Annotated in this window: 65 protein-coding genes and 2 pseudogenes (2 of these 67 only partly in view); 59 read left to right on the forward strand and 8 right to left on the reverse strand. The window is 53.5% G+C overall.

Annotation, left to right across the window (positions count from 1 at the left end):
* The 10 genes from EDM21_RS04490 to EDM21_RS04535 form a co-directional block, all read left to right on the forward strand.
* A protein-coding gene (locus EDM21_RS04490; RefSeq protein WP_157333264.1) for a DUF4097 family beta strand repeat-containing protein crosses the window boundary here: on the forward strand, positions 1–338 show its 3' portion. 409 nt of this gene lie to the left of the window's left edge; the window shows 338 of its 747 coding nt (coding positions 410–747); its start codon lies beyond the left edge, outside the window; its stop codon occupies positions 336–338.
* Between the two features lie 205 nt (positions 339–543).
* A complete protein-coding gene (locus tag EDM21_RS04495; protein WP_157333266.1) occupies positions 544–1314 on the forward strand; it encodes an ABC transporter ATP-binding protein in 771 nt (256 codons plus the stop codon).
* Positions 1315–1320: 6 nt separating this feature from the next.
* Positions 1321–3729, forward strand: a complete 2409-nt coding sequence (locus EDM21_RS04500; protein WP_157333268.1) for an ABC transporter permease — start codon at positions 1321–1323, stop codon at positions 3727–3729.
* 742 nt (positions 3730–4471) lie between these two features.
* Positions 4472–21055 carry a non-ribosomal peptide synthetase gene (locus EDM21_RS04505; RefSeq protein WP_166541821.1) on the forward strand — a complete coding sequence of 5528 codons (16584 nt, stop codon included), beginning with the start codon at positions 4472–4474 and terminating at the stop codon, positions 21053–21055.
* 212 nt (positions 21056–21267) lie between these two features.
* The gene (locus tag EDM21_RS04510; protein ID WP_157333271.1) at positions 21268–29079 is read left to right on the forward strand and encodes a non-ribosomal peptide synthetase; all 7812 of its coding nucleotides are present in this window, start codon (positions 21268–21270) and stop codon (positions 29077–29079) included.
* Between the two features lie 33 nt (positions 29080–29112).
* The gene (locus tag EDM21_RS04515) at positions 29113–40131 is read left to right on the forward strand and encodes a non-ribosomal peptide synthetase (protein WP_157333273.1); all 11019 of its coding nucleotides are present in this window, start codon (positions 29113–29115) and stop codon (positions 40129–40131) included.
* Between the two features lie 193 nt (positions 40132–40324).
* The gene (locus EDM21_RS04520) at positions 40325–41617 is read left to right on the forward strand and encodes an MFS transporter (protein ID WP_157333275.1); all 1293 of its coding nucleotides are present in this window, start codon (positions 40325–40327) and stop codon (positions 41615–41617) included.
* 44 nt (positions 41618–41661) lie between these two features.
* Positions 41662–42936 carry a diaminobutyrate--2-oxoglutarate transaminase gene (gene ectB / locus EDM21_RS04525; protein ID WP_157333277.1) on the forward strand — a complete coding sequence of 425 codons (1275 nt, stop codon included), beginning with the start codon at positions 41662–41664 and terminating at the stop codon, positions 42934–42936.
* Positions 42937–43192: 256 nt separating this feature from the next.
* Entirely contained in the window at positions 43193–43897 is a 705-nt protein-coding gene (locus EDM21_RS04530; RefSeq protein WP_157333279.1) for a thioesterase II family protein, read from the forward strand.
* Positions 43898–44054: 157 nt separating this feature from the next.
* Positions 44055–45257: a DUF5780 domain-containing protein gene (locus EDM21_RS04535; protein ID WP_157333281.1), complete on the forward strand. Its 1203-nt coding sequence runs from the start codon at positions 44055–44057 to the stop codon at positions 45255–45257.
* A gap of 181 nt (positions 45258–45438) precedes the next feature.
* On the opposite strand, the gene EDM21_RS04540 is transcribed toward EDM21_RS04535, so the two are convergent.
* Positions 45439–46164, reverse strand: a complete 726-nt coding sequence (locus EDM21_RS04540; RefSeq protein ID WP_157333283.1) for a FadR/GntR family transcriptional regulator — start codon at positions 46162–46164, stop codon at positions 45439–45441.
* A 223-nt stretch (positions 46165–46387) separates the two neighbouring features.
* Here EDM21_RS04540 and EDM21_RS04545 point away from each other — a divergent pair, with 223 nt between their 5' ends.
* From EDM21_RS04545 to EDM21_RS04590, 10 genes are all read left to right on the forward strand, one after another.
* A complete protein-coding gene (locus EDM21_RS04545; protein ID WP_166541822.1) occupies positions 46388–47803 on the forward strand; it encodes an FAD-linked oxidase C-terminal domain-containing protein in 1416 nt (471 codons plus the stop codon).
* Positions 47796–49418, forward strand: a complete 1623-nt coding sequence (locus tag EDM21_RS04550) for a heterodisulfide reductase-related iron-sulfur binding cluster (protein WP_166541823.1) — start codon at positions 47796–47798, stop codon at positions 49416–49418. Before EDM21_RS04545 ends, EDM21_RS04550 begins: the two co-directional genes overlap by 8 nt.
* Before the next feature lie 519 nt (positions 49419–49937).
* Positions 49938–51299: a glycosyl hydrolase family 8 gene (locus tag EDM21_RS04555; protein WP_157333810.1), complete on the forward strand. Its 1362-nt coding sequence runs from the start codon at positions 49938–49940 to the stop codon at positions 51297–51299.
* A gap of 320 nt (positions 51300–51619) precedes the next feature.
* Entirely contained in the window at positions 51620–51979 is a 360-nt protein-coding gene (locus tag EDM21_RS04560) for a hypothetical protein (protein WP_166541824.1), read from the forward strand.
* Positions 51980–52122: 143 nt separating this feature from the next.
* The gene (locus EDM21_RS04565; protein WP_157333285.1) at positions 52123–52560 is read left to right on the forward strand and encodes a MarR family winged helix-turn-helix transcriptional regulator; all 438 of its coding nucleotides are present in this window, start codon (positions 52123–52125) and stop codon (positions 52558–52560) included.
* 113 nt (positions 52561–52673) lie between these two features.
* The gene (locus EDM21_RS04570; protein ID WP_157333287.1) at positions 52674–53624 is read left to right on the forward strand and encodes a ring-cleaving dioxygenase; all 951 of its coding nucleotides are present in this window, start codon (positions 52674–52676) and stop codon (positions 53622–53624) included.
* The gene (locus EDM21_RS04575; protein ID WP_157333289.1) at positions 53621–54232 is read left to right on the forward strand and encodes an alpha/beta hydrolase; all 612 of its coding nucleotides are present in this window, start codon (positions 53621–53623) and stop codon (positions 54230–54232) included. Before EDM21_RS04570 ends, EDM21_RS04575 begins: the two co-directional genes overlap by 4 nt.
* Before the next feature lie 128 nt (positions 54233–54360).
* The gene (locus tag EDM21_RS04580; protein ID WP_157333291.1) at positions 54361–54972 is read left to right on the forward strand and encodes a flavin reductase family protein; all 612 of its coding nucleotides are present in this window, start codon (positions 54361–54363) and stop codon (positions 54970–54972) included.
* 388 nt (positions 54973–55360) lie between these two features.
* Positions 55361–56101 (forward strand): ABC transporter ATP-binding protein, encoded by a 741-nt coding sequence (locus EDM21_RS04585; protein WP_420850640.1) that lies wholly within the window; start codon positions 55361–55363, stop codon positions 56099–56101.
* Positions 56101–56856, forward strand: a complete 756-nt coding sequence (locus tag EDM21_RS04590) for an ABC transporter permease (protein ID WP_157333295.1) — start codon at positions 56101–56103, stop codon at positions 56854–56856. The genes EDM21_RS04585 and EDM21_RS04590 overlap by 1 nt, the downstream gene beginning before the upstream one ends.
* A 291-nt stretch (positions 56857–57147) precedes the next feature.
* On the opposite strand, the pseudogene EDM21_RS25460 reads toward EDM21_RS04590, so the two are convergent.
* Positions 57148–57294 (reverse strand): annotated as a pseudogene (locus EDM21_RS25460) (IS1380 family transposase); the annotation flags it as partial.
* A gap of 199 nt (positions 57295–57493) precedes the next feature.
* Between EDM21_RS25460 and EDM21_RS04595 the strand changes: the two are divergent.
* Positions 57494–58702: a hypothetical protein gene (locus EDM21_RS04595; RefSeq protein WP_157333297.1), complete on the forward strand. Its 1209-nt coding sequence runs from the start codon at positions 57494–57496 to the stop codon at positions 58700–58702.
* A gap of 229 nt (positions 58703–58931) precedes the next feature.
* On the opposite strand, the pseudogene EDM21_RS24885 reads toward EDM21_RS04595, so the two are convergent.
* Positions 58932–59065: pseudogene (locus tag EDM21_RS24885) on the reverse strand (3-oxoacyl-[acyl-carrier-protein] reductase); the annotation flags it as partial.
* A 525-nt stretch (positions 59066–59590) separates the two neighbouring features.
* Positions 59591–60643 (reverse strand): FUSC family protein, encoded by a 1053-nt coding sequence (locus EDM21_RS04600; RefSeq protein ID WP_157333299.1) that lies wholly within the window; start codon positions 60641–60643, stop codon positions 59591–59593.
* 394 nt (positions 60644–61037) lie between these two features.
* Here EDM21_RS04600 and EDM21_RS04605 point away from each other — a divergent pair, with 394 nt between their 5' ends.
* The 7 genes from EDM21_RS04605 (at position 61038) to EDM21_RS04635 (ending at position 73640) form a co-directional block, all read left to right on the forward strand.
* Positions 61038–62033: a Gfo/Idh/MocA family protein gene (locus EDM21_RS04605; RefSeq protein ID WP_157333301.1), complete on the forward strand. Its 996-nt coding sequence runs from the start codon at positions 61038–61040 to the stop codon at positions 62031–62033.
* Between the two features lie 276 nt (positions 62034–62309).
* A complete protein-coding gene (locus EDM21_RS04610; RefSeq protein WP_157333303.1) occupies positions 62310–68678 on the forward strand; it encodes a phosphodiester glycosidase family protein in 6369 nt (2122 codons plus the stop codon).
* Between the two features lie 202 nt (positions 68679–68880).
* Positions 68881–69621, forward strand: a complete 741-nt coding sequence (locus EDM21_RS04615; RefSeq protein ID WP_420850638.1) for a response regulator transcription factor — start codon at positions 68881–68883, stop codon at positions 69619–69621.
* A 1-nt stretch (position 69622) separates the two neighbouring features.
* The gene (locus EDM21_RS04620; RefSeq protein ID WP_157333305.1) at positions 69623–70579 is read left to right on the forward strand and encodes a sensor histidine kinase; all 957 of its coding nucleotides are present in this window, start codon (positions 69623–69625) and stop codon (positions 70577–70579) included.
* Positions 70580–70665: 86 nt separating this feature from the next.
* The gene (locus EDM21_RS04625; protein ID WP_157333307.1) at positions 70666–71589 is read left to right on the forward strand and encodes an ATP-binding cassette domain-containing protein; all 924 of its coding nucleotides are present in this window, start codon (positions 70666–70668) and stop codon (positions 71587–71589) included.
* Positions 71582–72277, forward strand: coding sequence for an ABC transporter permease (locus EDM21_RS04630; RefSeq protein ID WP_166541825.1), 696 nt, complete (start codon positions 71582–71584; stop codon positions 72275–72277). Before EDM21_RS04625 ends, EDM21_RS04630 begins: the two co-directional genes overlap by 8 nt.
* Before the next feature lie 82 nt (positions 72278–72359).
* Positions 72360–73640 (forward strand): ArnT family glycosyltransferase, encoded by a 1281-nt coding sequence (locus tag EDM21_RS04635; protein WP_157333309.1) that lies wholly within the window; start codon positions 72360–72362, stop codon positions 73638–73640.
* 547 nt (positions 73641–74187) lie between these two features.
* Here the strand turns inward: EDM21_RS04635 and EDM21_RS04640 are convergent.
* From EDM21_RS04640 to EDM21_RS24535, 3 genes are read right to left on the reverse strand one after another with little or no spacing between them, the layout of a single operon-like run.
* Positions 74188–76077, reverse strand: coding sequence for a hypothetical protein (locus EDM21_RS04640; RefSeq protein ID WP_157333311.1), 1890 nt, complete (start codon positions 76075–76077; stop codon positions 74188–74190).
* Positions 76078–76092: 15 nt separating this feature from the next.
* Positions 76093–77031 (reverse strand): hypothetical protein, encoded by a 939-nt coding sequence (locus tag EDM21_RS04645; protein ID WP_157333313.1) that lies wholly within the window; start codon positions 77029–77031, stop codon positions 76093–76095.
* On the reverse strand, positions 77028–77174 hold the full coding sequence (locus EDM21_RS24535) for a hypothetical protein (protein WP_166541826.1): 147 nt from the start codon (positions 77172–77174) through the stop codon (positions 77028–77030). The genes EDM21_RS04645 and EDM21_RS24535 overlap by 4 nt, the downstream gene beginning before the upstream one ends.
* Positions 77175–77404: 230 nt before the next feature.
* Here EDM21_RS24535 and EDM21_RS04650 point away from each other — a divergent pair, with 230 nt between their 5' ends.
* From EDM21_RS04650 to EDM21_RS04680, 7 genes are all read left to right on the forward strand, one after another.
* A complete protein-coding gene (locus tag EDM21_RS04650; protein ID WP_157333818.1) occupies positions 77405–79150 on the forward strand; it encodes a vWA domain-containing protein in 1746 nt (581 codons plus the stop codon).
* A 35-nt stretch (positions 79151–79185) separates the two neighbouring features.
* Positions 79186–82575: a tubulin-like doman-containing protein gene (locus EDM21_RS04655; protein WP_157333315.1), complete on the forward strand. Its 3390-nt coding sequence runs from the start codon at positions 79186–79188 to the stop codon at positions 82573–82575.
* A gap of 112 nt (positions 82576–82687) precedes the next feature.
* Positions 82688–85054, forward strand: a complete 2367-nt coding sequence (locus tag EDM21_RS04660) for a hypothetical protein (protein WP_157333317.1) — start codon at positions 82688–82690, stop codon at positions 85052–85054.
* 52 nt (positions 85055–85106) lie between these two features.
* A complete protein-coding gene (locus EDM21_RS04665) occupies positions 85107–86396 on the forward strand; it encodes a VWA domain-containing protein (RefSeq protein ID WP_166541828.1) in 1290 nt (429 codons plus the stop codon).
* Between the two features lie 80 nt (positions 86397–86476).
* On the forward strand, positions 86477–87115 hold the full coding sequence (locus EDM21_RS04670) for a hypothetical protein (RefSeq protein WP_157333319.1): 639 nt from the start codon (positions 86477–86479) through the stop codon (positions 87113–87115).
* A gap of 11 nt (positions 87116–87126) precedes the next feature.
* Positions 87127–88392, forward strand: a complete 1266-nt coding sequence (locus tag EDM21_RS04675; protein ID WP_157333321.1) for a TRAFAC clade GTPase domain-containing protein — start codon at positions 87127–87129, stop codon at positions 88390–88392.
* A complete protein-coding gene (locus EDM21_RS04680; protein ID WP_201280752.1) occupies positions 88389–91484 on the forward strand; it encodes a GAP1-N2 domain-containing protein in 3096 nt (1031 codons plus the stop codon). The genes EDM21_RS04675 and EDM21_RS04680 overlap by 4 nt, the downstream gene beginning before the upstream one ends.
* A 440-nt stretch (positions 91485–91924) precedes the next feature.
* Here EDM21_RS04680 and EDM21_RS04685 read toward each other — a convergent pair whose 3' ends face one another.
* Complete coding sequence (locus EDM21_RS04685) at positions 91925–92791, reverse strand: PDZ domain-containing protein (RefSeq protein ID WP_157333323.1); 867 nt, start codon at positions 92789–92791, stop codon at positions 91925–91927.
* 172 nt (positions 92792–92963) lie between these two features.
* Here EDM21_RS04685 and EDM21_RS04690 point away from each other — a divergent pair, with 172 nt between their 5' ends.
* The 24 genes from EDM21_RS04690 to EDM21_RS25350 form a co-directional block, all read left to right on the forward strand.
* Positions 92964–93908 carry a glycosyltransferase family 2 protein gene (locus EDM21_RS04690; RefSeq protein WP_338043923.1) on the forward strand — a complete coding sequence of 315 codons (945 nt, stop codon included), beginning with the start codon at positions 92964–92966 and terminating at the stop codon, positions 93906–93908.
* Positions 93909–93952: 44 nt separating this feature from the next.
* Positions 93953–95527, forward strand: coding sequence for a M2 family metallopeptidase (locus tag EDM21_RS04695; RefSeq protein ID WP_157333325.1), 1575 nt, complete (start codon positions 93953–93955; stop codon positions 95525–95527).
* Positions 95528–95545: 18 nt separating this feature from the next.
* The gene (locus EDM21_RS04700; RefSeq protein ID WP_157333327.1) at positions 95546–95788 is read left to right on the forward strand and encodes a hypothetical protein; all 243 of its coding nucleotides are present in this window, start codon (positions 95546–95548) and stop codon (positions 95786–95788) included.
* The gene (locus EDM21_RS04705) at positions 95751–96077 is read left to right on the forward strand and encodes a hypothetical protein (RefSeq protein ID WP_157333329.1); all 327 of its coding nucleotides are present in this window, start codon (positions 95751–95753) and stop codon (positions 96075–96077) included. The genes EDM21_RS04700 and EDM21_RS04705 overlap by 38 nt, the downstream gene beginning before the upstream one ends.
* Positions 96078–96198: 121 nt before the next feature.
* Complete coding sequence (locus tag EDM21_RS04710; protein ID WP_157333331.1) at positions 96199–96876, forward strand: helix-turn-helix transcriptional regulator; 678 nt, start codon at positions 96199–96201, stop codon at positions 96874–96876.
* Positions 96854–97846 carry an aminoglycoside phosphotransferase family protein gene (locus tag EDM21_RS04715; RefSeq protein ID WP_338043924.1) on the forward strand — a complete coding sequence of 331 codons (993 nt, stop codon included), beginning with the start codon at positions 96854–96856 and terminating at the stop codon, positions 97844–97846. Before EDM21_RS04710 ends, EDM21_RS04715 begins: the two co-directional genes overlap by 23 nt.
* 88 nt (positions 97847–97934) lie before the next feature.
* Positions 97935–98210 carry a hypothetical protein gene (locus tag EDM21_RS04720; protein WP_157333333.1) on the forward strand — a complete coding sequence of 92 codons (276 nt, stop codon included), beginning with the start codon at positions 97935–97937 and terminating at the stop codon, positions 98208–98210.
* Between the two features lie 11 nt (positions 98211–98221).
* On the forward strand, positions 98222–98488 hold the full coding sequence (locus EDM21_RS04725; RefSeq protein ID WP_157333335.1) for a hypothetical protein: 267 nt from the start codon (positions 98222–98224) through the stop codon (positions 98486–98488).
* Between the two features lie 509 nt (positions 98489–98997).
* Complete coding sequence (locus tag EDM21_RS04730; protein ID WP_157333337.1) at positions 98998–99270, forward strand: hypothetical protein; 273 nt, start codon at positions 98998–99000, stop codon at positions 99268–99270.
* A gap of 163 nt (positions 99271–99433) precedes the next feature.
* On the forward strand, positions 99434–99985 hold the full coding sequence (locus EDM21_RS04735; protein WP_157333339.1) for a hypothetical protein: 552 nt from the start codon (positions 99434–99436) through the stop codon (positions 99983–99985).
* A 70-nt stretch (positions 99986–100055) separates the two neighbouring features.
* Positions 100056–101099, forward strand: a complete 1044-nt coding sequence (locus EDM21_RS04740; protein WP_157333341.1) for a BtrH N-terminal domain-containing protein — start codon at positions 100056–100058, stop codon at positions 101097–101099.
* 66 nt (positions 101100–101165) lie between these two features.
* A complete protein-coding gene (locus EDM21_RS04745) occupies positions 101166–101513 on the forward strand; it encodes a 5' nucleotidase, NT5C type (protein WP_157333343.1) in 348 nt (115 codons plus the stop codon).
* Positions 101510–102256, forward strand: a complete 747-nt coding sequence (locus EDM21_RS04750) for a glycosyltransferase family 2 protein (protein WP_157333345.1) — start codon at positions 101510–101512, stop codon at positions 102254–102256. The genes EDM21_RS04745 and EDM21_RS04750 overlap by 4 nt, the downstream gene beginning before the upstream one ends.
* Positions 102249–103457, forward strand: a complete 1209-nt coding sequence (locus EDM21_RS04755; RefSeq protein WP_166541829.1) for a nucleotide disphospho-sugar-binding domain-containing protein — start codon at positions 102249–102251, stop codon at positions 103455–103457. Before EDM21_RS04750 ends, EDM21_RS04755 begins: the two co-directional genes overlap by 8 nt.
* Positions 103458–103463: 6 nt before the next feature.
* The gene (acpS, locus tag EDM21_RS04760; RefSeq protein ID WP_157333347.1) at positions 103464–103868 is read left to right on the forward strand and encodes a holo-ACP synthase; all 405 of its coding nucleotides are present in this window, start codon (positions 103464–103466) and stop codon (positions 103866–103868) included.
* A 92-nt stretch (positions 103869–103960) separates the two neighbouring features.
* The gene (locus EDM21_RS04765; protein ID WP_338043925.1) at positions 103961–104446 is read left to right on the forward strand and encodes a VOC family protein; all 486 of its coding nucleotides are present in this window, start codon (positions 103961–103963) and stop codon (positions 104444–104446) included.
* 176 nt (positions 104447–104622) lie between these two features.
* On the forward strand, positions 104623–105438 hold the full coding sequence (locus tag EDM21_RS04770; RefSeq protein ID WP_235918025.1) for a sugar phosphate isomerase/epimerase family protein: 816 nt from the start codon (positions 104623–104625) through the stop codon (positions 105436–105438).
* 41 nt (positions 105439–105479) lie between these two features.
* A complete protein-coding gene (locus EDM21_RS04775; protein ID WP_157333349.1) occupies positions 105480–107231 on the forward strand; it encodes an ABC transporter ATP-binding protein in 1752 nt (583 codons plus the stop codon).
* Entirely contained in the window at positions 107228–108841 is a 1614-nt protein-coding gene (locus tag EDM21_RS04780; RefSeq protein WP_235918026.1) for an ATP-binding cassette domain-containing protein, read from the forward strand. The genes EDM21_RS04775 and EDM21_RS04780 overlap by 4 nt, the downstream gene beginning before the upstream one ends.
* A 27-nt stretch (positions 108842–108868) precedes the next feature.
* Positions 108869–109006, forward strand: a complete 138-nt coding sequence (locus tag EDM21_RS24890; RefSeq protein ID WP_235918027.1) for a hypothetical protein — start codon at positions 108869–108871, stop codon at positions 109004–109006.
* Positions 109007–109041: 35 nt separating this feature from the next.
* Positions 109042–110805, forward strand: coding sequence for an ABC transporter ATP-binding protein (locus EDM21_RS04785; protein ID WP_157333351.1), 1764 nt, complete (start codon positions 109042–109044; stop codon positions 110803–110805).
* The gene (locus EDM21_RS04790) at positions 110802–112565 is read left to right on the forward strand and encodes an ABC transporter ATP-binding protein (RefSeq protein WP_157333353.1); all 1764 of its coding nucleotides are present in this window, start codon (positions 110802–110804) and stop codon (positions 112563–112565) included. The genes EDM21_RS04785 and EDM21_RS04790 overlap by 4 nt, the downstream gene beginning before the upstream one ends.
* A 185-nt stretch (positions 112566–112750) precedes the next feature.
* A complete protein-coding gene (locus EDM21_RS04795) occupies positions 112751–113752 on the forward strand; it encodes a bifunctional heptose 7-phosphate kinase/heptose 1-phosphate adenyltransferase (protein WP_157333355.1) in 1002 nt (333 codons plus the stop codon).
* Positions 113753–113844: 92 nt separating this feature from the next.
* Positions 113845–115343, forward strand: the 5' portion of a protein-coding gene (locus EDM21_RS25350; RefSeq protein ID WP_157333357.1) for a glycosyltransferase family 9 protein. 193 nt of this gene lie beyond the right edge of the window; only the first 1499 of its 1692 coding nucleotides appear in the window; it begins with the start codon at positions 113845–113847; the stop codon falls past the right edge of the window.

The following is a 115343-nucleotide window of genomic DNA, read 5'->3' on the forward strand; positions in this document are numbered from 1 at the left end:
CGGATCCGATCCGGGTCCACAACATCCGATCCGGTCAATTTGCCTTCAGCAGCGATACGGGCAGCATCGATGCAGATGTGCCAAGCGGCCAGTTCGATGTCAAATCGGACACTGGTAATGTGACCCTCCGGTTGAAGGAGATCGCCGGTCCGATCACCGTCGTTACAGATACCGGTCATATTACCGTCCAGACGAGTACAGCTCCTGCGTCCCTGAGTACGAACCTGCAGACCGATAGCGGAGTAAAGAAAGTGACGCTGCCGGAATCGGCAGGAAGTGCCGGTCCTTTAGTAGAATTGCGATCCGACAGCGGTGATGTAAGTTTGCTGAACGAATAGAAATTTTTATACCTCCTAACGTATTTCCTACTCACAATACGGCTAACAGCCTGCCAAATCTACCTCAATCGTTTAAACCCCTGAACCAGCTGAATCTGCAAGTGACAGTTAAACCGATCCGTTATTAGCTACCTTCTTGTTGTGAGAAATGCCGGAAATGGGCGTCGTGCGTCTAAGTGTATCCATTTTAAGGAGGTAATGAATAATGCTGCAAGTTGTTAATAAAAATGTAATTTTGAATTGCTCCGGTTTAAGAAAAACGTATGCGACCGGGACCGAACTCTTCCATGCCGCTAAAGATATCAATCTGGAGCTTTACGAAGGTGACTTTACCGTTATTATGGGCAGCTCCGGGTCCGGTAAGTCCACCCTGCTGTACATGCTGAGCGGACTCGACAGTGTGACCTCGGGAGAGATTTATTTCAAGGGCAAGCGGATTGATGATTATTCCGAGACGGACTTGGCTCATTTTCGCGCTAAACAAATCGGTTATGTATACCAGTCGATCAATCTCGTACCGGATTTGACACTTTTCGAGAATATCGCTTTTCCGGGATATGTGGCGGGCTTCAGCAAGAGCGAAGTGAAGGGAAAAGCTTTGTCGCTGATGAAAAAAATGGGCATAGACGGCCAGAAGAACAGGCTGCCGTCCCAGGTATCCGGCGGACAGCAGCAGAGAGCGGCCATAGCCCGCGCACTCATTAATTCCCCGGAAATTATTTTTGCCGATGAGCCTACCGGTGCACTAAGCCAGGAGCAGGGAACGGCGATTCTCGACATTCTGACCGGGATGAATCAGCAGGGCCAGTCCGTTGTGATGGTGACGCATGATCTGAAGGCGGCTTGCAGAGCCGACCGGCTCATTGTCGTAAAAGACGGCCGCATTGCGGGTATTCTCGAACTGGATAAATTCCGGGAAGAGAACATAGACGCCCGCGAGAAAATGATTTATGCCTTTGTCTCGGGAAAGGAGTGACGGACGATGTATCCCATTTGGCTGCTTTGCTTATCCAATTTAAAGAGGAAGAAAGTCCAGACGGTATTTATCGGCCTGATCATCATGCTTGCTTCCTTGCTGTTCTCGACAGCAATTGTGGTCATGAACAATACGGGGAGTATTTACTCCGATTTTCACAACCGGGTCAACGGCTCGCATGAACTTCTGAGGCTAGAGGAAGGACTGCATGATCCGGCTGTTGTTCACGAATGGTGGGAGAAGCAGTCGGGCGTGACCGCATCCGAAATGATGCGATACCGCTATATAGCAGGCTATTCCCATGGTGACAAGGCCTATCCCAATACGGATTTGTTTATGATGGATACACCGGCCAGGCCGATGGCTGTCGATCAGCTTGTCTTTGTGCAGGGCAGCCAATCGCCGGTTCCGCAAGCCGGAACGATTTGGATTCCGACTTCCCTCGCTTACGCGAACAAGATCAATGTCGGAGATACGCTTTCGTTCCAGAAAGATGCCGAAACCCTGCAGCTCCAGGTATCTGCCGTGGTAGTCGATATTCCTTACAGTTCACCGTTCACCTCTACATCGAGAATCTGGATGAACACTCAGGACTATAAACAGAGTCTGTCCGTCATGGAGGGGAAAGACCGGCACATGATGGGGCTTAGATTCGATAACTACAGCCAGAGCGCTTCTTATTGGGCGGCTTTCGAGAAGAAACTGGGCACACCTTATCTGGAATCGGTGTCGAGATTTGAAAGTTTATCGTCTTTCTATATGATTACGAATAAAATGATCGGCTTCATCATGATTTTCCTGGCCGTGTTTATGATCATCGTAGCCCTCTACACGGTTGGATTCACTATCTCCGACGCGATCTTATCGAATTACAAGACGATCGGGGTGTTGAAATCGATGGGCTTCACTTCGGGAAAAACCGTCGGGATTTATGTCATTCAGTACGCGCTGCTGGCTGTTGTCGCAGTTGTGCCGGGCATCGTGCTCAGTTATTTCTTCTCGCGGACCGTTGTGGAGATGTCCCTGTCTTATCTGAGGACACCGGATTCAGGAATCGGGATTGAGTTCGGGGCATCGGCGGTTATCGTCGGACTGCTGATCATCGCTACCGTAATTGCGGCGGCGTACTTCTTCTCGAATAAAGCCCGCTCCATCCAGCCGGTTCAGGCCATCCGTTTCGGTATGTCGGAGAAGGATTCTGCTAAAATGACGCTTCGGATGAAGACGTCCAGCGGCAGGCTGTTCGGGTTTGACCGCCTCCCGATTCCGGTCTCGATCGGGCTCAGAGGAGTAATGAAGAATACCCGGGGCTCGCTGCTGATGGCGCTGATCTCGGCTTCGACGACTGCCGTGCTTATCTTCGGATTTGTCTTTATCTTCAGCATTGTGTCCATGAACACGACTATTGCTTCTTGGGGATACGATTCCTCGGATGTCTCGCTAAGAATCGACAATAACTTGCAGGTATCGAACAAGGAGTTTGAGCAGGATGTCCTGGCCGATCCCAGAATTAAGAACCACAGTCGTCTGGGGGAGATTAACGGTGTGCTGCCAGTAGGCTCTGCAGGTAATTCCAAGCCTGGCGAAGATTCGTTAAGTGTAATCATGTCCGTTGTAGAGGGCAAATATGACGATATCGGAGTCGTTAATCTGGAAGGGCGCAATCCCGCCGGGCCGAACGAAATCGCCGTCGGAGTCAATGTGGCCCGGACGCTTAACAAATCCGTCGGCGATTCGCTGGACGTCTATATTCAGGGCGAGAAAACAACGCTGACCCTTACGGGTATCTATCAGGCAATTGCAAATATGTCTTATTCCGCCCGGGTACCGGTAGAGGCGGTACGCAGCATCCAGCCTGACTTTGATGCTATGGACGCGTACTTCATTAATCTCCAGCCCGGTACTTCTCCCGACAGCTTTGTTCAAGAAGTGGAAGGCAAATTCGGCAGTGCCGTATGGGCAGCCACTCACGAATCACTCGTGAAGCAGGTGTTCTCTCAAGCTGTAGCTGTACTTGTACTTCCCATGACGATTATGGGTCTGCTGTTCGTCATCGTGACCCTGGTTATCGTCTACAGCATATGCCGCATCAACATCCGTAAGGAACAGAAAACATATGGAATTTACAAGTCAATCGGGATGACATCCAGAGAGATACGGTCCGCAGTTACGTCGGGTACGCTGGCCCTGTCCGCAGTCGGGGCGTTGGCAGGCATACCGCTGGGCCTATACGGACTGCCCGTTCTGCTGAATTATATTTTGTCGGATTACGGGATTGTTAAAATGCCGCTCATTATGAATTGGGGAGGAATCGGGACTGCTGTACTGTTAAGCTTCTTAGCAGTAGGCTTCGGATCATGGGGAGCTTCCAAAGTAGTCAGAGCCACATCTCCGCGAATTCTCACCGTCGAATAGAATAAGATTCTAAAAGCAAACGATCAGCATTCGCTGCCGTTTGCTTTTTTTTAATTTCATGTAATGATTGTAATTTTACTTAAAAAAGTTTAGAATGGTTAAAAATTGTTAATTTACAAGAACTATATCTTACGAATTATTGACATCTTTTTACCCGTCGATGAAAATAAAGGTAATAATCTTTAGTGATTCATCACTCTTCTCCTCAGACACCTTCAGAGCTCGGCCATGCCAGACTCTAATAGACTCCCAGCTAGAACTCTTTGGCCTTACACAATCCATTCCAGCCGGCCGCCACCATCAATAACAAAATCCCTTGTAATTCAACGCTTTATCGCTTTCTGCGCTATTTTACAACAGAATAGAGGTCATGAATATGGTTAAATCGACTTACTTAATTATTGAACTAAAGTACCAGATGTTGGAATTTTAGCTAAAGTTTATAGGGATATACTCCCAGATGCCAACCGTGTCGTGAGAAAAAGACCATGCTTGAACAAACGCGGATAGGAAGATTGCCTCCGTCAACAAAGGACGACACCCGTCACTTCATAGCAGCCGTATAGGTAGATTGATAGGTATACAGCTCCGGTTCAGGGGCGTTGTATGCTTCTTTATACCCATAAAAAAGAAAATATAGAAACTATTAATAGATTCGGAGGCTAACAAGGGTCTATTTTTGACGCAACTCATCATGAGCGGTAAAGCGCATTCCAAATATTTACATGAGAGAGGGGAATCTATGTTCATAGATCAATTGGAGACATTGGCAGATGTAATCGAAGGAAGAAAAGGGGTCCAGAATAAAGGAATCACATTCATTGAGGGCGATGAGCAGGAGACTTTTCTTTCCTATCAGGCTTTCTATAACGAAGCGATGGGGTTTCTGAATGTTCTGCAGGATCAGGGAATCAGGCGGGGGCAGGAAATCGTCTTTCAACTGGATGATAACCGGAAATTTCTGACGGCTTTCTGGGCCTGTGTGATGGGCGGAATGATCCCGGTGCCCCTTAGCGTAGGCAATAACGAGGAGCACAAAATGAAAGTGTTTAAGATCTGGCAGCTTCTCAAAGAACCGTTCATGCTTGCAACGGGCAAGACACTTGAGAACTTGACGAAGCTCAAAACCAAAGGCGATTCATCGGATCTGCTCCACGCGATGGAGGGCAAGGTTCTGACGATGGAGGATGAATACGGGCATAGGCCTCATGGGGTCTCCTATAGTCCTAAGCCGGAGGACCTGGCTTTTATCCAGTTCTCATCAGGGTCAACGGGAGATCCCAAGGGCGTCATGCTGACCCATGATAATCTCATTCACAATGCTTGCGCGATCAGTCTTAGAGAAGAATTGTCGGAGAACGATTCCACGCTGCAATGGATGCCGTTAACACATGATATGGGACTAATTTGCAACCATTTTTCCCCGTATATCGCTGGGATTACTCAATATATTATGCCGACCAATTTGTTCATCCGGCAGCCGGTGCTCTGGATGAAAAAGACAAGTCAGCATAAAGTGACTCATCTCTCATCGCCCAATTTTGGCTACAACTACTTTTTGACCTTCTTCAAACCGGAAAAAGCGGAAGGCTGGGACTTATCCAGCGTGCGGGTCATTCTGAACGGAGCGGAACCGATTTCGACGGAGTTATGCCACACCTTCCTGGATGTGCTTGCTCCTTATGGTTTAAGCCGCAATGCTATTATTCCCGCATACGGACTGGCGGAAGCCTCGGTTGGTGTTGCCATTGATTCTCCGGATTACCAGTTCGTGACGTACTATCTGAACCGCGACCATCTGAACACGGGGGAGAAAGTAGTGGAAGAGGCTCCGGAAGCTCCTAACGTGGTCAGCTTCGTAGATATCGGTCCTGTTATCGAATATTGCCAGATGAGGATTGCGGATGAGAATAACGAGCCGCTTGCAGAAGACACGATCGGCATGATCCAGATTAAGGGCCGCAATGTGACGCAGGGCTACTACCACAATCCTCAGGCCACAGCAGCTTTGTTCACCCCGGACGGATGGGTCATTACGGGTGATCTCGGGTTTATACGCAAGGGACGACTGATTGTTACGGGCCGTGCCAAAGATATTATTTTTATAAACGGCGGCAATATTTATCCGCATGACATTGAACGGGTAGCAGAGGAAGTGGAAGGGGTCGAGCTTGGACGGGTAGCGGCGTGCGGCGTCAAGAACCCTGAATCCGGAGAAGAAGAAATTGCTGTGTTTGTCGTATCCAAAAGAACGCTGGCTAAATTTGCGCCAATCGCGCTTGCTTTGCAAAAGCTGCTGGCTCGTAGCGGAGGCTGGGCAATTAACAGCATTGTGCCGATCAAACAGCTGCCCAAGACGACTAGCGGGAAAGTACAAAGATATAAGCTGGCCAAGCAGTACGAAGCCGGCGAGTTCTCCGAAGTGATTGCGGAATTAGGGGAGCTTCTTGATCAGTTGGAGGAAAGTGCAGGAAGGAATACGGCGGAAGCGGCGAAGCAGCCGCAGCAGCCGCAGCAGTCTGGAATACAAGAGGCTGGCGAAGCAGCTACGCCTAAGACGCAGGCTGACTCACAGGCGCTTGCCTCCGGGACCGTGAAGGAGCCGGAACCTGCCCCGGAAACAGCGGAATTCGCGCATGGTGAGCACTCGGATAACCCGCGTCCAGCTCAGAAGCATACGGAGGATTCCGCCTCATTCGAGAAGTCTGCCCTCCGCGCGGATGCAGCGTCCGGAACGACCGCAGCCGCAGCACGAGAGATCGAGCAGACTCTGCATGATATTTGCTGTGAAGTACTCCGTAAGCGCCGGATTAATCTCATGGACGGTTATTTCGAAATTGGAGCGACCTCCATCCAGCTCGTGCAAATTCTTGAGAAAATAGAGAATCATTACGGCGTAAGTCTGTCCGTAACGGATTTGTTCGCCTACCCGTCCATAGCCGATCTGGCAGCGCATCTGCTGAAGCGGGGCCAGACAGTAGAACACGCGGGGCGGGATACTGCGCCTGACATTTCCGACAAGGATGTCGCGATTATCGGATTGTCTTTGAACGTTCCTGGAGCCGCAACGGCGGATGAGTTCTGGGACAATCTCGTACACGGTAAAGACAGCATTAGTTCTTACGGCACGGAAAGGCAGAAGGATGCCGCTGCCTACCTGGCTGCAATGGACTGCAATCCTGAGGAGCACGGATTTGTCCAGGGTGGCTATCTGGATGAGATCGACAAGTTCGATTATGCCTTCTTCAAAATCAGTCCGGCGGAAGCGGCTCTCATGGACCCGAATCAACGGCTGTTCCTGCAAACCGCCTGGCATACGGTTGAGGATGCGGGGTATGCGGGCGGCTCGCTGCGGGGAAGCAAGGTCGGCGTCTATGTGGGCTATTCCAAGGTCGGCAACGATTATGAGCGGCTGGTTGCCAAAAGCAGCCCGGGGAAATTCTCCCAGTATATTGTAGGGAATCTTCCTTCTGTACTGGCAAGCAGAATTTCTTATTTTATGGATCTGAAGGGACCAGCCGTGACGGTGGATACCGCCTGTTCTTCGTCCCTGGTATCGGTTCATCTGGCGTGCCGCGCCTTACAGTCCGGAGACTGTGAGATGGCAATTGCCGGAGGCGTTCGCACGATGCTGCTGCCTACAAGGCTGGGTCTGGACATGGAGTCCCGGGACGGCAGAGCCAGGACTTTTGACATGGATGCGGACGGAACGGGTGTGGGCGAGGGGGTCGGAGCGGTTCTGTTGAAGCCGCTCAGCAAAGCCGTGGAAGATGGCGACCACATTTACGCCGTTATCAAGGGAAGCGCCGTGAATCAGGATGGCGCCACCATCGGGATTACGGCACCGAATCCGGTATCACAGGCCGGTGTAGTGGAGGCTGCCTGGCAGGATGCCGGGATTCATCCGAGCACGCTTGCTTTTATCGAAGCTCATGGAACCGGGACGAAGCTGGGCGACCCTATTGAGATTGCCGGTTTGAGCCAAGCGTTTGAAGCGTATACGGATCAGAAGCAGTTTTGTGCAATCGGATCGGTCAAAACCAATATCGGGCATTTATTTGAAGCTGCCGGAATTACAAGTTTGATTAAATCGGTGCTGATGCTTAAGCATCAGGAGAACCCGCCGCTGCTTCATTTTAAGAAACCGAACAAAAATATCCAGTTCCAGGCGTCCCCGTTCTATGTCGATTCCGTCCGGAATCCGCTTCACAAAGGGGAAGCTCCGATCCGGGGAGGCGTAAGCTCCTTCGGGTTTAGCGGGACTAATGCACATGTGGTGGTAGAGCAGTTCAAGGCTGTGAAACCAGCTAAGGGCGCTAACAATCCGGAGCAGGCGTATGTGTTGACATTATCCGCTAAAAGCGAAGCGGCTCTGCATCAGCTGGTTCGTGCTTACGAGAATCTTCTGGCGCATAATGACTCTCTGCCCCTTGATGATGTGTGCTTCACGGCTAATACGGGCCGTTTACATCTGGAGCATCGTGCGGGAATTGCCGCCTCCTCAGCGAATGAACTGCTGGATAAGCTCCGGCTGCTGGCATCCGGGCAGTCTGGACCGGGAATTTATCAAGGCGTGTTCAAAATCGTATCCGATATGGGCCGGGTTAAAGCGCCGGGCGAAGTGACGGACACCGATCTGTTCAACAGCAGGGAAGAAGCGGCTGCCGTAATAGCGCAAGTACTGCTGCAGGGTTATACCGGTGAGAAGCAGGCAAACCAGCTCAGCGAATTGTATGTCCAGGGCGCAGTCATAGACTGGCAAGCACTGCACGCTGCTTCAGGCGGCGCGAGGAGAGTTCCGCTGCCTTTGTATCCTTTTGAACGCAGCAGATGCTGGGCGGATTATAGCCCGAAGTTTGCGCAGAATGCCGGACAAATCGGCCCGCCCGGTCTCAATTCTCACGCGCTGGGCGGTGGCGGCGCATTGAGGCAGGAAACGGCTGCAGCATATGAAGCGGTGCAGGAGCGGAGTCTTCCTTATCTGCGTCAAGCGGCCGCGGATTACCAAGACGGGGTGCCGGATGTATACGAGACTGATCGGAAAAGAGGCATTTCTGCCATCACCGCTGAGGGAATCACAAGAGAGCTGAGGGATATCGTCGCCCGGGCTTCCGGCTTTGAAGCGGACGGGATCGACGATCACCTGCACTTCCTGGAGATGGGGCTGGATTCGATCATGCTTGTGCAGGTGAGAAAAGAGATTGAGGATACGTACAGCGTGGACGTTCCGATGGCTCAGTTCTTCGAGTCCGTCACGAATCTTTCGTTACTTGCCGCTTATGTTGCGGATCATAGTCCGGCTCCGTCTGTCATTAATAGGGCGGAGGCGGCAGCAGGCCGGGATACAGCGCGTCAGCCTGCTTATCTGGGCGAATCAGCCGGCAAGGTAGTGCCGCTGAGGGAGAGCCAGCCGGTACCGCCGAGGGAAGACCGTCAGCAAGTGGGAGCGTGGCAGCCGCTTACGGGTGCACCGGCATTTGCGGGCATGTCCCCGCAGCAGCCTGAATTAGCCGAGCCGTCCACGATTACGGGGAGCGGAGCGGCGAATTATGCGGCTGGCGGGGGAACGATCGAGCGGCTGCTGACTATGCAGCTGGAACTGATGAATGCCCAGCAGCAGAACTTCGCGGGTATTATGAACCGCCAGCTGGATGTTATCAGCGGCGCTGTCCTGCCGGGATCAGATCGTCAGCAGGTGCAGGGAAGTGACCCGGCAATCGGGTTTACAGCAGGTTCAGTAACAGGCAGCGGCACACCGCTTGCAGGTGCCCCCGCTGGCCCGGCCGCCGTTGGCGCAGGAGCGGCGGCGGGGCCCATAAGCGGCCTGCGGGCTACGGAGCCTGCTAAGTCGGCCGGCTCTGCCTCAACTGCCTCAACTGCCTCAACTGCCTCAACTGCTGCAACCGCTGCAACCGCCGAAGCCGGCTCCAAGCCGTTCGTTCCGTACCAGCCTCTCGTCATTGGAGAGGATGGAGGATTTACGCCCAGGCAAAGCCGCTACCTGGCGGACTTCATGCAGCAGTATATCGGGCGGACCCAAGGCTCCAAGCGATTGACGTCCGACACCCGGCATGTTCATGCCAATAACCGGAATGTCTCGGGTTTCCGTTCGTACTGGAAGGAAATGGTATATCCGATCATCGCGCAGAAGTCCACGGGATCGAAAATGTGGGATGTGGATGGCAATGAATATATTGATTTGACGATGGGCTTCGGTGTTAATCTGCTGGGGCACAACCCGGAATTCCTGAATGAGGTCGTACAGGAAAATGCACGCACGGATCTGCCTCCGCTTGGCCCGATGTCGGATATTGCCGGAGAGGTAGCGGGACTGATTTGTGAGTTGACGGGAGCCGAGCGAGTCGCTTTCTACAATTCGGGGACTGAAGCCGTCATGGTCTCGATGCGTCTGGCCAGAGCGGCGACGGGAAGGTCGAAAATTGTCATTTTCTCCGGGTCTTATCATGGGACTTTTGATGGTGTACTTGGTGTTGCGTCTCCGGATTCTCCCGATGCGTTTGCAGTGCCGATGGCACCGGGAATTGCGGATCATTACATGCAGGACGTCATAATGCTGCCTTACAACAATCCGGAGTCACTTGAGGTCATACGGAGACATGCTCACGAGCTGGCGGCCGTGTTAGTGGAGCCGGTCCAGAGCCGCAGGCCGGACCTTCAGCCGAAGAAATTCCTGCAGGAGATCCGCTCCATTACTGCGGCATCCGGCACTGCGCTGATCTTCGACGAAGTGATTACCGGCTTCCGCATCGGCTTGGGCGGGGCCCAAGAGTGGTTTGATATCCGCGCCGACCTGGTCATTTACGGAAAAGTCGTAGGAGGCGGTATGCCGATCGGACTTGTGGCGGGGAAGACGGCTTTCGTCGATCCGGTAGACGGAGGAAGCTGGAATTTCGGAGACAGCTCATATCCGCAAAGCGCGAAGCGCAAAACCTTCGTCGGGGGCACCTTCTGTACGCATCCGCTTACGATGAGGGTCGCCCTGCGGACACTGACCTATTTGAAAGAGGAAGGGGAGCGGCTGTTCAGTGAGTTGAACGATCAGACCGCTTACCTGATGAAAGAACTGAACGCGTACTTTAAGGCGTCAGGCGTTCCGATTCATATGGTGAATTTCGGCTCTTTGTTCCGTTTTGTATCGTTCGGCGACACTGAGTTGTTCTTCTATCACTTGATTCACAAAGGGATTTATATCTGGGAAGGCCGCAACTGCTTCCTGTCGACGGCCCATACCCGTCAAGATATGGAGATCATTATCCGCGCGGTAAAAGAAACCGTAGACGTGCTGCGGGCCGGCGGATTCCTGCCGGAGCCTCCGGGGCGTCCGCCGGGCGGCGGGAAGGATCGCTCCCTGGAAGCGGGGCCAACGGTTTCGGCGGAAGGCGGCAGCCTGGCAGTTTCCGCAGCGGGTCCGGGCAGACATCCGGAACCGATGACTGCGGCTCCTGCCATCACACGGATGAATTCGGAGTTGTCCGTTAAGGCACTGCTAACGGATAACACTCCCTCGTCCGCAGGCACAGCGGAGATCAGACTGCCGCTTACCAATGAGCAGAAGCAGCTTTGGTTCGCCTCGGTGACGGGCAGCGCTGAGTCGGCTGCCTTGAACCAGTCGCTGCTGCTGCGGATGACGGGCCAGCTCAGCGTACCCGTCATGGAGCAGGCTCTTCAAAGACTGGTGGAGCGGCATGAAGCTTTGCGAACGGTTATTGATCCGGGCGGGGAATTTCAAGTTGTCCTGCCCGGGGCAGATGTGCCTATTTATCTGGAAGACATCTCAACCCTCGCTGTACCGCAGCAGGAAGAAAGCTACCGCAGCTGGCTTCTGGAAGACTCGGCAGCATTTGACCCGCGATCGGGTGAACCGCTGTTCCGGGTCCGCATCCTGAAGCGTGGCGCAGGCGAGTACTACATGTCGCTGACCTTCCACCATCTCGCCGTGGACGGCTGGTCTATCGCGCTCCTTGTTGGCGAGCTGCAGCAAGTCTATTCCGCTCTGCTCCAAGGAACCGCTGCCGCACTGCCGGACGCTGTCCCGTTCCGGGCATACATGAACTGGCAGCAGAACCAGCAGCTGCAGGAAGGAAGCCTGGCGGCGGCCGAATTCTGGAAAGAACAATTCCGGAATCCGCTCCCGGTACTGGCGGTTCCTTCGCCTGAAGGCCATGTGCGCCGCAGGCAGCATCACGGCAGCCGGATTACCGTCAGAATAGACGGCCTACTAACCAAGCAGCTTAAGGCGCTGAGTATCCGCTCCAAGAACAGCCTGTTCGTAACGCTGCTTGGCGCATACAAGCTGTTGCTGCACCGGCTGAGCGGAGAGCAGCAGATCACTGTGGGGATTCCGACAGCCGGACAGGCCCAAATGGGCGCCTACTGTCTTGTCGGAAACTGCGTAAACCTGCTTCCGGTCATAACCCGGGCACAGGGATCCGACCGTTTTGCCGATTATCTTGGCCAAGTTAAGCGGAGCATGGCCGCTCTGGAGGCTCATCAGAACTACTCGCTGGCCTCCCTTGCAGAGCGGCTGCCGGGCAGCCACTTGCCTGTGCTTAATCTTTTATTCAATATGGACCGGCCGATACAAAACTTTAGATTCCCGGGTCTGGAGACTGAGATGCTTCCATATCCCGTTCAATATCTGCACTACGATCTTTTTCTGAATGTAACGGAAATCCGCCAAGAACTGTGGCTAGATTTCGATTACAGCACAGATTTGGTGGAACCGGACATTATGAAGCAGTGGTCCGAAGCGTTCATTCATCTCTTACAGCAGTTGAGCCGTGAAGAGACATCACGTTTGTCGGAGCTGTCCCTGCTTTCTCCCGATCAGCTCCGTAAACAGTCCGAATCGGCTGTTCAGAGCGGACAGGCTGTTCTGGACTGTTATTTGCAGCCTGCCGCCGCCGGGACTATGGGGGAATTGTATATACGAAGCGAAGAGAACTGGTCTCCGTCGGGCAAGCTCGCCATGTATAAACCGGATGGGGAGGTCCTTGTAATTGGAGACAAGGACAAGCTTACCCGGATCAGAGGCTTTCAATTTCACGTTCAGCAGCTGGAACAAATTCTGATGAGCGTACCGGGTATCGCCTCTTGCGCGGTTCACCTTACAGGCGGGGATGGCGCCGGCGCTTCTCTGGCCGTATACGCAGCGGGCAAAGCCGGCCAGACCGTCAGCGCGTATGCCGCTAAGGCAGCGATGGCGGCGCTTCTGCCGGATCATCTGATTCCGAGGATGGTCATTCCGGTTGATTCGATTCCGTATTTGCCGGACGGCAGCCTTGATCTGTCGATGCTCCCGCTTCCTTCAGACGACGAGACGATTCAAGCACCGGCAAGTGAGCTGGAGCGGCAGATCCTTGCCTTGTGGGAGGAAATCCTGGGGGTTAGCCCGATTGGGACTCAGGATGATTTTTTCTCGCTGGGCGGCAATTCCCTGAAAGCGACGATTATGCTGTCCCGGATGGATCAGTCCCTCCGCAAACGCGTTCAATTGGGCGAGCTTTTCGGCCATAGTACTGTGCGAGAACTCGCTAAGCTGCTTCACAACGCAGACAAATCGGCTTACAGTCCCATTCTCTCTCTGGCAGAAGGACAAGACAAGTACCCGGTGTCTTCCGCACAGCAGAGAATATACCTTTTGAATGAACTGGAAGGGGACGGACTTGTTTATAACGTGCCGGGGCAATTGGTTATCGAAGGGAAGCTGGATAAGCAGCGCTTAAAGGAATCGTTACGACAGGTAGTGAAGCGCCATGAAGCCTTCCGGACGGTTTTTGAAATGGAAGAGGATGGTCGGATTGTTCAAAAGGTTGTGGATGCTGCGGAATTCGTTATTCCGGAATATACAGCGGCCAAAGAGAGCTGGCAAGCAAGGGTAAGCGAATTTGTCCGGCCATTCGATCTGCGGCAGGCTCCGCTGCTGCGTGCCGAGCTTGCTGTCTTCTCGCAGCAGGAAAGTATCCTGCTGTTCGATATGCACCATATCGTCTCGGACGGGGTATCGGTTTCCATTTTTCTGGATGAGCTGATCCGCCTGTATGAGGGAGAAGAACTGCCGGAACCGACGCTCCAGTTCAAAGACTATGCAGCGTGGCAGACGGAATTGGCCACAGGAGAGCAATTGAAGGCGCAGGAGGCCTACTGGCTGAATGAATTCAAGGGAAGCCTGCCGATTCTGAGCCTGCCGACGGATTATAGCAGGCCTGCGCAGCTGTCTGCCCGGGGCAGCCGGATTACATGGAGTCTGGACGAGGATCTGGCGGCCGGGCTGAATAGGCTCGCGCGCGCTGCAGGCACAACCCTGTTTATGGTGATGCTGTCGGCCTATCAGATCCTGCTTCACAAATATACCGGACAGGACGATCTGATCGTCGGCACGCCTGTATCGGGAAGACTTCATCCGGATACGGAGCAGATGATCGGGATGTTCGTTAACACGGTTGCGATTCGCAGCAGCGTGGACGGAAGTATGAACTGCTTGGATTTCCTGCAGCGTGTCAAAGAATCATGCCTGCTTGCTTTTGAGCATCAGGATTATCCGTTTGATCTGCTGGTTGACAAGCTGGAAGTTCAGAGGGAGCCGGGAAGAAGGCCTCTATTCGACACGATGTTCGTTCTTCAAAATATGGGCATTACGGAGCGGACAGCAGCGGGTGTGAAATTTAGTCCTGCTGAAATCAATCCGGGTGTCTCTCAATTCGATTTACTGTTCACCGCAGAAGACCGGGAAGATCACCTGCTGCTGCATGCGGATTACGCGACGCATTTGTTCGGGGAAGCCACCGTCAGCAGACTGCTTACCCACTATGTCCGGCTGCTGGGTTTGCTTGCAGAGAATACGGATCGGTCCATTGGTGCTATCGAGCTCCTGACAGACGAGGAAAAACAGCTCCAACTGGGGGATTTGAGCCTGGCGCAGGCGGACTATGACCGGAGTGCAACGATACATGGCCTGTTCGAATCACAGGCGGCGCGTACGCCGGAGCGGACGGCCGTAGTGCTGGACGGTTCAGTTGTCACCTACGGACAGCTCAATGAACAGGCCAACCGGATTGCGGGCTGGCTGCGGGAGCAGGGAGCCGGTCCCGACACGATCGTGGGCCTGATGATGGGGCGCTCTACCGAGATGATTGCCGGAATTCTCGGCACGCTCAAAGCAGGAGCCGCTTACCTGCCGATTGACCCGGATTACCCGGAGGAGCGGATCGCATTCATGCTGGAGGACAGCGGCACCCGCCTGCTTTTGACTGGAGGAGCCGGTGGGGAAGTACCTCATGGGGTAACTTTCCAAGGCGTGCTGCTGAATGTATCGGACCGAGAAGCATATGAGAAGTATGAGGGCAGTAACCCGGAGGCGGAAGTCAGCCCCGGACATATGGCTTATATCATTTATACGTCGGGAACGACGGGAAGACCGAAGGGCGTGATGATCGAACACCGGAATGTGGTCCGTCTTCTCTTCAACGACCGGATTCAGTTCGATTTTAACGAGCGGGACGTATGGACGATGTTCCATTCTTACTGCTTCGATTTCTCCGTCTGGGAAATGTACGGGGCGCTGCTGCATGGCGGTAAGCTTGTCATCGTACCGAAGGAGACGGCGCAGAGCCCGGAGGATTGTATCGAACTGCTGATCCGCGAACGGGTTACGGTTCTTAATCAGACACCGACTGCTTTCTACCATCTCATTCAGGAAGAAAAGAAACGTACAAGCAGGCAGCTTGATTCGATCCGTTACGTAATTTTCGGAGGCGAGGCCTTAAAGCCCGGCATGCTGCGCTGGTGGCGGAATTTCTACGCGGATACCCGATTGATTAACATGTATGGCATTACGGAAACAACGGTCCATGTCACGTATAAAGAGATTACAGAACAAGAGCTTCAAACGGATTTGAGTAATATCGGGAAACCGATTTCGACCTTAAGCTGTTACATCTTTGATGATCAGAAGCGTTTCGTACCGATTGGAGTAGTCGGAGAACTGTATGTAGGCGGCGACGGAGTAGCGAGGGGGTATCTGAACCGGGAGGAGCTGACGGCTGAGCGTTTCATTGCGAATCCCCACAGACCGGAGGAGAAGCTGTACAAGACCGGAGACCTTGCCCGGATGCTGCCGAGCGGAGAATTCGAGTACATTGGGAGGATCGACCATCAGGTCAAAATCCGCGGTTTCCGCATCGAACTCGGCGAAATCGAGCATGCTCTCTCCGGTATGTCCGGGATACAGGAAGCAGTCGTGCTCGTCAGAGGAGCCGGAGAAGGAGATAAGCAGCTCTGCGCTTATTATGTGGGAGATCGTGAATTCCGCAGTTCTGAACTGCGCAGCCACCTGCTGGAATCTTTGCCGGAATACATGGTTCCGGCGGCTTTCGTTCCGCTGGAGCGGCTGCCGATTACGTCCAACGGCAAGCTGGACCGCGGTGCCCTGCCTGATCCGCAGAGCTACATGCAGAGCGGGATCGAGTACGTGGCTCCCCGTGACAAGACCGAGGAGGCATTGGCCCGGATCTGGGCAGAAGAGCTGTCGGTGGATCAAGTAGGTGTCCACGATCACTTCTTTGAAATCGGAGGTCACTCGCTCAAAGCTTCCGTCGTAATCGCCCGGATCAACCGGGAGCTGAGTACCGGAATTCCGGTACGGGCCATGTTCGCGAGTCCGACGGTCGCGGGGCTCGCTAAGCTCATTAAGCAGCTGGGAGCAAGCGCCAATGCATATTCGCCTATTCCAGTCAGAGAAAAACAGGAATTCTACCCGGTTTCACCGGCTCAGAAACGTCTTTACCTGCTGCATCAGATTAACGAAGAGCGGAACACTTCTTATAACATGGCAGCTGCTTTTGAAATAAACGGTCTGCTGGATATGGATAGATTGGAAATGACTTTCCAGACTCTTCTCCAGCGGCATGACGCGCTCCAGACATCTTTCCGTTTGGAAGATGACGAGCCCGTGCAGGTCATCCATGACGAGGCGGTTTTTGCCATCCGTCATCTCGGGGAAGCCGCAGAAGAGGAGCTGGCCGTACTTGCGGAAGAGTTCGTCCAGCCGTTCGATCTGGGACAAGCTCCTCTCCTAAGAGTCGGCTTGGTCCGGATTGGAGAGAATCGTCATCTGCTGCTGCTCGATATGCATCACATTATTTCCGACGGTAATTCGGTGGATATTTTTATAAGAGAATTCAATGAAGTATATCGTGGGGGCTCCTTGAGTCCGCTGCCGATTCAATATAAGGACTACACGGATTGGCATAACCGGGCTGTGCGGCATGAAAGCTATAAGAACCAGGAGCTGTTCTGGCTGGAACAGTTTGGCGGCGAACTGCCGGTTCTAACGCTGCCGACAGACTTCTCCCGTCCGCAGAAGCAGAGTTTCGAGGGAGGCAAAACCTCGTTCCATCTGCCTGCGGCTCCTGCTGCGGCTCTGAGAAGACTCGCGCTGGACACCGGCTCCACCCTCTATATGGTGCTGCTTGCGGCCTTGAGCACGGCTTTGTCCAAATACGCCGGTCAGGAAGATATCATTGTCGGTTCTCCGGTCGCAGGCCGGAATCATGCGGACCTGCAGCCGGTTATGGGTATGTTCGTCAACACACTGGCGCTGCGGAATCGGCCGTCCGGGGAGAAGACGTTCCTGGCTTTTCTCGAAGAGGTCAGAGGGAACTGCCTGAACGCTTATGACAATCAGGAATATCAGTTTGAGGATCTGGTAGAACGTCTTCAACTGAAGAGGGACTTGAGCCGGAATCCGTTGTTTGATGTCATGTTTACGATGCTGATTACCGATGCAGCCGAGTTCAGTGCCGAAGGTCTCCGGGTCCGGCCTTACGAGCTGCCATCTTATTCGTCCAAATATGATCTCAGTTTGAATGCGGAGGAAAAAGGCGAAGAAATCCGCTTTGAGCTTGTTTATTCCAAAGCACTGTTCCGGGCAGGCACCATAAAGCGGCTGGCTGATCAACTTCTGCACCTGCTTGCCGCACTTCCGGAGGAAGCAGGTAAGCCCATCCGTGATATCGGGCTGCTGCCCGGTTCGGAAAGAGAGCTTCTGCTTCATACGTTTAACCGGGCTGCCGAGAAGTATCCGTCCGATCAGACGGTAATTGATTTGTTCGAACAGCAGGTGGAGAAGTCCCCGAATGCAGGGGCGCTTGTATATGAAGGCAGCCGATTAACCTTCTCGGAGCTGAACCGCCGTGCGAATCAATTGGCGCGCGTGCTCCTCTCCGAAGGAATGGGAGACAGTGCCAAGATGTCCGCAGCTGCGGGAACCACTCCGATCGTGGCTATTATGGCTGATAGCCGGATGGAGACTATCGTCGGCATTCTGGCGGCACTCAAGATCGGCTGTGCCTATCTGCCGGTAGATCCGGAGTTTCCTGCCGAACGCGTCAATTACATGATTGAAAGCAGCGGAGCTTCCATGCTCCTGAATTACCGCAAATTCACGGACAAAATAAGCCCGGATACCCGGGTGTACTTCCTCGATGATGTGGAGTTCTTCGTCGGGGATGACCTCAATGTAAGGTGCCCGTCCCGGCCGGAAGATCTTGCATATGTCATTTATACGTCAGGCACGACGGGTCTTCCCAAAGGCGTCATGGTGGAGAACCGCAATCTGATTAACTATACAACCTGGTTCAGCCGGCAATATAACATCGGAAGCCGGGACAAGACGATGCTGCTTTCATCGGCAAGCTTTGATCTGGGCTATACGGTGCTGTATTCGGCTCTGCTGAGCGGTTGTGAGCTGCATTTAGTGGATAAGCATGACACGATAGATCCGGTACGGGTGCTGCAATACATCGGGGAAGCCGGCATCACTTACATCAAAGCGACACCTTCGCTGTTTCATATGCTTGTTCACAATGAGCTTTTCGAGAACCGGCCGCCGGTACAGTCCTTAAGATTAATTGTGCTGGGCGGAGAAAAGATGAAGCCTGCGGACATCGAGGCCTTTCATGTTCAGAATCCGGAGACAGTCTTCATCAATCATTATGGGCCTACGGAGGCCACAATCGGGTGCATCACGCACAAGATCGACTTCAGCCGCTTCGAAGAGTTCAAGGAGCAGCCGGTCATCGGACGGCCGATTCATAACGCGCGGGTCTACATTCTGGATCCACACGGGAAGCTGGCGCCGATCGGTGTGCCGGGTGAGCTGGCGGTAGGCGGCCATGGCCTTGCAAGAGGGTACCTGAACCGGATGGATTTGACGCAGGAGAAATTCGTGCCGGATCCGTTCCGCGACGGGAAGCGCATGTATCTCACAGGAGATACGGCAAGATGGCTCCCGGACGGAACGATTGAATATATCGGCCGTGCCGATCATCAGGTCAAAATCCGCGGTTACCGGGTAGAACCGGCTGAAATTGAAAGCAGCCTGATGAGAAACCCGGTCATCCGGGAAGCGGTTGTGGCGGTTAAGGAGGACATGGAGGGGCGCCCGTTCCTGTGTGCGTATGTCTCCGTCCGCACTGAAACGACGGTCGCCGAACTTAGAGAATACGCAGCGGGACGGCTGCCCGACTATATGATTCCAGCTGTATTCATGCTGCTGGAGCAAATGCCTTTAACCGAGAACGGCAAGGTGAACCGGCAAGCGTTGCCGGAGCCGGAGAGCAGACTGCATACGACGACCGCCTATGCGGCGCCTGAGACAGAAACCGAGCAAATTCTTGTTGATATCTGGCAGGATACGCTCGGTATCCAAGGAATCGGCACGAGCCATCATTTCTTTGAGCTTGGCGGCGATTCCATCAAAGCTCTGCAAATTTCATCCCGCCTGCTGAGGCAAGGGTTGAAGATGGAAGTGAGGGCGCTGTTCAAGCATCCGAGAATTAAGGAACTGAGCAGATATGTGATTCCGGCCGTGCGCACCATCGATCAGGGGCTGGTGGAGGCTGTAGTACCGCTCACGCCTATTCAACACCGTTTGTTCGGTCAGAAATGGGAGGCGGTTCAGCATTATAACCACTCTGTGGTGCTAATAAAGCAGGATGGATTCGATCCGGACACAATCAGCCAAGTGTTCCATCATCTAGTGAAGCATCACGATGCCCTGCGCATGAATTACCAGCGTAAAGGCGGGAAGATTGTCCAGCGCAACCGCGGTGTGGAACCGGGTTTATTCCAATTGGCTGTCCATGATGTCAAAGACGTTGCCGACAACCGTGAACTTATCACGGCAGAATGCGCCAAGGTTCAAGCATCTATGAATATCAGCAAAGGTCCGCTGGTGAAGCTGGCACTCTTCCAGACGGCCGAAGGTGACCATCTCCTGATCGTGATCCATCATCTGGTCGTTGATGGAGTATCGTGGAGATTCCTGCTCGAAGACTTCGGAATACTCTATGCCCAGCTGCAGAACGGACAGACTCCTATACTCGCGGACAAGACGGATTCCTTCAAAGTCTGGGCGGAACAGCTCGGTGAGTATGCAGCCGGGAAGGAGATTTTACGGGAGCTTCCGTATTGGCAAAAAATCGAATCCGCCGTAACGGTACCGTTGCCGAGAAAGGGAGGCGCTGCGAGGAGCAACAAGACCGCAGATGCTGCCTCCGTCCGAATAACGCTGGAGCCGGAGCTTACGGGGAAGCTGCTAAAGGATGCCCATTTTGCCTACAATACCGAAATGAACGATCTGCTGCTCAGCGCCCTTGGGATGGCCATCAAAGAGTGGTCCGGCCACCAGCGCGTGCTGATTCAGCTCGAAGGGCACGGCCGGGAGAACATCGGCAGGGAATTGAATATAGCCAGAACCGTCGGCTGGTTCACGTCCTTGTATCCGTTCCTTCTGGAAGGCACGCAGACAGAGACTCTCGCTGATCGGATTAAAGCGACCAAAGACGAGCTGAGAAGAGTGCCGCATAAAGGAATCGGCTATGAGATTTTGAAGCATCTGCACAAGGAACGGGATCAGCTTCCACTCGGATTTCAGCTGAAGCCGGAGATCGTGTTCAATTATCTGGGGCAGTTCGACCGGGATTTTGACTTGGGGAGTATCGGGGTTTCTGACATCCCGGCAGGCGCGGAGATTGGTCCTAAATTCGAGCGGCCTGCTCTTTTCCAAATGAACGGGATGGTCCGTGGCGGATCTTTCGAGCTGGACATTCAGTACAACAAACACGATTACGATGCGGAGACGGCAGAGAAATTAGCCGATCTCTATAAGAAGCATTTGACCGAAGTGATCGAACATTGCTGCGGGAAGGATACCAAGGAATATACGCCGACGGACTATCAATATAACAAATTGTCCCAGAAACAGCTGAGTAAAATAGCCGGTTCCTTGAAGTTAAACCTGTAGCCGGATTGATAGGCCCGGTCAGAGCAAACAGCCGACCAAGGTGGCCCTCCATACAAGCGGGATTTGAGCGGGATATGGGTTAACCGTAAGGCTGGCTAAATCAGCCGGAAAGAGGCTGCCGGTCTGGTCCAATGTGGAAAGCACCGGCAGACCGATTTCTTTAAACTCGGACAGACAGGGCATTTTTTCTAAAAAATAGGGAGTGAGCAGTCATGAGTAGCCCTGAAATTGTGAACATAATCGAGATGACTCCGATGCAGGAGGGCATTCTTTTCCATACTTTAATGGACCAGGAATCGGGTGCTTACTTTGAACAAGTGAACCTGACCCTGGAAGGGGAAATGGACCCGGAGTTATTTGAGAAGAGCTTTAATAAGCTACTGGAGCGCCATGATATTCTGCGGACGGTGTTTATCGCCAAAGATGTAGATCAGCCTCTGCAAATCGTCCTGAAGGAAAGAAAGACAACTCTCAATTATCAAGATATAGCTTTTCTTTCTGAAGAAGAACAAGCAGAGGAAATCCGCAATTACCTGGAGCAGGATAAGAGCAGAAGCTTCCAACTGGAAAAGGATGTACTGATCCGTCTTGCCCTGCTGAAGCTGGGAGAAACCAAATATGCGATGATTCTGAGCTATCACCACATCATTATGGACGGCTGGTGCCTCAGCATCCTCGGCAAGGAGCTCTTCCAGATCTATGCGGCGCTTGTACAGGGGGTGCCTCCGCAATTGGAGGAGGTATACCCGTACAGCGACTATCTCGAATGGCTTGGCAGCCAGAACAAGGAAGAAGCCGTGGCTTACTGGACGGACTATTTGACTGAATATGAGCAGCAGGCGTCGATCCCTTCTTCCGTAGGGGCCGGGAAGGCCTTGGCGGATTATGACTACAAGACTTATACTTTCAAACTTCCAGTAGAGCTCACGTCTGCACTCGAAAAGCTGGCTTCCCGGCAGGGGGTTACTTTGAGCACGGTCGTTCATGCTTTGTGGGGAGTTATTCTTCAAAGATACAATCACTCGGACGATGTTGTGTTCGGATCGGTTGTATCGGGAAGGCCGCCGGAAGTGCCGGGCATTGAGAACATGGTCGGTATTTTTATCAATACCGTCCCGATGAGGGTCAAGAATACATCCGGTAAGACGTTCGGCGGGCTTTTGCAAGAAATGCACCATGCGGTCATTGAAGCGAACCGGTATAACTACGTGTCGCTGGCGGATATCCAGAAGAACACGCCGCTTAAGAACAATCTGATTCATCATATTCTCGTGTTCGAGAACTACCCCATGGATGATGAGACGATTGGGGAAGAGAACGGAATCCGCATTACCGGGACGGAAATGATCCAGTATACCAATTACGATTTTGATATTACGGTGTTTCCGCAGGCAGAGCTGGAGTTCGTGTTCACCTACAATGGACGGCTTTACGGGGAAGCGTTTATCCGCCGGATGGAAGGACATATCCGGCAGGGGGCGCATGCGGTAACGGAACATGAAGATCCCGAACTTAGCGGGATTGATATCCTGACCGCTGAAGAATCGAAGCTGATATTGGACGGATTTAATACGGATGCCGTGGAATATCCGTGGGATAAAACCGTTCATCAGTGGGTGGAGCATCATGCGGAGCAGGACCCGGAACGAACGGCGTTGATCTGCGGGGAAGAGCGGATTTCGTATGGAGAGCTCAACAGGCTCGGCAGCCGACTCGCCAGCTTGTTTATCCGGCAGGGCCTTCAGCCCGGGGATTTTGCCGTTGTTATGCTGGAGCGCTCTCCGCTCATGGTCGCAGCTATTCTGGGGATCTGGAAAGCCGGGGCGGCGTATATTCCGATGGATGTCCACTACCCGCCGGACAGGAAAACAGCGATTATCGGGGATTCGGACGCACGCCTGATTCTGACTTTATCCCGGTACGATAGTAGCGCGCTTGAGAATCTGTACCCGGAAAGATTGCTGCACCTGGACGGATACGGCTTCAGGGATGGAGATCTTGCAGCCGAAGCGATAGGCGCAGATGACACAGCTCCTAATGTACAGGTACAGGTGCACATCGAAGATGCTGCATATGCTTTATTCACTTCGGGCTCTACCGGAAAGCCGAAAGGCGTCGTGATCGAGCACAAAGGCATGCTTAATCATATCTGGGCTGAAAAAGACTTCCTGGGCTTAACCGATGAAATGGTGTTCGCCCAAAATGCGCATCATTGCTTCGATATCTCGGTCTGGCAGTTCTTCGGCGCACTCACGCTTGGCGGAACGACGGTTATCTACCCGGACGAGATTGTTCTGCAGCCGCACATCCTGCTGCAGAAGCTGGCAGCCGACGGCGTCACGCTGCTGGAAGTCGTGCCTTCGTACTTGGCAGTCGTCATGGACGTGCTGGAAATGCAGCCTGCGGCCCTGGAAGGGCTGGGCAGCTTGAAGCACGTGTTTATCACAGGCGAAGCGGGCAGCACCTCGCTGGTTAAGCGCTGGTTCGAGCTCTGCCCGGCGATTCCGATGGTTAACGCCTATGGTCCGGCCGAAGCAGCCGACGATATCAGCCAGGAGCTGATGGAGCGGGCCCCGGAGGAAGGGGAGCCGGTGTCCATCGGCAGGCCGCTGCCGAATATCCGGATGTATATAACGGATGCATCCATGAACTTGTGCCCGGTAGGTGTTCCCGGTGAAATCTCTGTGGCCGGAATTGCCGTAGGCAGAGGCTATCTGAATGATCCGGTGCGTACGGGGCAATCGTTCGGAACGGATCCGTTCTCGCCTGTACCCGGCCAAAGACTATACAAGACCGGGGATTTGGGCCGGTGGCTGCCGGACGGACGGATCGAATTCTTGGGACGCAAGGATCACCAGGTTAAGATCCGTGGCTTCCGCATCGAACTGGGCGAGATTGAGAACGCGCTGGCCGCATGCGAGGCCGTCAGGCAGAATGCCGTCGTAGCGGTAGAGAGCGGACGCAGCAGCGCTTACCTGTGCGCTTACTTCACAGTGACAGGCACTTCTCCTGTATCCGCTCAGGAGCTCAAGGATTTTCTCGCTGCACGGGTACCTGCGTATATGATTCCTATGCACTTCATTCAGCTGGATGAGCTTCCGCTGAACCCGAGCGGTAAGGTCGACCGCAAGCGGCTTCCTGAGCCGGAGGCCGTGAGCAAGGAACCGTACATACCGCCGAGAAACGATCTCGAACAGACACTTTCCTTGATCTGGAAAGAGGTTTTGGGCACAGAAGAAGCGGGAATTCATGATGACTTTTTTGACAGGGGAGGGCACTCGCTTAAAGCTATTCTGTTCGTCTCCAGAATATATTCGGAGCTCGATATGGAGGCGTCGGTCAAGGATGTTTTCACATATCCGACGATTGCTCAGCTGGCCGGACGGTTAGCCGGAAGCAGTCACGCCGAAATGGAAGCGATCCCTGCTGCGCAAATCCGGGAAGCGTATCCGCTCAGTGCGGCGCAGAGAAGACTTTTTATTCTCCATGAACTGGAGGGAAACAGCAGCACGGCTTACAACATGCCCATCGCATATCAGGTTAGCGGACGCCTGGACGTACACAAACTGGAAGATAAGCTGCGCCAGATAATTGCCAGGCATGAGATTTACCGGAGCAGTTTCGTAACAGTAGAGGGAGAACCTGTTCAGATCGTACACGAGGAAGCTGCGTTTACCATCACACAGAGGGAACTTCAAGACGATTTCGATGGCGACATCCGTTCCGTGATGGCAAGTTTTATCCGTCCCTTTGACTTGGGAGAAGCCCCTCTGCTGAGGGCAGAAGCTGTCCGGACACCGGAAGGGAATCATTTGCTGCTGCTGGACATGCATCATATTATTTCGGACGGCATTTCCGGCCAGCTGCTGCTGAAAGAATTGACTGCGCTTTACGAAGGAAAGGAGCTTCCCGCTCCAAGCATCCCGTACAAAGATTACGCCGTATGGCAGCAGGAGCGCATTGCGGGCGACGCGATGAAGGAGCAGGAAGCCTACTGGCTGAATGTCTTCGGAGGCACCGAGCCGCCTGTTCTTCAGCTTCCGCTGGACTTCAAACGGCCTCCGGTGCAGAGTTTCGAGGGCCGTACGATCCGTTTCACCGCAGGGGAAGCATTAACCCGGCAGGTGAACGAGACGGCTGCGGGAACGAAAGCGACCCTGTTCGCCGTCCTGCTTGCCGCTTATCAGGTTCTGCTTATGAAGTATTCCGGGCAAAGCGACATTGTGGTGGGCTCGCCTGTGGCCGGACGCACTCATCCGCAGCTGCAGGATGCGATGGGGATGTTCGTCAGTACGGTAGCGCTGCGTGCCTATCCTTGCCGGGAGAAGACGTTCCGGGAACTGGTGAAGGAAGTATCCGGCAGTGTCCTGGCCGCTATGGAGAACCAGGAGTATCCGTTCGAGAAGCTGGTGGATCAGCTCAATCTCGTACGCGATACAAGCCGGAATCCGCTGTTCGATACGATGTTCAGTCTGTTTGATCCCGAAGAGCAACCGGTTAAGCTTGGCGGGATGCGGCTTGAACCTTGCCCGTTTACAAATACGGCGGCTAAGTTCGACCTCATGCTCGATGCGGCCGAGGAGGATGGCCGGCTTCTATTCGACCTGCAGTACTGCACCGCCTTATTCAAGGAAGACACGGCAGAGCGGATGACCGGGCATTATTTGAATCTGCTGAGAGAGCTTACTATGCACCCGGACAAGCCATTGGGTGAAGTGGAAGTGGTGACGACAAGCGAGCGCCGGCATATTGTGGAGGTATTTAACGGCAGGAAGGGGGACTATGATTTCACACGGACCGTTCATGAACGGTTTGAAGAGACAGCAGCGAATGCGCCTTCCAAAACCGCGCTTTTGTACGAAGATGAGGCAATTTCATACGGAGAGCTGAACGTTTCCGCCAATCGAATCGCCCGGTATTTAAGGCGGATCGGCCTTGGCGAAGAGGATGTTGCGGCCGTTCTGCTGGAGAGGACCCCGCAGTTTGTGGCCGGTGTTCTCGGAATTTGGAAGGCGCAAGGTGCTTACGTTCCGATGGATCCTTCTCATGGCGTGAAGCGCCAAAAAGATATTTTGCTCGATTCCGGTGCCAAAGTACTCCTGACACTGTCTGCGCACTTGGAAGAAGAAGTGGCGGAATCTTTTACGGGTATGATCGTATGCCTGGATAAAATCGTTCAGCAGCTGGAAGCGGAAGAGGCAGAAAATTTAGGTCTGGCTTCAGACATAAACCGGCTGGCTTACATCTTATTTACGTCGGGTTCTACAGGCCGTCCTAAAGGCGTCATGATCGAACATCTCGGGATGCTCAATCACATCCATGCGGAAGCGGAAGAACTGGAACTGGACTCCGGGCTTATCTTCGCGCAGAACGCCAATCAGTGCTTCGATATTTCCGTCTGGCAGTTCTTTGGCGCTTTGGCGCTGGGGGGTACGACCGCAATCTATCCGAAGGAACTTGTGCTCGAAGTGAGCAAGTTTGCAGCCCGGATAGCCAGCGATGGGGTTACGCTGCTGGAAGTCGTTCCTACGTATCTGGCGATGCTGATGGATGCGCTGGAAAGCGGGGCCTATCCGCTTCGGAGTCTGCGTCACCTTATCATAACCGGGGAGTCGGTAAAGCCGGGGACGGCCGAGAGATGGTTCAAGCTATGCCCCGGCATACCGCTGGTTAACGCGTATGGTCCGGCGGAAGCGTCGGATGATGTCAGCCAGTACATGATGACCTCGGCTCCGGCCGGCATGCCTGTCGTTCCGATCGGCAGACCGGTGCCGAACATGAACCTGTATGTCGTGAACGAAGACATGCAGCTGTGCCCGGTCGGCGTCGTCGGCGAATTATGCGTAGCAGGCATCGGTGTAGGACGCGGTTATCTCAACGATCCGGAGAAAACGAGCCGTGCTTTCAGCGAAGATCCGTTCAGGCCCGGCGAAGGATTCCGGCTGTACCGCACCGGCGACCTCGGCAGATGGCTGCCGGACGGCAATCTCGAATTTGCCGGACGAAGTGATTTCCAGGTCAAAGTGCGGGGCTTCCGCATTGAGCTGGAAGAGATCGAGTCGGCGCTTCAGAAGCAGCCGCTCGTGAAGGAAGCGGTCGTGATGGCCAGGGATGACAGCGCCGGGGATAAGTATTTGTGCGCTTACCTGACGGTGCAGGCCGGATTCGATCCCAAGGCTCTGAAGGAGGCGCTTCAGGATGAACTGCCGGATTATATGATCCCGGGCCATCTGGTGGAGCTTGCGGCTTTGCCGCTTCTGGAGAACGGCAAAGTGGACCGCAAATCACTGCCTGAGCCGGTTCGCGATCCGGCTGCAGACAAGGAATACACCGTGGCTGCCAATGAAACCGAGCAGTGCCTGGTGGATGTCTGGGAAGAAGTTCTGGGGACCTCGCCAATCGGTACGCAGCATAACTTTTTTGAACTGGGCGGCGACTCCATCAAGGCCATTCAAATTTCTTCCAAACTGAATGCACGCGGGTATGTAATGAGAATCAAGGATCTCTTCCAGAACCCGCATATTGCGAAGCTGGCCAAGCATGTCCATAAAGCCAGCCGGGAGATCGACCAGGGAATCGTGGAAGGTGAAGTGCTGCTTACCCCGATCCAGAGGTGGTTCTTTGATCGGCAGTTTACGAACAGGCACCACTACAACCAAGGTGTCGTTTTGTTCAAAAAAGACAGGTTCGATCTGGCAGCCCTGAAGGAAGCGTGGACGAAAATCGTGGAACATCACGATGCTCTGAGAATGGTCTTCCGGCTGAAGGCCGAAGGCCCAGACAGCAGGGACGATAGTGCTGACAAGGATATCCGGGTGAATAGCTCCAATCTGGTCAGGCAGATTAACCGTGATGCAGACGGTGAGTTGTTCCATCTGACGATTGCCGACTTTCAAGGCGAAGCCGACCCTGGGGAACGGATCGGCGCGGCCATAAATGAGCTTCAGGCCAGTATAGATCTGGAGAATGGCCCGCTCGTCAAGCTCGGGGTGTTCCGGACAAACGAGGGCGATCATTTCGCAATGGTCATTCATCATCTAGTCATCGACGGGGTGTCCTGGCGGATTTTATTCGAAGATCTGACAACTGCCTATACCCAGGCCGTTCAGAATCAGAGGATCGAGCTTCCGGCCAAAACGGATTCGTATCAGCACTGGGCGCAAGGTCTCACCGAGTATGCAAAGGGCAGGGAAATGAAGCGCGAGAACGACTATTGGAGCCGGTTGGACGCTGTAAAAGCGAAGCCGCTGCCAAGATTCAGCAGCGGTCAGTCGCTTAAGAACCGGGATAACCGGACGTATACGTTCCGGCTACCAAAGGAGGAGACCGATCAGCTCCTTGCCCGCGCTCATACCGCGTATGGGACAGAGATTAACGATCTTCTGATGACCGGCCTCGGAATGGCTGTTCAGCAGTGGACGGGCGAAGACCAAGTCTTCATCTGCCTGGAAGGACACGGCCGTGAGGAAATCATAAGAGAGATGAACGTCAGCAGAACGGTCGGCTGGTTCACTTCCACCTATCCGGTTCTGCTGGATATGGCCAATTCCGAGGATCTGGGCTACGTGATCAAGCAGACGAAAGAGAACCTGAGGCAAATCCCCAGCAAAGGGATCGGCTACGGCATCCGCAAGTATCTGGCCACAAGCGGCAGCGCAGTCAGCGAACCGGAGATCAAATTCAATTATCTGGGCCAGTTCGACACGGATATTAACACGGATGTATTCCAAGCCTCCCCTGTACCGCAGGGACAGACCGTCAGCCCGGAAGCCGACAGGGAAATTCCGCTCGACATCGGAGGCGTTATTGAGGAAGGCGAACTGGTTCTGTTTATCGAGTACAACCTGAATGAGTATACGGAGGCTTCCATGGCGGAATTTGCCGGACTTTTTCAGCAAAGCTTGTCAGCGGTTATCACGCACTGCTCTTCTAAAGATTCCAAAGAAATGACCCCTTCCGACGTTGGGGGAGGAGACCTGTCCATCGACGAACTTGAAGCGATTATGTCTTTTTACGAAAGCTGAACGCGAAGAACGAAGATCAAGGGGGGAAACCATTTGGAACGGACCATGGCGATTCAGGCCATTTACAACTTAAGCCCGATGCAGGAAGGTATGCTGTTCCATCATTTATTGAATAAGGATTCCCAGGCCTACTTCGAGCAGTTTACCTGTGAGGTGACGGGTACCCTGGATGTAGCGGTGCTGCAGCAGAGTTTCAATTTGCTCATTGGTAAATACGAGATTCTGAGAACCAATTTTCTTCATGAAAATGTAAAAAGACCGAAGCAAGTCGTGTTCAAGGAACGGCCTATCACGATTGCTTATGAAGATATCAGCGGGCAGGACGAGCAGGCCCGTAAACAGCTGATTCAGGAACATATCCGGGAGGACAAGAAGAGTGGCTTTCACCTGGCGAAGGATCTGCTGCTCAGGCTGGCTGTCTGGAAGACGGGCAGCGGGGCTTACACGCTGAACTGGAGCTACCATCATATTCTGATGGATGGCTGGTGCCTGAAGACGATTGTCGATGAGCTTTTTGACACGTACCGGGAACTGAGACAAGGGCTGCCAGTAACGCTGACGCTGACGGATGCGGCTCCCTATGCGAATTACATCAAGTGGCTGGATGCACAGGATCAGGAGGAAGCCCGGGCTTTCTGGAAAGAATACCTGGCAGGCTATGAGACTAAATCCGCTTTGCCCGGGAACAAAGGCAATCTCAAAGAGAACGGCTATACGCAGCGGGATGACGTATTTGCCATCCCCGAAGAGACGGCCCTCCTGCTTGAACGAACCGCAACCGAGAACCAGGTGACTCTGAATACGGTGCTTCAAACGGCCTGGGGTGTTCTCTTGGGACGATATAGCGGATCCGATGATGTCGTCTTCGGGACGGTTTCATCGGGACGACCGGCCGAAGTGGAAGGAATTGACACCATGGTCGGGCTGTTTATCAATACGATTCCGACCCGCATCCGCCTCCGGGAAGAGCAGACTTTTGCGGAGCTGATCCGGCAGGTTCAGGCGGCTTCCGGTGAAACCAAAGAGTATGACTATTTTCCGCTGGCGGAAGTTCAGGCTCTTTCGGTAATGAAGCAGGGTCTGATTGATCACTTGTACGGCTTTCAGAATTATCCGGTCCGTGATGAAGCGGCAGAACCTCTTCGTACGGAAGAATTCCGGATGACCGAGATTGAGGATTACGAGCAGTCCAATTATGACTTTAATGTCATTCTGACACACAGCAGAGGGTTAGAAGTTTTATTCAAATACAACACCTGTGTCTACGACGAAGAGTGGGTTTCCCGTATTGCGGGGCATTATCTGAATGTGCTGCGCGCTGTCGCCGGCAATGCTTCCCTGGAGCTGAAGGATATCGAAATCCTCACACCTGATGAGAAGAAACACCTGCTGGAAAATTTCAACGGGAAGGAAGTTTCCCTTCCTGCGGACACGACAGTGCTAGATTTATTCGAGGCAAAAGTGGAAGATATTCCCGGTAATACGGCAGTTGTCTTCAAGGGGGAGAGCCTTACTTACCGGGAGCTGAACGAACAGGCGAACGTTATGGCCGCTTATCTTCGCGAGCAGGGAGTCGGTCCGGAGAAGATTGTTGCCATCATGCTGGAGCACTCCATCGGAATGATCGTGGGGGTGCTGGCTGTTCTGAAGGCCGGTGCGGCCTATCTGCCTGTAGACCCCGAGTACCCGGCAGAACGCATCAGCTATATGGTTCAGGACAGCGGAGCTGCGCTCCTGCTGACCCGCCGTCAGCATGTGCGGGGACGGGGGATGAACCTGCAGGTGCCCACGCTGGATACAGGCAGTCTGGAACCTGCTCTTGACGCGCATAAATCATCCAATCCGCTGCGCGCAGCGGAGCCCGGTCATCTGGCTTATGTGATCTACACATCCGGTTCTACGGGTAAGCCCAAAGGCGTCATGATCGAGCATCATACTCTCGTTAACATGTCTCTGTGGCACAAGTCATACTACGGTCTCAACGAGCTGGACCGCTGCACCAAATATTTGGGCTTCGGATTCGATGCTTCGGTCAGTGAAATCTTTCCCTGTCTCATTGCAGGCAGTGCGCTGCACATCATCCCGGATGAGATCCGTCTGGATGTGGAGCGGCTCAATGCTTATTACGAAGAGAACGGAATCACGATTACTTCTTTTCCGGCAGCGATTGCCGAGCAATTTATGCGTCTGGAGAACCATTCGCTGACCCGCCTTATTACGGGCGGAGACAAATTGAATTTCTACCGGAAGACCCCGTATAAACTCTACAACAATTACGGTCCGACGGAGAATACGGTTTGCTCCACGTCGTTTGAAGTGATTGGTGAATACCCGAATATTCCAATTGGCAAACCTGTAAATAATGTTAGAGCTTACGTCCTGGATTCCCGCAAACGTCTGCTGCCGGCCGGTGTGCCCGGCGAGCTGTGGCTGGCGGGAGCAAGTGTGGCCCGGGGGTACAGGAACAGTCCGGAGCTGACGGAGGAGAAGTTCACGGCCGATCCGTTCAAACCGGGTGAGCGTATGTACCGAACCGGCGATCTTGTAAGCTGGCTGCCGGACGGGAATCTGGAGTTCCTGGGACGTGTGGACCAGCAAGTGAAGATCAGGGGCTACCGGATCGAACTGGGTGAAATCGAGTCCCTTCTTCTGAAGCAGAAGGAAACCCGGGAGGCTGTCGTTACGGCTTGCGCCAATACACTCGGAGACAAGTTCCTGTGTGCCTATCTCGTGCTGAACAGCGGGATGACGACTCGTGAGCTCAAGGCCAGACTGGCTGCAGAGCTGCCGGAGTACATGATCCCGGCACATTTTATTGTGCTGGATAAGCTGCCGTTGACACCGCATGGCAAAGTAGACCGCAAGGCGCTGCCGGAGCCGGACCAAGCCGCAAGCCCGGGGGCCGACTATGTGGCTCCCCGCAGCGAGGCTGAACACAAGCTGGCTGTAATCTGGCATGAGATTCTCGGTATAGACGTAAGCGGAATCGGGGTAAACAGTCACTTCTTCGAAATGGGAGGCCACTCCCTGCATGCGGTAAAGCTCGTGTCGGCCGTCCGCAAAACCTTCCAGAGTGATCTGCCTCTGACGGGTGTATTCGAGTCGCCGCTACTCGGAGAGATGGCCCGGCTGATCAGCGGCGGTGCAGAAACGCATCAGGCTTACTCTTCCATTGAACGGGTGCACCGGGCCGAGTATTATCCGGTGTCGCCGGCACAAAGAAGGCTCTTTATTCTGGAGCAGCTGGAAGAGCATAGTACGGTTTACAACACGCCATCCGCTATCCGGATCAGCGGAGAGCTGGATGTGGAGCGTCTAAACCAAGTGTTCCAGACGCTTGTTGACCGGCATGAAGCCTTCCGAACTTCGTTCGAACTTGTGGACGCGGAACCTGTCCAGAAAATTAAGGACGAGGTCGAATTTGCAGTCCGTTTCATGGGACAGACGGATGAATCCGGGCTTCCGGTAATGCTGGAAGGGTTTGTTACTCCGTTTGACATAAGCAAAGCGCCTCTCTTCCGCGCCGGTCTTGTCCAAATCACGGAGCGTGAACATGTGCTGCTGCTTGATTTCCATCACCTGATTGCGGACGGTTCCTCCGTCTCCATCCTGGTGGATGAATGGAACGCGCTGTATGCAGGCCAATCTCTGCCTGAGCTGAGCCTGCAGTACAAAGATTACGCGGTCTGGCATCATAAACTCGCGAAGGACGGAATTCTGAAGAAGCAGGAGGAGTACTGGCTGGAGCAGTTCCAAGGTGAGCTTCCGGTGCTGAACCTCCCGGCGGACGGCCCCCGGACACAGGTGCGCAGCTTCGAAGGAGGCAGCCTGTCTGTGAGGCTTGCGCCTGAACTGCTAAAGCGGCTGCATCAGCTTGCCGCTGAGACCGGCACGACTTTCTATATGGTTATGCTGGCAGCTTACGGAATTGTGCTCTCCAAATATACCGGACAAGAAGATGTTATCGTCGGGTCTCCGGCGGCGGGGCGCGCTCATGCGGATCTGGAGCCGATTATCGGAATGTTCGTGAATACGCTGGCGATGCGCAGTTATCCGGCAGCGGGCAAGAATTTCAGTGATTACCTCTCAGAGGTCAAAACAAGCACCTTAGGGGCTTTTCAGAATCAGGATTATCCGTTCGATGAACTCATCGAGCTGCTGGATATTCCGCGGGATTTGGGACGCAACCCTTTATTCGATACGATGCTGGTTGTACAAAATCTGGAATCCGGGGACGTCCGGCTTGAAGGCCTTGAATTAAAACCCTTCGACCTGGAAGCGAACGTGTCTAAATTTGAACTTACCCTTACCGTCATCGAGGATGCGGAAGGCGCCGAGCTTGATACGGAATATGCCGCTAAGCTGTTTCGTCCCGACACGGTCAAAAGATTGATCGGACACTATGTCCGGGTTCTTGAAGAAGTCACCGCAGATCCGTCCGTCAAGCTGGGGGATATTGATCTGCTGACGGCGGATGAGCAGGATGAAATCGTATTTGCCTTCAACCGCAGTGCAGCTGCGTACGACCGAAGCGGGACAATTCCCGGACTGTTCGAGGAACAGGCGGCAAAATCTCCGGATGCGGCAGCGGTTGTAAGCGGAGGAACACAGCTTACTTACGGGGAGCTGAACCGCCTCGCGAACAGACAGGCCCGCGTGCTCAGAGAGCGGGGCGTCCGGCCGGGTACCGTAGCGGCGATCACAGGTGAACGCACCCCCGGCACCATAGCCGCCATCCTGGCGATTCTCAAGGCCGGGGGAGCCTATCTCCCGATTGACCCGTCCTATCCGGCCGACCGGATTGCCCATATGCTCCGGGACAGCGGAGCGGAACTGGTGCTCTGCCCGGCCGAGTTGGCCCCGCAGGCCCGGGAGTGGACGGCGCAGGCGCAGTCAAACGCGCTTATCCTGGAGCTTGATGCGCTCACGGGCCCGGCCGGTACTGCATATGCTAATGACGATTATGGGGCTGCGGACGCAAGCAACCTGCCGCCGCTCGGCTCCAGTCAAGATCTCGCCTATCTGATCTATACTTCCGGCTCGACCGGAGTTCCCAAAGGCGTCATGCTCGAGCATCAAGGCATTCTCAACCTGCAGGTGTTCTTCCGGGAGCAGCTCGGCATCCTGCCGGAAGACCGCATCGTGCAGTTTGCGAGCTTGTCTTTCGATGCCTCTGCCTGGGAGATGTTCATGGCCTTACTGACAGGCGCATCCCTGCATCTGGTTCCGCAGGATACGATCCGGGATATCCCGCTCTTCCAGAGATTTGTGGCTGGTAGCGGCATTACGGTTGCTACACTTCCGCCTACATACGTGGTACATCTGGACCCGGAAGCTATGCCTTCTTTGAGAAAGCTCATTACAGCCGGCTCCGAAACGAACCGAGATCTGGTAGAGGAGTGGAGCCGCAGGCTATCGTACATCAATGCGTACGGCCCGACCGAGTCCACTATCTGCGCAACGATCTGGGAGGCTCCGCAGGATGGGCGGCTGCCGGAGGGCCCGATTCCGATCGGCAAACCGATTGTGAACACCCGCGTCTACATTGTGGACGCAGGCAACCGGCCGGTGCCGATCGGCGTCACCGGGGAGCTGTGTCTCGCGGGAGACGGACTTGCCCGCGGTTACCGCGGCAACGAGTCGCTGACCGCCGAGAAGTTCGTCCCGGATCCGTTCTATCCGGGGGAGCGCATGTACCGGACCGGGGATCTTGCACGCTGGAGCCGGGACGGCAGCGTCGAGTACCTGGGCCGGTCCGACCATCAGGTCAAAATCCGCGGCTTCCGGATTGAAACCGGGGAGATTGAAGCGCAGCTTCTGCGGCATGAAGCGGTCGAAGAAGTTCTGATCCTCGCCCGCAGGGACAGCCTTCATCAAGATTATTTATGCGCCTATGTCGTGTCCGGAGCGGATTGGGCACCTTCGGTCCTGCGTTCTTATTTGGCGAAGTCTCTGCCCGACTATATGATTCCGTCCTTCTTCATCGGGCTGGACCGCATGCCGCTGACACCCAACGGCAAGCCGGACCGCAAGGCTCTGCCGGAGCCGAATACACTTCTTCACAGTGGGGCGGAGTATGTGGCACCCCGTACGGAGACCGAGCGGAGGCTTGCAGCCGTCTGGCAGCACGTCTTGAGACTGGAGCGCATCGGCGTGTACGACAATTTCTTCGACCTCGGCGGCCATTCGCTCAAAGCGGCCTCTCTGATCGCCGGAATTAGCCGGGAGTTCCAGACCAGCTTGCCGCTTAGAGAAGTATTCCAGTCCCCGCTGCTCGGGGAAATGGCGGACAAGATTGGAGCCGCCGCTTCGGCGGGTCTAAGATATGCACCCGTGGAAAGATTGCAGGAAGCGGACTTTTATCCGGTCTCTTCCGCGCAGAAACGGCTGCTGATCCTGAACTCGCTTGATGAAGCCGGCATCGCGTACAACATGCCTACGATTCTCACACTCAGCGGCGAACTCGATTTAAGCAGGCTGAAGGAAGCGTTCCATACCTTAGTCCAGCGGCATGAATCCCTGCGTACATCGTTCCGGCTGGAAGAGGGGGAACCCGTTCAAATCATTCACCAGCAAGTTCCTTTCGCCGTTCAATTTAGTGAGCTGGAAACCGGATCGGAGAGGGAGATCGAACAGGCTGCCGAGGAATTCGTGACTCCGTTTCAGTTGAGCCAGGCTCCGCTGTTTCGGGTTTCTCTTATCAGGGTCAGCAGCGGCAAGCATCTGCTTCTGATTGATATGCACCATATTGTGTCCGATGGGGCCTCGGTGGGACTGCTGGTGAGTGAATTCAACCGGCTTTACCGCGGAGAGCCGCTGCCCGAGCTGACGCTTACCTACAAGGATTACGCGGGATGGCAGGCCAGACAGCTGCAGGACGGCAGTCTGGCGCTGCAGGAGCAGTTCTGGAAGCGGCAGTTTGAGGGTGAGATTCCCGTGTTGAATCTTCCGACCGATGATCCGCGGCCCAAGACTCAGAGTTTCGAGGGAGGGAGTCTTTCCATCCGCTTGGACGGAAGCGCAGGCGCCGCGGTTAAGCAGCTCGTCTCTGAGACGCGCAGCACACTGTACATGGTCATACTGACCGCATACAATGTGCTGCTCTCCAAATATAGCGGTCAGGAAGATATCATCGTAGGCTCTCCTGTTGCCGGCAGGCCGCAGGCAGAGCTGGAGCAGGTGATCGGGATGTTCGTCAATACGCTTGCCTTGCGGAATTACCCTGCAGGCACGAAGACGTTCCGGGCTTTCCTGGATGAGGTGAAGGATCGCACGTTAAGTGCTTTTGAGAACCAGGACTTCCAGTATGAAGAACTGGTGGACAAGCTGAAACTCAAACGTGATCTCAGCCGCAACCCGCTTTTTGATGTGATGCTGGAAGTGCAGAACATCGACATCGGAGACATGGAAATGGAGGGCCTGCATGTAACGCCGTATTCATTTGAATCGACTGTCTCCAAATTTGATATGACCGTCTCGGTTTATGAGGATGCGGAGGGCTTTACGCTGAGTGTCGAATATGCGGCGAAGCTGTTCCGCAGGGGAACGATGGAGCGCCTGCTTCATCACCTTACGAGAATTCTTCAGACTGTAACAGCAAATCCTGATATCCGCCTTGCCAATATCAACATGCTGACGGAGAACGAGGAAAAGGTTCTCCTGACGGATTTCAACGACACGAAGGCCAGTTATCCCCAGAATGCGACCTTGCAGGAGCTGTTCCGGGAACAGGCAGCCCGAACGCCTGACAGCACGGCTCTGGTATATAAGGAAACCACGCTTACGTACCGGGAGCTGAGTGAGAAGACTAATCAGCTGGCGGCTGTTCTGCGGGATAACGGGGTGCAGAGCGGGAGCGTGGTAGCCATTGTGGGTGACCGTTCCTCCGATATGGTAATCGGAATGCTGGGAGTCATGAAGGCAGGAGGAGCTTACCTTCCTATCGATCCGGAGTATCCGCAGGACCGGCTGGATTATGTGCTGGAAGACAGCGGCGCTCAAATTGTGCTGTATCAGTCGATCTATGAAGATAAAGTGCCTGCGGGCATGAAGGCGATGGCTCTGGAGGATAAGGCTACTTACCGGGCAGGGAAGGAGGATCTTCCGGACTGGAATACGTCCTCGGATCTGGCCTATGTGATGTATACGTCGGGTTCTACCGGCAAGCCCAAGGGAGTGATGGTAGAGCACAGAGGTATTGTGAGGCTGGTGCGCAATACGAACTATGTAGAGTTCAAGCCGGAGGATAAGATTCTGCAGACGGCGGCCCAAGTGTTCGATGTAAGTGTTTTTGAAATTTGGGGTGCTCTGTTGAACGGCTCGGAGCTGTACGTAGTGGATAAGTTCACACTGCTGGATCCCTACAAGCTGGGTGAAGCCATCAAGGAATACGGCATCACGATGATGTGGCTGACTTCACCGCTGTTCAACCAGTTATCGCAGCAGAAGCCGGACATGTTCCGTCCGCTGCGTTACCTGATCGTCGGCGGAGATGCGTTGTCCCCCGTGCGGATTAATACCGTCCGCCGTATTTGTCCGAAGCTGACCGTTGTTAACGGGTATGGGCCTACGGAGAACACGACGTTCTCCTGCTGCTTTGAGATTAGCGAAGATTACCCGGACAATATTCCGATCGGATACCCGATCAGCAACTCTACGGCGTATATCCTGAACGCGCACGGAAAGCTGAATCCGATCGGCGTACCGGGCGAACTGTGGGTCGGCGGAGACGGGGTTGCGAGAGGGTATATTAACAAGCCGGAGCTGACGGCGGAGAAATTCATCCCGAATCCGTTCGCGCCCGGTGAACAGCTGTACGGGACAGGAGATTTGGCTAGATGGCTTCCGGGCGGTGCTATCGAGTATCTTGGCCGCATAGACAATCAGGTGAAGATCCGCGGCTTCCGCATCGAAATCGGAGAAATTGAAACCCAGATCCTGCGCCATGAAGCCGTGAAGGAAGCGGCTGTTCTGGTCAAAGAGCAGGGGGACCAGCACAAGTTCCTGTGCGCCTACATTGTGTCGGAGCGGGCCGTAACTGACCGGGAGCTGAAGGATTATTTAGCCGAGCAGCTGCCGGATTATATGATCCCGGCCGTCTTCCTCTTCATGGATAAGCTTCCGCTTACCCAGAACGGCAAAGTGGATAAAAAGGCGCTTCCCGAACCGGAGCATGGCGGTTGGAATGAGAGCGGGTATACGGCGCCGAGAAACCGCGTGGAAAGGACCATTGCGGATGTGTACAGCGAACTGCTCGGCGTAGAGCGTATCAGTATAAGGGCGAATTTCTTCGAGCTTGGAGGCCACTCACTCAAAGCGATCCGCCTGATTGCCAGATTCGCCGAGCTTGGCTGGCCGGTCTCCATCCAGGATGTCTTCACGCATCAGACACCGGAGGATATGGCTGCCCTGATCAGCAGATCAGCAGGCGAACAGGCGCAGAAGATCAGGCAGAAGGCCGAGGCAGCCCAGTTCCTCACCGGACGTCTGGGCAAACCGGTCCGGTATCTGCACTATTACTCCGGGACGAGACAATATGACCTGCTGTCTGTTGAGGAACTGGATGAAAGTATCCGCAGGCAGGCCGAGCAGCTGATTGCCGCGAATATCGGAGCCGAGATTCAGCCTCATTACATTGTGAGAGGGATCAAGGCGGACCTGGGCCCGCAAATTGGCGAAGAGCAGTTTAAGGCGCTGACCGCGCTCCAGGAGCCGGAGGAAGCGGGAATCGCCGGAATTCTGGCGGAAATCGACCAGAGCCAGACACAGTTTGCCGAAGGGATCACGGGTGGAGATGTCGTGGCTCACTACGGAATTTCTCCTTCACAACGGTACCATCTGGCGCACAAGGACATCTCCGGGACGCATATCAGCTTCGATCACTTTGTGGACACGGACCTTCTCCGCAGCGTGATTCATCACCTCATTTGTGCGCAGGAAGTGATGAGAAGTGTTCTGACGGAGGAAGGGGATGAGGGCAGCTGGATGCTTCTGGACAAACCGGAGGCGATTACCCTGCCTTACCTGGACCTCTCGGGTTACGGAGCGGATACCCGAAGACAGGTGCTGCAAGCTGTGATGGAGAACTTCTTCATCCGTACGCATGATCTTGTGGGCTCCTTGATGTACCGAATCCTTCTGGTGAAAGAAAATCTGAAAGAGTATACCCTGCTGCTGCCGTTCTCCCATGCCGGATTTGATTATATGAGCGGGGAAATTCTTCAGAACAAAGTGCGTCGTCTCTATGAGCAGTTCGAGAATGGGGAACAGCTTCGAGAAGAGAAGGGGCACACTTACCTGGATTATATCGCGCAAATATCGAAAGGTCCGTCCGAAACGACGGATGAGCAGCTGGTTTCCAGTCTTGCTCTGGAAAGCTTCCAATTGCAAACGGAGAAGCTTCACCAGTTCTCCCGCCATTTTGACAGCAGCGGTTATACGGTCGTCAACTTCGAGAAGGATGCGGATCAAGCGGCCGGCGGCGATACGGAAGAGCTGTGGAAAGTGGCGATTGGAATAACCCGCGACTTTTTCAGCGAATACTTCGGTGTCCGTCAATTACCTGTCTGGCTTACCAATTATGGCAGGAAATATGGAAGTGAGTCTTTCTTTGAAACTGTCGGGGAATGCATTGATTACATCCCGGTGCTTCTGAATGCGGCCGATGACATCTCTTACTCGGTGAAAGACATCAAGTTCCGACTCGATAAAGCGTCCAGACAAAATATCAACTATGCCAATCTGATGTATAACGGCGCCATGTCAGAAGCATTCGGACAAACCCAGCTGCTTCTCAAAGCAGCCTTCGAGAAATTCCCGCTGAACGTCAACTATCTGGGGGAAATGCCAGAGCTGGAAGATACGGTAAGCGGACTGGATCTTGGAGGAGTAAACTGCGACGAGAAGGATCGTGTGGTCTGCATGGCCTGGCACAGTAAAGGCAAGATCTCGCTGACGATCGTTTTTCCTTACTTGGAGAATCAGGAGAAAGTCAGGAGTCTGCTCGAGCAAGTTTCCCGCGGCTATCTGCTTGCTCTCAGTACGGCCGAGTAGGCAGGGAGGATGCAGGGGCAAATACCGGCAGGTAATCCTTGCAGCAGCGCTTCTAATCTACGTGTATGAGTGTGCTATCTGTTCAGGCGGCGCAGCAAAAGCTAGGGCAAGCTGTTCCGCCAGTCGCTTGATATGTATATAAACCGATCCATGCCGCTTGATTTCTTATCGGGCAGGCAGAAAGGTGTAGAACATGAGAGATACCTCTAACATTATTCTGTTCAGCATAAGCCGTCTGATTTCCGAGCTGGGGACTGCCGTTTTCAAATTCGCCCTCAGCCTCTACGTTCTGGATATTACAGGTTCCGCCAGCTTGTTTGCGACCGTGCTCGGCTTTACGTTTCTCCCCGGCATACTGGTTAATATTTTTGCAGGGGTGTATGTCGACCGGAGCAACAAGAAGAAAGTGATGATCATAAGCGATTTTGCCAGCGGGATATTGATTCTGATCTGTATGGTCATTTTCAGCTACTATCCGGAGAATATCTTTACACTGATTCTATATGCAATCGCGCTTTCAACGATTCAGGCTTTCTTCTCTCTGGCTGTGAACGCCTGTATCCCTGATCTGGTTTCAAAAGACCGCGTTAATGCGATGAATTCCAGCCATCAGGGCATCAATGCTCTATTAAGTATTTTCGGACCGGTCGTCGGGGCGATCGCGTACAGCATGATCGGATTTCACATGATTTTCCTGATCGACGGAATTTCTTTTATCGTCTCCGGAATTCTCATTCTTTTTCTGAAATTCAGACCGAGAAGCACGCCCGCAGAAAAGCACAAGCCGTATTTCGAAAGTCTCCGGGAAATCCGGACGTATATCCGGGACCGGGCCGCCATCAAAAATATCCTGCTTGTTTTCCTGGCTACGAATTTTGTCATCGGACCGGCGATTTCTCTTGTGCTGCCTTATATTATTTACAAACAGTTCCAGATGTCCGCGGAGCAGCTTTCTCTGATTGAAGCGGCCTTGGCTGTCGGGTTTATTGTAGGGGCCATTACCATTGCTATGAAAAGGGTCCATTCGTTCTTTATCAACAAAATTTTTGTCCTTATTCAGCTTCAGGCTCTCATGTTCACCTTATGGATCTTTCCGAAACTGCCGTTTATCGGCCTGGAGGCCAAGTGGGGACTGACTTTCGGCTATATGCTGCTGCTGGCCTTCACGGGGATTTTCCTGGCTATGGGGAACATTCCGATGACCTCGTATGCACAACTGTACATTCCGGAGAAAATCAGGGCGAGTTTCTTCGGAGTGGTGGGAACGGTGACGACTTTGGCCGTGCCTGTCGGGATGTGGATCTACGGTGTCTTGATTGATCTGATTAATTTCTCCTTTATCGTGATCGGATCGGGACTTCTTCTCTTTATTGTAGGCACCATTGCTCACCGGAACAAAGATCTTAGGGAATTCTTCAAGCAGGATCTTGAACCGGAACCGGATGACATCACAGGAACAACTAAGACCAAAACCATAGAGGCTTAATCGTTCGTGCAAGTCCAAATTCGGAGCATGGGGAGGCAATTGAGATGAGTATTTTTGAAGAGTTGGAATCAAATGTGAGGTCCTATTGCAGAAGTTTTCCGGTTGTGTTCGATAAGGCGAAGGACGAGTATCTGTATGCGGATAACGGCCGTGAGTATCTTGATTTTTTTGCGGGAGCGGGAGCCTTGAATTACGGGCACAACAATGAGTTTATCAAGGAAAAAATCATTGATTACTTAAAATCGGATCGTATCATGCATGGTCTGGATATGTATACGAAGGCGAAGGAAGATTTCATCCAGTCCTTTTCCAGTCTTATCCTGAAGCCCCGCGAGCTGGACTACAAGCTGCAGTTCTGCGGACCGACCGGAACGAATGCGGTTGAAGCGGCTTTGAAGCTGGCTCGTAAAGTCACGGGCCGGACCGGCGTGTTTACCTTCATGGGAAGCTTCCACGGCATGTCCATGGGAAGCTTGGCGGTCACCAGCAACAAGGAGAGCCGGGCCGGGGCGGGTCTGCCTCTGGGCAACGCCACGTTCTTCCCGTACGATGGCGGCCCGTTCGCTGAGCTGGACACGATCTGGTATCTGGAGCAGGTTCTCCGCGATACGCATTCCGGGATAGATACACCGGCCGCCATTATTCTCGAAACGGTCCAGGCAGAGGGAGGAATCAACGTAGCCGGTGTAGAATGGCTCAGAAGACTGCGGAACTTATGCACCGAGCACGGAATTCTGCTTATTGCCGATGATATTCAGGTTGGCTGCGGCAGAACGGGCCCGTTCTTCTCTTTCGAGAGAGCGGGAATTACACCGGACATGGTCGTCCTGTCCAAATCAATCAGCGGATATGGCCTGCCGATGTCTCTGCTCTTGCTGAAGCCGGAGCTCGATCAATGGGCCCCGGGTGAGCATAACGGGACTTTCCGAGGCAATCAGCTCGCGTTTGTAGCGGCTAAAGCCGCACTCGAGTACCGGAGGGAATCTCTCCTTGAGGAGCAAGTTATGCACAAGGAGGCTTACATCCGACAGTTCCTGGAGCAGCAGATCATGCCGCTTCACCCCGCTCTTACAATGAGGGGAATCGGTCTCATTTGGGGAATCGATATGGCGGGAGTACCCGATCCGGAAGCGCCGCGGAAGATTGCCAAGCTGTGCTTTGAGAATGGGCTTATTATCGAAAGAGCGGGCAGAAACGACACCGTAATCAAAATCATGCCTCCGCTGATGATTAGTCCGGCTGCACTTAAAGAGGGCTGCGAGATTATCCTCGCAGGTATGCAGACGGTGCTCGGCACCTATAATCTCGTTGCCAATTAATTCAGGAAGAACGGCAAGAACGACACGATAAACACGAGCGGCAATACAAAAGAGCGGTAAGAAATCGAGCAGATTGCGGCAATTGCCCGCAGTCTGCTCTCTGAGCATTCTAAGCGATATCTGCGGTCTCTTCAGTCAAGCGACTGAGAGCGGGCTTGAAGCGCTATCGAAGCGGAAACCTTCCGGATCGTTCGGTAGTCCGGCAAGCTCCGGCTAGAAAAGGTTTTCGTACTATTATATAGAAGGAGTGGAGTAAATGAAGCTGTTCTGTATGCCTTACTCAGGAGCCTCCGCCACGATTTTTACTCCGTGGATCAAGGAAGCTTCGCCGCAGCTGCAAATTGAGCCGGTGGAGCTTCCCGGCAGGGGACGGAGATTCAACAGTCCATTGCTGGATGACATGGACGAGCTCTCGGAGGATGTCGTAAATACCATTGAACGCTCCTTGCAAGATGCGGTACCGTATGCCCTCTTTGGGCACAGCTTGGGATCGCACCTGGCATTTGAAGCGGCTCATCGGTTAATCAAGAGAGGCCAGAAGCCTCCACGGCATGTCTTCTTCTCCGGAGCGCTTCCCCCTAACGTGGAGCGAAGCTGCCGAATTAACCATGAACAGTCTGATCCGGATCTGGTCCGCCAGCTCATTGATCTGGGCGGCCTTACGGATGAGGTCAGTGAAAATAAGGATCTGATGGACATTTTCCTGCCAATAATCCGTTCGGACCTCAAAGCGGTCAATACCCACCGGTATGCCGATAATCCGGCGCCTCTTGCTCTTAATATCTCGGTCATTTATGGAACAGAAGATGAACTGACCACGGGGGACCTCGGGGGTTATCACAAGCTTACGCGGCAGAATTGCAGCATGTATCCGTTAGAAGGCGGGCATTTTTTTATCCGGGACCGAACCCGGGAGATTCTTGAGATCGTCCGTACGGAGCTGCTGCAACCAGTGGGGTAAGGTGAGATTTTGAAGGATTATTTGTGTATATGTGACTAATTGTCTAATTTTTGTAGGTCTATATAACTATCCGTTGGGATATGGTACTATATTTTACGGGAAAAGATTGGTAATTATTATGAATCTTTTTTACGTGAAATAAAACGGAGTGGAAAACATGGATTGTCCTAAATGCGGGGGATTAAATTCGGAGTCATCCAAATTCTGCAATCATTGCGGTCAAAGCTTACTTGAGCCCGTTCAAGAGAATGCCAAGATGGATGGCAGTTCGAAGAAAATAGGCTGGATTGCGGGCGGGATACTGCTGGTTTGTGCAGCTGTTTTTCTGATGATTATGTTATTAAACACCGATGTTGCTAAATTCAAACGAGCAATCAATGATGGAAGCTATAAGGAAGCGGTAGGCATTTACGAGGATAAGATCATGGAAAAGCCGGATGATAAGAAAAAGGCAGAAGACTTTATTCAGAATGAAATCGATAAAATCGTGGCAAGTTTTAAAGAAAAAAAGACAGATTACGAGACAGCGAATTCTGAATTGGAAGCTCTAAAAAGTGCCAAAGTGATCTCTGGTAAAGTATCAGAAGCCTCATCTGCAGTTACCCGGTTAAATGACTCCCGGACAGCCTATGCAAAAGGGGCGGCATTCCTAAATGAGAAAAATATCAAGGCTGCGATTCCCGAATTTAAAAAAGTGATCCAAGAGGACGCGGATTACAATGCGGCTCAGGAATCGATGAAGAATTCGATACAAACCTATAAGGAAGCAATCCTGAAGGAAATCGATGAATCAGCTCAAAGTAATGACTTTGCCAAAGCAATAACTATGATTGGGGAAAGCCTGTCTTTAATTCCTGATGATCCGGAGATTTCAGCTAAGAAAGCTGTGTATGAAAAAGCTAACGAAGAGAAAAAAGCGGCGGAACGGAAAGAAAAGCTGGAAGATGCCAAAAAGAAGCAGGAAGTAACCGTGGAAAGCTCAACCATCATCGCTCAAAGCTCAGAGTACAAGACACTCTATCCGGATATGATACAAGTCCATGTCAGAAACAACACGGAAAAGACGGTGAAAAATATCAAAGTCGCTTCTTTAGGTTATGACGGTAATGGTTTGCCTATCAAAATTAAATCCCAATTTGGCAGTGCGGACTCTGAATTTAAGGGCATTGCTGAAAATGTGAATATCATCCCTAACGCCACTTACGGAAAAGGAAAAGGGTGGTCGCTGGATGACCCGCATGGAATCAAAACGGTTCTGTCTTGTGTAAGCGAAGTAGAATACTACGATGGATCTAAATGGATGAACCCCTATTATGAATATTGGCTGGAAGAATATAAAGAAAAACCCCTGAAACAATAGAGATCAAGAGTATATCCAAAACAGGCAGTGCCGAGTAAGTGTTGACTCGGCACTGCCTGTTTTTTAATAGGCTCAAAGATTTAGGCTGCTGCTTATAGCTCTGTGCTTAAGAAGCAGGCATGATCTCAATAATCGTAAAGGTGCAGCGGTGTATAAAATTATGCGCATCCTCTGCAAGGGGTCAGATCCCGGCGCCCTTCTCGCCAAGCACCTGCTCGACCTTGGCGATGTGCAGCTCCATGCGCGCCGAGGCTTCGGCGCCGTTGCGGGCGGCTATCGCGTCATAGATAGCCTGGTGCTCGCGCAGCAGACGCTCCGCGGACGAGCGCTCTGCGTAGAACCAGAGCGCCCGCGTGTCCCTCATGCTGTCGTGCAGCTTCTGCGACAGCGAGCCCATCAAATCGGCGAGCACCGGGTTGTGGGTGGCGGCAGCCATTTGCTGGTGAAACCGGACATCGGCCTGCTCGCTGCGCGTTTCGTCGCCCAGATGAGCCTCCATCTCGCGAAGGGTACCCGCGAGATCGCTCAGGTCGGCTTCCGACCGGTTCCGCGCGGCAAGAGAAGCGCATCCGGTCTCCAGCACGCGCCGGACTTCGAGAATCTGGCGGAGTGAGGCCGCCCGGTCTACCCATGATTCGGGGTGCAGGAGGCCGGGATGCTGCGGCTCTGCCGCGGCAGCTTTCACGAAGGTTCCGCCGCCCTGCCGGATATCGAGCATGCCCATGGCCTTCAGCGCACTAAGCGCTTCCCGCACGGTCGAGCGCCCCACGCCATACTGCGCGGCCAGATCAACCACGGAGGGAAGCCGCTGCCCGGTCGCAAGACGGCCCTCTTCGAGCTGCTTCCGGATATCGCTCATGACCCATTCATGGCTTTTCAAAGGCCGTCCGCTGCTGTTCGTCTCCATGTAATTGCCTCCATACCTTATTTTTAAAAAATCCGCTTCCGGTTGATTTATTTTAGTGTATACTTATTCGTAAAGAAAGTCATCAGATGACCTGACTAATTTTTATATAATTAAATGAAAACGCTTATCATTGATTAAGTTGTACCGGTGGGCTTACCACCTGAAATCCGCCTATTCTTATGTTCATCTAATGATTGTACTTCCATTAAAGGGGTGTCTGATTGTGCTGCAGGAAGAAGTTAAACAGAAGCTGACCGCTATTCTCGGGCCCGGTAGATTCAAAGACGATCCGCAATCGCTCGTTACCCATTCGTATGACGGGACTCCGATGCTGCAGTCTCTGCCGGATGCGGTTATCTACCCGGAACGGACGGCCCAAGTGTCGGAAGTCATGAAAGTGCTGAGTGAATACCAGGTTCCGCTTATCAGCCGGGGATCGGGTACGAATTTGTGCGGGGGAACTGTGCCTGTCGAAGGCGGGATCGTGATGGTCATGCACCGGATGAACCGTATTCTTGAAGTCGATATGGAGAATCTGACGGCTATCGTGCAGCCGGGACTGAACACCAAGGAGTTCATTCTGCACGTGGAGTCGCTGGGGCTTTTCTATCCGCCGGATCCGAGCAGTATGTCGATTTCGACGATCGGCGGAAATATTGCCGAATGCTCAGGCGGGCTGCGCGGTTTGAAATACGGCACGACCAAAGACTACGTCATCGGACTGGAAGCCGTGCTGGCAAGCGGGGAAGTGATCCGTACCGGCGGCAAGCTGATGAAGGACGTAGCTGGTTATGACTTGACGAAGCTGCTGGTCGGTTCGGAGGGCACGCTCGCCGTTATTACGGAAGCGACCCTTAAGCTGATCCCGCCGCCGAAGGCGAAGAAAACGATGCTGGCGATGTATAAGGATTTGTACGGTGCCGCGCGTACGGTATCGAAGATTATCGAGAATCAGATTATTCCCGCCACGCTGGAGTTTCTCGATAATTCGACGATCCGCGTGGTGGATGATTTTGCGAAGCTGGGTCTGCCGCTGGATATGGAGGCGATTCTGCTAATCGAACAGGATGGCGACCCGGAGGCGGTCGAGCGTGACATCGCGCTGATCGAATCGATCTGCCGCAGCGAGAATGCCGACCGGGTTGAGGTAGCTGCGAGCGAGGAGGAAGCGCTCAAGCTGCTGACGGCAAGGCGGAGCGCTTTTACGGCGCTGGCCAGGCTCAGACCGACCACGATTCTGGAGGATGCTACCGTTCCGCGCTCCAAAATCGCCGATATGGTCATGGAGATTAACCGCATCGCGAAGAAACATCAAGTAACCATCTGTACTTTCGGCCACGCCGGTGACGGCAACCTGCACCCGACAGCGACGACCGATGCAAGGGATGCGGAGGAAGTGCACCGGGTCGAGGCCGCGTTCGCGGAGATCTTCGAAGCCGCCATCAAACTTGGGGGCACAATTACCGGAGAGCACGGTGTCGGACTCGTTAAAGCGCCTTTCCTGGAATGGAAAGTGGGCGCGGCAGGCATTCAGGTAATGAAGGGGATCAAACAGGCGTTTGATCCGCTGAATCTGCTTAATCCGGGCAAAGTATTCGCCAAAGAATCCCGCAAAAGGGTGGTGATCGACCGTGGCTGAACAGGCAGCATGCACCACGAATAATCCGCTGACAGAGAAGCTGAAGCTGCGCCTCGACCAGGATCAATTAACGAATTGTATGCGCTGCGGGTTCTGTCTGCCGGCCTGTCCGACTTTCCGGGAAACCGGAATCGAAGCGGAATCGCCGCGGGGCAGAATCGCATTGATGAAAGCCGTCACCGACGGAATCATGGAGCCGGACGCGGCGTTCGAAGAACAGATGAACCACTGTCTCGGATGTAGAGCCTGCGAGCCTGCTTGTCCGGCGGATGTGAAATACGGACAGCTGATCGAGCAGGCCCGAGACGCGATCGAAGATCATACCAGCTCCCACCGCGGTTGGGTGAAGCTGGCGAGGAACACGGCGTTCAAGGCCGTGTTCCCCAAGCAGAGCCGCATGCGTCTGGTAGGAGGAGCGCTGGGCTTGTACCAACGCTCGGGCCTTCAGAAGCTGACGCGTGCCGCCGGCATCATGAAGATGTTCCCGGCGCATATGCGCGATATGGAAGCGATTCTGCCGGAAGCTTCCGCTAGCGGCGTCATCGACCGGATCGGCGCGCGCCATGCAGCCGCCGGGGAGAAGATCGCCACGGTCGGGCTGTTCCGGGGCTGCATCATGGACGTGATGTTCACGGACACCAACGTGCATACGGTGGAACTGCTGACCCGCGCAGGTTTCGAGGTGTTCATTCCTGAGGCGCAGAACTGCTGCGGCGCTCTGCATGCGCACAGCGGGGAAACCGGCGGAGCCCAGTCGCTGGCCCGGGGCAATATCCGGGCTTTCCGGGATGCAGGCGTAGACTACATCGTGTCCAATGCAGGCGGCTGCGGAGCTATCCTGACGGAATACGATCACCTGCTGCATGATGATGCGGAGTGGAAGGAAGGCGCAGCCTGGTTTGCCGAGCGGGTCAAAGACATCAGCGACCTGCTTGTGAACGCCGGCCGGCTGCCGGAATTCGCCGAGCAGGGCTGCGCCGCCGCTGCGGCGGGCCGCACAGAGCAGCTCTCCGGCACGGTGCAGTCTGCTCCGGCAGGAGCAGCGGACATGGGCGGCGCAGGAAGCGGAGCGGCTGGCATCGGCAACACTGCCGCCGCTTCTGAAGCGGCCGCAGCTGCATCCGCCGAGGCCGCTGCCAGTGCAACCGGCTCCCGGGCAGCCGTTGCCGGTTCTTCAACGGCCGCCGCTGAGGATGCCAGCACGGCCGCCCAGACGGAGGGGCAGCCGGTTACTCCGTCCGCCCCGGCCGAGAAGATTCGCATCACTTACCAGGATTCCTGTCATTTGCGCAATGTGATGCGCTCGTCCGATGCTCCTCGGCGTCTGATGCGCCAGGTTGCCGGCGTTGACTACGTCGAGATGGTGGAATCGGACCGTTGCTGCGGTTCGGCGGGCATTTATAATTTGACGCAGCCGGAGATGGCGGATCAGATCCTTGGCCACAAGATGGAGCATGCGAATGCGACGCAGGCTCAGATTATGCTGACGAGTAATCCGGGCTGCCTTCTGCAGATGAAGCTGGGGGTAGAGCGGTACGGAAACGGCAGTATGAAAGTCATGCATGTGGTAGACTTTCTTCACGAACGGATGCAGGAGAAACAAGGCTCCAAGTAAGGCCTCCAAGTAAGGTCATTTCAGAGCAAGCCTATCGCAAGACAGCCCAAAATGGCTCAGCATAGGAGCAGGCAAGAGAAGAAGAGCGGGAGGATTGTCTCTCCGTTCTTTTTTTGCGTGAGCGGATGAGGAGTCTTTACTGGAGTTTGACGACTGGATAAATAAGGGTTGACATTGTAAATGTAAGCGCTTATATTTTAGTTGAAGATTACAAACATCAATGGCTGCGGGTATGCTGCAAAAAAATTCGTTAACGGATTTGTGGTGGCAGGGCGGTTATTTTTTATGCACAAAAGTTAAAGCGCTTTAATATTTGTAAAATGCTGATGCCGATGCCGATGCCGATGCCATGCCAATGCCGATGTCAGTGTCAGTGCCAGTGCCAGTGCCAGTGCGAGTGCGTAAAGCAGCTGGAACCAAGCCGCGGCCGTTATTTTATAAAGGAGGCGATGCGTACCCGGGATTACTGGAATGAACCGGTTTGTGCCTATGCATGTAAAAATGAGAGGAGCATGAATGATGAAAAAGAAATGGCTTACCCTATCCTTAAACACTTGTCTCTTGTGCAGTCTGGCTGCTTCCGCAGTGGCAGGTCCGGCCCTTGAAGGGTCAGCGGCTTCGGTATCCGCATCAGCTAATGGGAGCGGCCCGCTGGTACAAAATCCGGCCGCCGTCAATGCTGCCGCAGCCTTGAAGCCTTTTCCGCAGCATGTATCCTACACCCCGGGGACGATTAAGCCCGGTAACTATACGCAGGCTCAGATGGATCAGCAGGTTCAGCAGAAATATAACGAGTGGAAAGCGGGGTATTTGGTCAAGCATCCGAAGATTTCGAATCAATACTACGTTTTTTATAACAAAGAAAACATCGTCACGGAACCGGCTAATGTCGTTTCCTGCTCGGAAGGTCACGGGTACGGCATGATAATTACCGCCTATATGGCGGGCTATGATGCTAATGCGCAGTCGTATTTTGACGGCTTGTACCGTTTCTATAAGGCTCACCCGAGCTCCATAGATCCGGCTCTGATGGCCTGGCAGCAGGCCAAGGACTCCAGCGGTAACATTGTGGATACCTCAGGCAGTGATGCCGCAACGGACGGTGATATGGATATCGCGTACGCACTCCTCCTTGCCGACAAGCAGTGGGGAAGCACCGGCGGAATCAATTATAAGAGTGAGGCGCTTAAAGTTATTAATGCCATTCTGAAAAGGGAAGTTCATGCGGCTTACTATCATCTGAAGCTGGGCGACTGGGCGTCCGACAGCGATACCAAATACGGCCCGGGCACACGGCCTTCCGACTACATGCTGAATCACCTCAAAGCTTTCAAAAGCGCCAGCGGTAATGCCAAGTGGGATCAAGTTGCGGACCGGACATACTCTATTATTAATACGATCTTCGCGAGTCACAGTCCGAACACGGGGCTGATGCCGGATTTCGTCGTCCGTAAATCAAACGGAACGTATGCCCCGGCTCCCGAGATGTATCTGGAAGAGGCGACAGATAACGACTACAGCTGGAACTCCTCGCGTACGCCTTGGAGAATTGCAACCGATTACCTCGTCAGCGGGGATTCGCGAGCTCTGAGCCAGCTCCGTAAGATGAACAACTGGATCCAGACCAAGACGGGCGGCAACCCCGCCAAAATCGGATCAGGATATACACTCAGCGGCGGTGTTCTCGATTCCAGCCATGCGATCGCCTTTACGGCTCCTTTCGCGGTCAGCGCAATGGTTGATGCCTCCAACCAGCAGTGGCTGAACAAGGTGTGGAGCGATATCGTCAATTCGCCGACCTCCGACAGCTACTATTTCGACAACAGCATCCGTTTGCTCAGTATGATCACCGTTTCCGGCAACTGGTGGAAGCCTTATTGATGAATGGGCAGGAGCAGGAAGAGAAACCGGTTCTTTTTACTTGAGTAAAATAACAGGGCAGCCCTCAGAAAAGAAACAGATTTAACCTTCTTTCCGGGTTAATTCCGTTCCTCTGAGGGCTGCTTGTTGTAAGGAGGGAGACGATTGCGTTTATCGCGCTCTTTACAGCTCCAAAGTCCGGGAGCCAAGCTTACGTGTATAGGGTTTAGAAAACCGGGAGTGGCCCCTCCCGGCAGCGGACATCGGGATCGAATTATTTAGCGGAATAAGCTAAAATAGATAGAAGCAACCGTTAGACTGGAAAGCAGGAGGCGCATCAAGTGAATGTAGAAATGGATTTATACAAAGATTGGATTGAAACGGTCCGTGAAATTTTCCGGGGTTCGGGTGCTCCGCTGCCGCCGGATTTGACCGATGCGGAAGTGGGCAGGGAGTATTATTGCCAGACCTCGCCTTCGGAAGAGGCGGCCGAAGAACGCAGAGAAGCCAATGAAGAGAGAATCCGGCAGCTGCAGCAGACTCTCCTCGACAATATGGATAGCGTAGTCATACCGGACATTCGCGCGAAGACGAACTACACCGGCAGCCATTACCGCTTCCGCTGGGTATATTCGCAGGGCGAGCATATTGTGGAAGAGTGTTCGCAATACCGGATTACATTAGGCCCTTCTCCGGATTAAGCCGCTCCGGAGATTTTTGTATACAAGAGTGGCAGATGGGCTTGACACCTCGTTTAAAGAGGTGTATATTTATCTTAAATTAAAGATATTTAAATTTGAGATAAATTAATCCGGTGGTGATACAGGTGAAGGATGTAGAAGACATGAGCGAACTCGATTTGTCGCTGAAGCTGTTCGTAGTGCTTTCCAAAGCACAGAAGGTCATTATGGACCGCTCCGTCAAGGATATGAAGAGGCACAACCTGTCACCGTCGGAATTCGCGGTTCTGGAACTGCTGTATCACAAGGGGAAGTTCCCGCTACAGCAGATCGGGGATAAGATTCTGGTGACCAGCGGCAGCATCACGTACAATATCGACAAGCTGGAGAAGAAAGGGCTGCTCAAACGGGTCCCATGTCCTGAAGACCGCAGGGTGACTTATGCGCAGATTACGGAAGAGGGGACAGAGTTGTTCAACGTGATTTTCCCCGAACATACGAAGGTTGTGGAGTCGAGCATGAGCGGTCTGACAGCTGAAGAGAAAATACAGGCGATCGAGTTGATCAAGAAACTCGGTTTGGGCGCACAAAAGCAGGACTAAAAATTTTTAGCATATATCTTAAATTTAAGATTCTTAATCTAAAAGAGATGCTTCTACAGGGATTCTATCCCATTATTGAGCCATACTAACTTATAAAGAAGAGGTGCAGAGCCATGACACAAAGAACAGCCGGAATTCATCACATAACCGCATTTGTAAAACACGCACAGGAGAATGTAGATTTCTACGCCGGAGTACTGGGGCTTCGTCTCGTGAAGAAAACGATCAATTTTGACGCTCCGGAAGTGTATCACTTGTATTTTGGAAATGAATCAGGAAGTCCCGGGACGGCCATTACTTTCTTCCCGTGGTCGGCTTCGCGTAAAGGCCGGGTCGGTGGAGGCCAGGTAGGGGTGACGACTTATGCGATTCCGGAGGGCTCGTTTGATTTCTGGGAACAACGCCTGAAAAAGCTGAACGTTGCTTATACGGTGACGGAGCGTTTCGGCGAATCCTATCTCAGGCTGCAGGATCATGACGGGCTGCAGATCGAGCTTGTGCAGCGGAGCGAAGGCACGCCGAGCAAATGGACGTTTGGCGGGGTTCCGGCGGACAAAGCCATCAAAGGTTTCGGGGGAGCTGTGCTGTTTAGTCTGGCGCCTGAGAAAACCATGGACACACTGGAGCATGTAATGGGACTTACGAAGGTTGGACAGGACGGGGAGTTTATCCGCTTCAAATCCGAAGGCGATATCGGCAATGTTATTGATGTGAAGGCACAAGCAGTGCCCCGCGGAGCGGATGGGGCCGGAGTGGTCCATCATATCGCTTGGCGGGCCAAAGATTTCGAGGACCATGAAGCTTGGAGAAGCCGCGTGCAGGAAAGCGGATTTGATCCTACCCCGGTCATCGACCGGCAGTACTTCAATGCGGTATACTTCAGAGAAGAGGGTGGAATTCTGTTTGAAATTGCGACAGATCCACCGGGATTTACACGTGATGAGGCTTTGGATCAACTAGGCGGGAAACTGGTGCTGCCGGACTGGTACGAACCGCACCGTGCGGCAATTGAGAAGGGACTGCCGCCTATTGAAGTCCGTGTACTGGAGGAGGACAAATCATGAAACATGTATATCGTCAAGGGACGAACAGGGAGCAGCCTACGCTAGTGCTTTTTCATGGAACAGGCGGTACCGAAGAAGATCTGCTTCCGCTTGCCGACAGGATTTCACCCGAATCTTCCGTGCTGAGCCTTAGAGGTAATGTGCTTGAGAACGGCATGCCGAGGTTTTTCAGACGGCTGGCGGAAGGCGTCTTTGATGAGCAGGATCTCATCTTCCGAACGAAGGAAATTTATGATTTTATCAATAAAGCCGCTATGGATTACGGTTTTGACCGGAATAATCTCGTAGCCGTAGGGTATTCCAACGGAGCTAATATAGCCGGCAGCCTGCTTTTCCATTATCAGAATGCTCTGAAAGGCGCTGCTTTGCATCATCCGATGGTCCCGCTCCGCGGAATTGAGCTGCCCGATCTGTCAAGTGTGCAGGTGTTTATCGGGGCCGGTTCCAACGATCCGCTTTGTACGCCGGAGGAGACGGAGGAATTGCAGGAGATGCTCACCGCGGCAGGCGCCGGGGTGGACGTGAAATGGGAGAACAGGGGCCACCAGTTGACAGCTTCTGAGGTGAATGCGGCAGCGGAATGGTTCGCGAAGCACTACAAGGGCTGACCACAGCCGCATCTCCAAGCCTGATCCGGGACTTGCGCTGCCTTACAACACGATGAAAAGCTTGGTGGAGATGGTGGAGGCACAGACAGGGGTACGGGCTGATCTTGAAACACCAAGGAGGAGAGAGCTTGATCTCTATTGATCCAGAAAATCAGAGTGAGCACGATACGTATAAGCTGCTAATCGGAAGTATTATTCCAAGACCGATCGCGTTCGTGACGACACGCTCCCTGGATGGAGTGGTAAACGCCGCTCCGTTCAGCTATTTCAACATCATAGCGGCGAATCCCCCTCTTCTGTCCGTATCGGTTCAGCGGAAGAACGGGGAGCCGAAGGATACCGCCCGCAATGCGCTGGACATTGGTGCGTTCGTCGTACACATCAGCGATGAGTCCTATATCGAGGCGATTAATGTGACCGCGGCTAGTCTGCCCCCGGACGAGAGCGAGATCGACTTGACCGGACTTCAACTGATCGAGAGCGACAAAGTGCAGGTCCCCGGCGTGGCGGAGGCCAAGATCCGGATGGAATGCGTGCTGGAGCGTTCCATCCCGCTTGGCGGCGTAGTCACAGCGCCCGCCTGCGATTTGTTAATCGGGCGGGTCGTCCGCTTTCACGTTGCCCGCGAGCTGTACCGGGACGGGAAGATCGACCCGGAGCTGCTGCGTCCGGTCAGCCGTCTGGCGGGGAACAGCTACAGCCGTCTCGGGGAGATTTTCTCGCTGGAGAGGCCTGAGTAAGGCATGTAAGCGTGAGAAAGTAAGGATTATTGAAACAAACTTAGGCGTTCTGTGCGGTGTGTTCCGTGCAGGACGCTTTTTTGGCTGGGGCAAGCGAATGGTTGATTTTTATCGATGCTAAGAACGGTGAGGGGCCTCACCAAGGTGAAATTGTTAGAGGGAGCGGCAGAGCGACTAATGCTAATATATTCATGAAGGTGAATGACGGGCAGTGGAAAGGACTCTGTCCAAACCGGGAAATCGCATTTGCTGCCGGCTGATAATAGATGTATTTAAGTCTTCGGAGGTTCGGTCTATAATCGTAGGAATAGTGATCCGGCAGCTATGCTGATAATTGCTGATGTGTCTATAACGTGCTGATTCTTGTTAGGAGTGTTATGTTTTGAGTATCCAATTATCTTTACAGGGGATCGGGAAAAAGCGGCACGGCGAATCCCCGGCCTATTTATTCAGGGAGATCACGGCTGAAGTCCGGTCCGGCCAGCGTATTGTGCTTCTGGGAACGTCGGGACAGGGCAAAACGACGCTGCTGCGGATCTTGTCCCGCCTGGAGAAGCCCGATGAGGGGACGCTGAGCCTAAACGGCCGGCCTTTTCTGGAATGGAAGCCGCAGGAGTGGCGCCGCAGGGTGTGTTACGTGGCCCAGCAGCCCGTCATGCTGACAGGGACGGTTGAGGCCAATCTCAGGGCAGTGAGTGAGCTGCACGGAGCGGCATTTGATAAGCGGCTGGCTGAGGAATGCATGGCCGCGTTGGGACTGGAGAGCCTGGACTGGTCTAAGCAGGCTGCGGATTTGTCGGGCGGCGAGAAGCAGCGCACCGCGCTTGTGCGGGCACTGCTGCTGCAATCGGAGGTGCTGCTGTTAGATGAAGTAACCGCTTCGCTCGACCCCGCCAGTAAACGGGCGGCTGAGCGGCTGCTCTCGGATTGGGCTCAGAAGCGCGGAACCGCGCTGATTTGGATCACGCACGATCTGGATCAGGCCGCGCAGGTCAGCGATTTCATCTGGTTCATGGATGAGGGAAGGCTGCTGGAAACCGCGCCGGCGGAGGAGTTTTTCCGGGAGCCGTCAACCCGGCAGGCAAGAAGCTTTATCCGGCGTACGGATTCGGAAGGGAGCCTGCTCTGATGTCCAATATTTCCCTGATGAGTACGGCCGTCTTTGTTGCGGTCACTATCCTTTTATCTATGAAGCAGAAGCTTGGACTGGAAAAGGAAATTATCATAGGTACGATCCGGTCTGCGGTTCAGCTGCTTTTTGTAGGTTACGTGCTTCATTTTGTTTTTGATGCGGAGAATCCGCTCTTCATTGTGTTGATTATTGCCGTGATGATCCTGGTCGCTTCCTGGAATGTCAGCAGCCGCGCACGGGATATACCGGGCATCCGGCTGAGAATTGCTCTTGCCCTGTGCTGCACGGAGGCGGTGACGATGGCTCTGCTGCTTACGCTGGGGATTGTGGAGGCTACGCCTCAGTTCATTGTTCCGATCAGCGGCATTACAATCGGCAGTTCCATGATCGTAGCAGGCCTTTTCCTGAATAGCATGAAAAGAGAAATGGAAGCCGCCAGAGGCGAGATCGAAGCGCTGCTCGCCCTGGGGGCAACCTCCAAGCAGGCGATTCAGAACTCGATTAAGCGGTCCATCCGCTCGGGTATGATTCCGACTCTGGATGGGATGAAAACCACCGGGCTGGTTCAACTGCCGGGAATGATGACGGGGATGATTGCGGCAGGCGCCGATCCTATCGAAGCGGTGCGCTATCAGATTCTGATTATGTTCGTGCTGTCCTCGGCTGCGGCTTTAACGGCAATGCTGCTGGGACTGTTAAGTGCTCCCCTCTGGTTTACGAAGGATGGGCGGCTGCGGTCCACAGGGGAATGAGCGGGATGGCGGGGCAAGCTTAAATGTGTTGCCCGTGCGGGTTTCCTTTGAAGAAATAATAAGAGGCAATCGATTAGCGATTGTCTCTTATTATTTGTGATTCTTATAAGCCATTTTGTGGGCACGTATAATTCATACCATTTTTAAGTTAGGCTGTGATTCATCAGGCCTATTTAATCGTTGCTTCTGTCAACCCTCCGATAATGTATCTTTGCGTAAACACATACAAAATGGCAATAGAAGCCATAGATAGTGTGAAGGCTGCGAAAGCCAGATTGTAATCGAAGCTTACCTTCCTGCCAAATCGAGCCGTTGGTGGAGGGTCGGCGATGCAGGAACGGGCTTAATGCCAAGAGCCTTGGTGAAAAACTTATCTTCGCGGAAAGGCACAATATGATCGAAATTGCTTTTACCTTGACACATCAGATCAAGGTAAGCGTACAAAATCTCGGGGTGGGTGACCGCTGGATTATGAACGCCAGGGCCACCGGACGCTTTTATTCTATTATTTTCATAGTCAGCTATCACGGATTTAAGTACATATCAAAAAACATTATATTGATAAAAAACCAATAAATGGTATAATTGATATAGGGAATGGCCATTCTTAATAAGTTATCTTGGAGGTTTTGTATAAATGAAGAAGTTAGCGAAAGGTTTAACTTTAACAACTTTAGCTCTAAGTATGTTAATACCAATAAATGCATATGGAAGTGCCAAACCAAAACTCAAAAAACAAATAATTGTCATCAGTGATAGTGCTGAAACCACTATTAGTAATATTAAAAAACGTGATTCTGATGAAACGATAAAGAAAATTAAGGAAATGTATAATTTTGATAAGATTACACTATCAACTCTTAAGCAAAATAATTTTACCATAAAACATTCTGAAGATTCTATTATAGTAGTTTCATTTGAAAATATTTCCTCAAATAAAGATTTATTAAATAATATTATTAATGAGATCAATAAACAGAATCTTGTCTATATTTACGGAAAAGGGTTTACTACCCAAGATGTAGAGCAACTAACAGGGTTAAAGATAGAGAAGCGAAGTAAAGAAAAATTAGAAGAATCATCTGTGAAAAATCAAGAGTGGCAATATTTAGGTGTTGGTAAAGAGGTAGATGGAAAATTTAATTTTGATTTTGGTCAAGTAACATATAAAGAAGCTGATGGAACCTACATTATTCCGGACGACAGCTTTATTTTACAATCAGTTATAAATTCAAATAAGAGATTGGAGTTAAAGAATGAAAAAAACAAATTAGCTCCGACGGGATATGGTGATGATCCAATCGTTACTAGAGATAGTTTAAGCAAAGATGGATATGCCTTCAACGAGCTTAAAGCAAATTTAAGTGTAGACTGGTTTTTGCACAAAGCCAGTGATAATGATGCTGAATACGACTATTTCTATCTTGAAGATTCTGTGGAGTTAAATGGATATAACGGCTACACCACGGGCTATGATTTAAAGACGTGGCACAGCCTCCCTTCGGCTTCTGACATTATAAAAGATTGGGGTCCTGATTCTAATTCGGGAAGTACTTTTGCTGTTTCATTACCATGGGGGGTGCAATGGCAATTTTCTACGAATGCAGCAATTAGCCTTACTACAGAGGGCAGTCAAGCTGACGACAAAGTATTTTGGAATGTGGATGAAAGGTGGTATCAATATGGAATATCCTTACCTCTACGAATTAGACCTGGTACTGCATGGGCATCTAAAGGAACCTATGCCATGATTAATACACAGCACTATGGTGCAGTTCGTAAAAATGGAGGTTTTGACTTAGTTGAACTTTCAATTGATCCACAAGTTAGGTATGATTATAATTAGTGCATACAGAAAAGGCTTAGGATATCCTAAGCCTTTTCTTATGAAAGGAGTAGCAAATGAATACCATTAAGATCATAATATTCCTTATTTTTTTTGTTGCTATTTATTCACTCATTACAGTCAGTCTTTCTGATGGCAAGATTAGTCCAGAGATCAATCAAGTTAATTTTGGATTTATTATCGGGATTTTGTTCCTCATTTTAGCGAATCAATTAAAAAAGTGAAGTTTTTATCCGCGCAGTAAAGACTCTGCCCCGTCAGTATAAATCTCGGTACCGGTAATATGAGTCGATTCGTTCGATGCAAGGAAAGCACCAGATCGGCGACCTGTCTGGGCTTGTCTGGAGCCTCCCTCAGAGGATGACCGCCTGCAGCCAATTGGAATTTCAACTTCCTTCAAATTATCTCTCCGGCTTCGGAATATGACATTTGATCACGATGGTCTCGCCGCCAGCTTGCTCGATCGCCGATGTTTGGCCGATTCCTAAGCTGCCTCTCGATACCACAGCAACGTTACCTTCTAATCGTTTATTGACATGATATCCGTCTTTAGCTTGTTTAAGTTCGTTAGGTCTTTCGTGAGTCTGCCTTACGGCTAGGTGTCTGAACCAGTTAATAAGGAGCAGGTTGTCATCAACCTGAGCTGGCAGTTCAAGTTACAAATTACTAGCGGGATCGTCTTTTCGGTATCCTCCACAATTCAAAACTACGACTAATACACAGTAAAGAGCCGTTAGCTGGAATCGTCGTATGCGTTCTAAGCCTACGTTCATCTTTCAAATATTTTTGATGAATCGTGCTATAGGCGATTCAAACAAAACAGAGTGATCCCTGGACATTAAAATGATCGGGGTTTCTCTATACTTGGATGCAATATAAGGTGCGAATTTATCTGCTGACCAATTTACCGCGCAGCACCGCCCGCAAACGGGTGGCGGGCGCTTCCTTGACGGCCGGGCGGGCGACTACCGCGCTGCGGCTGGCTTCGAGCTCCTTGAGGTAATCCGCCAGCGCTTCGTAAGCCTGGTAATACGGAAATAGCCGGGCTATTTCCTCCTGTCCGGGATTACGCGTCATGCGGGATGGCCTCAGAGCGCGAAGCAGCAGGCCCAGGGGCAGCCGCCGGCCATGCAGTGTCATTCGTTCCTGCCCCCGAATGACGATTGCGAGGGCCTGTATCAGGCGCGCCGCTTCGGGATGCGCCGCATCTGCCTTCTGCAGCGCCTTGACTAGATCGCGGATGCGTTCGGCCATAGTCTCATAGGAGCGGAACAGCTCTCCCGCACCCCCATCGCTGCCGCGGGTCAGCCAGCGGTCTTCGCGGACAAGCTGGGATACGCTTTTGCCGCTTTCGATATAGGTACGGACTTCTTCGATTTGTAGCCGCATGACAGGTTTGTAAGGAGTCATCTGCTCTGCCTGCAAGTCGATTTGGATGTAATGGAGCAGAACGCGCAGCATCGTTTCGGACTTGGCCAGCAGCACATCTTCCCGTTCGCGGTGGATAGGCTTGCTGATCAAATTGACGGCCGTGCCGACTGTCATACCCACAAGCACGAGCAGGAACTGATTGTAGGCCGCCATCCCGCCTATCAGCTCATCGGAAGTGCCGATGGTGTTGATGGCAACGATGACCGCAAGCGTCAGAGAGGCCGTCCGCTTCAGACGGACATGCATCATCATGACGATAAAGGCCACTGCCGCAATTACGAGAGAACTGCTGCCGAGTACAAGTGCAGCGGTAATTCCCAGAGCCGATGCCGCCAGTGCGCTGGCCATATGGGAGAGCGTATGATGGAGCGAGCGGTAGACGGAAGGCTGGACGGCAAGCATCGAGATGATGCCGGCAAAGTGATCCGGTTCCAAATGGAGCAGCCGCGCAATCCAGATGGAGAAGGCAATGGCGACTGAGGTTTTGACAACACGAAGACCGACGAACATAGCGGGCAGCTCCTTTTTATTATCTTTTGTTAACTATACTAACATAAAAATAATAAAAAAGATCCGAATGAGGATAAAAAAGTGATAAAATAGCTATTATATAACATAAATATAACATTAATATTACATCAATATAACGTAAATGAGTGATCGTTAATTATTAAGAGTTTAACGCTACCGCTTTAACGCTACCGCTTTAACGCTACCGCTTTAACGCTACCGCTTTAACGCTACCGCTTTAACGCTACCGCTTTAACGCTACCGCTTTAACGCCACCGCTTTAAACTTTCCATTTTAAGCCCGAGTATTTAACCGCAGGGTTAAGAATTTAGCGAAAATCCTATCCGCATGATAAACTGGACGTAATCTTTCAGACGGAAGGAAGACAAGACTTATGACACGATTTGCAGTAATCGGTACGAACTGGATTACGGAAGAACTGATCCGGGCCGCGCAGGAGTCCCCGCAATTCACTCTGACGGCGGTGTACTCGCGGAAAGAAGAAACGGCCCGGGCCTTTGCAGATAAATTTGGAGCTGCGCATATCTTTACGGATTTGGAGAAGATGGCGCAGAGTGATCAGTTTGACGCGGTCTATATCGCCAGCCCGAATTCTTTGCACGCGGAGCAGGCGGTTCTTCTGATGAATCAGGGCAAACATGTCCTGTGTGAGAAGCCGATCGCTTCCAATACGGGGGAGCTCGACAAGATGATTGCCGCGGCTAAGAAGAATAACGTGCTGCTCATGGAAGCGCTAAAGTCCACCTTCTTGCCCAATTTCCAGGCGATCCGGGATCACTTGCATAAAATCGGGCCGGTGCGCCGGTATTTCGCAAGCTACTGCCAATATTCATCCCGCTATGACGCGTACAAAAGCGGCACGGTGCTGAACGCGTTTAACCCTATTTTCTCGAACGGTGCGATGATGGATCTGGGCGTGTACTGCATCTATCCGATGGTCGTTCTTTTCGGCAAGCCGGTGCAGGTAGCGGCCAATGCAGTCTTGCTCGAATCCGGTGTGGACGGTGAAGGAAGCATTCTGGCCAAATATGGGGAGATGGATGGGGTCCTCATGTACTCCAAAATCACACAATCCCATCTGCCCTCCGAAATTCAAGGAGAGAACGGCACCATTGTGATCGATAAGATCAGTCAGCCGGAGAAGATCGAAATCCGCTACAGAGACGGTTCGGTGGAAGATTTGAGTCAGCCTCAGCAAGCGAGAAATATGGTATACGAGGTGGAACATTTTATCGGTTTACTGGAAAAAGGGATCTTGGAATCTCCTGTTAATTCGTACGAAAATTCTAGAATTGCAATGGGAATCATGGACGAGGCAAGAAAACAGTTCGGGCTTGTTTATCCGGCAGATCACAAAAATGATCAATAATTTTAAACGAAAAATTCCACTTTTATAATTTTAAAAACAGGAAAAGCCTTTCAAAAATTCCCCAAATCCTTGATAATAGGAAGAGGGGCTTTTTTTTATCCCTAATATAAAGCGCTTACATGTAATCTTGAGCCAGCAAATCTTTACAAAATCTCAAATTGTTTAGGAGGTGGATTTTACAAGCGGCCCGTATACTTTCCTGATGTAAGACATAGGTTGAAGAATCTTATTGGGAAGACGATCACTTCATTAATGTAAGGGAGGCATTCTGACGGAATGGTAAAAAACAAAAAAATATTGCCATCTTTGCTGAGCGGCGTTCTGCTCTTTTCATTACTTTTGCCGGCAGGGCAGGGGCTGGCAGCAGCTTCGGGCCCATCATCGTTAGGAAACGTAGTGGACAAGCGGGAAATGGAGATCGGCCCCGGAGCTACATACAGTTGGATGAACATGAAGCTGGACCGCGGTTCCCAGCAAATGCACTTCGTTGAATTCGATCCGAAGAACGCTGCGCTGGGGCTGCAGCCGGGTCTGACCGACGGCAAAGTGTACGGCATGCAGGGGGTCTCCAAGATGGCAGCCGATGCGGATAAAGAAGGCAACCGGGTAATTGCCGCCGTTAACGGAGATTTCTATGACATGTCGACTGGTGTTCCGATGGGCATGTTCATGGGGGATGGGGAGATTCTGAGCAGTCCTCCGGACGGATGGTTTGCTTTTGGGATGAAGAAGGACGGCTCATCGCTGTACGGGCAGAGCCCGAAGCTGACGAGAACCTTGACTGTTGCGGGCAAAACAAGTCCGGTTTCGGCAATCAACCGGATGCGTGCAGCGGAGGGGCTGAACCTCTACACAGCCGCGTTCCATACTTCGACGATGACCAACGATCTCGGAGATGAGATTGTGTTGGATGTGCTGGACGGAGAAGTGAAAAGCGGCCGGACGCTGAAGCTGAAAGTGTCCGCGATCCACAAGGACAAAGGCAACACGCCGCTTGCGGCCGGTCAAGTCGTGCTGTCCGCATCCGGCAAGCACCGGGACGCTCTCGCAGGGCTTGCGGTCGGCGATGAAGTGACGGCAGACTTCGCCTTTGAAGGCGAGTGGAAGGACGTCACGATGTCCATCGGAGGATCCGCCCTGCTGGTGAAGGACGGCGTCGCCCAGCCAAACAGCGATCCGGCGGCTCATCCGCGGACGGCCATCGGCACGAAGGCCGACGGCTCGGTGATCATGCTGGAGCTGGACGGCCGGCAGCCCGGCTTCAGCGAAGGCGTCACGCTCCAGGAGCTGGGCGTGATCATGAAGGACCTGGGCGCCGTCAATGCCCTGAACCTCGACGGGGGCGGCTCGTCAACGTTCGTAGCCCGTCTGCCGGGGGAGAAGACGCGCAAGATGCTGAACAGCCCTTCCGACGGCGGCGAACGTAAGACGGCGAACGGCATTCTGCTCGTCAACAAAGCACCGGAGGGAGCTGCGGACAAGCTGGTGGTTCAGCCGCAGCAGGAGCGCGTGTTGGCAGGCTCCAAGGCCGCCTTCAAAGCGGCGGCGGTAGATGCTAACCTGCATCCGGCTGCTTTGTCAGGCGATGTGCAGTGGAGCATCGATCCGGCGCTCGGCAGCATAGCCGCTGACGGTACGTTCACGGCAGGCAGGGTTGACGGCACAGCCGAGATCAAGGCTGCTGCGGGCAGCCTCAGCGGAACGGGAAGTGTGGAAGTCGTCACGGAGCTGACCGAGCTTAAATTCCCGGGTGAAGTGGCGACGGTTGCCTCCGGCGCTTCACAGACGATGAAGGTGACGGCTATCCGCGACGGTAAAGTCATTCAGGCGGACAACAGCCAGCTTCAGTGGCGGGTGGAAGGCCCGGTCGGCACGATTGACGCCAGCGGTGTTTTCACTGCCGCCAATGTGCAGGAGAAGAACGGCAAGATTTTTGCGACATACAAGAATGTCGAAACTTCAATCGATGTGACGGTGGGACTGCCGCCGGTCATTCTGGAAGACTTCGAGAACGGGCTGGACCGCTATAAGCCGAGCTCGGGGGCGCAGGCCAAGTCAACGAAGGTCAGCATTGAAACCGATGAGGACCTGGTCCGGTTCGGCAAAAGCTCGCTGAAGCTGGAATATGATTTTACAGGCATGCCGGGTACGTCAGGAGCTTATTTGCAGACAACAGGCACCGACAAGAACATTGAAATCCCCGGATATCCGGAGAAGATCAGCATGTGGGTGTACGGGGACGGCAAGAAGCATTGGCTCCGCGCCCAGCTGCGGGACAGTAAGGGAGCGATTCCGCTTGATTTCGTCGATCAGACCGTCGGCGTAGATTTCACAGGCTGGAAGTATCTCGAGGCTGCCGTTCCCAAGGGCCGGACTCTTCCTTTAACAATTGATATGCCGGTCCGATATATGGAAACGAAAGCGGCGAATAAGGACGCGGGAGCGATTTATATCGACGGGATCCGCGCTATTTACGGGCCTGTTCAGGATGATATGGACCCTCCTGTCCTGAAAAAGCTGGCTCCGGCAGAGAACGCGGTAATCCAGACGAACACGCCGGTGATTACAGCCTACGGAGAGGATGCGGGTTACGATCCGGTCAAGCATCCGGGCACGACGCTGATTGATCCGGACAAAATCCGGTTCTACCTCGACGGCAGTCTGGTACCGCACACGCTGTATCCTCCGGAGGGGAAGATCTACTATACGCCGGGCGTTCCGCTGGCGGACGGAATTCACCAGGCCAAGATTTCCATTAAAGATTTATCCGGAAATCAGACGACCAAAGAGTGGACGTTTAACGTAAATACAGGCTCATCCAAGATCGTCTATGATACGCCGGAGAAGGTCTATGCAGGCGGTACGTACACCGTTGATCTGAAAGCGGTAAAGGCGGCGGATATTAAGAAAGGGCAGGTTGAATTTGCGTTTGATCCGTCCAAAGTGGAGAATGTGAAGCTGATCAGGGGCGGCAAGTTAAGCGAAGCCCAGATGACAGCGGACATCGATGGAAGTAAAGGGACGGTTAAGATCACGATGCAGGAGCTCAGCTCCGCACTTCTTACCGACGGGGATCTTTTCGGCCAGATCCAGTATCAGGTGAAGAAGGACGCGACCGGGACGAACGCAATTTCATTCAAATCGGGTTCCGTCTCGTTCGTAAGCAAGGGGGATACCAGCTTCACGTTCTTCGGCCTCCCGCTCTCTTCGGAGATCAAGAATCACTTCCAGCTCGGCTGGAATGAAGAAGGGATGATCCAGGGCTATTCCACTGAGCTTACGGTAAAAGATGAAAGCGGAGCTGCCGTGGCAGGGGCGCAGATCCTGGCCGACGGTGCCGAAGTCGGGGTGACGGATGCAAGCGGTGTGCTCAAAACGGATCAATTGACGTCTGCGCTGAAGACCTACAATCTGCAAGCGGTCAAAGGAGATTTCTTGAGCGCTGTCGTGGTGTTCAAGGTATCACCGCTCAGCGGGTCCGCAGCCCCGCATAACATCAGTGTCGGCATGGGGGCGGATCCTGCGGTTTCTCGTTCTTTCCAGTGGCATACGAATCCGGGTACGCAGCCGACGGTCGTCGAGATCGTGAAGGAGTCGGAATTCACGGATTTTGCCGCTGGGAATGTGAAGGAAATAACCGGTGACAGTTATTTGTATCACACGCTTGATCTCGGATCGGTACGCGTGCATAAAGCGGTGGCGGACGGACTGCTGCCTGGAACGGGCTATGTGTACCGGGTCGGGGACGGGCAAGGGAATTACAGCGGGCAGGGGAAATTCCGCACTACAGAAGCTTCGGGAGATGCGTCGAAATTCTTATATTTCGCGGATTCTCAAGCGTCTGACGCCGCCGGTTTCAAGCTGTGGGGCAACACGATCAAGAAAGCGGCCTCCGAGAACCCGGATGCCGAGTTTATGCTCCATGCCGGCGATATGGTGGATAAAGGATTTAACGAAAAAGAGTGGAACCTGTGGTTCTCTGAAGCGCAGGCTGAGCTGATGAAGACGACGCTTGTCTCTGTCATCGGTAATCATGAAGTGATGGGCAATAAGGAGAACGGTGATTTCCTGGCCCATTTTAATCAGCCGGGCAACGGTCTGGATAGTCTGAAGGGAAGCAATTTCTCTATTGACTACAAGGATATGCATTTCGTCGTTCTGAACAGTGAGTACCAGTATGAAGAGCAGGCGCAGTGGCTGCGCAAGGATCTTGCGCAAACGGATAAAAAGTGGAAGGTCGTCGCTTTTCACAGAGGTCCTTACGGCAGTATCTATGACGAGAAAATCGTGCGCGACACCTGGACACCGGTGTTCGATGAATTTAAGGTCGATCTCGTCCTGAACGGACATGACCATATTTACAGCCGCACGTTCCCGATGAAAGGGAATAAACCGGCCCTCGAGGGAGAGGGCACGACGTATGTCATTGCCGGCTCTACAGGGCCCAAGTTCTACTCCCGCACGGTGCGGGAATGGCAGAAGGTCATTGATGAAGAACAGACGCAGATGTACGCGGCAGTGGAGATTGCAGGAGATCAGCTCCAGGTTGTGACCAAGACGGTTGGCGGCCGGGTGGTCGATGAATTTACGCTGAGCAAAAATGTTGTGCCGCCCGGGTCCGTCGAGATAGAGCCTAAGAGCGCGCTGCTTGCCGTGGGTGAGAGCATTGCGCTCACCGCTGCGGTGAAGCCGGATAACGCTTCGGACAAAAGTGTAACGTGGTCCGTCCAAAGCTCCACGCCTGATGGGGCAGCAGCGGTGTCGGCTGATGGTGTCGTAACAGCCCGCAAGCTGGGAACCGCGGTCATCCGGGCGACCAGCAAGGCTTCCCCGAATGTCTATGCGGACGTAACGGTGGAAGTCAACCGGATCCCGCAGGGCAAGATCGAATCCGTTACCCTAGCGGGACTTCCGAGCCTGCTGGTTGGCGATACAGACAAGACCGTTACGAAGGGCGTCTACACGGACGGGACAGCGGTTCTTCTATTGGAGAATGTCGCTTATGACAGCAGCGATAAGAAGGTAGCCACGATCGGGGCGACGGGGCGGATCAACGCGCTTGCTGAAGGCCGGACCGTTATCTCCGCTACTTACGGGGGACACAGCGCGCAGTATGATTTGACGGTTCTCTCCAAGGATTCGCCGCTTCCGGTGCTGGAGAGAATTACCCTGGACGGACTCCGCTCCGAAATGGAGCAGGGACAGACCGCGCAGGCGGCTGTGACCGGAACTTACAGCGATCAGAGCTCCACTCTTCTGACCGAGGGTGTGCGGTACACGAGTAGTGAGCCGTCGGTTGCTCCGGTTAATGCTAACGGACAGGTTCGAGCGGTCAGGGAGGGTCAGACGGTCATCACCGCGACTTACGGGGGCAAATCCGCCCAGTTCGATATCCGGGTGAAAGCATCCGGAGGTTCGGGCGGCTCTGACGGCGGCAGCGGTAACGGAGGCGGCTCAGGCGGCAATCCGCCGGTTCAGCCGCCGGTGACACCGGAAGAGCCGAAGCCGGATACGACCGGCCGGATCGAGATCAGCGCAAGCGAGCTTGCGGATAAGATCGCCGGAGGAGGCGCCGCAGCGCTGCACACAAGCGCAGCGCTGCAGGAGCTGACCCTGCCCGGCAACGCAGCCGAGCTGCTGCAGGGCAAGCCGGTCAGCATCACGTCTGCCGGCCTTGCGGTCACGATACCGGCAGACGTGCTGAGTGAGCTTAGCGCGCTGGTGCCGGCCGGAGAACGTGCCGGCAGTACGATCACGCTAAGCGTGAGCAAGCTTGCCGCAGCACAGGCGCAGGCGCTGCTTAATAGCGCAGAACGTGCAGCAGGCGCAGAGCTTGCTGCCGCAGGGGATCTGCTGGCTTTCCGTCTCACGGTCACCACGAAGGACGGTAAGACCAGCGAGTTGTCCGCGTTCGGCAAGCCGATCACGCTCGAGTTTGCGGTCCTTCCGGCAGCGGATCGTGATCTGTCGGGCCTCTACCACATAGCGGACAGCGGCAAGCTCGAATATGTCGGCGGAACGTGGCAGGACGGCAAGCTGACTGCACAGGTCCGTCACTTCAGCACATACGCCGTGCTGGAATACAGCAAGTCGTTCGCCGATGTGCCGGAGAACCACTGGGCTGCCAGAGTCATCCAGGTGCTGGCAGCCAAAGGATTGATCGACGGAGTGTCCGGCGATCAGTTCGCTCCCGGGCAGAAGGTCACGCGGGCGGAATTCGCCGCCATGCTGGTGCGTCTGCTCGGTCTCCAGGCGCAAGGCGCAGCGCCGTTCGCCGATGTGCCTGCGCAGCAGTGGTACGCGGGCGCCGTAGCCGCAGCCGCCGAAGCGGGGCTGGTGAGCGGAGTCAGCGCCACCGAGTTTGCGCCTGACGCTGCTATTAAGCGCCAGGAGATGGCGGCGATGATCGTGCGCGCGTACCGGCACGCCAGCGCTCAGCGGAGCGGTACCGGCGCCGATGCAGGCGGAGCAGGCTTCGCGGACGTGGAGACGGCTCCTGCCTGGGCGAAGGAAGCCATCGCGTCCGCCTATAGCCTTGGGCTGGTGGACGGACGCACGGACAGCCTGTTCCAGCCGCAAGGCGTTACGACGCGGGCGGAGAGCGCACAGGTGATTTTCAAGCTGATGAACAAATTAGCGGAATAGCGGGTATTCCTGTGCCGCATCACGGCTGACGGCTCCAAGCTAGGCGCCGTCAGCGTCATTAAAGCCTATCTTCTTTGGCCTCCAGTGCCGGGGAGATAGGCTTTTTGCGTGCCGGGTTCCATTACCGCACGGCGATTGGAATGGCCGATCCGCAGGAGAAGCATCTGTTCGGACGTGCCCGAACATGATAAGCTTTTTCTAGATGAAAATTCTTGCAGGAGTGGTGGATGAAGGCATGCAGCCGTTAATTTTACTGGTGGAAGATGATGTCGCGATTAGTGACATGGTAAATGACTATTTGATTAAGGAAGGCTTTACTGTTGTAAGGGCCTATGACGGCGAAGAAGCCGTCCGGCTGTTCGGGGAGTACGCGTTTGATCTGATTCTGCTTGACCTTATGCTCCCTAAGCTGAGCGGGATGGATTTGTTGCAGGTCATCAGGGAGCGGAGCCTGATTCCGATTCTGATTACTTCCGCCAAAGACGGCGACGTGGATAAAGCGCTCGGTCTCGGTTTCGGGGCGGATGATTACATCGCGAAGCCTTTCTCGATGATCGAACTCGCTGCAAGAATCAAGGCCGCTATCCGGCGTGCCACTAAATATACAGCGGGTTCACTGGCGGAAGCGGTCAAGCAGCCGCAGCAGATCCGCTTGGACGACCTGCTCATTGACCTCGATAACTTTTCGGTGAGCCGCAGCAACCGGGAGATCAAGCTGACGGCCAAAGAATTTCACCTGCTGAAACTATTTGCCGCGAATCCGAAGAAGGTGTTTACCAAAGCCAACATTTTCCGCTCGGTCTGGGAGGACGACTATCTCGGCGATGAGAATGTCATTAACGTACATATGCGGAGATTGAGAGAGAAAATCGAAGAAGATCCCTCCAAACCGCGTTATATTCTGACTCTATGGGGAATCGGCTATAAGCTGGGGGAGTTTTGACATGATAGGGGCAGGAGTCTGGGCGCTTATTTTGCTGGCAGCCGTATCGGTCCTCTTCAATCTGCTGCAATTTCAATCGAGAAGGAAAAGGGACGAGGGTCTGGGATACATCTCCGGGAAGGTAAGAACGATTCTGGAGTCGCATTCATCCGAGAAAGTGCTTCATCTGACGGATGATCGTGAGCTGAAGCTTTTGCTGGCTGAGCTGAATGCCTTGTTGGAGGATAATCATGCGATTCACGCCGAGTATGCGAGATCGGAGAATGCGATGAGAAGAATGCTGTCCAATATCTCTCACGATCTCAAGACACCGCTTACCGTAGTACTCGGTTATATCGAGACCATCCGGCAGAACCCTCAGATGGACGATACCGAGAAAAACCGGCTACTGGCGAATGTCCACGGCAAGGCGCTGGAAGTCGTAGGACTGATGAACAAGTTCTTTGACCTGGCCCGTCTGGAATCCGGGGATAAAGAACTGCATCTTACACGAGTCGATCTGGCCGAAGTTTGTTCGAATGCGATCTTGGCTTTTTATGATGTGATTACGGCTAAAGGCATGGAGGTCCGGATCGAACTGCCGCAGACGCCGGTTTATGTGGCCGGCAATGAAGAAGCGCTGACGCGTATTCTGAACAATTTGCTCTTTAATGCGGTCCAGTATGGCAGTGACGGGGGCGTTATCGGCCTGAAAGTCCGCCAGGATGAAGGGCAGGCTTACGCCGAGGTCTGGGACAGAGGCAAAGGAATTACCGAGCTGCACAAAGACCGTGTCTTTGAAAGGATGTATACGCTGGAAGATTCCCGCAACGTTCTATATCAGGGAAGCGGACTCGGGCTGACGATTACCAAACGGCTGGTACAGATTATGGGCGGTGAAATCACCTTGTACAGCAAGCCTTATGAGAAGACGATCTTTACCATCCGGCTATCAAAATTCGCGGTTGGCACAGCTTAAGAATTTCGTAAGAAACGAGTAATAAAAAAGAAAATCGCTCCGTTTACACTTAGAGATAAGAAAGCGAGAAGGAAGGGGCACAGGCAATGAGCGCGATTCTGACAACGACACGGCTGACCAAAGCTTTTGACGGCCATGAAGTCGTATCTAATGTGAACATGTCCATTCAACAAGGAGAGATCTACGGGTTTCTCGGACTGAACGGAGCCGGCAAAACAACGGTCATGAGAATGATGATGAATCTGGTCAAACCGACGGAGGGTGAGATCGAGATTTTCGGAGAAAAGCTGACGGATCACTCTTATGATGTTTTCAAAAGAATGGGCAGTATTATCGAATACCCGGTCTTCTATGATAAGTTGACGGGGAGAGAAAATTTGGAGCTGCACTGCGAATACATGGGCTATCACAACCTTAAGGCGATTGACGAAGCGCTGGATCTGGTTCAATTGAAAGTGAGTGATTCCAAACCGGTCAGAGAATATTCCCTGGGAATGAAGCAGCGGCTGGGAATTGCCAGAGCGATTACAACCAAGCCCGAGCTGCTGCTGCTGGATGAGCCTATTAACGGCCTTGACCCGGTCGGGATCAAAGAGCTTAGAAAATTATTCAAGCTGCTGAGCAAAGAATATGGAATGACCTTATTGATCTCTTCTCACATTCTAGGCGAAATTGAGCAGTTTGCCGATACGATTGGTGTAATTAGCGAGGGGAGGCTGATTGAGCAAGTTACGATGGAAGAAGTGCGGGGCAGAAGCTCCGATTATCTGGAGATCGTAACCCCGGACTTGACCAAAGCCGTAATGATTCTGGACAGCAAACTGGGATTGCGTAATTACAAAATAATCGGGGAGCAGATTGTCCGGATTTATGAGCCGGGTGTGGCCGCTTCCGATATTTCGAGAACGCTTCTCATGAACGGAGTGGACATTGATTCGATCAATAAGAAAACAAGTTCCCTGGAAGATTATTTCCTGGAATCCATTCATGGGGGTGGCGTGAGTGCTTAAGCTAATGAAGCTGGAACTCAAGAAGCATAAATTCGGCAGGTATTGGTACCCGGCGGCCATTGCCAATGCAGTGATCCTGGTACTCATCGGCGTTATGCTTGTGGCGCAGCGGACGGAGCAAGATCTTGATTTCATGCGGTCATACTCGGGTGTTTTTGATACCGCCGGAACGATGGTGAAGGCAACTTTCATTATTTTCGCTTCGGTGCTTCTGGCCAGACTCGTCATTGGCGAATACAAGAACAAAACCATTACCCTTATGTACACCTATCCGATTAAAAGGAAAAAGATCTTAACGGCAAAGCTGCTGATTGTAAGTCTCTGGACATTCATGATGATGATCTTGTCACATGTCGTAGTTATCGGTATCTTCCTCGCAGCAGATGCGATGATCGGAATTGTAAATGAGCCTTTGTCCGGTGAGCTGATCCGGGATTTGGCCGCATCGGTGCTGTTCAAAGCCGTGACAGCCAGCGGGATCTGCCTGATTCCCCTTCTGCTGGGCATGAAGAAGCAGTCCACTCCTGCCACGATTCTTTCCGCCGTGATTCTCGTTTCGATTACAGATTCCAATAACGGCGGTTATTCCCTGAACGCTTTCATTCTTGCCCCGGTTCTTCTCGCAATCGCCGGGATCGTCATTGCCTACTTCTGTATCCGTAATGTCGAGAAAGCAGATGTGCTGTAAAAGATCCCCCCGGCGCTGCCCTTGTATCTTCTGGGAATGTTGGTGTATGATGTCCAAAAAGACGAAGGGTGGCTGCTGAGATTTGTTTAGTCTGCAAAGAGAGAAACCGGCAATAAGAAATACGCTGTTTATTTTAATGGCTCTGGTACTGGTAGTTTCTGTGGCGACTGTGCTGTTCTACGGGGACCGCTTCCTGCTGGGGACGTATGCTAAATTGAATAATGATGATGTAGGATATATGTATGCCGCGAAGGTTCTATTGGAGGAAGGCACACTCGTCTACAAAAGCTACCCGGATCCGACTCTGTTCATTATGCCTGGTTTGCCGATCATCCTTGCATTCTTCATGCTGATCTTTGGGGATTATGAGACGACGGCTGCGGCCTTCCGGCTGTTTCAGTGCGTTTTGCAGACTGCGATGATTTATTTTCTTTTCGTGATCGGACGACAACTGTTTAATTCCAAGGTTGCGCTGGCCGCCTGCATAATAGCCGCTGTTTATTTGCCTAATTACTACACAAGCGGTGTTATTTTATCCGAATCTATTTTTCAGTTCATATTCTTTTTGATCATTTGTATGACTTTGTGGGCATTGAATAAGCCTTCAACAGGCCGATATATCGTGATTGGGATTCTGATCGCCCTGGCCTGCTATTTTAAACCCCAGATCGTCCTGTTTCCATTAATTATCGGAATTACCTGGTTAACCCGTAAATATTCCTGGAAAAAGATGATCCTGTACACGATCACAATCGTGATGACCGTCTGTGTCGTTATGAGCCCCTGGTGGGTGCGGAACTATGTGGATTTCGGCAAGTTTATTCCCTTTACTACGTCCAGCGGGAATCCGATGCTGATGGGAATACTGCCGGGAGGGATACCGCCCGAATTTTACAACAAATACCCCCAGTATTCGCCTGATGTCTATGATGACTCGACGGAGACTGTAGGCAAAATTATCGGGTTTAATTTCGAAACCAAGCCTTTTGAAAGCATCAAGTGGTATGTATTCGACAAAGTCCTCCTCTCTTTCGAACATGATTTTTATTGGATGGATTTGTGGGGGATCGCTCAGGAACCGGCGCGTGTCGGGCACGTCATTCTGACTCTGTTGGGAGCGGCCGGCCTACTGCTTGTCTGGTTCAGGCGCAAGCACGATTTTACTGTTCTGACCCTTACACTGCTGTATTTTATCGGTGTTCACATCCCGTTCGTCGCGTTCTCCAGGTACATGTATCCGATTATGTTTATACTGACATTAACGGGCGCCTACTTAATCGTGTATCTATTCGAGCTTGGCTCCAATCTGTCTTCTTCCAGAAGTAAGAAATCGACAGGAACGGGCATGAAGCTGGAAGGCTGACGGATGAAGGTTGACGAACGCAGATCGGCATTTGACCCGGTTTGAAGGTGCAGGCGGAACGTACGGCTGCACAGCAAAAGGACATTTCCTCCCCGGTACTTATGGGCATTAGCCAGTAAGTACGGCCCAGGAAATGTCCTTTTTGTTGTATGCGGGTTCATCGCAGATGGGATAGAGCAGGTGATTGCGGAGCAGGCGGGTGAACTGCAAGCATTGAAGCCATGTGACTGCAGCATATAAGCTCATCAGCCTACAAGCCTAGCAGCACTAAGCTCAGTAGTCTACAAGCCCGGCAGCACACAAGTTCATCAGCACACAAACTCAGCAGCTTACAAGCCTGGCAGTACATAAGCTCAGCAGCTTACAAGCCTGGCAGTACATAAGCTCAGCAGCACACAAGCTCATCAGCACATAAGCTCGGCAGCACACAAGCTCAGCAGTCTATGCGCTGCGCGTGCGTTCTCCAGCCGGTTTCTGCGGCCTACCGCTGCCGGATACGGATAGCCGATGTCTGCCCATCAGCGGCATTGGTACCGCATGCAGAGCCTTACGGCTGCATACCGCTGACTTCCACCGTATAGGCCGGATATCGCTTGTCTCCCAGGGAGACTTCACTCTTGCCCTTATACTTACCGGTTACGGTGACCGCTTTACCAGGCTTCCAGGTAAATTTACCAGTCAGCCGGATGAAGTAGCCTTCATACTCGGCAAGGGCTGTTCCGCTCCTGACCTGCGAGATCTGGACGGACAGCCGGACGGCTGTGCCCGGCTGCTGCCGGGAGAGTTCCGACGCGTCGATATCCTGGTAAGCTCCGGCGGAGTCCGGCGCCGGCGCCGGTACCTCTACGCTGCCGTCCGAACTGCCCTGGGAACCGTCTTGACTGTCCCCGGGCTGGCTGCTGCCGTCAGCAGGTTCCTCCGGTTCCTCGGTGTGATCCGTAAGGGAACTGGCATCCAGGCTGTATTTGCCTTTGCCGTAGCGGTACAGCACTTCCCTGCCGGCCCCTTCGCCGCTTGGATTGTTGACCCGCAGGACGCCAGGGCTTGCAACCGTGTAGCCGTCCGCTTCCACATCCAGGAGGATTTGAAGTTGAGAGCCCTTGGTCTGCTCATAGACGGTGTAGCGGGCTTTACGTGTACGTGACTCGCTTTCAACCTGTACGACAGGAAGCTTATTCATACCGAGCTCGTCGGCGATCCGGATGTTCGTCACGGACAAGCCTTCGCCGATGTCCGCTTCTGTCCTGGCAAGCGACTGGTCAGACATTAGACGGACGAAGACCAGCTTGCCGCTTTCAGTCAGCCCTGCAGCCGCATACTCGGCGCCCCATAGTCCTTTCCCTCCGGCCGTGTGCGTGAATTTGGCGTTCTCCACCGCTTTATTCAGGATCAGTTCCGGGCTGGATGTCATCCATTTGAGTTCAAGCTCGCGGATCTCTTTGCTGGTATCCCGGTATTCGCCGAGTTTCTTATACAAATCGGCCGCTTCCTGAAATTTACCCGATGAAGCAAGCTGCTCGGCACGGGCCGTCTGCTTCCGGATCGATGTTTGGATAAAGGTATTCACTTTGGATGAAGCGCCGGCGATTTCCTTCGTGCCTTGGTACAGTTTGGCATGAGTTATGAACGTTTCGATGTCTCCGGCATTCAGGAGCTTCGTTAGTGCGCTTTGAATATAGATCTCCAGTTTGGGAAGTACCCAAGCCGCTTCGAGACTGCGCTCTGTGTAGAATTGACGCAGACGCACGCCTTCCTGGATGACCTCATTGAATGGTTTTTCCTTGAACCAATAATCCATCCGGGCCGTATCGTATTTCTGGAACAAGGCATTCAATTCTTTTTTCTTCGTCTTCTCGTCTTTGTACGCGGAGGCCGGGAGCTGAAGCAGGTAGGTGATCGTTTCATCGTTATCGAACGTTTGGGCGCTCATTGCTTCTTGCAGGCTTTTCATCAGCACTTGTCTGGCCTGTGCCAGTGCGGCTGTAAATTGTTCGTCCAATTTGTACGCGGCACTCAGCTCGGCGAATTTTTGCTTGGCGTTCTCATCCTGAGTGCTGATTTCGGATTTCTTGGCCTGGTAGGTGGCAAAGGCCTGAATCAGGCGGCCGAAATCCTGACTGCCTCCTGCGGTCTGGGACAAGTCCGAAGACAGGGAGGTCATCAGCCGCTTCAGCTCTGTTACCGGACGGAGGGCGGCAAGCGCGGCATCAATCTCGTTTTCCTTGTAGTCGAAGGAGCTGATTCCCTGCGCCCGGGAGTACCAGTCTTCGGCTTCTATATCCCGTCCGGCTGCCTGCTCGGCAGCTGCTTTGCCATAGAAGCTGACCTTCTGCCAGACGGCATAGGACTTGTAGCCGGCGAGAACGATCATGGCCGCAAGGACGAAGGCGGCCGCATTTCTGTAACGGATGGCGCGGCGATACGTAGAACCTAACATAGCCTATCGTCCTTTCTATATGAAGCCCTGAAATTCAGGGTCAAACTCATATTTCCGGCGGGCGGTCTCCTGCGCTTTCTCGTGCAGCTGAGCAGCGCGGTCATGATGCTCGCCGAGGAGGCGGCACAGTCTCAGTAGGCGCTCCCGGGGGAGATCATCCACGAAATCATAGAGGAGTGAGGAATATTCGAAGACATACTCCTTTACACGCAGAGCGGCGGCAGCCACAAGTGCAAGGGTAGCGCGCCCTTCAATCATCCCGCCGATCTGGATGCGGTGCTTCATGACGTAATCCAGCGTATCTCGCTTAACCAGCTGCGGGCTGACTTTGCAAATTTCGTTCAAATAGTAAACAAAACTCGGCTCAAATTCGTCAGGAATAAGGGAGCTGAGTTCCAGCTCCATATCGCTGCGCAGAATGAACCGGTTCAGGCAGAATGCCTTCAGCACACGGATGTGATTGCCCGTGATCAGGAAGCCGATTTCGCGGAGCTTCTCGTAAGCCTCCTTGAAATTCTCCGATTCAATATCACTCGCGGCATCCTGCACATCGAGCAGCAGACCTTCCCGGATGGCGAAACTCTCGCGCTGGAGAAGCTTCCGGAGCGTTACAAGCCGGAGCGTCTGTGAATAGCGCCTGCGCAGCAGCACGTACAAGACGATCAGGAGGACGCCGCCGGCAATCGCAGCTGCCATCTGCTCGAAGGAGCGTGCCAGGAAGTAGGCGGCCAGCGATCCAGCGGCCATGAGCAGCAGATCCCGCTGGAGATTGCGCCTGAGAATGCCCCGCACAATATCGTGCACGGACAGGAACTTGCGCTGCGAGCCGCATTCGAGGCAGCTTTCATGCCAGAGAACGGAATACGTTCCGCAACGCGAGCACTGTTTTAATCGTTCATAGGTATGGACGGTCTGAGTTGTGGGCCGAAGCAGTACCGGCATTTTATCGGTCATGGCTTCTCACCGTTGTTAAGGCGGTTCATAAATTCAAGGTCAATGTCACTGGAAGACAGAGCTTTCCGCTTCGCGGCGGCCCAAGAAATCCACTGGGAGGCGACAAAGATGACCAGAAGGGCAAGTGGGATAAAGGTCAGCATAAGAGTCTCCTAAACAATATTGTGCGTTACCCGGAATGACGCCTGGGGTCCGGTCCCCATATAAAGTGGAATTAACTGACTGAAAAAGTTAGAATGTGAAGTAGATATCCAAATATTCTACCACCTTTTACATTTTACTACAAAAGAAGCAGGACGGTGTCCCTATACCGGGCTCCGCCGTGCAAACTATAAAGTTTTGGAGGAAGAAACCCGTGATAAACGTTAAAAAAATGACCCTTGGGGCCCTGGCCCTGCTTCTCGTGCTGCTGACGATTCCTGTCGCTGCTATAGCCGCACCGGCAGCTACCGATACGAAGATTGATGCGGTGCTCACGACAGACGTCAGTACTTCTATGAACGAAAGCGACGTCAATAAAGTTAGTTATGAAGCGATGAAAATGTTTGTTGATATGGCATCGGTGTCGGGAGATAAGATCGGTGTCGTGGCTTATACCGACCAGATTCTCAGAGAGAAGGCTCTGCTGAAGATAGGCAGCGCCGAGGACAAACAGAACCTCAAAACCTTCATTGACCAGCTGACCCGGGGGCCTTATACGGATATCGCGGTCGGCCTGGATGAAGCTGTGAAGGTACTGGAGTCAGGGTCCGAGAAGGATCATGTCCCGATGATCGTCCTCCTGACCGACGGCAATAACTCACTGAATCCGTCCAAGACCCAAGAGCAGTCGGATAAGGTGCTGAGTGCCGCCATCCAGAAGGCCAAAGACAAGGGTTACCCGGTGTACACAATCGGGCTTAATGCCGACGGCAAGCTCAACAAAGATAAGCTGCAGAAAATTTCCGATGAAACGGGCGGCAAGCTGTTTGTTACCAGTACAGCGGATAAACTGCCCCAGATTCTGAGTGAGATCTATGCCAGTCATTTGAAGCTTAGAGTTGTTCCGCTTAACGGGTTTACGGCAAACGGCCAGTTTCAGGATGTGGCGGTGAATATTCCCAACGGCAGTGTGCTTGAAGCGAATATTTCGATTATGTCGTCCCAGCCTGTAGAGGTGAAGCTTGTCGATCCGGCGGGCAAGGAGCAGAACATTCCATCGGATAAAATCGTCTATACCTCGTCTAGCGCGTATTCGCTCATTAAAATTCTGAATCCGACGCAGGGCGACTGGACACTCAAAGTCAAAGGCGTTCCGCAGGAAAAGATTGATATCAATCTGGTTTATAATTATGATTTGCAGGTTGTCATGGACCCTCTCGTGTCCAAAACATATAAGGCCGGTGATGGAGTATCCATTAAAGCGCATCTGGAATCCGGCGGACAGAAGGCAGCGGATGCGGAGCTGTACAAGGATGCCAAAGCGGCGCTGATTGTGACCGACACCGATACGAATAAAACGTCGGAGGTTCCGCTTAAGATTTCGGATAAGGGGATCGAAGGGTCCTGGAAGGTTGCGGACGCTCATTCCTACGAACTGAAGGTTAAGGTGGAGAACACAAACTTCTCGCGTGAATCTAGGCCCGTAGTACTGAATGCCAAAGGCGGAAGTGCTGCGGCTCCGGCTCCGGGCGGCGACCAGGGCAAGGAAGGGACGAATTGGGTCACAACCGGTTCGTGGATAGCCGGCCTGCTTGTTCTGGTAATCGGGGCGCTGTTCGCGCTTGCCTACTGGAAGAAAGCGAACAAAGGATTCTTCGGTCAAGTGGTCCTGGAAATCAAGGACGAGGAGACGGGAGAGCGTACGAATCCTCAGTACAAGAAGCTCAATGCGTTCAAGGGGAAGGTGCAGCTGCACCAGCTGCTGTCGCTGGCTCCCGAGTTTGCCGAGACCAAGGGCATTGTATTCAAGCCGGGTCCCGGCGATACTCTTATCATGTATAATCAGTCGGACTGCACGATAGAGAAGGGCGGCCGGGTCTTTGACGCTTCGCAGGGCAAGGAAGTCAAGAAGAACGACCGGATCCGGATTACACTTCAGAACGTGAACAAGTCCATATCATTGGAGTATTTAAAATAAAATCAAAAATATAAGAACCATGGGGGGCTTATTCCATGAAAGCAACAGTCAGGGAACATATTCAACAGCTTGACGTTTCACTCGGAGGCGGCATCATCAGTGATAAAATCCGTGTCGATACCATCGACAACCCGATGCTCGTCATCGGGCTCGGGGGTACCGGAATCGACGCGCTTCTGCGTCTGAAATACCAGATTAACCGCAGATTCAAACTGCCGGAAGATCCTTTTACCAAGAAAAAGAAGGAAAAGCCGAATAACGTAGAATTTCTTGCCCTCGAAACCAATGAACATGACCGCAATAAGAAATACAAGGGGATCGGGCTTGACCCGTTGACTGAATTCGTCCTGTTGTCCAATCCGGAAATCGGCAGCGTTCTTCAGAACCGCAGTATTCTGGAGCCTTACATCAAGGAATGGCTTTCCCCGGAGCTGACGATTACAGACGGGATCAACGGTGCATCGGGTGTCCGCCAGGCGGGCCGTCTGCTGTTGTTCACCAAGATCGTCCAAGTTGTACAAACGATTGAACGCAAAATCAAAACGCTCTCGGTCGGCACGAACAAGAAGCTAATGGTGTTCATACTGACCGGATTGTCCGGCGGTACGGGAAGCGGCTGCTTCCTCGATATCTCTTATATCGTACGCGGTATTATGGAACGTGACTACGGCTCTGCCGGCGTCGATAAAGTCAGCCTGCTCGGCTATCTGTTCACCCCGGATGTGAACTTGGCGAACAAGAGTCTGACGGAGCATTCCCGGGAGTATATCAAGAAGAACGGATATGCCGCGCTGAAGGAACTCGACTACTGGATGAACGTAGACGAGCGTACGGAGCGCTTCAAGCAGCAGTATGCGAATATCCTGACGGTCAATTCGCCTATGCCTCCCTATAATCTCGCCCATCTGATCTCGGCCACGAATTTGGAAGGCAAACTGCTCGACAACGCTTACGATTATTGCATGAACGTTACGGCAGAGAACATTACGAACTTCATGGCAAGTGAAGATAAGCAGTCAGGCGAAGAATTCGCCATCCATGACTATATCAGCAACATCCGTACGAACATCAACCAGATGCCTAAGGCGTACGCAGCCAACTATCAGTACAACATTCTGGGCGCTTCGTCTGCGGTGCTGCCCATTGAGGAAATGACGACTTATCTGGCCTATAAGGTTTTCCAGCGGATGGATAAAATGTTCGAAGCGGGTCCTTCCCAGGAAGAAGTCGAGAAGCTGGCGCACAAGCTGGCCATTGATCCCGACTCTCTGCACCGGGAATTCGACAAGCGCGTGCCGGAGCCGCTGCCGGGCTATCAGAACAGCGAACGGCTGAGCTACGCGAATGTAGTCAAGCAGCAGGTTGTAAACATCGATACCGAACTGGAGCAGAGTTTCCTCTCCCGGGCGCGCGAAGAGTATATCAAATCACGCAAGCAGCTGCCGGGTCAGGTGAAAGAAGCTTTCTCCGAGCAAGTGACCAAGATCTTCCGGAATCCGGAGCAGGGACCGTTCTATGTCTCGCGTATTATTTTGCAGGACAAAGGATTCTGCCTGCTGAAGCTGCTCTCTTCTTATATTGAAGCGCTCAAGGAGAGCATCTATCGTGTGCCGCGCGATATTCAGTCGGCCGAAGAAAATTCAGAGCAGAAAATGGCCGAAGCGCGCAGTGCGTTCATTTCCAAAGACCGCAAAAAGGATGCCTATATCGAAGCCAAAATTCAGGAATATTTGCTGCACGCCGACCGTGAGCGGATGGAGCAGATGGTGGAATTCTACGAGGATTTATATAACCTGATCAATCAGGAGAATTCACGCATTTATACGGTGTTTACCGAGCTGCTTGGCGAGCTTAACAAGATTTTCGAGAAGAACGGCGACATTCTGACCCGCGGTGACGAAGAGATCGACCACAAAGGGAACCGGACGTATTACTGGAACGTAGTCAGTGTGCCGGATATCGCGAAGCTGATCGGACAAGTGACGGAGGAAAGAAATGCGGATGAGCTGATCCGGGACTTTACGAATGAGCTGCTTGTCAAATCGAATCAGTGGATTAAAGAGCAGGAAGTGGATGTCATCGGCTCGGTTTCCGAGTTCCTGACCGATCATTTCGGAGAGCTGATTACGAAGTCGATGGAAGAATATCTCGTCATCAAATACGGGCATGAAGATTCCATTGAGAAGCTTGTGGAGGGCCGTATTGCGAATCGCCTGTATGAAGAGGCGAAGCCGGTGTTCCATTTGACGAACAGCTCTGGTCACTTCAACTTCCCTTCTTGGGGTTTCGTGTCCGTCCCTGTAGGGGCGCCGAATATTTTCAAGGGAATCCGGAACTTCCAGGATAATGCGATTGCGAACTCCCGTTTTACGATCAAAGAAAGCCAAGTGAAGAACCGGATTTTCTGGCTGAACACACAGAACGGGATTCCGCTTTTCCTGTACACGCCTCTGCGGGTCTATGAGGAAAGCTACGAAAGAACCATTCTGGAGCCGGAAGGCATCGGACGTCACCTAGTGCAGACAGACCGGGTCAACTGGACGTATCTGCCTTCGCCGATTCCAGAGAAGTCATGGGGCGAGACGTATGATAACGGCCGCGTCAAATCGTACAATGCGCAAGTCCGCGGATTGTTCGACCGTGCGGCGGCGTACGGCGCCGTCCGTCTGAAGGGCGAAGACAGCGGGACGATTAACCGCTACGAAAGCATATGGACGAAGCCGTTCGATGTGGAGAAGCATATTGCGTCATACAATTTGCAGCTGAATACGCAGCGTCCTAACTTCGGAGAGCTGCAGCGCTGCGTGAACGAGCTCAGAACAATCGTTCAGAATGGCCTCGAGATCGAGCGCACGAAGGACATATTCGGCAGTGTGAACGAGGAGATGGCGAAGGAGAATCTGATCCGTTCCCCGGAGCTGCTGAAGCAGGTAAGAGACGAGGTACGCAAGTACGACAGTATTGTGCGTAAAATCGAGGAGCTGGAGATGGCGCTGAGCTCGTACAAAGATGAAGAGAAGTTCATCGCCCAGTTCATCGAAGCGATGTATACGTCCACGATTGCCAAGAAAGGCGCCCTGTACGTGTACGACCATGACGGGGATGAGGATCCGTGGGAAGCGTTTGTGAATCTGATGCAGACCAATAAATTCGTCGAGTATGAGATTTACAGCAAAATGCGCGAACTGGACGCGAAGAAGCAAGCCATGCTGCAGCGCAAAGCTTCGAAACGGAGCCAGCAGATGATTGCTTCCGAAGATATTGAAGCGCTCGTGGAAACACTCCGCTCAATGAGTGTCTCCTACCAGGAGACAAAATCGTCGCTTGACTATGACCGTTCGGAGTATGAGAACGGAGAAGAGCTGTACCAGTTCTATAAGCAGGTAGCCGGCAAAGTGAACGATATGGTGAAAAGCCTCCGGTAAGGCGGCATAAGAGAAAAAGATACGGCAGAGGGTGTTAACAGCAGCGGGACGGCTCAGATCTATATGACCGTCTCGCTCTGCCGTATCGTCCTTAGAAAGGAGCATGAGAATCATGCGGGAGAAGTTGGTGGCGTTCGCAAACGAATATGCCGCGGCAACAGACAGCACGGGACTTATCGGAGATGAACAGCGCAGCATTCACCATCCGCTCGTTTTTCTGTTCCTGGGCGATACGTCGGCGGAAGCCCTTCATGAAATGGTGGAAATCAACCGCCGCAGGTGGGATAACAGTGCGGGGGTGGTTTACCTTCATATAGGATCGAAGCCGGTAGAGAAAGATTTGGGAGACAACGTATACGTCTGGACCCTTCCTGAAGTGCCGGAGAATGCGAGAACGGTAAGACCGGATACTCAGCGCAGTTTCCATAACGACCAAGAGAAACTGCTGGAGCTTAATGTGCTGCTGCGCAGAATGAACAGCCGGATTTCGGAATACGGCCGGGTGTACTCGAATTTACAGAGGTTGAACGTGGCTGTCGTTACACGGCTGGATGACCCGGGCAGCGTGCTGGTGCCGGAGCTGACCGCCCTGATGGAGACAATCTTCGGCGAGCATTTCCGCTCTGTAATCGTGGATCTGTACGGCCTGCTGGAGGAGAAACAGGTTGGCGAAGCGTTTGCTCTGAGGGCCTCCCTCAGCTTCAGCTTCCTGCGGGAGCTCGATGTTCTCCAGAGCCGGGATTACCATTATTCCGGTCCGCTTCAGGTGACGGGCGAAGGCATTACCTTACCGGCCGAGCACGGGCCCGCTCCTTTGTTTGATACCGTTTATCTGCTGAGCGACAAAGATGAACGGGGGATCTTCACCGAAAGCGGGATCCGCAGCAGCTGCGAAACGATCGCTTCACTGAACCTGCTCAAGTACCGGAATGTCCGGGACGAGAAGGATTCCTTGAAGCAGGGCGCTTATAACCATCAGCATTTCAAGCAGAATGTAGCGCCGCCGGGCGAAGAAGGCGGAGGCTACGCATCTGCCGGATATGCGAGGGTCAGCCGGCCGAATCAGGCGATCGCTCTGACCGTGCTGTATCACCTGTACCGCCATGTGCGCGGGCGGATGGAGGAACAGTGCGCGGGCGGGGCGCGCGCACTGCCGGACTTGCTGCGGATGGAGCCGCAGCTGTGGGACCGCGCGATAGACGCGGTACTGCCGGAGCGGGAGAAGGCGGCGGATGAGATGTACGGCTTGATGCATGAGCCGGTTTCATACGGCCAGCTGAAGTCGATGACGCTCAAGGAGGCTGAGTCGGCTCTCTACGGCAGCGCAGCGGGCTTGTTCTTTGACATGAACGTCAAAGACAAGGCGGTGCAAGCATTCGCCGACCAGAATTTCGCGAAGAGGCTGGAGAAGCTTCTGCTGGAGCGCGTGGTAGCCGAGCCGACGTACGGGTATTGTGCCGTCAGAACGTGGCTGTCTGACGAGAGCAGTTCCGGCCTGCTCGGCGAACTGCGCCAGCACTTGAGAGATGCTGCAGCGCGTGCCGACGCTGTGCGGGGCGAGCTGGAAAGCTTTTACGGGGAAAGAGTGGACCGTCAGCCCTTCTCCAAAGGCTCTCTCTTCGGATTTAAGTCGGATAAAGCTTCGGTGAAGAACTTTATCCGCTATTTACTCGATGAAGTGTACGGGATGAAGCGGGATCTGCTTTTCCTGGAATTGAAGCAGAAGCTGATGTCGTTGTATCTGGATGTTCTGGAAGATATGCGCGAACGCGCCAAGCTGGCTGTCGACAAGATGGACCGTCTGGAGAAGCTGCTGCTGGATACGAGCCGCAGCGGAATCTCGGCTGCCCGTGATTATCTGGGACGCAACATCAACGAATATTATGAGCACGTCGTGAAGCAGATTGCGGCAGAGATGGAAGGGCGCCGGGAGGCGCGGTTTTATTACGACGACCGGTTCCTCGGCAATGTGTCCGTTCAGATTGATGAAGATACCGGGCAATGGCTGGAGAAGCTGATGGCGATGGCGCGCAGGGATGTGCTCGTCCACCCGCTGTTCCATCAATCGTTCGAGGATGAACTGCTTCAGCGGGCTAATGTCGCCGCAAGCTATGACAACCAGGATGTGTTGTCGAAGGAAGACCTTTTCCGCGACCTCTACGTAACCCTGGAGAACGAAGCGGCGATCCGCACGGATGTGTACCATTCTACCCACCGGAACCGTCACGAAGAGAAATATTTTTTCGGCGATGCGGGGAGTGAATTTATCCAGTACGCGTTCGCTGTGGACGGGGGGAGCCGCACTTATAAGCTCGGCTGTGTTCATGAGAACAAACCCGGAGGGATCGAGAAGCTGCGCTTGATGGGCGGCTTCCGGCTGGATGATCTGATGGTTTACCGCAACGGCCGGCGTTATTATGAGACGTACCTGGAGAACGGTTACTCGTTTCACGGGATGAGCATGCCGGAGGAGACATAACCGGTAAGTCATTTTATATCTATAGAAGAATTGAGTAAAAGGGGGGAGAACGGTGAAACAGAGAAAATGGAGTCCGCTGCTGACGCTGTTCAGTGTAATTGGAGGGTTCGTCGGTTTTTTTGTCGGCGAGTATATGCTGAGCCGGTGGGGTGGCAGCCTGCACGAAATCGTACTGATGGGCCTGTACTTCGGCCAGTTCGCCTTGTTCGTCGGCTTGTTCTGCCTGGTGGCCGAGATGATTTCGCCCGAGCTGAACGGAAGAAACTGGCGGCTGCGCTATGCCGGTGACGGCTGGAAATTTCTTGTGCCCGCTACACTGGTCATGCTCTTCGTGGCCGGGGCTTTGTTCCAGCTCTTATACGGGCTGCAGTTTGTCGGCAAGCAGGCTCCGAGAGATTATGTGCTTGTTCTCGACAAGTCTGAAAGTATGGTTCAGAACGACCCCGACAAGCAGAGCCTGCAGGCCGCCAAATCACTCATCGGGAGGATGAACGGCGGCAACCGGGTGGCATTGTTTACTTTCAATGAAGATACTCAGCTGGTATCTCCGCTTACCAGCCTCAAGTCATCCGGGGCAAGAGAAGAGCTTCAATCCCGGCTGGATAAGTTCGGGGAGCCGGTCGGTATGACGGATATCGGCAAAGCTTTGACTACCGTCATGGATGAGCTCAAGAAAGAAGGCGCCGCGAGCAGCAAAGCTGCCGTCATTCTGATCTCCGACGGCTACAGCGATGTGAACACGGCCCAGGTGCTGGCTCCTTACCTGGAAGCGGGCATTCCGGTGCATACGGTCGGAATCGACGGCTCTCAGGTGGAAGGCATTGAGCTGCTCCAGCGTATTGCGGGCGAGACGAATGCGAGCTTCCACGATGTGAAAAGCGCCGACCAGATTACAGGCGCGTTCGAGCAGATTTACGCCAGCGAGCAGCAGTGGAATCTGGTCAGCGAACGGCTGGGTCCGGCAGCGTCAGACAACTTCCACGGCATTCTCCGGGTTGCGCTGATCCTGCTGATCGGCACACTTATCGGTTTGTCGCTCGGAATTATTTTCGACAACCGTCATTTGGCGCTCAGCTTTGCCATCGGCGGCACGATCGCCGGTCTTATTGCCGGTCTCGTGCTGGAGCTGAGCTTGCCTGGAACGAGCATTCCGGCATTCTACCGGGCGGTTGCGGCGGTAACACTGGCCTTCGTGCTGTCCCTGGCTACACTGATTATCCCGGTCAACAATAACGACTCGAATCCGGGACTGCGGGCCGGTTCACGCCAGAAGGCAAGACCGGGGGCAAGCAGCCGCCTGGGTGACCGCAGCAGCCAGCTGCCCGGCAAGCAATTCCGTTAATGTATTGCTCTAATGTATTGCTCTAACGAGAACGTATGAAACAAACGTATGAGGCATCCCATCAAGTGAGGCGATAGATCATGAACTGGCAAGAAATGGGTGAATATTCCCGGATTGAGAAGCTTGCCGCCCAGCCCGTCCGGGACGGGGAATGCGTATTGACCTGGCAGTGGCCCAAAGACATTCAGGCCGTGTATGTATACAGCTTCGAGGCAGGAGCAGAGAAGCCTCCGGAGCTTCTCGCTCCGCAGCAGATGAAGCTGTTTACCCGGGAAGAATACAAGGCCAAGTCCGGTTACCGCGAGCGTATCGATTACATCGGGAGCCGGGGATACCGGATTTTCCCTTGTATGATTAAGGATGGTGCCGTCACGGCACTGCTGCAGAAGGACGAACACAATGTGGTGCGGGTAAACGGAGGCAAAGCCGGCATCCGGTATTCCGTTCATTACGGGAGAAAGCTGTTCGGTAAATTCAAGACAGCGCGGATTCAGTTGTTCTGTGAAATTCCGGTACCCCAGGAAGCGCTCTGTTATGTAAAAAAAGAAGGCGCTCCCCCGTCCGGCAGACAAGACGGCACGGCCTATCCGTTCCGGCGGGACTTTGACGCAGGTAGCCAGTCGCTGCCCGAAATCGAGATCGGCAGGAACGATTATCTCCGGCTTTTTCTGACTGATCCTTCCCGTTACGGGGAGATTTTCGAATTAATTCAAGAATAGGAGGGGCGCATATGCTAGGGTATCTGAAAAGTCTGTTCGAGAAAAAGCCGCCCGAAAAAGAGCGGCCTCCATTTTACAGCATCGTATGCCCTTACTGCTTCAGTAAGTTTGAGCCTGAGGAGGTTGTTTTCCGGGCGGCTCACGTTAAAGATACGGATGATGATTTCATGCTGCAGGAAGATGCGAAGCTGAACAATTGGCGGCGTAAGTTCAACCTGTCCGAGAACGATATGGAGGCGGTTATTAGTCCTTCTTCCATCCCGGATGAGCACAAGTCATACATCCAGAATGTGCTGGTTGCCGTGACCGACCGATACGGGGAGACCACCAGGCGCCGCTTGTGCCCGAATTGTCACAATGAGCTGCCGATTTCGGCCGGCAAGGTGCCAAGCAATATTATTTCGATTGTCGGAGCGTCCCAAGTCGGGAAGTCGGTATACATGACATCGCTGATCCATACGCTCCAGCATACGACGGCTTCTAACTTCAATGCCGCCTGCATGCCGCTCAGCGCCGAGATCAGCCGCAAATTCCGGCAGTATTATCACGAGCCGATTTTTGAGCGGGGCAGCATGCTTCAGTCGACGAATCCGAATGAGCAGCAGGAGCCGTTTATTTTTCAGTTTGTGTTTAAAGATGAGCGGGAAGCGCCGCTTACGATTGTATTCTTCGATGTGGCCGGCGAAGGAATGGTCCAGCGGGAATACCTCGATATTTATGCGTCGCACATTAAAAATTCATCAGGGATCTTGTTCCTGGTCGATCCGCTGCAGATCCGCAGCATCCGGGACAAAATTCAGATTAATGTAGGCGGAGAACAGGGAGAATTCGCTAACCGCTATGACGAGCCCCGTGAAGTCGTGATTTCCCTGTTTGAGAATTTCATCGCCCACCAGCAGAACAGCAAGACCGATATCCCGACGGCCATCGTCTTGACCAAGAGTGATATGCTGCAATATTTAAAAGAAGAAGACAGCGAATATATTCAGCCTAACAGCAACGTGTTCCGCAACGTCGTTCACCGGGGATTTCTGGATAACACGGAATTCGAGAACATTGACGGCGAAATCGGCCGTTTCATCGACAAGGTGGACCGGCCGTTTAAGGACGCTGTGGATGTTTATTTCTCCAACACGGCTTATTTCGCCGTCTCGGCGCTGGGCACGAATCCTGTGAACAAGCAGGTCAGCGGGGTCATCAATCCGACTCGTGTTGACGAGCCGTTCATTTGGCTGCTGCATAAGCTGGGTTACATAGCGAGGAGAGATGCGACGTGACCGGGAGAAAATTACAGCAGCAGCTGTTTACACGCGACCGGGAAGGCATCTTCCGGACAAGCGAAGGGTTTGATACGGTAGCCAAGTCCCCGGGGCTGGACGGTTCGTTTATCAAATCGGCGCTGCATCCTTATTGCGTCTATAAGCCGCCGCAGGAACTGCTGGAGCGGGGAGAAGAGAACAGCAGCCTGTACCCGGAATCGCTGGTGTCCTATCAGGCGGAGAACGGGGATCTGGTCATCGGGCGCAGCGTATATGTGGCGACGGATTTTACCGGCCAGCGGAGCGCATCGTTCACGCACCAGTTTGTAGTCCCCAAGGAAAGCAAAGAAGCGTTCATCCGGGAGCCGCGGCGTATTTTCGGTATCCGGGCATTCCGGAGCCGTTACGATATCCGGGAAGGCAAGTCGGTGCCGGAGCTGGAATTGGATGAGCTCGCCTACGACGGGATGATTCAGGCGAATCAGGAGAAGGAACTGCTCGAAGAGCTGGGCATCGGCCGCGAGTTGTTCCGTCAGCTGGTATATGCCGTGCTGTCGGCGGCCGCGGGGAAAAAGAAGGTGTACATCGCCCTGGATACCGGCGTATCCCGCAGCGGGGAGTATGCCGGACGACTGCTTGAAATTATCTACCGCTGCCTGCCTTATGCGGCTCGGCGTCTGCTCGGTTTCATGACGTTCAACAGCGAACCGGAGGCCAAGCAGAACCTGCATGTGGTCTTCACGGAAAAGGGCAGCATCCGTCTGCCGGACCGCCGCCTGGAGAAGGACTATATCTTTGATTTTCCGAACGCGCGGTTTATGAATGCGGAGCTGCCTGCCCAGGAGCTGGCTTATCTGGACTTCGTCTGGGATCACCGAAGTGAACCGAGGCAGCTGCAAGGGCTGCTGGACTTCTGCGACGAGGCGCTCGCGGGTATGGATGCGGGCACGTCACTTAGCCCTGCCGCCTATTCGAAGCTGTGCACGCTGTATGATATCGAGCAGGGGAATGAGAAGAAATACGAAGGCGGGCGCGCCGCGACGATGAATGCGATCCTGTCGTTCCTCAGCGCGGATACAGTTCCGCTCAAGCCGCGGCTGAATCAGCTGTTCCTGCGTCTGCTGAGCAGGGAAGCATCGGACCGGCACAGCGTGCTTGATGCCGAGTATCTGGAGGCGGTCATCCGTTATGAGAAGATCGCCGATACCTCCGCCAGGACGCTTCTTGTGCGCTGCCTGGGGATCTTCATCTCCAGGGCTGCGGCTGCGGTAAGCAGCGGAGGCACGGATGGAAGCGTACCGCTGCTGGATCTGCTCGCGAAGCACGCGGGTGTCTTCAGCGCGGTACTGCGCGAGGTGCTGCAGGGCCAGCCGCAAATCGCGGAGAACTACGTCCGCGTGCGTATGAAGCGGGTCTCATCCGTACAGGATTTCACGGATGAGATCAGCTTCTGGCTTGCGGCCGGCGAGTCTTTCGCGACGGGGGAATTCTTCCTTCAAGAGGCCTATGAGCCTATGAAGCGGATTATGCGCGGGGACGTCCGCAGGAAGATCGGTCAGGCCAAGCTGCTTGCCGGATATTTCGACGGCTTGTCCCGCAGCGGGAAGCAGGCCGGAGCCGGCGCGGTACCGGCACCTGGAGGAGGGCAGTCCAGACCGGACGCCTCCCGCCAGTCGCCGCTTGCCGGCTTCAGCCGCTGGATGAAGCTGGCGGTGCAGCTGGAGCTGCTGGACGATCTCCAGCCTGCGCATCTCGGCTGGGAGGACCTGAGCGGCCTCGGCTTCCTGCTGGAGCCGCTGAGTCCGGATCTGCGGCGGCATGCCGATGCCCGCCAGAACGGCGCGCTGCGCGTCCTGCTGCCGCTCTACAAAGCGCTTGCGCGCAGCGGAGAGGACCAGCGCGAAGCGGAGGAGGAGCTCGGGCATCTGGACACGGTCGATCTCGACCGCGTGCAGGGCCTGCTCCGCAAGCTGCTGCAGACGCAGCTTACGTCCGCTTCCTTCGGCCGCATCGCGACAGCGTTCTACCGCCCCGGTAACGGCACAGGGGGGCAGGATCTCAGCTATCAGCCTGCCTATGATTATGAAGGCATGCTGAATTATGTCGCTGATCATACGAGGGGTACCGAGACGCTCTATGATTTCCTGCTCTGGTCTGCGGACGACAGCCGATTCCTGATTGCGCAGACGCAGGCTGCTGCCGGGGATCGGGGTATTCATCCGCATTATAAGGCAGCCGTCAGCCGGACGTTCGATGTCCATGCGCCGCAGGCTTTCAAGAATAAAGGGCTGGCCCGCAGGCTGCTTGCCGTGAATAACGACACGTTCCGCGCTTTATTCGAGACCATTAAACTGCGGCAATCGGGCAAGCTCGCCCGGATCTGGGCGAAGAATAAACGCAGAATTATTCTGCGCGGATCGATTCTGCTGGTTCTGCTCGTTGCGGTAACAGCGCTCATCTGGAAGCCGGTCGCCGCATGGCTGACGCCGCCTCCTGTCCTGGTCATCGAAGCGCCGGAGAAAGCCGGGGAACAGACCGTCTCCGTTAAGATGAGTCTGCAAGAGCCGGATCAAGAAACGAAATTATATGTGAATGATAAAGAAGTGGGCAAAGGAACCGCGCAAGCCGAGGTTCCGCTGAGCGAAGGCCCGAATGAAGTGGTATTCAAGGCGGTAAACGCAGGCGGCAAAGAGTCCGGGGTCGTCCGCAAGACGATTACGCTTGTTGCGGCTCCCCTCCTTAAAGTGGAGCCGCTGCCCGCTTCTGTGCGCACAAGCTCAGTCGTTGTTGCGGTCAAGGCGGAGGATTCTACCGACCCGAGTCCGGAAATATTCATCAACGGGCAGTCAGTCGGCTTTGGCAGCGTATCGAGAACGGTCGAGCTTAATCCCGGCGAGAACGAGATTGAGATTACCGCCAAAAACAAATACGGCCGCACAAGTGAGCCGATGCTGTATAAAGTGAAAGCACCCGGCAGCGGAAGTAAAAAAGCGGACAGCAATGCTGCGGACGCAGCAGGCAATACAGCGGGCGCAGCCGGTAATTCCGGGAGTGCAGCCGGTAATGCGGCAGGCAGCGCAAACTCAAAACCAGAGTTGAATACCAGGTGATATAAGCGCAATAAGAATAGATTACAAAGATGGCCATGCGGGAATACGCATAATCTGAACGGCTGAATATCAGGATTATTGTGGATAAGCGGCAAGATGTTCATTCAACTTATCCAGCCTGTCTAAAAGAATCTTCAAAAGGCGTTTACAAGGCCGGCGGACATGCGGAGTGAGTACGGCCAGAAAATGAACAAGAAGCGGATGCTGATGCCGGAGGTTGACCCGGCAGCTTGCATCCGCTTTTTTTATATGAAGAGATGATCCAGGGAGGCATAAACGTGATTCTTTAAACGATTAGGTACCGTGAAACGCTTGATTCGTTGTTGTGTTCTATATGCGTCTGCACGTTCACTTCTCTTTTGAAAAACGGATGAACCCTTCCGGAGGCCCGTTGGCCAACATTCATCTTGTCCCCTTCCAGTCTCCAGATCCCCTTCATGTTACAGGTCATGCCCGTCCGTCCGCAGCTTCCGCTCTTTCCTGACTTCCTCAAGCGGTATCGCATTAGGATCGACCATACCCGTAAACTGATCCTCGCAAGTTAAATCCACAAGTGCCGTTCTTCGCTGTCCATCCTTGTAGTAAATTACCTCTACCGTTTCTTTACTTCCCGCACAGCGGCAAAGCGCTTTTACAAACTCCGAGTAGGTAGGAACAGGCATCTTCCCCAGATGAGTCACAATGCTCCCGTCTGTGAGACCGGCTCTATGTGCAGGCCCGCCGGGATATACCTTCTTGATGTAATTGCCGCCCAAGCCGGCAGCGTCCAAATTCTGTTCTTTCAGCTGCCCGCTAGACGCCGTATAGTTCAGCACACCGAGCCGGGGATAGCCGAAAATCGAATTCCGGAGATCCAGCCCGAGTTCGATCGTGTTTTGCAGATGAAAAAGCGACTGTCTCCAGCCGAGCTCCGTGCATTCCTTCACCCACTGCATCATCTCATCATCCGTAAATCCGTCGACCGTAACTGTCACTTTGGTGCAGCCATTGCGGTGCTCAAACGAAAAAGCAGTATTCAGCTTATACTCCCAGAGGGTTCCATCCGGAAAAATAGAAGAATACTGCTCTTCAAAAGTAATCAGCCGCAGCCGGATGCATGCGGTACACACCGCCCGATTCGTCAATTCCCCGATCACAAGTGTCATTTCATCGCCTTCCGAGATTTCCGGCCAGGTCCCTGAATAAGTAGCGATATCGCTCAGGAAATGGTTCCAGCCCTCCGCAGTTGCTATGTACCACCAAGCTTTCTCGACAGGACCATCGATGTAAACTGAGTTTACTGTCCGTCCGATTTCGGTGCTTCCCATCTGTAATCCCCCTTTGCATGCTCAGCCTTTGTTCTTAGTATAGGCAGCATTGCGAACGAATGATCGTGTTTTTGTGTCCGGTTTGAAGATGGAAAAGCCGAGCGCCTTCCGCAGCCGTTATTCTATACTGCTCTAAACAGACGGACTTCAACGTCCACTACACTGTTCAGAGGTGATTGCTATTACGGAAATCAATGTGATTCTGCCTGTTCACAACCAGGCCTATCCGTTATCCCTGACACTCGGCGGCTTTGCAAGGCAGACGATCCCCTCCGCTTCCTTCCGTCTTATTATTGTCGATGACGGATCAGAGGAACCGGTCGGAGCGGTTGCGGAGGCTTATAATGAACAGCTTCGCATCACGTATATCCGGATTCCGAAGAGCGGGAGAGCTGCCGCAAGAAATGCAGGCGTGGAGCTGGTCGATGAGGGACTTGTTATTTTCTGCGATGCGGACCGGATACCAAGGCCGGGCTTCATCGAAGGGCACGTGAAGGCCCACGGGCAGGCCCACGGGCAGGCTGACGGGCAGGCTCATGGGCGGCAAGGAGAGCGCCTGAGCGTAGGGCAGGTCCGTGAGCTGTACATACCAGATCCGGAGCACAAAAGGGAGCTGGTTCTGCAGCGCTTCGATCAGGGAAAATACGACCGGATTCCGCAATTCTGCCGGCTTGTGTACCGACTGTTCCGTGATGACGGCTTAACAGATTCAGCCGTAGCCTGGATTGCGGCACTAAGCGGCAACATGGCGATTCCTGCCGGGTTATTCCGCCAGCTTGGCGGCTTCGATGAACAGTTCCGGGAATGGGGATTCGAGCACATGGAATTTGGTTATCGGGCTCATTTGGCCGGAATTCCTTTCGTATATGCCAAAGAAGCGGTTAACGTGCATGTGGCTCATCCGCGCAGGGGCGCATCCTATGCCGAGTATATCCGGCAGAGTCATGCTTATTTTTACCGGAAACATCCTCATCCTGTCATCGGCTGTTTTCAGCCCTTCATGATGGGCCGGATCAGCAGGCTTCAGCTGGAAGCCGCAGCCGCAACCGGCATTGCGGGCGAAGCGGGAATCAGCCATCCGGATGATTATGTGCGGATTCTGAATTTCAAACCATAAGAACGGACTGCCACTACAGGAAGCGAAACGGGGGGAACAATCGCATGCGTGAACGTTCACAGACCGAGATTCGTCATTTCATGCACGAGACGAATCATGAGCTGCAGGGGCTGTATACCAACATGATGGACTCTCTCTGGCATGTCATTACAACGGGAGAAATCGGGTATCTGCACGAGAATGAACGATTTGAGCAAGCCTATCAAGAAGCGCTCGCTTCCCCTGACCTGGGCAGGAAAATGGAGGCAGGGCTCGCGGGGATGGAAGATGACCGCATCCTCCGGCGCCAGTTCCAGATGCTGAGGGGAGAAATGCTGGAGTACCAGGCGAAGCCGGAGGAGCGCAGGGAAATCACCTCGCTCTGGAACGAGCTTCACTATATGCACAGCACTTTCAGAGCCAGAGTCGATGGAGCGCTGATGTCGGGGAATACGGTTCTCGTGCTGCTCCGAAGGCTCAAAGACGAGAGGCAGCGCAAGAAGATCTGGCAGGCATCCATGGAGGTGGGCGGGCAGGCTGCGCCCAAGCTGATCCGGCTGGTCAAGCTGCGCAACCAAATCGCCAGGGATCACGGATACCCGCATTATTTTGCGATGAAGCTGGAGACCCAAGGCATCAGTCCAGACATGCTGAGAGGCGTTATCAGGCAGCTGCGGAGCGGGCTTGAGGCAGTTTACAGAAAGGTGAAGGGGGAGATGGATGAGGAGACCGCAGCGCGCTTTCGAATTCATAGAAGCGAGCTTCGCTCCTGGCACTATGCCCATCCTTTTGTCCAAACCGCCCAGAAGCGGGAGCAGCCCGGCCAAGTGGATATAAACGGGCTGCTCCCTCAGCTTGCCAGGTGGTTCGATGAACGCGGCCTTGATATTAAGCCCCTTCTGGGCCGGGCGGACCTGACCGGACGGCCGGGAAAGGGTCAGGCCAACTGCTGCCTGAATATCGACCGGGGCGGGGATATCCGGATGTCCTGCAACCTTACGCAGGATACGGAAGGGCTGCCGATCCTCCTGCATGAGCTCGGACATGCGATATTCGAGCAGGGCATAGACCCGGAGCTGCCCTTCGTACTGCGCCAGCCGGCCCATCCTTTCGTAAGCGAAGGGGTAGCTCTTCTGCTGGAGAGACTGGCGTCGGAGCCGGCTTGGCAGCAGCAGCTGCAGCTCGGGCGATCTAAGGCGCGACGCCGGACGCGAAGAAACCCGCAGCTGCGCAGGGAGCTGCTCATCAAGTTGTACTGGACCCTGACGGTAATTGAATTCGAGAGAGAATTGTATACGGACCCGTCCAGGCCGCTTAACCGGCTGTGGTGGGACATTGTCGAGGACGTGCAGGGAATCCAGAGGCCGGACGACTGGGATTATCCATACTGGGCCGCCAAGTCCCACCTCTCCACCCTTCCCGTGTATTACTACAATTATCTGCTGGGAGAAGTGGCAGCTTCGCAGTTTCAATTCTCGCTGCAGAAGGAATTCGGGCAGTGGCATAGCAGAGAAGCGCTGCAGCATTTGAACCGTCAAGTGTTCAAGCCGGGCGCTTCCTGTACATGGAACGAGATTATCGCGTCCTGCACATCTTGTGACCTTAATCCCGTTTTTCTCATCCAGCAGCTTCGCAATTAAAAAGGAGGTATTTTCTGCATGGCGACTATCCATATTCAGAAGAGAACCATTGTTTCCCGGGCGGAGTATAACACGGAGGCACCGAACCCGGCTAACAGTGAAGTGAAGACTTATTTACTGAGCCCGGAGGAACTTGCTTATTACAGGAATTTACCGATGTCGGAGGCGGATAAAGCATTTAAACCGAGTCTGAAGGTGGTGGCTATGGAAAAGAGGGAAGAGCATGCGGACAGCGGCCCAGCTCCTGATTCTGCATCTTGACCGTCTGGCCGCCGAGGTTAGAGGAACTTTTACACCGGATAAACTGGAGGGAATTGATGACTGGTTCCGATTGGAAGCATATGAGGCGGCGGAGAAGGCCTCTTTGCTGCCGGCGCCTTACAACGAGCGCATTCTGAAGCACTTTCACCTCTTGAGGCAAAAAGAGCGGCCTTTGCAGGCGATGGCCTGTTTTATTAGGGATGGAATGGATGAAATTTACGATATTCTTCATGATTACTATATAGAGCATAACGAAATAGATCATAACGAATTAGAGCATAACGAATAATATTTTGGCATAAATTGTTTGAATAAGCAAAATAATCCGAATATTATGCAAAATAAACTGATCGTTCATATGGAGCATTTTGATACCATGACGGCACCGGAAACAAATCGTATTAGGAGGAATGGTGCCAGTGGACGTGCTTCTGATCATCAGCCATCAGCTCAAAGAGGATGAGTTTCAACGGGTACAAGGGATGTTTTCCAATATGACTATTATTGCCGAATCGGACTTTAAAGCTGCAGCCGCAAGGATTCAGGAGGAAAAGAGTTCTTATAAATTGTTCGTTTTCCTGTCGTTTGATGAGTCGCTGCCGGAAGACTGGAAAATTGAAGAACTGCATCTGGAAAGTCCGGTCATGGTGCTTCTAAATGTCAGCAAGCGCGATTTGTTCGTGTTCTACTCTTTCCTGGATTCGGTGGGCCTGCTTGCCCAATCCCCGGCCGTTTCGGACAAGCGGGAAATTTCTCCGCTGCTGCATCAGTCGCTTGAATATATCGAGCAAAATTTGTGCGAGAATGATTTGTCGCTGGAGAAGGTCGCATCGAGCATATTCGTAAGCCGCTGCCATTACTCCCGGGTGTTCAAGGAGTATTTTGGCTTCGGGTTCAAAGAATACATTATGAACAAACGCATTCAAAAAGCGAAAGTCATGCTTCAGAACGGTGTTCCGGTTACGGATGTTTGCTATGCAGTCGGTTATGGGGATTTGACGCATTTCGGCAGGGTGTTTAAAAAGCTGGTGGGAACGAACCCTTCGGTTTACCGGGGACACAGGCGTGAGAAACCGTCCTGCGGATAACGATGAACAGATCGGAGAGACAAACGCTATGGATGCATCCACAATCCGGACGAGGTACTTTAATCGACTGACCTTTAGCGGGGACCGCCGGACCGTCTGCAAAACAAGCAGCTGTGACCGCAAGCTTAAAGATGAGATCAGCTGGTATCTGGGGCTGCCGGGAGAGCTTAAGGGCTATACGCCTGAAGTGATAAGTTACTCGATGGAAGAGGAAGTCCATCTGACGATGGAGTACATCCATTCGCCGACCTTAGCTGAGTTGTATGTTCAAGACTCGATGAGGCCGGATGAATGGGTTGCAGTTTTTAATCAGATCACGGATATTCTGGCACAATTTGCCCGTTACACAGCGGAAGTTCATCCGGATGCTCTCTATGACATGTATCTTTCCAAAACGAAAGCGCGCATAGCGGCTTTTCTGGCCCGCAATGAGCTGGCGGGGAAATTCTACAGGAGAGGGTTTTACCGGCTGAATGACCGTACGGTCGTGTGCCCGTTCCGTATTTTTGAAAGTCACCTGGACGATTTCCTCCAGTTGCTCGACAAACCGGATAGGACTCTGCTTCATGGCGATCTGTGTTTTTCTAATATACTTTATGACGCGAAGACCCCCGCCATTAAACTGATTGATCCCCGGGGACGCTTCGGTGAACAGGGGATCTATGGCGACGAGAGGTATGACCTGGCCAAACTCAGACACAGCTTAAGCGGGTACGAGCATATCGTTCAGAACTCCTATACGCTGGATATCCGGGACAGCGGGCTTCACCTGCACATTCCGTTTACATCAGGGCAGCAGCAGGTTCGCGAAAGCTGGGATGCTGTTCTGGGGGATAAACTCGGTGATACAGCCAAAATTGAAGCGCTGCTGTTCCTGTCGCTGCTCCCGCTGCACCGCGAAGATCCGCATCGCCAATTGGCCTTATATGGCCTGGCTACCCGCCTGATGTACGATATTTTCGCAGAATAGATTCTCTATGGAAAGCCGAGAGGGAATGAGTGGATTTCCTTATACTGAAAGAGTAAGCCCATCATCCACAATAGGAGAGTGAAGAAAAATGAAACAAACAGCTTCGAAATTTATGATTGCCACCGCAATACTCGCCTCACCGGTTGCAGGAACTGCACTGGAAGCAAGCGCGCAATCCATCCCGGTCCAGAGCCAGCCGGCCGCAACTGCGGGCGTCTCGCACACAGCTACGGCCGTTTCTTCCCAAGCCGCGCAGTCGGAAGCTCTGCTTGAGAGCAGCCCGGTCCGCTCCGCTCCTAAGGACAACATCGGGGAATACAAGGGTCCTTCTCTTACCATCTCACCGTTTATGCTAAAATGCTAAGCGTGCAGTAGATGAAACACAATGCATCGAGGTTTATGATTGCTGCCGCAATACTAGCTTCACCGGCTGCGGGAACCGCTTTGGAAACAAGCGTGTACTCCATCCCGGTCGAGAGTCAGCCAGGCGCTCCGGCAGACATCTCTCAAACAGCCACAGCCGCCGGCAAACAGGCGCAAGCCCTGCTTGAGAGCAGTCCGGTCCGCTTCGCTCCTCAGGACAGCTTCCGGGAAAATTACGGGCCCTCAATTACTGCCTTACCGTTCTGCGTAAAATGTTAATCTGGCTGTTTAGGAAAAGAGGCAAGCGGGATTCCCGCTTGCTTCTTTTTTGCAAAAATCGGGCAGATGTTTGTAAGGAATCCAGATAAGAATAACGCCGAAAGCCGAGAGAAGTTATGAACAATTTCCTATACTGGAATGGTAAGGCTCATACCAGATTAAAGGAGGTGAAACTCATAAAGCAAACGGCAATGAAATTTGTTACTATCGCAATCCTGGCTGCTCCCGCTCCCGTAACGACCGTGGAGGCAAGCGCATAGACCGTACACGTTCAGAACCGGCATACAGCCCCGGCACAGAGCGGATCTGTTATCCGAGCTTCCGCCACCGCCACCGCTCAGCTGGAGTCTGCTAATGTGTATGCGCCTGCTTCACAAAGCGGCCGTATACAGGAATTTACCTTTGGAGCCCCGTCATTTACGATTAATGGCCCGGCTACTAAAACGTTCACTTAAACCAAATTACGGACCTTCCTGTACATGGAAGATGAAAAGGAGAGTGTTGAAGCGATGAATGAAAAAGTCTCCAAGTTTGCGATCGCCACAGCGATCCTGATCGCTCCGGCGGCAGGCACAGCTCTAGAGGCAAGTGCCCAGGTCGCCGCTGTCCAGAGTCAGTCTGCGGCACATACGGAAAGTGAAAGAGCTGCAACTGCTGCGCTCGAAGATACTGCCAAGCTGGACTCAACCGTCCGGGCTTCTTCGATTCCGGGCCCGATTCAGGAATTAACTTACGCGAGTCCCGGGTTCAGCCCGAACGTTATAGCCAAGACTCCTATGTAAAACATCCGGAAGAGACGGTACGAATGTATTTCGACCGACAAGAGGAAGCGAATACCTGATCCTTGTCTCCAACAGGACGAATCATTTTCTATTATTAAGAAGAGATAAGCAGAATGATGCTTATCTCTTTCTCTCATCTTCCTAACAGATATGGAGTGAATGAATGAATACTCAACCGTTTATTTGTCTGGATATGACGTCCTGTCTGAATAATTGCGGCACGACGGACAACAGCAGCTATCAGCACGGATATTTGAGTTCTTCCGGCGTCTCACTTCCGAGAGAAAACATCCTTTTTCATACTCCATTTGAGTTCAATGACATTCCCTTTGTCCTCTTCAGGCAAAACTACCGGGACAACATGGTGACCGAAGGTCAAGCCATTCAGTTTCCCGAAGCCCGTATCTCCAAAATCCATGTACTCGGTGCCTCCAGCGACGTAAATATGTCAGATTATATGTATCTGAAGCACAATGAGACGCTCCTCTCCAAAGAGAAAATGATGCTGTCGCATTTCGCTTCCGAAGCTCCTTTTGCCCGTAACGTCTGCATCCTTGAAACCGCCGGTCTGAATACGTTAGACGGCCCCTTGGCGCACAGAACCGGCCGGCTCTGGCTCGATATCCTTCATCTGACAGAACCTCTGGAGATTAACCAGCTTACATTCGAAGATAATCCGTGCATGCATATTTTCGGTATTACTTTGGAGCGATAGGCAGAAGGCAACCGGATAAGACACAAGAGGAAAGAGAGATTCATACTATTTTACGGGTAGGGAGGAACCAATGACGTTTACCTTGTACAAAGAAGCCCGATTGAATTGCCTTTATGTCAATATTGCAGCCGCTCTGCTGAGGCTTCCGGTACTTAAAGAGTCTTTACCGTTCTTGTTTAACCAAGCAGGTTTGTATTACCAGGACACGCAGGATGAAGACGAATTTGTCCTCAGTCCTTATTACAGGGAGCTTGATGATTATATCGGGGAGTTGTTCGGGGCCCGTGTATGCCGGAAAGGATATGCAGGGGGAGAATCGTATATGGGCGCGCTGAAGAACGTGCTGGGAACGGGCAGGAGCGCAATTATTGAAGCGGACATTTTTTATTTGCCGCACAGCGGATTTTATAACCGGTCTCATTTTCCCCATGCGCTTGAGGTTATCGGATATAAAGACGGCGTTTTTGAAATCTGCGATCATTATTATGTGTATCACGGTACTCTGACGGATGCGGAATTCCGGTTTATTTTTGAGTCGTCGCTGCAGAGTCCTTTCTATAAGCTTCTGAACCTTTGGAACCTGGAGCGGCATGTGACAAAAGGGGCTGGAGTACCGGATGCGGCCTTCCACAGTGGGGTCATCCGCGACAATTACCGCAATATGTCCGGTCAAGCCCTCTATGATTGTCCTGCGGGGAGCCGGGCGGGTCTGGAGGCATTCGAACCTATTTGCAGGCAAATAACCCGGCTCAAAACGATGGACCAGGATGCTTCCAAATTCAAAGCGGCCAGTTATTTGTATGAAGGGTTCAGAGAGATTGCCAATTCCCGGTTCCAGCACCATAACTTTCTGAAAGCCATTGGTGAGAATGAATTGGCGGAATCTTATCTGGAAGCCGACCAAAGCTGGATGGTGGCAGCCAATCTGCTGATGAGGGCGGCGACGGCTAATCAGTTCCAGCATTTTGAGGAACGGATTCTAAATCGGATGCAGCGGGTTCGCGAGAAGGAAGCGGACCATCTGGAACTGCTGAGACAATGGCTTGAACGGGCGGAGCCGGAGGGCTGCGGAAGGAGCTTCATGACGCAATATTCTCCTAGAAGCGGGCAATAGAATCTGATTCCGGACGGACAGACTTTGGTACCATAGCAGCAGGAAATCATGATCGGAGGAGATAGCATGCGTGTTGTAATCGATCTGGACGGAACCATCTGTACGTTCAGGGGAGAAGGCCAGACCTATGCCGATGTAACGCCGATTCCGGGTGCTCTGGACGCCCTGCGCCGGATGAAATCGGAAGGGCATTATTTGATCATTCATACAGCCCGCCATATGAAGACCTGCGGAGGGAATGTCGGGGAGGTAGTAGCGAAGGTCGGGGCTATAACGCTGGACTGGCTGCGGATTCACGAAGTGCCGTACGATGAAATCGTATTCGGCAAGCCGCAGGGAGACTTGTATGTGGATGATCTTGCGCTGGCTTACCGCAACTGGGACGAGGTTCTGCAGACCTTGGATATCCGATGAGGAATCGCACGCAGATCGTCATCCCCATGGCGGGAAGGGGGCAGCGGTTCCGCAATGCCGGCTTCCACGGGCCCAAGATGCTGCTGGAAGCCGCCGGGAAGCCTATGCTCTACTGGGCGCTGGACAGCCTGAAGCCGCATTTTCCGATGGAAAAGGTGATCTTCGTCTGCCTTCAAGAGCATTTGGAGCAAACCCGGCTGAAGTCGGTCATATCCGCCTACTGCAAGAATCCTGTTATAGTGCCGATTCAGTCAGTGACGGGAGGACAGGCCGAGACCGTATTAAAAGCGCAGTCGTTCATCGACCCGGACGAGCCTCTCTTGATCTACAACTGCGATACCTACATGGAATCTTCAATCGGAACTACGATTGCGGATCAGGGCAGCAAGGCGGATGGAATCATCTCTGTTTTCCCGTCATATGACCCGGCATACAGCTACGCACAAATCGATGGGCGCAACCGGGTGGTGCGGGTGAAGGAAAAAGAGGTGATCTCGTCCATGGCGACAACGGGCCTGTATTATTTCCACCGTTCCCGGCTGTTCACCGAATTTGCGGAAGAAGCGGCCGCACGGGGAAGCGGAGAGGGCGAGTTGTATGTCGCCCCGCTGTATAACCGTCTAATTGCCCAAGGATACACATGCCTCGCCGATGCGGCACATTACTGCTGTCCGTTAGGTACGCCGGAAGAAATCAGACATTTCGAGTACGAGCAAGCCGGGAGGGGAGTGCAGTGTGACTAAACGTATTTTTTTCGGTTTAAGCGGCGGACTCGGCCCTGTGCTGCGCAGCATGCCGGTTGCGGAGATGTTCCGCAATGCAGGAGAGGACGTTTCTTTCAGCGTCTATGGTACGGGAAGCGCCTCTTTTATCCAGAGCAGAGGATATAGACATCTTCCTGACGATGATCCGACTGTGCCTTGCGAAGACCTTGTCGTCCGGCCCGGCAACGTTTTCTACAACTTGGATCATTACTACGCTAGCGCAGGGCTGCTCGACGAGTCGTTCGTACACGCGTGGATTCAGCACCGCATCCGTATGCTGGAGAAGTGGAATGCCGATCTTGTGGTTGCCGATATGAGTCCCCAGACGGTTATTGCAGCCCGTTATTTGGGGATTCCGGTCCTCTCCATTACACAGTCTTGCTTTTACCCGGACGGTGACGGCATGTATTTCTGGGGACAGCCGCCCCGTAATACTCCTAAAGTAACACCGGTGGTCAACAAGATACTGAAACGGCTCGGTCTGCCGGTTGTCAGCAGGATGGAACAGCTGAACGTGGGAAGGCTTAACTTCATTCCCGGTATCCCTGAACTAGATCCGGTCTACAGCAACAGTGTCCGCTATGTAGGCCCGATCGAGTATCCGGCTGTGGAAGAGGCCGGCCATCCGGTGCCGGGAGAGCCGTATATTCTCGTGTATCCGGGCAGACTGGAGGATACGTCGGGGCCATCCGGCCTGCAGCTGCTGGAGTTCGTTGTGCAGGCATACCGGAACACGAAGGATACAGTCGTCATTGCCTGCAGCCAGACACTTCCGGCCGCACTGAGGGCCCGGATGAGCGGCAATATGACGGTCATCCCACATTTCGGCCCGGGTCTGTTAGCCCGCAGCCGTCTGTTCATTCATCACGGCGGGCACGGAAGCTGCATGTCGGCACTGAGGCGCGGAGTGCCGTCGCTGATCATACCGACCCACACGGAGCGGGAGTTCAATGCCCGCAAGGTGCATGGTCTGGGAGCAGGCGAATATGTGCTCCCCGGTACGCTTACGGCGGCTCAATTGTATCAGTTGGGAGAGTATGTCATGGAAGACAGATATAGGGAGCATGCGGAGGAAATCGCAGCTCTCATCCACAACCGGAATTACGGCGGTGCCGGGGAGATCTACACCTGCGGAAGCACACTGATGAAGCGCCTGACAATGTCCCGGGAGGAGCTGTGACGAAGGATGATTTATGGCATCGGGATAGATATCCAGGAAATTACTCAATTTGAGGAAATTCTGCATCGGCAGCAGGATCGTTTCTTGCGCAGAATATTTACGGACCAGGAGTTGTCCTACTGCAGCCGTTACAACAGTCCGGCCCAGCATCTGGCTGCCAGATGGGCCGTGAAAGAGGCTTTCCTGAAAGCGGCGGGTACCGGGCTGAGGGGCGGCTACCGGCTGGCGGATCTGGAAGTGTCGAATCTTCCCTCCGGAAAGCCGGAACTGATTCTGCACGGACAGGTCCGGGAAGACATGGAACGGGCTGGTGTGAATGTGTACATAAGCCTGTCCCATTCCGGTGATTATGCGGCAGGTCAGGTTGTCCTTTGGACAACGGTATCTGTTTCTTGTCCGTGCACCGGGTGAAGTGCACAGCTGGTTGATGCGGTAACAGGTTATCCGGTTATAGTCCGGATGGCCTTTTTTGCGTCTGCGGATGGAACGTGAGGGGGGCTGGCGTGAGACTGGACAATCTTGACGTGTCATCCATATGGGGATACGATGAAACGGTATGTATTTTCTGGAATATAATTCCTTATTTTGACGAAGGAGCTGATCTCTTGACTCAGGGTTTGATAACCGGTATTGATCATGTCCAACTGCCTGCTGCTGATCTGGAGGAAACGATTGCGTGGTACTGCAGAGTGTTCGGCTTCTCCCTCTTGGAGAATTACGGGGAATTTGCCATGCTTACATTAAATGATCGTTCACCGAATCTGATGCTGTGGCAGTCGAAGAATTATTCTTCCGCTCATTTTGAGAAAGACGGGGAGACTTTGCCGGTCCTATTTTTCAGGAGTTCCGAAATCGACAAGCTGGCCCGGAAACTGCAGGAAGAAAATGCGCGAATCGTCAGCCTGGATGACGGGGGTTTTGCCAAGTTTCTGAAATTTTACGATCTCAATGACAATTTTATCGGTGTGATGCAGCTGATGGAAGGCTGACGATGAGTTCATGAGAAGACCGGTGCCCGGTGAGGCGCCGGTTTTTTTGGTTCCTATGAAGCTGTCTGCCTGCTTTAACAGACAGGATGCCGCATGGAACGCCGAGAGCGGACGCTGCCGGAAGCCTACAATGAACGTATGCAGGAATTAATCAATGAGATGAAAGGTGCAGGTACATGACCGTATATTTCGGACGTTCCCCCGTCTCCTGCCAGCTGACGCCCTGGGGAAAAGAATATGGGCGGGGCCTCGGAGAACTGGCCGCTCTGGATGTCCGCTTCGTGGAAATCGGCAGCCGGCTGCTGCTGCCCTATGAAGGGCGGATTGCCCAGTGGAAAGAAAAGCTGGAGAAAGAATACCAGGCCGTATCGGGAGTATTTGAATTCGGCCATTTTGCGAACTGGGCCAAACGCAGAGAAATTTATTTGCACCACGACCGGCTGGCCAGATTGCTCCTCGCAGCCGGTATCGACATGGTCATTCTGGGCCCGGGTATCCGGTTAAGCCGGAGCTGCGGCATAGAAGACCAGAGGAATATGCTGGCGATGATTACGGAAATTCACAAGCGTTACAGCTACTACGGCATCCGGGCGGGTATTCATCCTCACCGCTCGCACTGTATCTGTACCAGTGAAGAAGTGGAATACGTCATGGAGCGGACACCTCCCGATCTCGGATTAGTCCCGGATACCGGTCATCTCGCGGAAGCGGGTGCAGATATCAGAGAGCTGATGGGGCGGTATGTTTCGCGTACCCTTGCCGTACATCTGAAGGATGCCAGGGAAGTCCGGGAAGATGAAGAAAGCCGGACTTCTTCCGGCCGAAGGATGCGTTATACAGAGCTTGGAGGCGGGGAACTGCCGCTGTCCTCCATTCTGCGGACTCTCCGGGAGTACAAGTACGCGGGTTATATGACGCTGGAAATGGACGAGACGCTCCTGCCTCCGGCAGAAGCGGTAAAAGTTTCTCTGTCCGTGCTGAACAAAGCATAACTTAAAAAAATCAAGTCAAGAAAGGAAGAAAGCACCCGGATATGTGGACCAAGATACCGATTCTCCCGTATTTCCGCCTGGTCGGCCCTTATTTAAAGCAGCATAAGAGAGACCTCGTTCTGCTGGTTCTGCTGCTGATCCTCAGCATCGGAGCCCAGATCACCATTCCATGGCTGCTGAAAACTTATTTCGACTCCCCGTCAGATGCTTCGCTGCAGTCGCTGCTGCTTCTGATCGGGCTGATTATGGTGCTGGGCACCGCATATCAGCTTCTGGTGCTGGTATCGGATTATATCGGCGAGCATGTGGGCTGGTCGGCAGCCAACCGGCTCCGCAGCCGCTTGATGCGGCACTGTCTGAGCCAGGACATCTCGTTCTTTCACCGTTATAATCCCGGAGAGCTTCTGGACCGCGTCGATGGGGCGGTTAACGGGCTGGCTGAATTTTTTTACAAGTTTGTCGTAAGGTTTACGAATAATGTAGTTCTTCTGCTGGTTGCGCTGGGACTTTTGTATACGATTCATTGGAGTATCGGAGCCGTCATGACCGCTTTTATAGGATTGGCTGCCGTTGTCTACTACAGGCTCCGCGACTATGCCCTCCCTTACTGGGTCCGGGTAGGTGAAATGTCGTCCGCTTTTTTCGGTTTTATCGGAGAGCAGTTAACCAACACAGAGGATACGCGCTCCAGCGGGGCTTCCGGTTACGCCATGGGGCGTCTCAAAACGCTGCTGAGGAATTGGTTTCCGCTGCATATGGAGGCGGGTTACGCTTTCTCCGTCATGTGGATGCAGTCTATGATGCTGCTTGGCCTGAGCACCATTCTGACGTTTGCTGTGAGCGCCTGGCTCTGGCATACCGGAACCGTATCGGCCGGCACTCTTTATATGCTGATGCTGTATGCCGTGATGCTGGTCGGGCCCATAGATACGATTCGGATCGAGCTGGGCGCTCTTCAGCGTGCTTCCGCCAACATAGAGCGAATCCGCCAGTTGTTTGACATCCGCCCGGCGATTGAAGAGGGGGCGGGGGAAGAAGTACTGCAGGAAGGACCGCTGTCCGCCGAGTTCCGGGAAGTTACGTTCGGTTATAGTCCGCATGAACCGGTTCTTCACGGAATCGGACTCCGGCTTGCGGCCGGGCAATCGCTGGGGATTGTCGGCCGCACCGGAAGCGGCAAAAGCTCGCTCGCCCGCCTGCTGCTGCGCTTGTATGATCCGCAGCAGGGAAGCGTTCTGCTGGACGGGACGGACATCCGACGGGTCAAGCTCACTCAGTTGAGACAGCGGGTGGGGATCGTGACGCAGGATGTGCAGATTTTCAAAGGCAGCGTGAGGGACAACCTCACTTTCTTCAATCCGGCCGTTCCGGATGACAAGATAGAAGCTGTGCTGGAAGACCTCGGGCTGGCGTCCTGGTACGCAGAGCTGCCGGAGAAGCTGGATACGCAGCTTGAAGCCGGGGGAGGAGGACTGTCTGCCGGAGAAGCGCAGCTGCTGGCGTTTGCCCGGGTATTTCTGAAAGAACCGGGCCTTGTTATTCTCGACGAGGCCTCATCACGGCTTGACCCAGTGACGGAGGAGAAGCTGGAGCAGGCAGTGAGGAAGCTGCTCAGCGGGAGAACGGCGATTGTGATTGCCCACCGTCTCCAGACCCTGCGGCATGTGGACCGTATTCTTGTAGTGGAAGACGGCCGGATCATCGAGCACGACAGTCAGGCGGCTCTTCTGGAGAATCCGGACTCGCGCTACTCTCAGCTTCTGCGCCAGAGCTTCAGAAACTCCAGCCGATGAGCACACCCCGGTTCCTGCGCCAGATGGCCGCTCTGCATCCCCGGCTGTTCTGGAAAGGGGTGCTTCTCTGGCTGCCGTTTAATCTGTCACCGGTTATAGCCGGGCTGCTCATGAAGCAGGTCTTTGACAATCTGGCGGGTTCCGCGGAAGAGGCTGGCGGCACCGGTATCGGCACAGGTATCGGCACAGGAATGCTCTGTATGCTGCTTGCGGCCAATATATTGGCCTCTGCCGGCTCCATTCTGTGGGGAGGCCGGATTGAGACGGAACTCAATTTCCGTATCAAAGGAATCATCCGGCACAATATGCTCGAGTCTATCCTGAAGCAGCCTGGTGCCCGGGCTCTGCCGTGTGCGCCGGGGGAAGCGATTTCCACGTTCCGCGAGGATGTGGAACAGCTCGCCGACATGCTCCGCTTCTATAACCTTCTCCCGGTTAAAGTAACGTTCACGGCTGCTGCGGCCGTGATCTTATGGGCGGTCTCCCCGGAGATTACGCTTCTCGTGTTCGTGCCTCTGACGGTTATTCTTATATCCGCTCAGGTTGCAGGGACGAGGCTGCAACAACTGCGGGAAGCGTCGCGTAAAGCCGAAAGCGGAATTGCCGGGTTTATCGGCGAAATGTGCAATTCTGCGCAGGCAGTCAAATTATTCAATGCGGAGGAAGCGGTGAGCGCCCGGTTCCGGAGTCTCGGGGATTCGCGGATGAGTACCGTGCTCAAGGAAAGACTGCTCGATCAGAGCACCAGCGCCTTTGTCAGCCATACCCTGCAAATCGGAACGGGTCTGATCCTTCTGGCCGCCGCTATTTTTATGAAGCAGGGGCAGTTCACGATCGGAAATTTTGCCCTCTTCGTCACCTATATCGGGATAGTGACCTCTTTTATTCAATATTGCGGTTTCTTCCTGACCAAATACAGGCAGACCAGCGTTGCGGTGCAAAGATTGCGGCAGCTGCTGCCGGACACTCCGGAGAGTGCATTACTGGAATACCGGCAGGTATATACCGAGGAGGACTACCCGCCTTCGCCTTTGGCCGGGCCGCTGTCTGCCGTACAGGCGGAGAGGCTCAGAGTGCTGGAGACCCGGGGGCTGACCTGTCTTCACGGACACACGGACCAAGGGGTCCGGGACATCAGCCTGCACATAGCCGGGGGTTCTTTTGTCGTCATTACCGGACGGATGGGTTCCGGCAAAACGACACTGCTCCGCGCGATTCTCGGGCTGCTTCCGGCCTCATCCGGCACCATCTGCTGGAACGGGCGGAAGGTGGAGAATCCGGGCAGCTTCTTTATCCCGCCCCGGGCGGCTTATACGGCTCAGGCAGCGAATCTGTATAATCTGACGCTGAGAGAAAATATCCTGCTCGGTCTGCCGGAGAACCGTCTGGAGCGGGCCATTTACTCGGCGGTGCTGGAAGAAGATATCCAGTGGTTAGAGGATGGGGCGGACACCATGATCGGAGTTAAGGGGGTCAAGCTGTCGGGAGGACAGATCCAGCGGACGGCAGTCGCCCGGATGTTCGCGCGCCAAAGTGATCTGATGGTGCTTGACGATGTGTCCAGCGCACTTGACGCAGAGACGGAGAGCCGCCTTTGGGAGCGGCTTTAGAGGTCGAAGGATACGACCTTCCTGGTCGTGTCCCACAGAAAAGCGGTACTGGAGCGGGCGGATCATATCGTCTTGCTCAAAGATGGCCGGCTCGAAGCGCAGGGAACGCTGGCGGAACTGCTCCAGTCTTCGGAAGAAATGCGCTTTCTGTGGGCGCAGACATGAGAAATATTTAGCCTGACAGGAGGAAATGAAATTCAATGTCTCCTTTGTCGTTCTCCCGTGTTCCGGTTTACCGGTACTATTTGCTGCTTAGAGCCTACCTGATTGATCTGTGGAAAGGGATCCTGTTTCTGGCTGTCCTGGTAGCGCTGAACATTGCCCTTCAACTCGTAAATCCGCAGATATTACGCTTTTTTATCGATTCGGCCACAGACCGGCAGTCTTCCGTCCTCTTGTATTCCGCTCTGTTGTTTGCAGGGCTTGCTGCGGCACAGCTGCTGCTTTCCGTCACAGCGGACTATACCGGCGAGAAAATCGGATGGACGGCTGCGAACCGGCTGCGGACGCATCTTCTCCGCCACTGCCTCTCTCTGGATCTTGCTTTTTTCAAAACCCGTTCCGGCGGAGAACTGATCGATCGCATAGACGGCGATGTAAAAGGACTGTCCGGCTTTTTTTCTACCCTGACGGTTTCCCTGCTTGGCAATATCGGTCTTATACTCGGTGTGCTCGCCGTCGTGTTCTATGAGAATTTGGTCATGGGCGCATTGATGTCCGTCTATGTAGGACTAGCCTTGTCCGTATTCAACAAAATGAGAGAGTACAGCATTCCGCTCTGGGTAAGGTTCGGAGACGCCAGAGCTGATTTTTTCGCTTTTGTAGGAGAACAGCTCTCCGCTGCGGAGGATGCACGCTCAAGCGGAGCCGTCCCATACTCGCTCTACCGGTTCCGCCAGCTTATGCGAAGCTGGTTTCCCCTGCATATGAAGGCCGGCTTCGGTTTTTCTTTCATGTGGGCCAGCTCTGTCATTCTTGTTGGGATTGGGACGCTCCTTATCCTTGTTCCCGGCTTCTACTTGCGCGGGCAGGGGCTTGTGACGACAGGCACCCTTTATATGATGATCTTTTATATGGGACTTCTTGCCGGACCTCTGGATGCCATCCGTGAACTTATTGAAAATTTACAGCGGGCCGAAGCGAATATCGAGGGGGTCGGTCAGCTTCTCGATCTGGCTCCCGAAATTCGGGAAAGCTCTGATGCAGCTGAGCTGGCTGACGGGCCGATCTCCGTTCAATGCAGAAGCTTGACATTTGGTTACAGCAAGGAAGAAACAGTGCTCCGGGAGATTCAATTCAGTCTGGAAGCAGGGGAGTCCCTTGGCATCGTCGGTAGAAGCGGAAGCGGGAAAACGTCGCTGGCGCGTCTCCTGGTCCGTTTGTACGACCCTGTGGAGGGAGATGTTCTGCTAGGGGATATGGATATCCGCAGAATAAAACTGAGCCATCTGCGGGAACGGGTCGGACTCATTACGCAGGATGTGCAGATTTTTAACGGAACAGTGCGTGAGAACCTGACGCTTTTCAAAAGGGATATTCCGGATGACCAAATAATGCCGCTTCTCGAGGAAACGGGGCTCGGAGCCTGGTTCAGCACGCTTCCGGACGGACTGGATACGGTTCTTCCGTCAGGAGGAGGGGGCCTGTCGGCAGGGGAAGCCCAACTGCTGGCTTATGTCCGGGTGTTCCTCAAAGACCCGGGGCTGGTCATTCTGGACGAGGCTTCCTCCCGGCTTGATCCGGTTACGGAGAAACGTTTGGAACGGACGGCCCGCAGGCTGCTGCAAGGACGGACATCGATTCTCATCAGCCACCGCCTTGGCATGCTGAAGCACGCCGACCGCATTCTGGTGATGGACAGCGGCCGGATTGCCGAACAGGGCAGCCGGGAACAGCTCCTTAAGCAGACGGATTCACGCTTTTCACAGCTTATACGACAAGGTACAGGAAAGGAGAGTCTATGAGTACGAGACCGTTTTTGTGGAGGATGGCGGCGTATCATCCCCGTTTGTTTTGGACAGGAGTTCTGCAATGGCTCCCGTTTAATTTGTCGCCGATCTTCATCGGGCTGCTGATGAAATTATTTTTTGACAACCTTACCGGTTACACGGATACACCTTTGAGTCCTTGGATTATCGTCGTGCTGTTTGCGGTTAACGTGCTGGTGACGCTGATATCGATCCGTCTGGCCTCCCGGACGGAGACCGAGCTGAATTTCCGCATGAAGGGACTCATCCGGCAGAATCTGCTCGCACATATTTTGCGGCAGCCGGGGGCGCGGGCTGTGCCCGGCTCTCCGGGCGAGGCCGTCAGCCAGTTCCGGGACGATGTGGAGCAGCTTGCGGATACGTTCCGGAATTTCAATCTGCTGATCGTCAAGACGATTTCTTTTATCTCAGCCGTAGCGGTTTTATTCTACATGAACACGGCGATGACGCTGGGGGTTATACTGCCGCTCCTGGTCGTTTTTTACCTGATCCAGTACAGCGTGGTCCGCATGCATTCCAGGTTCAGGCCCAGAGGGAACGGGCGCCGGGAACTGTCCGGCTTTATGAGCGAGGTATTCCAGTCGGTTCTGGCCGTTAAGGCCGCAGGTGCCGAGGACAGCGTGGTTGAGGAATTCGCCCGGCTCTCGGACGACCGCAGGAGGCAGGTGGTGCGGGAAAGAATGATGAGCCAGCTTATGTATGCGCTTCTGCCTAATCTGGTGCAGATCGGATCGGGCCTGCTGCTGCTGTCAGGCGCCGTCTATTTGCAGCCTGGATCGTTCTCAATGGGGGAATTCGCGCTGTTCGTCCATCTGCTGCTTCACATGAGCAAATATATTGAATACAGCGGTACGGCAGTAACGCAGATCCGGCAGGTGAAAGGGTATCTGAAGCGGCTTAGCTGGCTGCTGCAGAGATCTCAGGCCGTCAGTGCGATCGACTTGAGGCCCCTGGACATGTCTCAGGAGCCCTCTCTAACGGAGGTGCCGGCTGTGTCAGAGAAGAGGCAGTTTAAACAGCTGGAGGCAAAGAACTTGAGCTATCTCTACCCGGGGAGTACCAAAGGAGTCCGGCATATCAATCTCCGGATTGAAAGAGGCTCATTTGTCGTCATCGCGGGAAGGATCGGCTCGGGCAAAACAACTCTGCTGCGGGTTATTCTTGGTCTACTGCCCTCTCTGGGCGGTGAAGTCCGCTGGAATAACCGGCGTATCGGCAACCCGGATGAATTTTTTGTTCCTCCGCGTACAGCCTATATTCCCCAGGTCCCCAATCTGTATAACGGGACACTGAAGGAGAATATTTTGCTGGGGCTGGCGGAGGAAGGATTGGAGGAGGCGATCTACAGCGCTGTACTCGAAGACGACATTACCGCGCTCCCCGACGGGCTCGATACGGTGGTCGGCGTGAAGGGAGTCAAGCTCTCCAATGGACAGATTCAGCGGGCTGCGGCTGCCCGGATGTTCGTACGCCGCAGCGAGCTGCTGGTGTTCGACGATATGTCGAGCGCACTCGACGTCGAGACAGAGAGCAAACTGTGGGAACGGCTTACGGGCCGCAAAGAAGCGACCTGTCTGGTGGTTACGCACCGGATGGCTGCGCTTCGGCGGGCGGATCACATCCTTGTTCTGAAAGATGGCGGTATCGAATCCCAGGGTTCGTTCGAGGAACTGATGGAGTCTTCGGAGGAATTCAGAAGTCTGGTGAATGAGAATGCTGGAGTCCGGCCCGGTTAAGTCCAGGCACCAGAGGGCATTTATACCTCACAACAGCAGACCGGCCGTGCCAAATCGGGGGATTTATCGTACCAAAAGCCGAGTCCCGCGCGCCTGGTCTTCCTTACACTGGAATAGAGCCGAAGGAGTCCTTATCTCCTGAACAAGAAGGCATGGGGACACTTGGCCGGGAAGAAGGTGAGCGTATGAATTCGGATCGGATCAAGAAGATACTCGGGAAACTGCAGAGGAGATCAGGGGCGGCGGTTGTCGTAATGGGGGATATCATCCTGGATGAATATACGCAGTGCGAACAGGATTATTCGCCTAACGAAGATTGCACGGTGCTTCGCAGACAGAACAGCCTGTTGTTTCCGGGCAATGCGCTGAATGTTTGTCTTAATATCGATGCTATGGAGGGAAAAGCGGCGGTTCTCGGCACCCTTGGCATAGACAGGGAGGCGGATGAGCTCCGCCGGTTGACCGGAGGCAGGGTGAATCTGGACGGCTTGCTCGCAGACAGCGGGCGGAGCACCACGGTCAAATCCCGTCTGTGTCTTCGGGATGGCAGTCTTATCCGTGTGGACCGGGAGGATAACACACCCGTGTCGCCGCAGACGGCAGCCGGTCTGCTTGCGCAGGCGGAAGCTTGCGGGGATGTCCGCTGCGCCGTTGTATCCGATCTGGGGAAGGGTCTGTTCCCCGGCTCCTGCATTGGCAGCTTTATCGGCTGGGCCCGCAGGAAAGGAATCCCGGCGCTCGTTGACCCGGCAGGGAGTAAGCTTGAACGCTATGCGGGAGCGTCGGTCCTTTTTCCGAATCTGCTGGAGTTCAACCGGCTTACATCTTCTGCATTCCAGCATCCGGCAGAAGCTGTGCAGAAGGCCAGGGAGCAGATGCGCAAATATGATATCGGGGCCATCGTCCTCAAAGCGGGCGAAAATGGAAGCTGCTGGATCACGAACCGGGAGGCGCTGCATCTGCCCGCTCTGGGGAAGCAGCCCGTCTGCGAAGTCGGGGCCGGCGATTCGTGCATCGCTGCCTTCGCCGTCGGAACCGGGTGCGGGCTCTCCGAGGAGGAATGCTTCCTGCTCGGCAGTGCCGCCGCAGCCGTTTCCATCTCGAAGGCGTATACATCGGCCGTGAGCCTTAGCGAACTGATCCGTTTCAGTACAGCGATGGAACCGGTGTCCGTCTACCGTCTATGACGAGAATGTGAGGCGCAGATGGAGCAAGTAAGTACAGCGACACGCATAAGTGAGAGGGGGAGCTGGCGTTCGATCCTATATTTCTGGAAAAGGTGAGAAAAAGAAGAAGCTACAGAAGCAGTCCGCGAACTACATTTCTTGTTCTGGCCGCGCAAGGGCTAGAAGAAGCTGTCGGCGAGCTGCTCCTGAAGCGGACGGAAATCCTGGCTGCTGTAAAAGTCTATGCGGATGAGCTTCCAGTCTTTAAGGAAAAAGGCTTGCGGATTATTTCCATTGTAAATGCCGTGGAGATGAGATTTGTTACAAAAATTCTGGATGAAGCAGAGGCGGTAGATCCGCCAGGAATGCCGGAAGCAAGAAGGCCCGAAGCGGCAGCGGTGTCCGAGGAAACCGTGGAAACTCTGATGATACCGGAGACCAGGGAAATCCGGGAAATCCGGGGAATATGGGAACCCAAAGATACTAAAGATACCGAAAATACCAAAGATAACAAAGATAACAAAGATAACAAAGATAACAAAGATACCGAAGATACCGAAGATACCGAAGATACCAAGGATACCAAAGGTAGCTTTGAAACCCCGGAAACCCCGGAAACCCCGGAAACCCCGGAAACCCCGGAAACCCCGGAAACCCCGAGTGGATATACACAGTCAGGCTCTTGTACTGAAGCGGCGATGATAGGGTTTGTGCTTCAGATCTCCTCCGGAGATGCTGCGGACTTTAGCAGCCTTATCAGCGAATTGCCGCACGGCTATGAGCCGTGCGAGGTTTTTTTCGGTGAAGGGGAAACCTGCCTTCCACTCTTCTGCAAGCATGCTGAGAAGTTGGATCTGCGTTCTGCACCGAAACCGAAAGCCGTACTTACCGATGAGCTGCACGGTTTTGGGGACGCGGTACTGCTTTTTCCGGTACTGCAGCAGTTTATCGACAAAGAAGCGCGTCTGGGTCATGAGGTTCACCTCATTACAAAGAGGAAACTGGTCCCGTTCTTCCAGACGGTTCTCAAACGCTGCCGCATATTGGAAGGCGCTCACACACACGTGATGTATGAAGCGGTTATGCGTTCTTCCGTTTACGGAAAAGTCTTTCTTCTTCCGGTATCCGTGTCCGCTCCGCCTCTGCATCATATCCGCGATTTGTTTGCGAAGGCGCTGGGATTCCAGCGGCCTCCCGGACAGCCTGATCGTGAGAAAATGGATTTTCCGCAACTTCCGTCAGCATTGGAACAAGAGATGGCTTCCCTGAGAGAGACCGGAGCTCCCGTTGTAGGTGTCCAGTTTCATACGGGGGACCCTAAACGCTCCTGGCCGCAGTCTTATGCGCAGCAGTTTGTCCGGCTCTGCAAGGAGCGGAACATCCATCTCATCAACCTTTCGCCGCTCCCCTATGATCTACAACCGGAGGGCTGCAGAGACTGGAGCGGACTTGCCGTTACCGGGCTGTTTGCCGCCCTTGAAGGAATGGACGCTATGGTCGGAATCGACAGTGTGTGCGGGCATGTTGCAGGCTTCCTGGGGGTGCCGAATCTGACTCTATGGGGCAGAAGCTTTCCCGGGTTGCAGTTTCCCGGCAGCCGGGATGAGTCTCA

The organism is Paenibacillus lutrae (assembly GCF_009757775.1).
Classification (GTDB): Bacteria; Bacillota; Bacilli; order Paenibacillales; family NBRC-103111; genus Paenibacillus_F; species Paenibacillus_F lutrae.

Bases quoted from the DNA above. Each gene is read 5' to 3' on its own strand.
- EDM21_RS04495 (WP_157333266.1), top strand. From the start codon at position 544: ATGCTGCAAGTTGTTAATAAAAATGTAATTTTGAATTGCTCCGGTTTA.
- EDM21_RS04500 (WP_157333268.1), top strand. From the start codon at position 1,321: ATGTATCCCATTTGGCTGCTTTGCTTATCCAATTTAAAGAGGAAGAAA.
- EDM21_RS04505 (WP_166541821.1), top strand. From the start codon at position 4,472: ATGTTCATAGATCAATTGGAGACATTGGCAGATGTAATCGAAGGAAGA.
- EDM21_RS04510 (WP_157333271.1), top strand. From the start codon at position 21,268: ATGAGTAGCCCTGAAATTGTGAACATAATCGAGATGACTCCGATGCAG.
- EDM21_RS04520 (WP_157333275.1), top strand. From the start codon at position 40,325: ATGAGAGATACCTCTAACATTATTCTGTTCAGCATAAGCCGTCTGATT.
- ectB (WP_157333277.1), top strand. From the start codon at position 41,662: ATGAGTATTTTTGAAGAGTTGGAATCAAATGTGAGGTCCTATTGCAGA.
- EDM21_RS04530 (WP_157333279.1), top strand. From the start codon at position 43,193: ATGAAGCTGTTCTGTATGCCTTACTCAGGAGCCTCCGCCACGATTTTT.
- EDM21_RS04535 (WP_157333281.1), top strand. From the start codon at position 44,055: ATGGATTGTCCTAAATGCGGGGGATTAAATTCGGAGTCATCCAAATTC.
- EDM21_RS04540 (WP_157333283.1), bottom strand. From the start codon at position 46,164: ATGGAGACGAACAGCAGCGGACGGCCTTTGAAAAGCCATGAATGGGTC.
- EDM21_RS04555 (WP_157333810.1), top strand. From the start codon at position 49,938: ATGAAAAAGAAATGGCTTACCCTATCCTTAAACACTTGTCTCTTGTGC.
- EDM21_RS04565 (WP_157333285.1), top strand. From the start codon at position 52,123: ATGAGCGAACTCGATTTGTCGCTGAAGCTGTTCGTAGTGCTTTCCAAA.
- EDM21_RS04570 (WP_157333287.1), top strand. From the start codon at position 52,674: ATGACACAAAGAACAGCCGGAATTCATCACATAACCGCATTTGTAAAA.
- EDM21_RS04575 (WP_157333289.1), top strand. From the start codon at position 53,621: ATGAAACATGTATATCGTCAAGGGACGAACAGGGAGCAGCCTACGCTA.
- EDM21_RS04590 (WP_157333295.1), top strand. From the start codon at position 56,101: ATGTCCAATATTTCCCTGATGAGTACGGCCGTCTTTGTTGCGGTCACT.
- EDM21_RS04595 (WP_157333297.1), top strand. From the start codon at position 57,494: ATGAAGAAGTTAGCGAAAGGTTTAACTTTAACAACTTTAGCTCTAAGT.
- EDM21_RS04600 (WP_157333299.1), bottom strand. From the start codon at position 60,643: ATGTTCGTCGGTCTTCGTGTTGTCAAAACCTCAGTCGCCATTGCCTTC.
- EDM21_RS04605 (WP_157333301.1), top strand. From the start codon at position 61,038: ATGACACGATTTGCAGTAATCGGTACGAACTGGATTACGGAAGAACTG.
- EDM21_RS04610 (WP_157333303.1), top strand. From the start codon at position 62,310: ATGGTAAAAAACAAAAAAATATTGCCATCTTTGCTGAGCGGCGTTCTG.
- EDM21_RS04615 (WP_420850638.1), top strand. From the start codon at position 68,881: ATGAAAATTCTTGCAGGAGTGGTGGATGAAGGCATGCAGCCGTTAATT.
- EDM21_RS04620 (WP_157333305.1), top strand. From the start codon at position 69,623: ATGATAGGGGCAGGAGTCTGGGCGCTTATTTTGCTGGCAGCCGTATCG.
- EDM21_RS04625 (WP_157333307.1), top strand. From the start codon at position 70,666: ATGAGCGCGATTCTGACAACGACACGGCTGACCAAAGCTTTTGACGGC.
- EDM21_RS04640 (WP_157333311.1), bottom strand. From the start codon at position 76,077: ATGTTAGGTTCTACGTATCGCCGCGCCATCCGTTACAGAAATGCGGCC.
- EDM21_RS04645 (WP_157333313.1), bottom strand. From the start codon at position 77,031: ATGACCGATAAAATGCCGGTACTGCTTCGGCCCACAACTCAGACCGTC.
- EDM21_RS24535 (WP_166541826.1), bottom strand. From the start codon at position 77,174: ATGCTGACCTTTATCCCACTTGCCCTTCTGGTCATCTTTGTCGCCTCC.
- EDM21_RS04650 (WP_157333818.1), top strand. From the start codon at position 77,405: ATGACCCTTGGGGCCCTGGCCCTGCTTCTCGTGCTGCTGACGATTCCT.
- EDM21_RS04655 (WP_157333315.1), top strand. From the start codon at position 79,186: ATGAAAGCAACAGTCAGGGAACATATTCAACAGCTTGACGTTTCACTC.
- EDM21_RS04660 (WP_157333317.1), top strand. From the start codon at position 82,688: ATGCGGGAGAAGTTGGTGGCGTTCGCAAACGAATATGCCGCGGCAACA.
- EDM21_RS04670 (WP_157333319.1), top strand. From the start codon at position 86,477: ATGAACTGGCAAGAAATGGGTGAATATTCCCGGATTGAGAAGCTTGCC.
- EDM21_RS04675 (WP_157333321.1), top strand. From the start codon at position 87,127: ATGCTAGGGTATCTGAAAAGTCTGTTCGAGAAAAAGCCGCCCGAAAAA.
- EDM21_RS04685 (WP_157333323.1), bottom strand. From the start codon at position 92,791: ATGGGAAGCACCGAAATCGGACGGACAGTAAACTCAGTTTACATCGAT.
- EDM21_RS04695 (WP_157333325.1), top strand. From the start codon at position 93,953: ATGCGTGAACGTTCACAGACCGAGATTCGTCATTTCATGCACGAGACG.
- EDM21_RS04700 (WP_157333327.1), top strand. From the start codon at position 95,546: ATGGCGACTATCCATATTCAGAAGAGAACCATTGTTTCCCGGGCGGAG.
- EDM21_RS04705 (WP_157333329.1), top strand. From the start codon at position 95,751: ATGCGGACAGCGGCCCAGCTCCTGATTCTGCATCTTGACCGTCTGGCC.
- EDM21_RS04710 (WP_157333331.1), top strand. From the start codon at position 96,199: ATGGTGCCAGTGGACGTGCTTCTGATCATCAGCCATCAGCTCAAAGAG.
- EDM21_RS04720 (WP_157333333.1), top strand. From the start codon at position 97,935: ATGAAACAAACAGCTTCGAAATTTATGATTGCCACCGCAATACTCGCC.
- EDM21_RS04725 (WP_157333335.1), top strand. From the start codon at position 98,222: ATGAAACACAATGCATCGAGGTTTATGATTGCTGCCGCAATACTAGCT.
- EDM21_RS04730 (WP_157333337.1), top strand. From the start codon at position 98,998: ATGAATGAAAAAGTCTCCAAGTTTGCGATCGCCACAGCGATCCTGATC.
- EDM21_RS04735 (WP_157333339.1), top strand. From the start codon at position 99,434: ATGAATACTCAACCGTTTATTTGTCTGGATATGACGTCCTGTCTGAAT.
- EDM21_RS04740 (WP_157333341.1), top strand. From the start codon at position 100,056: ATGACGTTTACCTTGTACAAAGAAGCCCGATTGAATTGCCTTTATGTC.
- EDM21_RS04745 (WP_157333343.1), top strand. From the start codon at position 101,166: ATGCGTGTTGTAATCGATCTGGACGGAACCATCTGTACGTTCAGGGGA.
- EDM21_RS04750 (WP_157333345.1), top strand. From the start codon at position 101,510: ATGAGGAATCGCACGCAGATCGTCATCCCCATGGCGGGAAGGGGGCAG.
- acpS (WP_157333347.1), top strand. From the start codon at position 103,464: ATGATTTATGGCATCGGGATAGATATCCAGGAAATTACTCAATTTGAG.
- EDM21_RS04770 (WP_235918025.1), top strand. From the start codon at position 104,623: ATGACCGTATATTTCGGACGTTCCCCCGTCTCCTGCCAGCTGACGCCC.
- EDM21_RS04775 (WP_157333349.1), top strand. From the start codon at position 105,480: ATGTGGACCAAGATACCGATTCTCCCGTATTTCCGCCTGGTCGGCCCT.
- EDM21_RS04780 (WP_235918026.1), top strand. From the start codon at position 107,228: ATGAGCACACCCCGGTTCCTGCGCCAGATGGCCGCTCTGCATCCCCGG.
- EDM21_RS04785 (WP_157333351.1), top strand. From the start codon at position 109,042: ATGTCTCCTTTGTCGTTCTCCCGTGTTCCGGTTTACCGGTACTATTTG.
- EDM21_RS04790 (WP_157333353.1), top strand. From the start codon at position 110,802: ATGAGTACGAGACCGTTTTTGTGGAGGATGGCGGCGTATCATCCCCGT.
- EDM21_RS04795 (WP_157333355.1), top strand. From the start codon at position 112,751: ATGAATTCGGATCGGATCAAGAAGATACTCGGGAAACTGCAGAGGAGA.